This window comes from Thalassospira sp. SM2505, assembly GCF_054901115.1.
In genome coordinates this window covers 3339745-3455087 of record NZ_CM142731.1, presented here as the reverse complement: position 1 = coordinate 3455087, position 115343 = coordinate 3339745, and the positions used below count along the sequence as shown (strand labels likewise).

Annotated in this window: 111 protein-coding genes, 1 tRNA gene and 1 pseudogene (2 of these 113 only partly in view); 51 read left to right on the top strand and 62 right to left on the bottom strand. The window is 54.3% G+C overall.

Going from position 1 to position 115343, the window contains the following annotated elements; translation table 11 throughout:
• Positions 1–128, bottom strand: the 5' portion of a protein-coding gene (gene cysD / locus ACTU44_RS16230) for a sulfate adenylyltransferase subunit CysD (RefSeq protein WP_258548718.1). It extends 766 nt beyond the left edge of the window; the window shows 128 of its 894 coding nt (coding positions 1–128); the start codon lies at positions 126–128; its stop codon lies beyond the left edge, outside the window.
• Positions 129–475: 347 nt separating this feature from the next.
• Here cysD and ACTU44_RS16225 point away from each other — a divergent pair, with 347 nt between their 5' ends.
• From ACTU44_RS16225 to ACTU44_RS16205, 5 genes are all read left to right on the top strand, one after another.
• On the top strand, positions 476–1285 hold the full coding sequence (locus tag ACTU44_RS16225) for a hypothetical protein (RefSeq protein ID WP_462095930.1): 810 nt from the start codon (positions 476–478) through the stop codon (positions 1283–1285).
• Between the two features lies 1 nt (position 1286).
• The gene (locus tag ACTU44_RS16220) at positions 1287–2123 is read left to right on the top strand and encodes a hypothetical protein (protein ID WP_462095929.1); all 837 of its coding nucleotides are present in this window, start codon (positions 1287–1289) and stop codon (positions 2121–2123) included.
• Positions 2124–2131: 8 nt separating this feature from the next.
• On the top strand, positions 2132–2971 hold the full coding sequence (locus tag ACTU44_RS16215) for a hypothetical protein (protein WP_462095928.1): 840 nt from the start codon (positions 2132–2134) through the stop codon (positions 2969–2971).
• A 153-nt stretch (positions 2972–3124) separates the two neighbouring features.
• Positions 3125–3943: a hypothetical protein gene (locus ACTU44_RS16210; protein WP_462095927.1), complete on the top strand. Its 819-nt coding sequence runs from the start codon at positions 3125–3127 to the stop codon at positions 3941–3943.
• Positions 3944–4099: 156 nt separating this feature from the next.
• Positions 4100–5317 carry an aminotransferase-like domain-containing protein gene (locus tag ACTU44_RS16205; protein ID WP_462095926.1) on the top strand — a complete coding sequence of 406 codons (1218 nt, stop codon included), beginning with the start codon at positions 4100–4102 and terminating at the stop codon, positions 5315–5317.
• 92 nt (positions 5318–5409) lie between these two features.
• Here ACTU44_RS16205 and ACTU44_RS16200 read toward each other — a convergent pair whose 3' ends face one another.
• From ACTU44_RS16200 to ACTU44_RS16190, 3 genes are read right to left on the bottom strand one after another with little or no spacing between them, the layout of a single operon-like run.
• Positions 5410–5532: a DUF2474 domain-containing protein gene (locus ACTU44_RS16200; protein ID WP_220150312.1), complete on the bottom strand. Its 123-nt coding sequence runs from the start codon at positions 5530–5532 to the stop codon at positions 5410–5412.
• Positions 5532–6524 (bottom strand): cytochrome d ubiquinol oxidase subunit II, encoded by a 993-nt coding sequence (gene cydB / locus ACTU44_RS16195; protein ID WP_443082643.1) that lies wholly within the window; start codon positions 6522–6524, stop codon positions 5532–5534. Before cydB ends, ACTU44_RS16200 begins: the two co-directional genes overlap by 1 nt.
• Before the next feature lie 2 nt (positions 6525–6526).
• Complete coding sequence (locus tag ACTU44_RS16190) at positions 6527–7912, bottom strand: cytochrome ubiquinol oxidase subunit I (RefSeq protein ID WP_114098430.1); 1386 nt, start codon at positions 7910–7912, stop codon at positions 6527–6529.
• Positions 7913–8289: 377 nt separating this feature from the next.
• Between ACTU44_RS16190 and ACTU44_RS16185 the strand changes: the two genes are divergently transcribed.
• On the top strand, positions 8290–9129 hold the full coding sequence (locus ACTU44_RS16185) for a hypothetical protein (protein ID WP_462095925.1): 840 nt from the start codon (positions 8290–8292) through the stop codon (positions 9127–9129).
• Positions 9130–9210: 81 nt separating this feature from the next.
• The gene (locus tag ACTU44_RS16180) at positions 9211–10143 is read left to right on the top strand and encodes a hypothetical protein (RefSeq protein ID WP_462095924.1); all 933 of its coding nucleotides are present in this window, start codon (positions 9211–9213) and stop codon (positions 10141–10143) included.
• A gap of 34 nt (positions 10144–10177) precedes the next feature.
• On the opposite strand, the gene ACTU44_RS16175 is transcribed toward ACTU44_RS16180, so the two are convergent.
• Positions 10178–11071, bottom strand: coding sequence for a LysR family transcriptional regulator (locus tag ACTU44_RS16175; RefSeq protein ID WP_462095923.1), 894 nt, complete (start codon positions 11069–11071; stop codon positions 10178–10180).
• A 109-nt stretch (positions 11072–11180) separates the two neighbouring features.
• Here ACTU44_RS16175 and ACTU44_RS16170 point away from each other — a divergent pair, with 109 nt between their 5' ends.
• Positions 11181–12188 (top strand): YeiH family protein, encoded by a 1008-nt coding sequence (locus ACTU44_RS16170; protein WP_462095922.1) that lies wholly within the window; start codon positions 11181–11183, stop codon positions 12186–12188.
• A 2-nt stretch (positions 12189–12190) separates the two neighbouring features.
• Here ACTU44_RS16170 and ACTU44_RS16165 read toward each other — a convergent pair whose 3' ends face one another.
• Complete coding sequence (locus ACTU44_RS16165; protein ID WP_336082471.1) at positions 12191–12727, bottom strand: winged helix-turn-helix transcriptional regulator; 537 nt, start codon at positions 12725–12727, stop codon at positions 12191–12193.
• 40 nt (positions 12728–12767) lie between these two features.
• On the opposite strand from ACTU44_RS16165, the gene ACTU44_RS16160 reads away from it, so the two are divergent.
• A complete protein-coding gene (locus ACTU44_RS16160) occupies positions 12768–13142 on the top strand; it encodes a VOC family protein (RefSeq protein ID WP_336082473.1) in 375 nt (124 codons plus the stop codon).
• Between the two features lie 242 nt (positions 13143–13384).
• On the opposite strand, the gene ACTU44_RS16155 is transcribed toward ACTU44_RS16160, so the two are convergent.
• Together ACTU44_RS16155 and exaC are read right to left on the bottom strand one after the other, a co-directional pair.
• A complete protein-coding gene (locus tag ACTU44_RS16155) occupies positions 13385–13792 on the bottom strand; it encodes a DUF779 domain-containing protein (RefSeq protein WP_114098428.1) in 408 nt (135 codons plus the stop codon).
• A gap of 74 nt (positions 13793–13866) precedes the next feature.
• The gene (exaC, locus tag ACTU44_RS16150; protein ID WP_114098427.1) at positions 13867–15387 is read right to left on the bottom strand and encodes an acetaldehyde dehydrogenase ExaC; all 1521 of its coding nucleotides are present in this window, start codon (positions 15385–15387) and stop codon (positions 13867–13869) included.
• A 364-nt stretch (positions 15388–15751) separates the two neighbouring features.
• Between exaC and ACTU44_RS16145 the strand changes: the two genes are divergently transcribed.
• The 4 genes from ACTU44_RS16145 to ACTU44_RS16130 all read left to right on the top strand — a co-directional run bounded on the left by ACTU44_RS16145 (position 15752) and on the right by ACTU44_RS16130 (position 23623).
• Entirely contained in the window at positions 15752–17650 is a 1899-nt protein-coding gene (locus tag ACTU44_RS16145; protein ID WP_462095921.1) for a sigma-54-dependent Fis family transcriptional regulator, read from the top strand.
• Positions 17651–17889: 239 nt separating this feature from the next.
• Positions 17890–19830: an asparagine synthase (glutamine-hydrolyzing) gene (gene asnB / locus ACTU44_RS16140; protein WP_462095920.1), complete on the top strand. Its 1941-nt coding sequence runs from the start codon at positions 17890–17892 to the stop codon at positions 19828–19830.
• A 255-nt stretch (positions 19831–20085) separates the two neighbouring features.
• Positions 20086–21630 carry a glycerol-3-phosphate dehydrogenase gene (glpD, locus tag ACTU44_RS16135; RefSeq protein ID WP_462095919.1) on the top strand — a complete coding sequence of 515 codons (1545 nt, stop codon included), beginning with the start codon at positions 20086–20088 and terminating at the stop codon, positions 21628–21630.
• Positions 21631–21829: 199 nt separating this feature from the next.
• On the top strand, positions 21830–23623 hold the full coding sequence (locus ACTU44_RS16130; RefSeq protein ID WP_462095918.1) for a Na/Pi cotransporter family protein: 1794 nt from the start codon (positions 21830–21832) through the stop codon (positions 23621–23623).
• 5 nt (positions 23624–23628) lie between these two features.
• On the opposite strand, the gene ACTU44_RS16125 is transcribed toward ACTU44_RS16130, so the two are convergent.
• Positions 23629–24093: a GNAT family acetyltransferase gene (locus tag ACTU44_RS16125; protein WP_462095917.1), complete on the bottom strand. Its 465-nt coding sequence runs from the start codon at positions 24091–24093 to the stop codon at positions 23629–23631.
• Positions 24094–24304: 211 nt separating this feature from the next.
• Positions 24305–24985, bottom strand: coding sequence for a hypothetical protein (locus tag ACTU44_RS16120; RefSeq protein WP_462095916.1), 681 nt, complete (start codon positions 24983–24985; stop codon positions 24305–24307).
• 207 nt (positions 24986–25192) lie between these two features.
• Here ACTU44_RS16120 and ACTU44_RS16115 point away from each other — a divergent pair, with 207 nt between their 5' ends.
• From ACTU44_RS16115 to ACTU44_RS16105, 3 genes are all read left to right on the top strand, one after another.
• The gene (locus tag ACTU44_RS16115) at positions 25193–25918 is read left to right on the top strand and encodes a response regulator (RefSeq protein WP_462095915.1); all 726 of its coding nucleotides are present in this window, start codon (positions 25193–25195) and stop codon (positions 25916–25918) included.
• Positions 25915–27558, top strand: coding sequence for an ATP-binding protein (locus ACTU44_RS16110; RefSeq protein WP_114098419.1), 1644 nt, complete (start codon positions 25915–25917; stop codon positions 27556–27558). The genes ACTU44_RS16115 and ACTU44_RS16110 overlap by 4 nt, the downstream gene beginning before the upstream one ends.
• Positions 27559–27754: 196 nt before the next feature.
• Positions 27755–29059 (top strand): adenylate/guanylate cyclase domain-containing protein, encoded by a 1305-nt coding sequence (locus tag ACTU44_RS16105; protein WP_114098418.1) that lies wholly within the window; start codon positions 27755–27757, stop codon positions 29057–29059.
• A gap of 86 nt (positions 29060–29145) precedes the next feature.
• On the opposite strand, the gene ACTU44_RS16100 is transcribed toward ACTU44_RS16105, so the two are convergent.
• The 13 genes from ACTU44_RS16100 to ACTU44_RS16040 form a co-directional block, all read right to left on the bottom strand.
• A complete protein-coding gene (locus tag ACTU44_RS16100) occupies positions 29146–29700 on the bottom strand; it encodes a hypothetical protein (RefSeq protein WP_462095914.1) in 555 nt (184 codons plus the stop codon).
• An 84-nt stretch (positions 29701–29784) separates the two neighbouring features.
• Complete coding sequence (locus ACTU44_RS16095; RefSeq protein ID WP_114098417.1) at positions 29785–30051, bottom strand: RebB family R body protein; 267 nt, start codon at positions 30049–30051, stop codon at positions 29785–29787.
• A gap of 59 nt (positions 30052–30110) precedes the next feature.
• A complete protein-coding gene (locus ACTU44_RS16090; RefSeq protein ID WP_114098416.1) occupies positions 30111–30434 on the bottom strand; it encodes a RebB family R body protein in 324 nt (107 codons plus the stop codon).
• Positions 30435–30541: 107 nt separating this feature from the next.
• Positions 30542–30766, bottom strand: coding sequence for a RebB family R body protein (locus ACTU44_RS16085; protein WP_114098415.1), 225 nt, complete (start codon positions 30764–30766; stop codon positions 30542–30544).
• Positions 30763–31080, bottom strand: coding sequence for a hypothetical protein (locus ACTU44_RS16080; protein ID WP_462095913.1), 318 nt, complete (start codon positions 31078–31080; stop codon positions 30763–30765). Before ACTU44_RS16080 ends, ACTU44_RS16085 begins: the two co-directional genes overlap by 4 nt.
• Positions 30978–31277 carry a RebB family R body protein gene (locus ACTU44_RS16075; protein ID WP_114098414.1) on the bottom strand — a complete coding sequence of 100 codons (300 nt, stop codon included), beginning with the start codon at positions 31275–31277 and terminating at the stop codon, positions 30978–30980. The genes ACTU44_RS16080 and ACTU44_RS16075 overlap by 103 nt, the downstream gene beginning before the upstream one ends.
• An 11-nt stretch (positions 31278–31288) precedes the next feature.
• Positions 31289–31588: a RebB family R body protein gene (locus ACTU44_RS16070; RefSeq protein ID WP_114098413.1), complete on the bottom strand. Its 300-nt coding sequence runs from the start codon at positions 31586–31588 to the stop codon at positions 31289–31291.
• Between the two features lie 125 nt (positions 31589–31713).
• A complete protein-coding gene (locus tag ACTU44_RS16065; protein ID WP_114098412.1) occupies positions 31714–32049 on the bottom strand; it encodes a RebB family R body protein in 336 nt (111 codons plus the stop codon).
• Positions 32050–32285: 236 nt separating this feature from the next.
• Entirely contained in the window at positions 32286–32609 is a 324-nt protein-coding gene (locus tag ACTU44_RS16060; protein WP_068518667.1) for a RebB family R body protein, read from the bottom strand.
• Between the two features lie 230 nt (positions 32610–32839).
• Positions 32840–34168 carry an RNA polymerase sigma factor gene (locus ACTU44_RS16055; protein WP_462095912.1) on the bottom strand — a complete coding sequence of 443 codons (1329 nt, stop codon included), beginning with the start codon at positions 34166–34168 and terminating at the stop codon, positions 32840–32842.
• 291 nt (positions 34169–34459) lie between these two features.
• Positions 34460–34945 (bottom strand): hypothetical protein, encoded by a 486-nt coding sequence (locus ACTU44_RS16050; RefSeq protein ID WP_462095911.1) that lies wholly within the window; start codon positions 34943–34945, stop codon positions 34460–34462.
• The gene (locus ACTU44_RS16045; RefSeq protein WP_462095910.1) at positions 34945–36600 is read right to left on the bottom strand and encodes a hypothetical protein; all 1656 of its coding nucleotides are present in this window, start codon (positions 36598–36600) and stop codon (positions 34945–34947) included. Before ACTU44_RS16045 ends, ACTU44_RS16050 begins: the two co-directional genes overlap by 1 nt.
• Before the next feature lie 309 nt (positions 36601–36909).
• Positions 36910–36985: transfer RNA gene (locus ACTU44_RS16040), tRNA-Thr, on the bottom strand.
• Positions 36986–37182: 197 nt separating this feature from the next.
• Between ACTU44_RS16040 and ACTU44_RS16035 the strand changes: the two genes are divergently transcribed.
• Entirely contained in the window at positions 37183–37959 is a 777-nt protein-coding gene (locus ACTU44_RS16035) for a class II glutamine amidotransferase (RefSeq protein WP_114098408.1), read from the top strand.
• 18 nt (positions 37960–37977) lie between these two features.
• Here ACTU44_RS16035 and ACTU44_RS16030 read toward each other — a convergent pair whose 3' ends face one another.
• Positions 37978–38760, bottom strand: a complete 783-nt coding sequence (locus ACTU44_RS16030; protein WP_114098407.1) for a DeoR/GlpR family DNA-binding transcription regulator — start codon at positions 38758–38760, stop codon at positions 37978–37980.
• A 199-nt stretch (positions 38761–38959) separates the two neighbouring features.
• Between ACTU44_RS16030 and ACTU44_RS16025 the strand changes: the two genes are divergently transcribed.
• Genes ACTU44_RS16025 through ACTU44_RS16000 form a run of 6 tightly spaced genes read left to right on the top strand, consistent with a single transcriptional unit; the run spans position 38960 to position 44966 of the window.
• Entirely contained in the window at positions 38960–39937 is a 978-nt protein-coding gene (locus ACTU44_RS16025; RefSeq protein ID WP_181850262.1) for an ABC transporter substrate-binding protein, read from the top strand.
• Complete coding sequence (locus tag ACTU44_RS16020; RefSeq protein ID WP_462095909.1) at positions 39937–41673, top strand: ABC transporter permease; 1737 nt, start codon at positions 39937–39939, stop codon at positions 41671–41673. Before ACTU44_RS16025 ends, ACTU44_RS16020 begins: the two co-directional genes overlap by 1 nt.
• On the top strand, positions 41661–42746 hold the full coding sequence (locus ACTU44_RS16015) for an ABC transporter ATP-binding protein (protein ID WP_462095908.1): 1086 nt from the start codon (positions 41661–41663) through the stop codon (positions 42744–42746). Before ACTU44_RS16020 ends, ACTU44_RS16015 begins: the two co-directional genes overlap by 13 nt.
• Complete coding sequence (locus tag ACTU44_RS16010; RefSeq protein WP_114098404.1) at positions 42746–43834, top strand: MBL fold metallo-hydrolase; 1089 nt, start codon at positions 42746–42748, stop codon at positions 43832–43834. The genes ACTU44_RS16015 and ACTU44_RS16010 overlap by 1 nt, the downstream gene beginning before the upstream one ends.
• A gap of 44 nt (positions 43835–43878) precedes the next feature.
• The gene (locus ACTU44_RS16005) at positions 43879–44469 is read left to right on the top strand and encodes a histidine phosphatase family protein (RefSeq protein ID WP_462095907.1); all 591 of its coding nucleotides are present in this window, start codon (positions 43879–43881) and stop codon (positions 44467–44469) included.
• Complete coding sequence (locus ACTU44_RS16000) at positions 44466–44966, top strand: phosphatase domain-containing protein (protein ID WP_462095906.1); 501 nt, start codon at positions 44466–44468, stop codon at positions 44964–44966. The genes ACTU44_RS16005 and ACTU44_RS16000 overlap by 4 nt, the downstream gene beginning before the upstream one ends.
• A 62-nt stretch (positions 44967–45028) precedes the next feature.
• Here the strand turns inward: ACTU44_RS16000 and msrB are convergent, their stop codons facing one another.
• The 5 genes from msrB to ACTU44_RS15975 form a co-directional block, all read right to left on the bottom strand.
• Positions 45029–45469 (bottom strand): peptide-methionine (R)-S-oxide reductase MsrB, encoded by a 441-nt coding sequence (gene msrB, locus ACTU44_RS15995; protein WP_114098402.1) that lies wholly within the window; start codon positions 45467–45469, stop codon positions 45029–45031.
• A 139-nt stretch (positions 45470–45608) separates the two neighbouring features.
• Positions 45609–46085: a thermonuclease family protein gene (locus tag ACTU44_RS15990; protein WP_462095905.1), complete on the bottom strand. Its 477-nt coding sequence runs from the start codon at positions 46083–46085 to the stop codon at positions 45609–45611.
• A gap of 10 nt (positions 46086–46095) precedes the next feature.
• Positions 46096–46650, bottom strand: coding sequence for an AAA family ATPase (locus tag ACTU44_RS15985; protein ID WP_462095904.1), 555 nt, complete (start codon positions 46648–46650; stop codon positions 46096–46098).
• 184 nt (positions 46651–46834) lie between these two features.
• Positions 46835–47881 carry a hypothetical protein gene (locus tag ACTU44_RS15980; RefSeq protein WP_462095903.1) on the bottom strand — a complete coding sequence of 349 codons (1047 nt, stop codon included), beginning with the start codon at positions 47879–47881 and terminating at the stop codon, positions 46835–46837.
• 104 nt (positions 47882–47985) lie between these two features.
• Positions 47986–48972: a LysR family transcriptional regulator gene (locus ACTU44_RS15975; protein WP_114098398.1), complete on the bottom strand. Its 987-nt coding sequence runs from the start codon at positions 48970–48972 to the stop codon at positions 47986–47988.
• 229 nt (positions 48973–49201) lie between these two features.
• Between ACTU44_RS15975 and chvE the strand changes: the two genes are divergently transcribed.
• The 4 genes from chvE (at position 49202) to araD (ending at position 55129) form a co-directional block, all read left to right on the top strand.
• Entirely contained in the window at positions 49202–50281 is a 1080-nt protein-coding gene (gene chvE / locus ACTU44_RS15970) for a multiple monosaccharide ABC transporter substrate-binding protein (protein WP_114098397.1), read from the top strand.
• Between the two features lie 227 nt (positions 50282–50508).
• Positions 50509–52032 carry a multiple monosaccharide ABC transporter ATP-binding protein gene (gene mmsA / locus ACTU44_RS15965; protein WP_114098396.1) on the top strand — a complete coding sequence of 508 codons (1524 nt, stop codon included), beginning with the start codon at positions 50509–50511 and terminating at the stop codon, positions 52030–52032.
• A gap of 10 nt (positions 52033–52042) precedes the next feature.
• On the top strand, positions 52043–53227 hold the full coding sequence (gene mmsB, locus ACTU44_RS15960; protein ID WP_114098395.1) for a multiple monosaccharide ABC transporter permease: 1185 nt from the start codon (positions 52043–52045) through the stop codon (positions 53225–53227).
• A gap of 153 nt (positions 53228–53380) precedes the next feature.
• Entirely contained in the window at positions 53381–55129 is a 1749-nt protein-coding gene (araD, locus tag ACTU44_RS15955) for an L-arabinonate dehydratase (RefSeq protein WP_462095902.1), read from the top strand.
• 70 nt (positions 55130–55199) lie between these two features.
• Here araD and ACTU44_RS15950 read toward each other — a convergent pair whose 3' ends face one another.
• Both ACTU44_RS15950 and ACTU44_RS15945 read right to left on the bottom strand, forming a co-directional pair.
• The gene (locus tag ACTU44_RS15950) at positions 55200–55748 is read right to left on the bottom strand and encodes a hypothetical protein (protein WP_462095901.1); all 549 of its coding nucleotides are present in this window, start codon (positions 55746–55748) and stop codon (positions 55200–55202) included.
• 44 nt (positions 55749–55792) lie between these two features.
• Positions 55793–56470 (bottom strand): HAD family hydrolase, encoded by a 678-nt coding sequence (locus ACTU44_RS15945; RefSeq protein ID WP_462095900.1) that lies wholly within the window; start codon positions 56468–56470, stop codon positions 55793–55795.
• A 253-nt stretch (positions 56471–56723) separates the two neighbouring features.
• Here ACTU44_RS15945 and glmU point away from each other — a divergent pair, with 253 nt between their 5' ends.
• The 5 genes from glmU to rfbA all read left to right on the top strand — a co-directional run bounded on the left by glmU (position 56724) and on the right by rfbA (position 63070).
• Complete coding sequence (gene glmU, locus ACTU44_RS15940; protein ID WP_462095899.1) at positions 56724–58070, top strand: bifunctional UDP-N-acetylglucosamine diphosphorylase/glucosamine-1-phosphate N-acetyltransferase GlmU; 1347 nt, start codon at positions 56724–56726, stop codon at positions 58068–58070.
• Positions 58071–58158: 88 nt separating this feature from the next.
• On the top strand, positions 58159–59982 hold the full coding sequence (gene glmS / locus ACTU44_RS15935) for a glutamine--fructose-6-phosphate transaminase (isomerizing) (protein ID WP_462095898.1): 1824 nt from the start codon (positions 58159–58161) through the stop codon (positions 59980–59982).
• 239 nt (positions 59983–60221) lie between these two features.
• Entirely contained in the window at positions 60222–61292 is a 1071-nt protein-coding gene (rfbB, locus tag ACTU44_RS15930; RefSeq protein ID WP_462095897.1) for a dTDP-glucose 4,6-dehydratase, read from the top strand.
• Entirely contained in the window at positions 61285–62196 is a 912-nt protein-coding gene (rfbD, locus tag ACTU44_RS15925; protein ID WP_462095896.1) for a dTDP-4-dehydrorhamnose reductase, read from the top strand. The genes rfbB and rfbD overlap by 8 nt, the downstream gene beginning before the upstream one ends.
• The gene (rfbA, locus tag ACTU44_RS15920; RefSeq protein ID WP_462095895.1) at positions 62189–63070 is read left to right on the top strand and encodes a glucose-1-phosphate thymidylyltransferase RfbA; all 882 of its coding nucleotides are present in this window, start codon (positions 62189–62191) and stop codon (positions 63068–63070) included. Before rfbD ends, rfbA begins: the two co-directional genes overlap by 8 nt.
• Positions 63071–63075: 5 nt before the next feature.
• Here the strand turns inward: rfbA and rfbC are convergent, their stop codons facing one another.
• Positions 63076–63633 carry a dTDP-4-dehydrorhamnose 3,5-epimerase gene (rfbC, locus tag ACTU44_RS15915; protein WP_462095894.1) on the bottom strand — a complete coding sequence of 186 codons (558 nt, stop codon included), beginning with the start codon at positions 63631–63633 and terminating at the stop codon, positions 63076–63078.
• A 101-nt stretch (positions 63634–63734) separates the two neighbouring features.
• Between rfbC and ACTU44_RS15910 the strand changes: the two genes are divergently transcribed.
• The 3 genes from ACTU44_RS15910 (at position 63735) to groL (ending at position 67531) form a co-directional block, all read left to right on the top strand.
• Positions 63735–65210 (top strand): hypothetical protein, encoded by a 1476-nt coding sequence (locus ACTU44_RS15910; protein ID WP_462095893.1) that lies wholly within the window; start codon positions 63735–63737, stop codon positions 65208–65210.
• 320 nt (positions 65211–65530) lie between these two features.
• The gene (gene groES, locus ACTU44_RS15905; RefSeq protein ID WP_181850257.1) at positions 65531–65818 is read left to right on the top strand and encodes a co-chaperone GroES; all 288 of its coding nucleotides are present in this window, start codon (positions 65531–65533) and stop codon (positions 65816–65818) included.
• A 60-nt stretch (positions 65819–65878) separates the two neighbouring features.
• The gene (gene groL / locus ACTU44_RS15900) at positions 65879–67531 is read left to right on the top strand and encodes a chaperonin GroEL (RefSeq protein WP_114098385.1); all 1653 of its coding nucleotides are present in this window, start codon (positions 65879–65881) and stop codon (positions 67529–67531) included.
• A gap of 128 nt (positions 67532–67659) precedes the next feature.
• Here the strand turns inward: groL and ACTU44_RS15895 are convergent, their stop codons facing one another.
• Positions 67660–68754: an NADH:flavin oxidoreductase/NADH oxidase gene (locus ACTU44_RS15895; protein WP_114098384.1), complete on the bottom strand. Its 1095-nt coding sequence runs from the start codon at positions 68752–68754 to the stop codon at positions 67660–67662.
• Positions 68755–69060: 306 nt separating this feature from the next.
• On the opposite strand from ACTU44_RS15895, the gene ACTU44_RS15890 reads away from it, so the two are divergent.
• Positions 69061–69564 (top strand): Hsp20/alpha crystallin family protein, encoded by a 504-nt coding sequence (locus ACTU44_RS15890; RefSeq protein WP_336082551.1) that lies wholly within the window; start codon positions 69061–69063, stop codon positions 69562–69564.
• A gap of 146 nt (positions 69565–69710) precedes the next feature.
• On the top strand, positions 69711–70154 hold the full coding sequence (locus ACTU44_RS15885; RefSeq protein ID WP_462095892.1) for a hypothetical protein: 444 nt from the start codon (positions 69711–69713) through the stop codon (positions 70152–70154).
• A gap of 66 nt (positions 70155–70220) precedes the next feature.
• On the opposite strand, the gene ACTU44_RS15880 is transcribed toward ACTU44_RS15885, so the two are convergent.
• Positions 70221–70997, bottom strand: a complete 777-nt coding sequence (locus tag ACTU44_RS15880; protein ID WP_114098381.1) for a hypothetical protein — start codon at positions 70995–70997, stop codon at positions 70221–70223.
• A gap of 149 nt (positions 70998–71146) precedes the next feature.
• On the bottom strand, positions 71147–72259 hold the full coding sequence (locus ACTU44_RS15875) for a PLP-dependent cysteine synthase family protein (protein WP_462095891.1): 1113 nt from the start codon (positions 72257–72259) through the stop codon (positions 71147–71149).
• A gap of 225 nt (positions 72260–72484) precedes the next feature.
• On the opposite strand from ACTU44_RS15875, the gene fliN reads away from it, so the two are divergent.
• Entirely contained in the window at positions 72485–72787 is a 303-nt protein-coding gene (gene fliN / locus ACTU44_RS15870) for a flagellar motor switch protein FliN (RefSeq protein ID WP_114098379.1), read from the top strand.
• Positions 72788–72849: 62 nt separating this feature from the next.
• On the opposite strand, the gene ACTU44_RS15865 is transcribed toward fliN, so the two are convergent.
• The 3 genes from ACTU44_RS15865 to ACTU44_RS15855 all read right to left on the bottom strand — a co-directional run bounded on the left by ACTU44_RS15865 (position 72850) and on the right by ACTU44_RS15855 (position 74603).
• On the bottom strand, positions 72850–73626 hold the full coding sequence (locus tag ACTU44_RS15865) for a tetratricopeptide repeat protein (RefSeq protein WP_462095890.1): 777 nt from the start codon (positions 73624–73626) through the stop codon (positions 72850–72852).
• Positions 73627–73649: 23 nt separating this feature from the next.
• A complete protein-coding gene (locus ACTU44_RS15860) occupies positions 73650–74006 on the bottom strand; it encodes a DUF2794 domain-containing protein (RefSeq protein ID WP_114098469.1) in 357 nt (118 codons plus the stop codon).
• A gap of 171 nt (positions 74007–74177) precedes the next feature.
• Positions 74178–74603 carry a hypothetical protein gene (locus ACTU44_RS15855; protein ID WP_114098378.1) on the bottom strand — a complete coding sequence of 142 codons (426 nt, stop codon included), beginning with the start codon at positions 74601–74603 and terminating at the stop codon, positions 74178–74180.
• Positions 74604–75136: 533 nt separating this feature from the next.
• Between ACTU44_RS15855 and ACTU44_RS15850 the strand changes: the two genes are divergently transcribed.
• The 3 genes from ACTU44_RS15850 (at position 75137) to der (ending at position 78837) form a co-directional block, all read left to right on the top strand.
• On the top strand, positions 75137–75787 hold the full coding sequence (locus ACTU44_RS15850) for a DUF2659 family protein (RefSeq protein ID WP_114098376.1): 651 nt from the start codon (positions 75137–75139) through the stop codon (positions 75785–75787).
• A 113-nt stretch (positions 75788–75900) separates the two neighbouring features.
• Positions 75901–77193, top strand: coding sequence for an outer membrane protein assembly factor BamB family protein (locus tag ACTU44_RS15845; RefSeq protein ID WP_258548709.1), 1293 nt, complete (start codon positions 75901–75903; stop codon positions 77191–77193).
• 117 nt (positions 77194–77310) lie between these two features.
• A complete protein-coding gene (der, locus tag ACTU44_RS15840) occupies positions 77311–78837 on the top strand; it encodes a ribosome biogenesis GTPase Der (protein WP_114098374.1) in 1527 nt (508 codons plus the stop codon).
• 83 nt (positions 78838–78920) lie between these two features.
• On the opposite strand, the gene ACTU44_RS15835 is transcribed toward der, so the two are convergent.
• The gene (locus ACTU44_RS15835; protein ID WP_462095889.1) at positions 78921–79409 is read right to left on the bottom strand and encodes a c-type cytochrome; all 489 of its coding nucleotides are present in this window, start codon (positions 79407–79409) and stop codon (positions 78921–78923) included.
• 138 nt (positions 79410–79547) lie between these two features.
• Positions 79548–80585, bottom strand: a complete 1038-nt coding sequence (locus tag ACTU44_RS15830; RefSeq protein ID WP_462095888.1) for an aldo/keto reductase — start codon at positions 80583–80585, stop codon at positions 79548–79550.
• 106 nt (positions 80586–80691) lie between these two features.
• Here ACTU44_RS15830 and ACTU44_RS15825 point away from each other — a divergent pair, with 106 nt between their 5' ends.
• The gene (locus ACTU44_RS15825; RefSeq protein ID WP_462095887.1) at positions 80692–81597 is read left to right on the top strand and encodes a LysR family transcriptional regulator; all 906 of its coding nucleotides are present in this window, start codon (positions 80692–80694) and stop codon (positions 81595–81597) included.
• 50 nt (positions 81598–81647) lie between these two features.
• Here ACTU44_RS15825 and ACTU44_RS15820 read toward each other — a convergent pair whose 3' ends face one another.
• The 12 genes from ACTU44_RS15820 to rpsF all read right to left on the bottom strand — a co-directional run bounded on the left by ACTU44_RS15820 (position 81648) and on the right by rpsF (position 92882).
• Positions 81648–82361 (bottom strand): SDR family NAD(P)-dependent oxidoreductase, encoded by a 714-nt coding sequence (locus ACTU44_RS15820; RefSeq protein ID WP_462095886.1) that lies wholly within the window; start codon positions 82359–82361, stop codon positions 81648–81650.
• The gene (purF, locus tag ACTU44_RS15815) at positions 82358–83818 is read right to left on the bottom strand and encodes an amidophosphoribosyltransferase (RefSeq protein WP_114098370.1); all 1461 of its coding nucleotides are present in this window, start codon (positions 83816–83818) and stop codon (positions 82358–82360) included. The genes ACTU44_RS15820 and purF overlap by 4 nt, the downstream gene beginning before the upstream one ends.
• Positions 83819–83882: 64 nt before the next feature.
• Entirely contained in the window at positions 83883–84569 is a 687-nt protein-coding gene (locus tag ACTU44_RS15810) for a CvpA family protein (protein WP_114098369.1), read from the bottom strand.
• Positions 84570–84618: 49 nt separating this feature from the next.
• Entirely contained in the window at positions 84619–86031 is a 1413-nt protein-coding gene (gene radA / locus ACTU44_RS15805; RefSeq protein ID WP_114098368.1) for a DNA repair protein RadA, read from the bottom strand.
• A 66-nt stretch (positions 86032–86097) separates the two neighbouring features.
• Positions 86098–86874 (bottom strand): ABC transporter ATP-binding protein, encoded by a 777-nt coding sequence (locus tag ACTU44_RS15800; protein ID WP_462095885.1) that lies wholly within the window; start codon positions 86872–86874, stop codon positions 86098–86100.
• Between the two features lie 17 nt (positions 86875–86891).
• The gene (locus ACTU44_RS15795) at positions 86892–87665 is read right to left on the bottom strand and encodes an MlaE family ABC transporter permease (protein WP_462095884.1); all 774 of its coding nucleotides are present in this window, start codon (positions 87663–87665) and stop codon (positions 86892–86894) included.
• A 59-nt stretch (positions 87666–87724) separates the two neighbouring features.
• Complete coding sequence (alr, locus tag ACTU44_RS15790) at positions 87725–88846, bottom strand: alanine racemase (RefSeq protein WP_114098365.1); 1122 nt, start codon at positions 88844–88846, stop codon at positions 87725–87727.
• A gap of 49 nt (positions 88847–88895) precedes the next feature.
• Positions 88896–90434 carry a replicative DNA helicase gene (locus tag ACTU44_RS15785; RefSeq protein WP_462095883.1) on the bottom strand — a complete coding sequence of 513 codons (1539 nt, stop codon included), beginning with the start codon at positions 90432–90434 and terminating at the stop codon, positions 88896–88898.
• A gap of 220 nt (positions 90435–90654) precedes the next feature.
• Positions 90655–91263: a 50S ribosomal protein L9 gene (rplI, locus tag ACTU44_RS15780; protein ID WP_114098363.1), complete on the bottom strand. Its 609-nt coding sequence runs from the start codon at positions 91261–91263 to the stop codon at positions 90655–90657.
• Complete coding sequence (locus ACTU44_RS15775) at positions 91263–92204, bottom strand: DUF2232 domain-containing protein (RefSeq protein ID WP_336082587.1); 942 nt, start codon at positions 92202–92204, stop codon at positions 91263–91265. Before ACTU44_RS15775 ends, rplI begins: the two co-directional genes overlap by 1 nt.
• Positions 92205–92248: 44 nt before the next feature.
• The gene (gene rpsR / locus ACTU44_RS15770) at positions 92249–92482 is read right to left on the bottom strand and encodes a 30S ribosomal protein S18 (protein WP_114098362.1); all 234 of its coding nucleotides are present in this window, start codon (positions 92480–92482) and stop codon (positions 92249–92251) included.
• 22 nt (positions 92483–92504) lie between these two features.
• Entirely contained in the window at positions 92505–92882 is a 378-nt protein-coding gene (gene rpsF / locus ACTU44_RS15765; protein ID WP_068518611.1) for a 30S ribosomal protein S6, read from the bottom strand.
• Between the two features lie 543 nt (positions 92883–93425).
• Between rpsF and ACTU44_RS15760 the strand changes: the two genes are divergently transcribed.
• The 6 genes from ACTU44_RS15760 to mltG all read left to right on the top strand — a co-directional run bounded on the left by ACTU44_RS15760 (position 93426) and on the right by mltG (position 99869).
• Positions 93426–95117, top strand: a complete 1692-nt coding sequence (locus ACTU44_RS15760) for a chloride channel protein (protein WP_462095882.1) — start codon at positions 93426–93428, stop codon at positions 95115–95117.
• Between the two features lie 265 nt (positions 95118–95382).
• Positions 95383–96324 carry an ACP S-malonyltransferase gene (gene fabD, locus ACTU44_RS15755; RefSeq protein WP_114098361.1) on the top strand — a complete coding sequence of 314 codons (942 nt, stop codon included), beginning with the start codon at positions 95383–95385 and terminating at the stop codon, positions 96322–96324.
• A 42-nt stretch (positions 96325–96366) separates the two neighbouring features.
• Entirely contained in the window at positions 96367–97107 is a 741-nt protein-coding gene (gene fabG / locus ACTU44_RS15750; protein WP_114098360.1) for a 3-oxoacyl-[acyl-carrier-protein] reductase, read from the top strand.
• Positions 97108–97277: 170 nt separating this feature from the next.
• Entirely contained in the window at positions 97278–97514 is a 237-nt protein-coding gene (locus tag ACTU44_RS15745; RefSeq protein ID WP_007090351.1) for an acyl carrier protein, read from the top strand.
• A gap of 87 nt (positions 97515–97601) precedes the next feature.
• Positions 97602–98861, top strand: a complete 1260-nt coding sequence (gene fabF / locus ACTU44_RS15740) for a beta-ketoacyl-ACP synthase II (protein ID WP_114098359.1) — start codon at positions 97602–97604, stop codon at positions 98859–98861.
• A gap of 33 nt (positions 98862–98894) precedes the next feature.
• Positions 98895–99869, top strand: a complete 975-nt coding sequence (gene mltG, locus ACTU44_RS15735; RefSeq protein WP_462095881.1) for an endolytic transglycosylase MltG — start codon at positions 98895–98897, stop codon at positions 99867–99869.
• Between the two features lie 78 nt (positions 99870–99947).
• On the opposite strand, the gene ACTU44_RS15730 is transcribed toward mltG, so the two are convergent.
• Positions 99948–100739, bottom strand: coding sequence for an SDR family NAD(P)-dependent oxidoreductase (locus ACTU44_RS15730; protein ID WP_462095880.1), 792 nt, complete (start codon positions 100737–100739; stop codon positions 99948–99950).
• A 194-nt stretch (positions 100740–100933) separates the two neighbouring features.
• Between ACTU44_RS15730 and ACTU44_RS15725 the strand changes: the two genes are divergently transcribed.
• The gene (locus tag ACTU44_RS15725) at positions 100934–101818 is read left to right on the top strand and encodes a YicC/YloC family endoribonuclease (RefSeq protein WP_336082606.1); all 885 of its coding nucleotides are present in this window, start codon (positions 100934–100936) and stop codon (positions 101816–101818) included.
• 23 nt (positions 101819–101841) lie between these two features.
• Entirely contained in the window at positions 101842–102474 is a 633-nt protein-coding gene (gene gmk / locus ACTU44_RS15720) for a guanylate kinase (protein WP_114098355.1), read from the top strand.
• Positions 102475–102498: 24 nt separating this feature from the next.
• Here the strand turns inward: gmk and rsmA are convergent, their stop codons facing one another.
• The 7 genes from rsmA to ACTU44_RS15685 form a co-directional block, all read right to left on the bottom strand.
• Positions 102499–103368, bottom strand: coding sequence for a 16S rRNA (adenine(1518)-N(6)/adenine(1519)-N(6))-dimethyltransferase RsmA (gene rsmA / locus ACTU44_RS15715; protein ID WP_462095879.1), 870 nt, complete (start codon positions 103366–103368; stop codon positions 102499–102501).
• Positions 103369–103373: 5 nt separating this feature from the next.
• Positions 103374–104390 carry a 4-hydroxythreonine-4-phosphate dehydrogenase PdxA gene (gene pdxA, locus ACTU44_RS15710; RefSeq protein ID WP_462095878.1) on the bottom strand — a complete coding sequence of 339 codons (1017 nt, stop codon included), beginning with the start codon at positions 104388–104390 and terminating at the stop codon, positions 103374–103376.
• Between the two features lie 22 nt (positions 104391–104412).
• Positions 104413–105633 carry a peptidylprolyl isomerase gene (locus ACTU44_RS15705; protein ID WP_462095877.1) on the bottom strand — a complete coding sequence of 407 codons (1221 nt, stop codon included), beginning with the start codon at positions 105631–105633 and terminating at the stop codon, positions 104413–104415.
• A 66-nt stretch (positions 105634–105699) separates the two neighbouring features.
• A complete protein-coding gene (locus tag ACTU44_RS15700; RefSeq protein ID WP_462095876.1) occupies positions 105700–107883 on the bottom strand; it encodes an LPS-assembly protein LptD in 2184 nt (727 codons plus the stop codon).
• A 4-nt stretch (positions 107884–107887) separates the two neighbouring features.
• Complete coding sequence (gene lptG / locus ACTU44_RS15695; RefSeq protein WP_462095875.1) at positions 107888–108991, bottom strand: LPS export ABC transporter permease LptG; 1104 nt, start codon at positions 108989–108991, stop codon at positions 107888–107890.
• Entirely contained in the window at positions 108988–110085 is a 1098-nt protein-coding gene (gene lptF / locus ACTU44_RS15690) for an LPS export ABC transporter permease LptF (RefSeq protein WP_114098465.1), read from the bottom strand. The genes lptG and lptF overlap by 4 nt, the downstream gene beginning before the upstream one ends.
• Before the next feature lie 215 nt (positions 110086–110300).
• The gene (locus ACTU44_RS15685) at positions 110301–112073 is read right to left on the bottom strand and encodes an acyl-CoA dehydrogenase (protein ID WP_462095874.1); all 1773 of its coding nucleotides are present in this window, start codon (positions 112071–112073) and stop codon (positions 110301–110303) included.
• A gap of 437 nt (positions 112074–112510) precedes the next feature.
• Here ACTU44_RS15685 and ACTU44_RS15680 point away from each other — a divergent pair, with 437 nt between their 5' ends.
• Positions 112511–113980 carry a S41 family peptidase gene (locus ACTU44_RS15680; RefSeq protein ID WP_114098464.1) on the top strand — a complete coding sequence of 490 codons (1470 nt, stop codon included), beginning with the start codon at positions 112511–112513 and terminating at the stop codon, positions 113978–113980.
• Between the two features lie 76 nt (positions 113981–114056).
• On the opposite strand, the pseudogene ACTU44_RS15675 reads toward ACTU44_RS15680, so the two are convergent.
• Together ACTU44_RS15675 and ppk2 are read right to left on the bottom strand one after the other, a co-directional pair.
• Positions 114057–114929: pseudogene (locus ACTU44_RS15675) on the bottom strand (NAD(P)-dependent oxidoreductase); the annotation flags it as partial.
• Between the two features lie 118 nt (positions 114930–115047).
• A protein-coding gene (gene ppk2 / locus ACTU44_RS15670) for a polyphosphate kinase 2 (RefSeq protein WP_462095873.1) crosses the window boundary here: on the bottom strand, positions 115048–115343 show its final stretch. It continues 742 nt past the right edge of the window; only the last 296 of its 1038 coding nucleotides appear in the window; its start codon lies off the right edge, out of view — the gene reads right to left on this strand; its stop codon occupies positions 115048–115050.

The following is a 115343-nucleotide window of genomic DNA, read 5'->3' as shown; positions in this document are numbered from 1 at the left end:
CGGGCGAGATGCAGCAGAACCGATGAATCCTTGCCGATGGAATAAAGCATCACCGGTCGTTCAAACGATGCCGCAACCTCGCGGATGATATGGATGCTCTCTGCCTCAAGCTGGCGGAGATGGGTCAGATTAGGCTGCATTCTCTTTCCTGACGGTATATCAACACAAATTTTTGTGTTTATAATTGTATTTCACTTAGCTTTGATGGGTAATATGGAATGCCCCGCAAAGCAAGTGTGATTTCTATTTTTACACAAAATTTTGTGGGCCAATTAATTTTCACACATTCATTGTGTTTAATTTATCGACAGCAATGATTAAAGCCAACAGTTAAGTCAGAACATGACAGGCGGGACCTGTTCATTGGGAGGGGCTTTGTCGCATGCGGATAGGTGTGACGAAAGTCACAGGAAGTCATGTTGCCCGCAAGTAGCATTAATTTGAGGGAACTCAATTTTGACGAGGCGGGGCAAAAATGAAATTCGATATTACAATCTGGGGAGAGGCAAGGGATGTAATCCGTAAAAACCTTGTCATATTCACAGTCGCTGTTGCGGCATTGCTGCTGGTCGATATTGCGATTTACGCATTGAAGCCAGAGGTGGAGTCACCCCAGTTGCCGACTTATATTGTCGGTGCATATCTGGCTATTGCATCCCATATGACCATTTTGCGTAATGTCAGTGGATTTACCGCCACAGGCGCACTCCCAAAATGGGCGTTCTTCAAATTCTGTATGCGCGGCTTGGCCATTGGCTTCCTAACGATGATCCCCGCACTCCTTGTCATGATTCCGCTTTTTGAAGTTCCGGAAATCAAAGCTGCAAGCCAGCAGGCTCAATATGTTCTTGTCTTTTCTGCTGTGCTTGCTTTTTACGGACTAGCAATGCTGATCGTCCTCAGTCTGGTCGGTACGTGGCTGCCGTCCGCACTTGTTGCCGATGGATCGTCGTTAAAGCGTGCCTTCGCGCGCGGGCGAAAAACCTTTGGCTATGTCACATCACGATTGATTGTCGGGCCGGGCGCAAACATCGTTTTGTTCTTTGCAACCCTGTTCCTTTTGCCCGGACAGTTTTCCGTGGCGACGCGGACCTACACCATTCAGGTAGGTGAACTGAAATTTGTTCCCTTTGATATTGTCATGAACGGACTGGGATATCTGGTCTGGGCAACCGGCATTGTTCTTGTGGCGGTGGTGCTGTCGCGTGCCTATCAACTGGGCGAGGCACGCTTGTCAGAAGCCAGCCTGCAGGACGCCGAACTCAAACAGATGGAGGTCATCTGAGATGGTACAGGAACAGGCTTCGGCGAAACCGGGCCAAAAGCAGCCAGGTATCTGGAAAACGAGCTTTGTCGCGCTTTCGCAATGTTGGGCTAATGTTGTAGTTGTCGCGGTTTCACTGATAGGGCTTGCCTTGTGGCAGTGGGCGGCACCCTTTTCCGGGCAGGTCTATGTCATCTTTGTGTTTGGGCTTGTCATCTCGGGGTATTTTGCGCTGTCCCTGTTTGTCTGGTTGCAAAATGGACATGCTGGCGTTTTCGCATTCAGGGAAATCGACAGGTCGCGGGTCCGGCTTTTTTCCGGGCGTTACCTTGCGCTCCAACTCCTTGATACCTTGCCTTCATCATTGGGCCTGTTTGTTCTGACCGGCCATTTCCTTATGTCGCCAGAAGACATGACCAAGGTTTCGAACCTGTCTGCCATCGGTATCACCAGCATCATTACCTTTTTGGTTCTCTGGATCGTTCTGGTGTTCTTTGCAACATTGCTGCCTGCCGCCCTTGCCGGGGATGGTAGCGGGGTTGGGCGTGCTATTGCGCGTGGCAGGAAGACTGTATGGTACGTTACCGGGCGGATTTTGCTTGGTCCGTTGCTGATGATGTTTTTGGGTTCGATGATTGTAAATCTGGTGCAGACCGCGGGTGGAGAGCCATTGATATCAAGTGAGGGTACGCTGGTCCTCAACACGACCTCGGTCATAACCATGGTCGTTAGCAGCCTTCAATATGTTATCGTTGCAGCCATGATTGTGGTGATCGTATCGCGTGCCTATCAGCGCGGCGAAAAGCGTTTAACAGAAGAAAAGAATATCGCTGAAAACCAATCGCTTGCATATGAATGACGTCGTGAATGGCGACAGATGATATGGCGCTACTGGCGATTAATACAGCTGGTATCTGGACTAAGAGCATTGAAGTGATCCGGGCGAACTGGCGTCGGTTCATGTTTCTTTGTGGCGCATTCGCTGTGATCCGATACTCTTTGCTCTATGTCGGCGGGGGTATGGTCGATCTGATCAATGCCGGTTTGGAATTCGCATTCGAATGTGCCGTTCTATATGTCACGTGCTTCTGGTTGATAACTGGAACCTCCAAGCTAGGAATGCGCAGCCTGCTGCGGTTTGTTCCGCGCTACTTATTTTTGAGCCTGCTGGTTTCTGTGCCGTCCATTCTTTACTTTCTGACTGTTGACGGGACGTTGATTTTAACCACAAGCGATATCAGGGATCTGGCAGGCGACAACACGTCTCTGGAGCATTCAATGACACTTGTCGGAGGTCTGATCAGGACGATCTTCGCCCTGATTGTGTTTCTGTTCGGGGCGACTTGGGTGCCTGCTGTCATATTGAAATTTGACAAGGGGCTGTTGCGGGCTGTCAAACGAGGATGGAGAACACTGGCCTTTGGCCTTATGGGGCTTTTGATTGGTCCGTTTCTGTTTTCACTGATTGTGGATGTGACGTATCTCTTGCTGGGCGACCTTTCGATAGGATTATTGGTCGAAACGGGTGGTGGGCTTACTCGGCTTCATCTTCTTTTCGTGTTGGGGGCATTGCTTGGTGCAGGCAAGTTACTGATTGTAAATGTTCTGCTTGGCACCGTTGCATCCCGGACCCTCATTCTCGGAGAAGAGCGGCTGCGCAAGGATCACATACCGGGCGAGGACGGGCTAGGTCTGTCGGCCCGATAACGCAATACCTTCGTCAGAACCCAGAATGTCGGGGCGGCGTGATGTCGTGACCGCGTTTTCGGGGCAAACCGGCAATCGCTATATAACCATGATTGAACAAGCGCCCTGTTCATCGCCATATACCGGTCTGTTGATGGAAAAGACGGGTGAGAGATGGGGGCCAAGATTACAGCGCACAACGACTTCAATGCCTGGATCCTTCAGGACGCATGGGACGTGTTCTGGCAATGCCGGTCTGTCATTGCGGCGGCGTTGCTGTGGATGGTTCTGTTTGCGGCATTCGATGCGATATTGCCGCGTTCGGGTGTGCTTGGCCCGGACGGGGCAATTTCTGTTTGGGGTGGAATCTGGTTCGTTGCCCGCTTTCTGATCGATGCGGTGGCCGTGGTCAGTGTTGCATTCTGTGCACATGTTTCCGTTCTGACCAGATTGGCCGGATGGTCCGCGTTTAGCATCATCGACCGCAGGGCTGCAGGAATGTTCTTTGCCGGTATGATGTTACTGGCACTGCTGATGGTGGTGATGATTCTGATCTATCAGCTGTTTCTTGTCCCCGATATTCTGCGGTTGTTAGTGAGCAATGATGACGCGGAAGCCAATACCGGGGGGCTCGGGATTGGTGCTGTCGTTGTGATGGCTTTTCTGTGTCTGGTTGCGGTGGCAGCCACATGGGGTGGAGCCGTGATTTGTGGCGCTGACCCATCATTAGTCGCGACATGGTCCCGTGGAAAAGCAACATTCCGGTTCGTTCTTTGGCGGATGATTGCCGTCTTCCTTGTTCTGCCGGTGATCGCAGCGCTGTTCATACCTGTAACGGGGCAGGTGGTCGCGATTGTGCAGGCAATCGGAATTCCCGCTGATACCGGATTGCTGGTGATTTCAGCAATTTTCAACGGAGCAACGACATGCTTTGTCATTGTGCTGCTTTCGGTGATTTTTTCCCGCGCTTTTATCATCTCTTTGAAATCATGACGGAATCCCTTTAATGCGGGGTTTGCAAACTATCGGTGTGTTATGGGCTTGATGGGTAATTTTATTTCAAAATGTTTGTCGTTTGAAAAATAAACTTGATTTAGGTCAGTGTTGCTTGCCAAATAATGTCAAGAAGACTGACCTAATGAGGAAGCCATGACGATCCAATGGAACGAGATGATTGTGCCCGATGCCCGTGCGCTGCGTGCATCGGAAATTCGTGATTTGCTGAAAGTTGCTGAACGCCCGGAGATTATCTCGTTCGCGGGCGGGGTGCCTGATCCCGATCTTTTCCCGCTTGCTGATTTTCGCGACATGTTTGACGGCCTGACCAGCGACGAAACCGCGGGTCGACGCAGTCTTCAATATTCGATCAGCGAAGGTCTGCCGGGATTGCGGCAATGGATTGCCGATGATCTTGCCAAAAGTGGTGCGACCCGTGACATCGACAATATTCTGATTACCTGCGGGGCGCAGCAGGCCCTTGATATGATTGCGCGCCTGTTACTCGAACCCGGGCGCGAAATCGTTATGGAAAAGCCAAGCTATCTTGGCGCGATGCAGGCCTTTTCGATGCGCCGTCCCAACTATGTCGGCATCAATATGGATGAGGACGGCCCGGTCATTGCCGAACTTGATGCGGCCTTTGCGGCCGGTGCGCGCATTGCCTATCTGGCCCCGGATTTCCAGAACCCGACGGGTCGATCCTACACGCTTGATCGTCGCATGGCCGTTCTCGAAACGGCCCGCAAATATGGCGCGGTCATTCTTGAGGATGCGGCCTATTGCAAACTGTCATACGAAGGCGAAAGCCTGCCATCGCTTCTGGCTCTGGACGAGGTCGGCAGTGATCCCGATGCCGGAACGGTCATTCAGCTTGGCACTTTTTCCAAAACACTCGCCCCGGCCTTGCGGATTGGCTGGATCACAGCGCCGCGTCCGGTGATCCGTCAGCTGGTTTTGATGAAGCAGGCGGGTGATCTGCATGTGTCGACCATCAATCAGGAAATCGCGCTGCGTGCCGCAACCAAACTGTTTCCGGCCCATCTGGAAACGCTTCGCGATGCATATCGTGCAAAGCGTGATGCGATGCTGGGCGCTATGGATGAATTCATGCCCGATGATGTCAGTTACTCACGGCCCAAGGGCGGCATGTTTGTCTGGTTAACATTGCCCGAAAATATCGACAGCCGGGCGCTTCTGGTCGAGGCGATGGAAGATGCCAAGGTCGCCTTTGTCCCCGGTCAGGCATTTTTCTGTGACCAGTCGGGGCAAAATACTGCACGCTTCAGCTTTGCCACCGAAAAGCCCGAACGCATTCGCGCCGGGATCGAATGCCTTGCCGATCTGATCCGGCGCAAGGACAACCAGTAAGAGAAAACCCGGCAGCAGGGTGGGGGAATTTGCTGCCGGGTGCTGACGCCCCGCATCTCGGCGAGGCGTCATTTCAGGAGCCGCGATGTGCTTTATGCCTGACCCAACATGGCCTTAAGCAGCATGGCAGCAGTACCGATGACGACAATCCCGCCGACATAAAGCCCGACAAACCAAAGCAGACGTCTGGTTCTTTCCGATGTGATCCTGGGCATCAATGATACCCCTCGTCACTGACCTTGCCGCGGAACACCCAATAGGCATAAGCGGTATAGGCAAATATCACAGGAAGCAGGATCACGGCCCCGACCAGCATGAAGGAAAGGCTGTTGTCCGGGGCGGCGGCATCCCTGAACGTGATCATCGGCGGGACGATATTGGGATAAAGCGTGATGCCAAAACCAAGATAACACAGGAAAAAGATGGCAAGCGTAATGCCGAAAACCGTCTTTTCCCGATGTGAAACCGCCCGCCATAGCCAGATCAGAAGCCCGGCCGTGATCAAGGGGATCGGTGCCATGAATGCCAGATTGGGCATGTCAAACCAGCGGTCGGCATAGGCCGGGTTGATATAAGTGGTCATCAGCGACACCACAGCAAGATTTGCCGCCATCCAGATCACGGCGGGTTTGGCGAGACGGCGCAGATTGCCCTGAAAATCGCCTTCCATCTTCATGATCAGCCAGCCGGTGCCAAGCAGGGCATAGCCGACAATAACCGCCGTGGCGCAGAAGAATGAAAACGGACTGAGCCAGTCAAACGCGCCACCGACAAAGCGGCCATTTTCAACGGCAATGCCTTCGATAAAAGCGCCCAGCATCGCGCCCTGCATGGCGCTTGCAATGATTGATCCGGCAGAAAAGGCGATGTCCCAATGTTTCTGATGGTTCTGGCTTTTGAACCGGAACTCGAACGCCACGCCGCGAAACACAAGGGCAAGCAGCATGACAAAAACCGGAATGTAAAAGGCCGTCATCAGCAGGGAATAGGCTTTGGGGAAGGCGGCATAAAGCCCGCCGCCGCCCAGCACCAGCCAGGTTTCATTGCCATCCCAGATCGGCGCAACCGTATTCATCATGCGCCCGCGTTTCACCGGATCCTTGATGAAGGGAAACAGAATGCCGATGCCCAGATCAAAGCCATCGAGTGTGACATAGGCAAAGACCGCAACCGCGATCAAAAGAACCCAGATCAGTTGATAATCCATGATCATTCTCCTGCCTGCGGATTGTTATGTGCGGCCAGCTGGCGGCCACCGGCACGAAGGAATTCGCCGCTCGGGACATGGGCCTTGCGCGGATCATGGTTCATGGCGCGGATGATATAGGCCGTGCCAACCCCGAACACGATTGAATAGACCACGACAAAGGCCAGAAGCGATCCGGCAATTGCGGTGGCGGTGACCGGCGAGCCTGCTTCTGATGTGCGCATAAATCCATACACCACCCATGGCTGGCGTCCGATTTCGGTGGTGAACCAGCCCGCCAGAATGGCGACAAAGCCGCTTGGTCCCATGATCAGGGCAAAGCGATGCAGATATTTGCAGTCATAAAGCTTGTGCCGGAACCGGGCGATCAGGCTCGCAATGCCAAGCAATGCCATCAGGACGCCAACACCGACCATGATGCGGAAGGTCCAGAAGACGATGGTGGCATTCGGTCGGTCTTCGGGGGCAAAATCCTTAAGCCCCGTGATCTTGCCATCCCAGTCATGGGTCAGGATCATCGAGCCAAGCTTGGGAATTTCAATCGCGTACCGGGTTTCTTCGGCCTTCATATCGGGCAGGCCAAACAGGATCAGTGGCGCGCCATTTTGCGTTTCAAAATGGCCTTCCATTGCCGCGACCTTGGCCGGTTGATGTTCAAGAGTATTGAGCCCGTGCATATCGCCTGCCACGATCTGGATCGGGGCAACAATGGCCGCCATCCACATGGCCATGGAAAACATGATCCGTGCCGCCCGGTTTTCCCGATCACGCAGCAAATGCCATGCACCAACCGCACCCACCACAAAGGCGGTGGTCAGATAAGCCGCCAGAACCATGTGAACAAGGCGATAGGGGAAGCTTGGGTTAAAGATCGCATCAATCCAGCTGGTGACAACCGCCCGACCATTTTCGATGACAAAGCCATCAGGCGTCTGCATCCAGCTATTGGCCGACAAAATCCAGAAGGCCGAGAAAAGCGTGCCGACGGCAACCATGGTGGTGGCAAGGAAGTGAAGTTTTGGTCCGACCCGGTTCAGGCCAAACAGCATGATGCCAAGAAAACCTGCCTCAAGGAAAAAGGCGCTTAGAACTTCATAAGCCATCAGCGGGCCGATCACGCCGCCGGTGAATTCCGAAAACGGTCCCCAGTTGGTACCGAACTGATAGGACATCACAATCCCGGAAACCACACCCATGCCAAAGGCCAGTGCAAAGATCTTGAGCCAGAATTTGTACAGCGCAAGGTAGGTGTCATCACGGGTGCGCAGCCACTGCGCTTCAAGCACGAACAGGAAGCTCGCAAGCCCGATGGTGAATGACGGGAAAATGATGTGGAATGAAACGGTAAAGGCAAACTGTATGCGTGCCAATATTTCTGCATCAAGCATTGGCGTTGGTCCTTCTATCAGGCAAAGCCTTCCTGTTCGGCCACGCTTTTCGCTGCGTTGCGAAGTCGTTCATTGATTGACCTGATTGTGGAGAAAACCGACGATCAGGGGCCGTTCTGTGTAAGCTTTTCGATAGAAGCTTGTCCGAAATGCTGCATTGCGCATTCGCAATTTACATTTGTAATATTTTTAAAATGACGGTTGATGAGCCGATTGGCGACTTACCCCCCTACTCGAAGGAAGGATTGAGTATCAAAGGGATAGGTGTGATTTTCGTCATAGGTTGTAGCGGTTGGAAATTCTAAAACTTGATACCAATCGATTTTGAAAACCGAAAGATAAATGGTTAGGGGCAAACTTTGACAGAGAAAGCAACCATGAAGTTTCAAGAGAACTTGTGGGCCCAGAGTTTTGCCGATCTAAGGAGATTGATTTTCCCACTCTTGATAGTCGGTTTTGGTATTTCACTTGTGCAACTGGCTCAGCATCTGAAACTTCTGGCCTTCCTCGGAAATTGGCGGGACTTTTTCTACGAAGGGGCTGTTTGGGCAAGTTGGATTATCATTGGCTATGTGATCCAACGGAACGTGTTGGCTAATCGTCAAGCTGAATTCGATCTTCCTAAGGCGCGTATTGCGACAGGTATCAAATATTTCTGCGTTGTTGGCCTTATTGTTTTGGTTTCATCTATTCCCACGCAACTTGTATACAGCCTGCTCTTTCAGGCGTCTCTACACGCCGCTGCTCACCTCGCAATGGGCGGGATGGGAGGGGGCGGTATGATGATGGGAGCTCACCTGCTTGCTGGAATCGTTTTCCTGATCTGCTTTACCGTTACCGCCGGGTTTTTTGGTGCTTTTCTGCCTCATCTGGTTTTGGACGCCAAAATACCGTTGCTTCCTGCTCTTCGTCGCAGCTGTTCTGCATGGGGATATGTAGCGCCCAGGCTTGCAGGTCTGGTTATCTCGTTTGTTATCGTAAGGTTCTCTGCCACGTTGTTTTTCTTGTGGGCGCTACAACCAACGCCCATATACAAACCCTTCGGGCTCGATATCGCTTGGCAAGGTTTACTCATCGCCAACATCCAACTCTTCATCAAGGCTTATTTAGTTATTCTGCTGATCAACGTATGCACGCGCGCTTACTTTCTTAACGAACAGCACCAGAAAAACTCCGTGTCAATTGAGGAAGACAATCAGAAACTGATAACTCCGTAGAGCATATATTTTTCACGTGCCCCTAATCGCCGAAAATGTTTAGCGTATCTGGTCATAGCTTTCATGAAACAAGGCTAACTTGTGACTGACATAGAGCCTCAAAAACAACCGAAGAATTTCAACGATCCAAAGTTTGAGAATTGGATACTACGTGATGCGTGGAATGGGTTTTTCTACAACCTTCCAATCATCTTGCTAGCAATCATTGCTATGGTCGGGCTTGAATTCGTGCTTGCGAATTTCCAGCCTGCTCAAGTTGTCTCAGTCAGCAAAGATGGCTTCACACTGAGGGTTGAACAGCCCATGGGGCTGGTTGTTTTTCCTGTGGCTATTGCCTTCACAGTTCCTTTTGCTGTTTTGATGTACTCCGTGCACTCATTCATTCTCATTGGCGCTCCTTGCTGGTTTGCGTTTTCAAAGGAGAGCCGGGGGATGTTCTTCCCGTTTTTGAATCGCATGGTGATTATGGTGCTTGCCTTAACAGCGGAGATTGTATTCTGGCAGCATCTGCTGTGGGTAAATGTCTCGCAAGGGCTTGTCCAAGGAAGTCAAGAGCTACCCGTTTACATCGTTGCAATAGCAGCCGTGTCGATATTTGCGACGCTCGTTCTGGGTGTTCTGTTTGTGACTTGGCCCGTCTCGATAATGCAGGGCGGAAAAAGTTCGGCGCGACGCGCGTTAGCAAGAGGCAAGAAGACTTTCTGGTACATTGTCGGGAAAAATTTGTTGGTTTTGCCCGTATTATTGATCATTCAGTTGATAACTTTCTCTATTGCCACACCAATTATCAAGGGCATGATCTTGCAGTTGGGAGCCGGGGAATTTGCAGGAACCCCGGAAGAGAGGATCATTTTCTTTGTATGTTTGCGGGTCTTGGTGGCGTTCATAACTGCCTTCTGGTGTTGCGTTGAAGGAAGCATCATTTCACGCGGTCTGTTGATTGGGGAAGCACGATTGAATGGTTCATCGGGTAAGCTCGATACGGAAAAGGTATCGGTCAAGGGTAACGTCTAGTAATCGGCCAAACTCTGATGTCCGGTCTTCTTGGCTATGATGTAACCGCGAGGCACAACTTCTCCAGCGCCAGCGAACTTTGGGTTTGCTGGCGTTCCTTGTGACGCAAGACCATGAATTTGCGCGGCGGGATCGGGAAGCTTGCACGGGCCAGTCGGCCTTGGGCGATCAGGGAGCTGACGGCGAATTGCGAAACGGCGGTGGCCGCAAGTCCGGTTTCAACGGCGGTAATGACGGCCTCGTTGCTGGGCAGGACCAGTGCGGTTTTAAGCCGTGCCGGGTCAACACCAAGGTCGCGTAATGCATTTTCGAATTCCGATCTGGTGCCCGATCCGGCCTCGCGCAGGATCCAGTTGGTCTGGGTGACAAGGGCCTGTGCGGTCAAGGGCCTGCCATCGGCCCAGGGATGCTTGGGGCCGACCACAATCACCAGCGCATCTTCGGCAACTTCGCGTTTGGCAAGGGCAGGTTCGTCAATGTCGCCTTCGATAAAGCCGATGTCGGCCGCCCCGCCGCGTACCGCATCAGATACGGTCTTGGTGTTGCCAATGGTCAGATGGATTTCAATGCCGGGATATTGATCATGGAACTTCATCAGGAACGGTGGCAGCCAGTAACTGGCAATCGTTTGACTGGCATAAACATTCAAATCCCCGCGCTGCATCCCGCCAAGCTCGGCCAGTGTCAGTTCGGCAGCACGTGCGCGGGCCAGTGTTGATTTGGCTTCATCAAGGAACAAGCGCCCGGTCTGGGTCAGTTCGATCCGCCGTCCGACCCGGTTAAACAGCGCCACACCATAAAAACCTTCAAGGTTCTTGATCGCCGAGCTGACCGCCGAGGGAGTCAGACCAATTGCCTCGGCCGCGCGGGTCAGATGTTCGCGTTCGGCGACAGCAACAAAGATCTGCAATTGTTCAAGCGTCATCATGGCAAAGCTCAATCGTTCGATTTAATCGAATGAAATATGAGTTTTTATTAGATGGAAGTAAATGGTCTGGCGTGAGATTTTCCCGATGTGATCAAAACACAGGAAAATCATGTTTTTTAACGCCCGCATCAAACCGATCCTGCCAGGCCTTGCCGTGACATTGCTTGTCGCACTGGCTGCCAAGCTTGCCGAACATGCCGAGCGCGTGTTTTTCGGGCGTGGCTGGGTGGAAAGTCTGGTCTTTGCCATTCTGATCGGGGTGATGGTGCGATCGGTGTTTGGGTTGGCCCCGCGTTATTTTGCCGGTGTGCGGTTCTGCGGCAAGACAGTGCTTGAGATCGCGATTGTTTTGCTGGGCGGGTCGATCAGTGCGCAGGCCATCGGATCGGCGGGGGGCGGGCTGGTGGTTGCCATCGTGGCTGTGGTCTGTATCAGCCTGTTTGTCAGCTATCATATCGGTCGGGCCTTGGGATTGTCAGAGCATCTTTCAACGCTGGTGGCCTGTGGAAACTCGATTTGCGGCAATTCGGCGATAGCTGCGACCGCACCGGTGATCGAGGCCCGGTCCGATGATGTGGCGGCCTCAATTTCCTTTACCGCTGTGCTGGGTGTTCTATTTGTGTTTGTCCTGCCGCTGCTTCATGCCGGGCTTGGCTTGTCCGCTACCCAGTATGGCATTTTTTCGGGTCTTACCGTTTATGCGGTGCCACAGGTTCTTGCCGCAACCGCCCCGGCAGGCGCGCTTGCTGTGCAGGTGGGCACGCTGGTCAAGCTGATCCGGGTTTTGATGCTGGGACCGGTGATTTTTACCCTCGCACTGCTTGGCGGGCGGGCACGTGAAACCCGACTTCCGATTTCGCAGGTAGTGCCCTGGTTCATCATCGGATTTATCGTCATGATGATTGCGCGGTCATTCGGGCTTTTGCCGGAATTTGCGCTGGGCTCAATGAAAACCGCATCCTCCTTCCTGACGATCCTTGCCATGGCGGCATTGGGATTAAGTGTTGATATCCGCAATGTCATGCATGTGGGGGGCCGGGTTGTGATGGCGGCCCTGATGTCGCTGATCGTGCTGTGCATGTTAAGCGGTGCGGTGATCGTTATTCTGGGCGCCTGACCCTAAAGGCTTAGCCCAATCGCCCGATTGATAATCTTCCCGGTATTCACCGCCTGATAGGTTGGAAATGGGGTTCGTTGCGAGACATCAATCTCGCGGCGAAGCCACTCCCGCTCTTCGAGCATTCCCAGTGAATTGGAAAGAGCGCGATCGGTAATCGCCCCCAGACCGGACCTGATGGTGGAAAATCGAGAGGGGGCTTCTGTTAATGCCAGGATTGGGACGGGCCAGCTTCGTTTGACAAGATCAAACCCGTCCTCGTCCGGTGCGGCTTCGAGGATGCGGTGGGCCATCGCGGCAACGACCTTGCCTTGTTCCGTTAACCGGAATTCAGGCCGCAGCGGGTGGCCATGGCCCGGGTTTCTTTCAAGCAATCCCAGTTGGAACAGATGTTCCAGACTGGCGGCAAAGGAGCTGCGCGTCGCCGTGGTGGCCGCGATCAGGGGCGCTTGCCGCCCGGGGACGCCGGAATGCAACAGCGCAAGCGTTTTAAGGGACCAAGCTTTCGAAGTTAGCTTGACAAGCAGTGGTATATCCATAAATGATAGTTACTATATTTTTGCTACAAAGGAAAGTGTCATGTCTGTCGTTTCTTTGGATAACACCATCACGCTCGCCCTATCCGTGCGGGACCGTCATGCCAGTGCGCAATGGTATGAAAAGAACCTGGGGTTCCAGCTTCTCATGCATATCGACGAGGCTGGTTGGAGTGAAATGCAGACCAAGACCGAAGGCGTCACCCTTGGATTGGGTGAACAGATGGAGCCATCGCCGGGCAATATGGTTCCGGTGTTTGGCGTGGCAGACATTGCCGCTGCCCGAGCGGCCCTTGAGAAGGAAAACGTGAAGTTTGACGGGGATACCGAAACGATCGAGGGCATGGTCAGCACTGCGACATTCTATGATCCCGATGGCAATGCGTTGATGTTGGCGCAGGATTTGACCAAGTCGTAATGTCCCGGGGTATGGGGGCGCGCTTGCTTGCCCAACAACCTCGTCGGGTTTTCGTCCTCGCAATTGCTGGTACGGGCAAAAAAAAAGCCCGCCACCTGAATGGGGGAGGCAGCGGGCTAGGAAGAAGAAGCCACGGAAAGATTTGCAGTACCATCAGCACCTTCTGGCGTTTCGGGGAGAAGGCATCATGGGGGATGACGCCCGGAACGAAACGCCACGGGTAACAGCTGAGCCTGTGAAACCTAGATGTCGGAGATGATCGGTTTCTTTTCCTCCGCCTTCTTCAGGATATTCCATTCATCGTCACTGAAAATCCGGGATCGGGTCAGAAAGCGTTTGCCCTCGGGCCCTTCAAGCGAAAACATTCCGCCGCGACCATTGACGACATCAATGATCAACTGGGTATGCTGCCAATATTCAAATTGCGCCCGCCCGATGAAAAACGGACTGCCTTCAATTTCACCCAGCAACACATCCTGATCACCGGTTTTGAACTCGCCAGCGGGAAAGCACATCGGCGCGCTGCCATCACAACACCCGCCCGACTGATGAAACATCACCGGCCCGTGGATCGATTTAAGTTTCCTGATCAGTTCAATCGCCGCATCTGTGGCGGTAACCCTGACTGGAACGGTTTCTGATCCGGTCATATTCTGCCTCCTTTTCGCGAAAGGCGACCGGACGCATCCGGGAGGAGATGCGCCCGGTCACGGTCATTGCGCGATCAGAAGAAGCCCATCGGTTTCGGATCGTAGGAAACCAGAAGGTTCTTGGTCTGCTGATAATGGTTGAGCATCATCTTGTGGTTTTCACGACCGATGCCCGACTGCTTGTAACCACCAAAGGCCGCGTGGGCCGGATAGAGGTGATAGCAGTTGGTCCAGACACGACCGGCCTTGATATCACGGCCAAAGCGGTACGAACGGTTGGCATCGCGTGTCCAGACACCGGCACCCAGGCCATACAGCGTGTCATTGGCGATATGAAGGGCTTCGGCATCGTCCTTGAAGGTGGTTGCCGAAACAACCGGACCAAAGATTTCCTCCTGGAAGATGCGCATGCGGTTGTGGCCCTTGAAGATGGTCGGCTGGATATAGAAGCCACCCGCAAGGTCGCCGCCCAGATCCGCCTTGTCGCCACCACAGAGGACTTCTGCACCTTCCTGTTTGCCGATATCGAGATAGGACATGATCTTTTCCATCTGCTCGGTCGAGGCCTGTGCACCCATCATGGTGTCGGTATCAAGCGGGTTGCCCTGTTTGATGTTTGCAACACGCGACAGAACGCTATCCATGAATTTGTCATAGATGCTTTCCTGAATGATGGCGCGCGACGGGCAGGTGCAAACTTCGCCCTGGTTAAGGGCAAACATGGCCATGCCTTCGGCGGCTTTCTGACGGAAATCGTCATCTGCTGCCATGATGTCTTCAAAGAAGATGTTCGGTGACTTGCCACCAAGCTCAAGCGTCACCGGAATGATGTTTTCCGATGCATATTGCATGATCAGACGACCGGTGGTGGTTTCACCGGTAAAGGCGACTTTGGCCACGCGGTTGCTTTGTGCCAGCGGCTTGCCGGCTTCGACACCAAAGCCCTGCACAACGTTGACGACACCTGCCGGGATCAGATCGGAAATCAGTTCCAGAAGGACGCAGATCGAAGCCGGGGTCTGTTCGGCCGGTTTCAGAACAATGCAGTTGCCTGCGGCAAGGGCCGGTGCCAGTTTCCAGACCGCCATCAGGATCGGGAAGTTCCACGGAATGATCTGGCCAACCACACCAAGTGGTTCGTGGAAGTGATAGGCGACCGTATTGTCGTCAATTTCGCCAAGCGACCCTTCCTGTGCGCGAATGGCACCAGCAAAATAGCGGAAATGATCGATCGCCAGCGGAATGTCAGCGGCCAGCGTTTCACGCACGGCCTTGCCATTGTCCCAGGTTTCGGCAACAGCCAGCATTTCCAGATTGGCTTCCATGCGATCAGCGATCTTGTTGAGCATGTTGGCACGCTCGGTCACCGATGTTTTGCCCCAGGCCGGGAAAGCGGCATGGGCGGCATCAAGTGCTTTTTCGATATCTTCGCTTGATGAACGGGCTACCTCGCAGAATGGTTTGCCATTCACCGGCGAGACATTTTCGAAATACTGGCCCTTGGACGGAGCGACCCATTCGCCGCCGATGAAGTTCTCGTAACGGCCCTTGAAGCTTACCGGACTGCCGGCGTCATTTGGATTCTTGTAGATCATTTTGGTTCCTCCGAGATCGACAGGCGATTTTTTCGCCCGCTTTTTGATTGTGACGGTGCCTTATCCGCAAAGGTCATGCCACTTTGATCACGTTTAAGGGCAGGGGTGAAAAGTGACCGGTTTTCATGCGGTTACCGGGATACTGAAAAGGCCGACAGGCAAAGACGGACGGCGAACAGTCCGATACAGGCGGCGCAAATTGTTCCAAAAATGGAACAGTCCGGATTGAACGGATTTTTTACCGCGAAACTGTTTGGCGTGAAGGGCCCCCGATATGGTACGATTGCCATTGTGATCGGATGCGGCACAAGCCGCGCCACCGGAAAATTCCGGGTAAAACACCGACACAAGGGAGATAGCGTCTATGTCAGGAAACCTTCCCGGCGGACGGATAGAAGCAGCATTGCAACTTAGCGGTGGTGCGCAAAATCGTGCGGTGCTTGAAAGCTGGCAACGGTGTGAAGAACGCTTTGGTCTGGCTCATGACACCTTGCGCCGTCCCGAAGTCATGCCCGAAAGCCAGACCCGTCAATTGCGTGATCGCAACGGGCGGCTTTATCACCATGCCCATGATCTCGTCCGGACCCTTTATCGCAAGATTGATGCGTCGGGTTATGCGGTGTTTCTGACCGATAATAGCGGCGTGATCCTTGACAGTGTTGCCGCCCATTCCCTGTTGCCATCATTTCGGACCAACGGCCTGTTGCCCGGTGCTGTCTGGAGCGAGGAACGTGAAGGTACGAACGGCATTGGCACCTGTATTGTTGAAGGGCGCCCGATCACCATCCATAAGGATGAACATTTCCTGTCCCAGCATTCCGTGCTGACCTGCACAGCTGCCCCGGTCTTTGATCCCGATGGCAAGGTGTGCTCGGTGCTTGATGTATCGGCTGTGCGCGATGATATCAAACGCACCGATTGCCTGCGCGTGCGCGGCATGGTGGCTGATTACGCCGATGCACTTGAACGCATCCTGTTTTTTGACGAACGGGCTGGCGATGTGATCCTTCATCTTCACCCCGAAGCCCGGCATGTCGGATCGACCCGCGATGCGATGATTTCAATCGCCCCGGATGGCAAGATCAACGGGGCGACGTCAACAGCGCGCCGCATTCTTGCCGCAGCCAACAATTCCACTGACATCGCCGATATGTTCGAGATGGATGTCGATGCCCTGTTGTCGAAATTCACCGCACAGGACGGCGGGAATTCATCGGCCATGGCGCTTAATATTGCCGGGGGCGGGGTTCTGTTTGGCTCTGTGACGATGCCTGAACGGATGCGCCGTCACTATGTCGGGCGATCTACCCCGATTGCCAGCAGAACGCCCGCACCTGCAACGAAGATTGCGCAGATTGCGGATCGTGATCCGGCATTGCGCCGGATTTACGATATCGGAACGCGTCTGCATGCGCGCGATATCAATATCCTGATGTCGGGTGAAACCGGCAGTGGCAAGGAATATCTGGCGCGTCATATCCATGAAGCAACCCTTGGAAAATCCAGAAACTTTGTTGCGATCAATTGCGCGGCCCTGCCCGAAGGATTGATTGAAAACGAACTGTTTGGCCATGCTGGTGGGGCCTTTACCGGGGCAGCAAGAGACGGATTTGGCGGGCGCATCCGCGAGGCCAATGGCGGCACGCTGTTTCTTGATGAGATCGGCGATATGCCGCTTGCCGCACAGGGACGGCTGTTGCGTGTTCTTGAAAGCCGCAAGGTCGAACCGCTTGGCAGTACCAAGTCGGTACCGGTCGATTTCCGACTGATCTGTGCAAGCAATGTCGATCTCAATCAGGCGGTAGCGGATGGCAAGTTCCGCGAAGATTTGCTCTATCGGATCAAGGGCGCGCGTCTTGCCGTTCCGCCCTTGCGCGAACGTAGTGATATTGTCGATGTGATCGGGCGGTTGTTGGCTGCTTTGTCGAATGATTATGTCGAATGCAGTGATGAAGTGATCAGACTTCTGACCCGTCATCAATGGCCGGGCAATGTGCGCGAACTGATCAATGTGTTGCAATATGCCAGTGTCTTTGCCGAAAACGGTGTGATCGAAGGCGATCATCTTCCGGACGATTTCCGCATCGAGACAATCAAACCCGCAACATCGGCACGCGATGCGATTGAACGGGCCGAAGAAGGCGCGCTGCGCCAGCTTCTGGACGATCATCACTGGCATATCAGCAACACGGCCAAGGCGCTTGGTATCGGGCGCAACACGCTCTATCGCCGGATGGCGCGACTGGGAATCGAGAGGCGCTGACTTGCCGCGTCATACCCTTTTGGTCGCTTATGTCTCGTCCAAAGAGCCTGCCCTTATCCTTTTGCAGGGCGGCTTTGGCACGTTTCAGGTGTGATTGATCCGAATGCCGACCTGCCAGATTGCCCGGATTGCCTCATCCGGGCATTTTTATGTGTGCAGCATCGGGTTTGCAGAATGTTTTCATTGTAGAATGTGCCGTTATTGTTTTAAGTAACAGCAGGGTTTTACAGGATTATTTTATGTGTGGAATTGCCGGTTTATGGCTGTCTGGACAAAGTGACGCAAGCGGATTGGGCGATGCTGTATCGCGCATGAATGCGGCACTGCATCATCGCGGCCCCGATGGCGGCGATGTCTGGGTTGATTCCGATAATGGTCTGGCACTTGGCCAGCGCCGCCTTGCGATCATTGATCTTTCTGATGCCGGTAAACAGCCGATGCATTCGGCCAATGGCCGTTATGTCATGGTCTATAATGGCGAGATCTATAACGCGCCGGAACTTCGCGAGAAGCTGGCTGCGGCCAATATCAATGTTGCCTGGCGCGGGCATTCCGACACCGAAGTCATCCTTGAATGCATTGCCCATTGGGGCGTGCGCGATACGATCAAGCGCCTGATCGGCATGTTTGCGATTGCCCTGTGGGACAAGGAAGCAAAGAAACTGACGCTTGTGCGTGACCGTCTTGGCATCAAGCCGCTTTACTGGTCGCGCTATGAGGGCAATATCGGCTTTGCATCCGAAGTCAAAGCGCTTCTGGCCGGCGGTGCCATTTCACGCGAAGTCAATCAGGCTGGTCTTGAGGCCTATCTTCGCTTTGGCTATGTGCCATCGGGGCTTTCGATCTATGCGCATGCCAAGATGCTCAAGCCCGGTCATATTCTTGAGGTAACCTCGCACGATCAGGCAACCGAGACGGCCTATTGGTCGGTTGAGGATGCGGTCCTCAACGGGCAAAAACATGCATGGAGCGGCGATGATCAAAGCGCGATTGATGCGCTTGAAGATTTGCTCCGCGATGCTGTTCAGCGCCGCATGGTTGCCGATGTGCCGCTGGGCGCATTTCTGTCGGGCGGGATTGATTCATCGACCATTGTTGCCCTGATGCAGTCGGTTTCGGATCGTCCGGTCAAAACATTTTCGGTCGGGTTCGAAGACGAAGCCTTTAACGAGGCGGCTTTTGCCGGTGAAGTGGCGCGCCATCTTAAAACCGATCATACCGAACTTTATGTCACGCCCAAGGATGCGCTTGATCTGGTGCCGAAGCTTTCGGAAACCTATGACGAGCCGTTCTTTGACAGCTCGGCCATTCCGACCTATCTGATTTCGGCCCTGACCCGCAAGGAAGTCACGGTTGCGCTTTCCGGTGATGGCGGGGATGAAACATTTGGCGGCTATACCCGTTATCTTTGGGCCAAGCAGCTGAGTGCCGCAGCAGGCAGTATTCCGTTTGGCGCGTCACTTGTGTCGCGTGGTCTGACCATGCTGTCACCAGAGCAATGGGACAATCTTGTCGGGCTGGTTCCGGGCAAGCTTGCGACTAGTGCGATTGGCGATAAAATCCATAAGGCTGCCCCGCTTCTGGCGATCAGGGATGATCTGGATCGGTATCATGCGCTGCTGTCGCTGTTTGATAGCGACAAGCTTCTGGGCAGCCGTTCCTCGCGCAAGAAATTCCGCGTTCCGGGCGAGATGTTCTGTCGGAACCGCAATCTTGACTATGTCTCGTCCATGCAAGTCATGGATACGATGATGTATATGGTTGATGATGTTCTGACCAAGGTTGACCGTGCATCGATGGCCAATTCGCTTGAGGTCCGGGTGCCGTTTATCGATCATCGCGTGATCGAATTTGGCTGGCGTCTTCCCGCACGGCTCAAGATGAATGGGTCGACGGGCAAATATGCCCTGCGCCAGATCCTGTATAAATATGTGCCGCGCGAAATGATTGATCGCCCGAAAACCGGTTTTGGCGTGCCTTTGGCGCAATGGCTGCGCGGGCCGCTGCGTGAATGGATGGGCGATCTTCTGGCCAATGACGCACTTTATCAGGACTTTGGTCTGGACCGCCGTCAAATCGAAAAGCTGCAGAACGAACATATGAGCGGCAAACGCAACTGGGGTCATCAGCTCTGGACGATTTCCATGCTCTCGGACTGGCAGAAACGCTGGCTGGCCTGACGGGCTGACAAACCCGACATTCCAATTTCATTGCATCCATGAACGCCCCGCCTGAATATCAGGCGGGGTTTTTCAATTTATTTCAAAAATGAACTTTTCAAAATTTTCATGCTGTCTGACCTGCATCTGGCAGTTGGCGCATGCGATAGAGACATGGCTGTGTCGAATAAATGTCACAATTCGAAACTTGAAAATTTTCGAAAATGAACTATTTTGAGATCAAAGAGAGATTCCTTTGGCTGAAAGAGGCCTCGCATGGCGACGACTGCACATTACGATCTGATCATTATTGGTGGCGGCATTAACGGTGCCGGCATTGCCCGTGATGCGGCGGGGCGCGGCCTTAAGGTCCTGCTCTGTGAAAAGGATGATCTGGCCAGCGCAACCTCGTCAGCCAGTACCAAGCTGATCCATGGTGGTTTGCGCTATCTGGAACATTATGAATTCCGGCTGGTACGCGAAGCTTTGACCGAACGTGAAGTGTTGCTTGGCAATGCGCCGCATATCATCTGGCCGCTGCGCTTTGTGTTGCCGCACCGCAAGGATTTGCGCCCGGCATGGATGATCCGTCTTGGACTGTTTCTTTATGATCATCTTGGTGGCCGCAAAAAACTTCCGGCCTCCGAGGGCATTTCATTTGCCAAGCATGTATCGGGTGCGCCGCTTCGTGATGGCGTGACAAAGGGCTTTGTCTATTCCGATTGCTGGGTCGATGATGCGCGTCTGGTGGTTCTGAATGCCATTGATGCCAACGGCTTTGGCGCGGAAATCCTGACGCGCACCAAATGTGTCGGTGCCAAGCGCATCAAAGATCAGTGGCAGGTTGCCTTGCGCGACGAGGAAACCGGCGCAGAACGGCAGGTGTCGGGCCGGATGCTGGTCAATGCGGCGGGGCCCTGGTGTGCTGATCTGATCAATCCGGAAAACGGTGTGGTGCAATCTGATACCAAGGCCGATATTCGTCTGGTCAAGGGCAGCCACATTGTCGTGCCCAAGCTGTTTGACCATGACTATTGCTATATCTTCCAGAATGGCGATGGGCGCATCGTCTTTGCCATTCCCTATCAGGATGATTTTACCCTGATCGGGACCACCGATGTTGATTTCGCCGGTGACCCGGCCAAGGTCAAAATCGATCAGACCGAAATCGATTATCTGTGCAAGCTTGCCAGCGGTTACTTCAAAAAACAGATATCGTCCGACGATGTCGTCAGGACCTATTCCGGTGTGCGTCCGCTTTATGCCGGAAATGGCGAAAGCGAAAATGCATCAAAGGTTTCGCGTGATTATACCCTTAAACTTGAAGCCAATGACGGGGTTGCCCCGGCACTGCATGTGTTTGGCGGGAAAATCACCACCTATCGCAAGCTGGCGGAACATGCGCTTCAGATCATCACCAAGCAGCTTGGCACCCACGATGCGCCATGGACCGCACGTGAAACCCTGCCCGGTGGCGATTTCCCCAATGCATCCTATGACGAGGCGCTTGCGCTTTATGCTGGTCAATATGGCTGGATGGATCGCGGGTTGCTGAAACGGTTGCTGCGTGCCTATGGCACCCGGATTGAACTGATTGTCGGAACCGCATCGAAAATGACCGACCTTGGCACATGCTATGGTCATGACCTTTATGAAGCGGAACTGCGCTATCTGATTGATCATGAATGGGTTCGCAAGATTGATGACCTGATCTGGCGACGTTCCAAGCTTGGCCTGCGTCTGAGTGCGGAACAGATTGCTGCACTTGAAACCCGTCTGGCACAGGAAAAGCAGTCAGAACGCGTGATCGCCGCGCAATAGATGCGATATCTGTCGTCAGACAGGTTGGAAATTTAGAACAGGGGCAGTGCACCGATCCATATCGTGCGCTGCCCCTGCTGTTTTATGCGTCCGGATGTCTTGCGAAATGTGTGTGCCTAGGTTTCTGAAAATCCTGACAATTATTGCAGGCTGTAGTAATGCTTGTGGGCTGGTTGTCCTTGATTGCGGCGGGTTTTGAATGTCCGGGTTCCTTCGCCTATTGCTGTTAAGTCTGTTCTTCTTCGTTCTTGATCTTTCGACTGCACAGGCAGCCGAGGATGGGGGAACGTTGCAAGCGGGCTGGATGGCGGTCGGGCTTGTCGGGGGCCTTGCGCTGTTCCTTTATGGGATGGATCATCTGGCAAGTGCGCTTAAGACCCTTGCCGGTGCAAAGCTGCGCTTCATACTGTCAAAAATGACGCGCAACCGTTTTATGGCGGCGATCTCGGGTGCGCTGGTGACCGGGCTTGTGCAGTCTTCCAGTGTCACGACGGTTCTGGTGGTCGGTTTTGTGTCGGCGGGGTTGATGCCCTTTGCCCAGTCAATTGCCGTGATCATGGGGGCCAATGTCGGCAGTACCCTGACTGCTCAGATCATCGCATTCAAGGTCGAGGCCATCGCGCCGTTGGTGATCGCGATCGGTTTTGCCATGACCATGATGGGAACACGCAAGCGTGTTGCCCTTGCCGGGAAGGCGATCCTTGGCATGGGGATGCTGTTCTTTGGCATGGGCATGATGAGCGACGCGATGGAACCACTGCGCACCTATCCGCCCTTTATCGATCTGATGGCCCAGATGCAAAACCCCGTACTTGCCATCATTGTTGCCGCCGTTTTTACCGCCCTTGTGCAATCGAGTGCCGCGACAACGGGGATTGTCATTGTTCTGGCCGGGCAGGGCCTTGTCAGTCTTGATGGCGGGATAGCTCTGATTTTCGGAGCCAATATCGGGACCTGCTTTACCGCCCTTCTGGTGACAATAGGCAAGGGTCGGGATGCCTTGCGGACCGCGATTGGACATGTGCTGTTTAACATTGGCGGTGTGTTGTTGTGGCTTCCGTTTATTTCGCAATTGTCGGAATTTGTGTCTGACATCACGTATGTGACCAATGGCGGCAGTACCGATATTGCACGCGAAATTGCCAATGCACACAGCATTTTCAACATTGCCAATGTGATCCTGATGATCGGTTTCGTGCCGTGGATTGCCCGGCTGATCGAAAAGCTGGTGCCGCTTGAAACCGTCATTGACCCGCCGCTTGATCCCAGCCCGAAATATCTGATGCATGAAGTGACCGACACGCCCGCAGCAGCAATTGCGCTTTTACGCAATGAGGTCATCCATATGGGGGATATCGTGACTGATGTTGTCCGTCGCGGTCGCGAAAATCTGGGGAAGCCGACCAGTACCAGACTGCAACACATTGCCGAGCTTGATGACGGTGTCGATAGTCTTCAGGACGCGATTGCACTGTTTGCCAGCAAGGTCCGCCGGTCAGAGCTTTTGCCTTCGGAACAAAGAAGGCTGCAAAACGAACTTGAAGTCAGCAACCACCTTGAAGCGGTGGGGGATCTTGTCGCCGAGGAAATGGTGGATATGGTCTCGGAGCTGATGGATATCGGGCAAATCCCGTCCCAGGAACGGCGCACCCAGCTGGCCGAGCTGTTTCAGATCGGCGAGGATTGTCTCAAACAGGCACTTACCGCCTATTCAAGCGAAGATCGCGAAACGGCCATGGCCGTTCTGGCACGCAAGGCCGAATTCACCGACAAGATGGAGCTGACATTGCGCCGGATCAGCGATGCCATCGGTCCGCGTGATGTGGATATCCGGTGCTATCGCATCAATGTGGCGCTGGTTGAACGCATCTATCGGTTGTTTGAGCGCGCGCGTCGCATTGCCCACGCGACGATTGCCGTGATTGATGACAAGGCGCCATCGGACAACGGTCAGGACATGCAAACCGTTGCCGATGCTGCCACCGGGTCTTGATCGTCCTAGGAGGTTTGACGTTCAAGCGGGGGAGTGTCGATATCCTTCTGCATCACGGTGACATCCAGCGCGCGATAGCCAAGATGGCGATAGAAATCCTGTGTCTTGCTATTTTCCGAGCGCACCATCAATTGCATGCGCCAGACACCCTGATCGCGTAACCAGCTTTCGGCAATGTCCATAAGTCTGCGACCAAGCCCGGATTTCTGAAGCGTCGGAGCAACCGCCAGATAATAGACCCATCCGCGGTGACCATCGTGACCGGCCATTACGGACCCGATAATGTTATCGCTGTTATCTTCCCAGACAAGAAGGGTCGCATCAGTCGCATTGACCGCAAAGCCGATATCCCACGCGGGCGGATTATAGGGGCGATAAAGGCCGGTATCCTGCCAAAGCTGTGTCAGGGCGGGGATGTCATCAAGGGTGGCTGTTCTTGGGCTGTCGTTTGGGGCGGTCATGCTCGTCATTGTTTTTCTTTCGGGGCGCAGTTTTTAATCGCCAAGAATGATGATCAGGATTGTGGTCGTCAAACCAAAAAAACATGAAAAATCAACGACACATAAGAAGTGCCTCCAAGGGGGAAACCTTGGAGGCACAGGGGAGTGTCCGGGGGATCGGTTGGGAATGAAGCCCCCGGACCGGGGTGGGGATTGTGTCAGGGGTTCGTTTCGGCTGATCTTAGCTGATCGGGCGGCCGGTCACGCTGCTGAGTTCCATTTCACGGACAATGTCACCCGCCTGATTGGTAACCGTCGCGGTATAGGTGCCACGCGGAGTTTCTGCCAGTTTGTCGAGTTTAAGTTCACCATTGCCAAACCGGATGACCATCGCATTGGCCAGAAGGTTCATCTGATCGGCGGTGAATTTTTGGCTGTAGCGTTCTGCCTTATCCGGGCGTGGCATCAGTTTTCGCAAGTCACGACGTTCCTCGCGGTCCATGCGGCCGGATTTGGCATCAAATGAGATGACTTCAACAACGTCGCCCTCGGCATTGACCAGAAGGACGTCGATCTTGCCCGGTTCTTCTGCCGCAAGGGCATCTCCGGTCTTGAGATCAGCCGAGCTGGATTTCAGAAGCATGGCATCGACCAGAATGCGGGCCTCGGCCGGGGTCAGCGGGGTTGCACGTTCGCGGGTTTGGCTGCCAAACATGCCGCCTTTGCCATGTTCGCCACGCTTGCCACGCTCAGCGCATTCACCGCCGGATTTGTCACCACGATGATGGTCGCCGCCAAACATCGCCCATTCACTTGGTGCGCCACGATCGCCAGGTGATGCATAGGCTACTGCAATCGGGGTCGCAATCAGGGTTGATGCAAACAGGGCAGCTGCAATCTTGATTTTATTGGTGGGCTTCATCGTAAACCTCTTACGGTTGGGGGGATCGCTTGTTGAGGTCTGTTATCGCCGATGATTGTCGCGAAATGATCCCGAAGAACCGGCAAATTGGTCGCAAGGTTTGCCAAAAGCCCGAAATGCGACAATTTGATACAAATTGCCGTTTTTGCCCCAAATGCCAACGCGCTAAGTTACACTGAGCAGACCGTTCCAATGACAGGACCGCAAATGAGCGACCAGCCCCATATTCTTGTTGTCGATGACCACCGTGATATTCGCGATCTTCTGGGGCGTTATCTGCGTCAGCATGAATATCGTGTGTCACTGGCGTCTGATGGTCGCGAATTGCGCAAGATGATGGCTGATGATCTGTCGCCTGATCTGATAGTGCTTGACCTGATGATGCCTGGTGAAGACGGGCTAAGTTTGTGTCGCTGGCTGCGCGAGAACTATGATGTGCCGGTTGTCATGCTGACCGCCCTTGGCGAGGAGACGGATCGCATCATCGGTCTGGAAATGGGGGCGGACGATTATCTGGCAAAGCCGTTTAATCCACGCGAACTACTGGCGCGGATCAAGGCGGTGCTACGCCGGGCGCAAAGTCTTCCGGTCGGGCGCAAGGGACCGCTTCCCGGTGGGGAAGTCCATTTTGATCGATGGATACTTGATCGCACGCGCCATGAATTGCGCGATGCCAATGATGTGGTCCTGCCGCTGAGTGCCGGGGAATACGGGTTGCTTTGCGCCTTTGTCGAACATCCCAACATGGTGCTTAACCGTGACCAGTTGCTGGATCTTACCCGTGGACGCGAAGCCGTTCCCTTTGATCGCAGCATTGATAACCAGGTCAGCCGTCTGCGTAAAAAGATCGAAACCGATGTCAAAAACCCGACCCTGATCAAAACTGTCTGGGGCGGGGGATATATGTTCACCTGCGAGGTGGTCGAGAAATGACCAAGCGCCGCCTGATCAAACGTCTTTGGCCTCAAAGTCTTACCGGGCAGCTTGTCTGTCTTCTGCTTGGTGCAATTATCCTGACCCATATTGTGCTGGGCGTGATGCTGGCCGATGAACGCCGTGATGCGCTGGCCTCCGAGCGGCGCGGAAATGCATTGTCACGTGTGGCGGCAATTTCACGTATTTTGACGACAACACCGCAGGATAACTGGGTCGATGTCCTGCGTGTCGCCCAGTCACCGCAAACCCGTTTGCGACTGGTCGACAAGACCGAAGTCGCACATTCGGACGGGCAGATATCTGACAAGCTTACAGGCAAACTGAACGAAGCTCTGACGTCGGGGGCAGGAAGTGTTCCCGGGATTTCTGCGCGGGTGGAAATCCTGACAGAAGATGACTGTTGGGCCGAACGCAAATCCCTGCGACACGCCAAGGAAGCCTTTCTGGACCAATACCGCGAGGAACGCTCAAAGCGTACGTCTGACCACGATGATCGCGATAAACATGATGATGACCATGATAAACGCACAGCACCGTGGGAATTCCGCTATATGGAGCGCTTTGACTGCCATGTCGCACCCGTGATGCAGATTGCTGTTCCGATCATCCCGATATCTGGTGATGGTTCGGGCGGTATTCCGGGCGATGGATCATTTGATGGTAATGGTCCGGCGGAGGCACCCTCGAACCGCAACAGCACCGATGTCCAGCCACAAGTCTGGCTCGAAGCAATGATTGGCGGTGTGATGCCGCCGCCATGGTTTGTCTTTGACAATGTGCTGCGCGTTGCCTTGTCCGCGCTGGTGATTGCGGTGATCACATTCTTTATCACGCGGCGCATCTCGCGATCATGGGTGCTTTTGGCCAATGCCGCCGACCGGGTCGGGCGCGGGGATTATCCCGAACCGGTACCCGAAACCGGCCCGATTGAAATTCGACGTGCAGCCAAGGCCTTTAACCGCATGACGGCGCGCCTCAAGCGGTTTGTCGAAGACCGCACACGGATGCTGGCTGCCATTTCCCATGATCTGCGCACGCCGATCACGTCGCTTCGTCTGCGGGCTGAATTTGTCGACGATCCCGAAAACCGTTCGCGGATCATCGAGACGCTTGACGAAATGGAACAGATGGTCGAAGCGGCAATGGCCTTTGCCCGTGAAGAAACGGCAAATGAAGATACCCGCAAGATCAACATCACCGCGCTTGTTGAATCCGCAGTCGAGGATCTGGCGGAAACCGGTCGCCCGATTTCCTTTGTCGGAGACGGGGCCGCGCGGATTTATCCATGCCGACCGCTTTCGGTCAAACGGGCCTTTGGCAATCTGGTATCCAATGCATTGCGGTTTGGCGACCATGTCGAGGTGAATGTGCGCGACGCCGATGATGATGGTTTGTGGATTGAAATTGCCGATGACGGGCCGGGGATTCCGGTTGATAAACGCGAACAGGTGTTTGAACCGTTCTTCCGGCTTGAAGAATCACGCAATCGTGACACCGGGGGTATCGGCCTTGGAATGGCCATCGCGCGCACCGCCATTCGTGCCCATGGCGGGGAGATTTACCTTGAAGAGTCCCCGAAAGGCGGGCTTTTGGCGCGGATATACCTTCCACCGGCAAGATTGGATACCAAAGCGTAGATTACGTCCGGTTTTGGTGAGTTTTCAGCAAAATCATAAGGTTAAGAATTTTTGACAACTTGCCCTTGCGTTTTTAATGACTAATGGTCATTTGTGTGCCGGGAAATAGATTGTTTCCAAATCAATAATTGCGAATTGGCATTGCTGTTCTATCTATGCAATGCAAAAATAAACGCGAAAATGGACGGAGCGAACAATGAACAATAACGGCCAGGACTCAGCAGTCGTGACCTCGCTACCGGGCACCAACAATGCCCAGGCAGCGCGCGGCTTTGTGCGTTCTGTCAATGACTGGCTGATGGAATGTGCGCTTGATGATACCGATATCAGCGAACTTCTGTCAGGGATGGTCAGCCGCCTTGTCGCATCGGGCATCCCGATTGACCGCGTGATGGTCGCCTTCAAGACCCTTCATCCCCTTTACGAAGGGGTTTCCTATATCTGGAACAAGGAAAGCGGGCAGGTCGAACGTTCAACCCATATGGGGGTTGGTGATCAGGATCAGGACTGGGCCGAAAGCCCGATGAAATGGATGCTCGATAATGATGTCAGTTTCATGCGCCGACATCTGATCGGGCCAAGCGCGGTGATCGATTTTCCGGTTCTTGAAAGTTTCCGCCGCAACCGCGGGACGGACTATTATGCGTTGATGACCCCGTTTGTTACCGACCGTGACAGCACGCTTGATAGCAACCGCATTTTCATGACCTATCTGACCCGTCGTCCCAGTGGTTTCTCGGACGAGGATCTGGCGATCCTTTCGGGTATTCAGCGCCGTTTTGCCGTGTCGTGCAAGATGCGTATCAATCACGAAGAAACAAGTACCATTCTCGAAACCTATCTTGGCTCGGACGCAGGGAGCCGTGTGCGCAACGGCCAGATCAAGCTTGGTGACAGTACCAAGACCCGTGCGGTGATCTGGTTCTCGGACATGCGCAATTCGACATCGGTTGCGACCCATGTTGGCGATGATGCCTTTCTTGGGGAAATGAATGATTTCTTTGCAGCCACTGCGGGGGCTGTGCTTAAGCATGGTGGACAGGTTTTGCGCTATATCGGGGATGCGACACTTGCGATTTTCCCGATTGGCGAAGACGAAAACAATCTCGAAGAAGCCTGCCTTGCCGCTCTTTATGCCGCAGCCGAGGCGCAGCTTAATGTTGATGCGCTGAATGCCACGCGCGAAGAGTCCGGCAAACCGCCATTTGACTATGGCCTTGGCATGCATGTTGGCGATGTGATTTACGGTAATGTCGGTGTGTCCGAGCGTGTCGACTTTACCGTGGTCGGGCAGGCCGCAAACGAAGCCGCCCGGATTGAACAATTGACCAAGCAACTTGGCAAACGCGTTCTGGTCAGCCAGACGGTCGCAAGCTTCATTTCCTGCCCGACGCAGGAAATGGGCGCCTATGAGCTTCAGGGAACCGGTGTCAGCGTCAAACTGTTCGCCCCTGACTTCTCCGAGGCTTGCCACCGGATCGAACTGATGCGGGCCGGTTAATCAAGCCAGAAGAACGACAATCAAAAAGGCCGGTTCCTTGAAAAAAGGACCGGCCTTTTTGATTGCGGTGACATCCGGATTGCTCTTTACGCCAGACTGTCAAAATCCTTTACGACGCTGCTGGCGGACTCACCCACACTTGCGAAGGTCTTTTGCGCATCGGTTACGGCCTGGGTCGCGGCCTTGATGATGTTGGCATAGGGGTCGACTTCTTTTTTGACCAGCATCTGTTGCATGGCAACACCGGTGGTGGCTGATGCCATCGACATGATGTTGCGCAGATAATCGGTTGAATCCTGCACGGCATAGGCAGCTGCCTGCGCGACCTTTTGATAGGCAACACCATTTGCGCCCGGAATGGCCCCGTTAAGGACAGCGTGATTGGTGGTTCCAACCGCCTGCACGATTTGCGGGTTCAATGCGGTGCTAAGGGGCGGGGTGCTGGCCGGACTTGATGTGTTGGCAGCCGCACCGGTGCTGTCACCTGCGCTGTCTGCATCACTGGACGGTTTGCTGTCATCAGCACCGCCTGCTGCCGCCTTGGTGCCGGAAGGATCGCTGCCCTCGGCGTTTTCCGAAGGGGCGGCGTTATCGGCATTGCCGGATGCATCGGGATTGGTGTTGTCATCATCTGCCATCATGGACCTCTTGCGGGGTATATGTGCGCGGGGCGTATAAACGCGCCGTTGCCGTGTTTAGTGCCTTGGCATCAGAACCATCGGTGCTCAGGACGTGCTGTCGCCGCCTTTGCCACCCATGCCGCCACCGGTACTGTCAAGGATCATGCGGCATGCGCTTGACGTGACGGCATTGCCAATCTGTTGCAGTCCGCCCTGGGTTTGCATGGCGTTTTGCATCGACAGACTGATGGAATGGGCCATCGTCTGATAGACAAGGCCCATGGCCTGTGCCGGTGCCTCGCCCAGAACCTTGACGTTGGTCTGGGTCACGGCGTCCGTGATTTGTGCATTTACAGGGGTGTTGTCTGCCATGTCACGCCCTCATATTTGGACCGTTGCCTGGCCGCAGAAAGACCGGGCAGGTCAGATGCCTAGCGGCGGGTTGCTGCCAAAATTACCAGAAGTGTCAAAAGCGTATCGGCATTGTCAGACCGGCCAAGCTTGGCGGTGGCCTGTGCTCCGGCCATGGTATTGACCGAATAAAGCTGCATCACGCCCTGATTGGTAGCGGCCTGCGAGCAGATCGATGCCTGTTGCTGGGCCTGAACCGCGTTCTGGAACAGGATGGATGTCGAATGTGCGGCACTTTGATAGATCGAGCCCATCGCATTGGCGGGCGCGGATCCAAGAATGCTGACCGAGCTTTGTGTAACAGCATCGGTAATCTGACCGTTCACCGGGGTTGGAATAGCCATGATATCCTCCGAAAAGGCGGTCCGGATGACCGCACATCTTTAGACGCGTATTGCAGGGATTTGTGATCTGTTTCGCGGGCCTTTTACCGTCCCGTGAAAAATGTGTCCTAACCCGCCTGTGCCGTAATCAGGGCGACAAGCTTTGATGTGGCGGTATTGACGACCTGTTGCATGTTGCCCTGGGTGAGTGTGGCATTTTCCATGGCAAGTCCCGTGGCATGCGAATGTGATTGCAATGCGATGGAAACCGCCTGGGCCGGACTTTCACCAAGCACCTTGACGTTGGTCTGGGTAACGGCATCGGTGATTTGTGGATTGACGATGTTGCTCATGGTTCGTCCTCTGTCGTTTCATCGTCTTCTTCGCCGGAACCGGAACTGCCATAATCGAAATGTTCCTTGAAGCCGGTTCCGTCGCCGATAAATCGCGGATCGAGCTTGCCATACCAGGGCAGATTGTTTTTACCGTCGTCCTGATCTTCGTCGTCGTCATCGTCAGGGTCGTCCGATCCGTCATCAAGACCCTCCGCGCCGCCATAACCGTCTAGGTCGGCGAGGGATCCTTTTTCTTCCTGGATGTACCACCCTGCGGAGCCGTAAAAAAATTTGGCTTGTTGTCCTGAACCGAAAGTGTGGCCTTTGCGCATTCCATGGTGGTGGCCAGACTTGCGACCGATTGCTGCTGCTGTTCATTGACCATGTTGGCAAACAGGATGCCCTGTGCCTGGGCCTGTGACAGATAGGACTGCATCGCCCCGATTGCCGGACCATTGGCAATGACCGAGGTGTTGGTCTGGGTCACGCTGTCGGTGATTTGTTCGTCGACTTCGTTTTGGGTGCTCATCGCAGTGATCCTTAATAGTTACGACGATTCATCAATTGCAGAACGCTTTGGGTCATGGTCGTCATGCCGATCATGGCGTTCTGCTTTTGGGCGGACACCATGTTCGCCATCAGAATGTTCTGGGACTGGGTCTGGCCCAGCATCGATTGCAAGGCGGCGTAACCCGGTCCGGCACCCAGTGTCGCGACATTGGTCAGTGCGACACAGTCCGTGATCTGATCGGAAACCGCACATTGATGCGGTTCGACCTCGGCGGCGAGTTGGGTTTGCTGGGAACTGTTGCCGTCTTGCGCTGAAGGTGTCGATGGCATGTCCGTCTCCTTGCCTGACCTGATTTGTACTTACCGGTATGACGCGGGGCTTTGAGGTTTGTGAAAGAAAAAGCCCGGCAAGCTTGCGCATGCCGGGCGGGTTCGGCGGCGAAACCAATATGGAATTACGACACGGACGTTCCGGTCGTTGCCTTGAGAGCCGACAAAAGCGAAAGCATGTTGTCGGGGACGTCGCTTGCGGCCAGCTTTGACGTCGCAACGGCACCAGCCATGGTGTCGACAGAGTAAACCTGAATGACGCCCTGATTGGTGGCTGCCTGCGAAGAGATGCCGACCTGTTGCTGGGTACTGACAGCGTTCTCGTAGAGAATGCCATGAGAATGCGCCAGCGACTGGTAAAGCGAGCCCATGGCCATTGCCGGCGCATCGCCCAGAACCTTTACATTGGCCTGGGTGACTGAGTCGGTAATCATGCCATTGACCGGAGTGTTATCAGCCATTGTGTATCTCCTGGTTGCCTAAAGAAGTGCCGGAAGGAAGTTGACCCTCGTGACCGGCCCTTTCCGCATGTCTTGCGGTCAGACTTTTGACGCGGCGCGCCCGGTGTTGTGACACAAAGCGCGGAAAAACTTCGGTGGGTCAAAGCCCGGTTTCCCAATAAAAATCGGGCGGTCGCCGATGGAAGCAACCGCCCGATTTGAGGAAGACCTGTGTGGGGGATACAGGGTGCCTGGTATCAGCTTTTGACGGCCTGAAGGGCGGTCAGAAGCGAAAGCATGTTGTCGGGAACATCGCTTTTGGCAATCTTCGAGGTCGCGACCGAGTCTGCCATCGTATCGACCGAATAGATCTGGATGACGCCCTGATTGGTGGCGGCCTGCGAGGTGATGCCGATCTGCTGCTGTGCGCTGACGGCGTTTTCATAAAGAATGCCGGTGGAATGTGCGAGGGACTGGAAGATCGAGCCCATTGCCATTGCCGGGGCGTCGCCCAGAACTTTCACGTTAGCCTGGGTGACTGCATCAGTGATCTGACCATTTACCGGGGTCGGAATCGCCATTGTAAAGTCTCCTTCGTGTGCTTGTGCTGTGTGCTGCTTGCTGTTGTGATCCTGACGGGGTTTCGCCGTCCCGTTTTCAGTCTAAAGACGTTGGCCCTGTTGGGTTGTGACGCGTCTTTTTATTTTATCGTCGGTTTTTTCAGTGCCCGTGGGGCTGTCCCCGTGTTTGTCCGGGGTTGAAAAAGGTTTGCTCGGTCCAGACCGGTTCTGATCGGTGCAGGGCAGACGGATTATTGAATGCCCGCCCCTCTGAGATGTTCGCGGGCCAGCTGGACGCGCTTGCGCACCGCGCAATTGCTTAATCCAAGGGCCTCGGCAATCTCGTCGTAACTGCGATCCTGAACGCATCGCATCAAAAGCGGTTTGCGCAATTTTTCATGCATCGCCAGAAGGGCCGTTTCCAGCTGGTCAAGTTGTTCACCTGCCAGATAGGATTCCTCGGGGCTTGGAATGATCGGCGCTGTCATCGGGGAAGCCGGGGTATCGGCGCTACCATGTGTTTCTTCACGATATTCGGCCTTGCGGCGGTTCTGGCGGTGCAGATCAATACAGGCATTATGGACAATCCGTGAAAGCCAGGCGCGGTGGTTGCGGATTTCGTCCATGGAATCTTCGAACTTGGTGGATGCCTTGACCATCGCCTCGGACAGCGCATCCTGCGCATCATCCATATTGCCCGACATCAGTTTCAGACACTGTTTTAAAAGACTGTCCTGCTGATCAATCCAGAGCGGCCAGAAATTGGGGGCGGCTGGTCCGGTATCACCGTCGAGATCCGGACCCGGATGCCGGGCGGGATTTGGCCACGCGTCTGATCGGCTATGGTCGGGGGCTCCCGTCGGGGAATGGGGCGGAATGTCGGTTGTGCCCGGCATGGGTTGGCGCAGATCCGGTTGAACAAGGCCGCCTGGCAGAAGCCCGCGCAAAACATCCATCGGGTTACTGCCCGATCCGTTAAAACCGGGAAGTGCGCCAGCAATGATATCTTCGGGGCGCGGGCCGATATTTGACGGTTCCAGTCCCGGGAAACCCGCAAGCGGGTTGAAATCGGCCGGATAACCGGGCGGGGGACTGTGTCGGGGGGGCGGTATTTCCGATTGCGCAGTCGGTATATGCATTTCTGTCGGATGGACAGGTGTTTGCTGCGCCTGACGTTCTGTCGCTGCTGCCAGATCGGCCGCCACCGTTGATCCAAAGGACATTTGTGTCGTGCGCTGGATAACCGATGCGGGATCAAGGGCAAAAGAAGATATCTCTTCGTTGCCATCGACAGTTTGTCTGTCCTGTCGGGCAGGGGACAGGGCCGGGCTCTTCCGGGTACCGAACTCGCCATCGTTGTCGCCCGCGCTGCAAGCTGCAGGGTCGGTTGTGCGAAGCCTGTCGAGATAGTCTTCGGCGATGCGCGCCCGTTGATCGGGTTTTAACCGCGACCAGATGGATGTGACGTTATCGCCGTCTGCCATCGCCTGACCCAAAGTTTGTTCAAGGCTATGAACGAAATGCAGCTCGACCTCGGTCAGACCTGCCTCTTCCTGTTGGTTGGTTTTTTCGTTCTGCACTATGGACCCCTCCAGTTGATAGATTGCAACCATAGGCTGTTTAAGTTATGCGGCCTTTATTATGACGTGAAAGCTAAGTGATTGTGAATAAAAGTTATAGTGCAATTATAGGTTGTGTAATGGTGCATATCCTTGCAGCCTGATTCTTCCGGCCCAAGAGAGTTTTAAGGCGCTTGTTTCTGCCTGATTGTGCGTTTCTTCCGAGCGCTGCTTTGTGTCGCTCTATCCACATTTCAGGCGCGCATCAGGGATGCCGGACCATCTTCCGGGTCCGCTCCGCTGTTATAGTGATCAACCTTTCTTTGGAGATCGTGAATTTCCGGAACTGTCTTTGCCTTTGGGCATCTTCGATGCTGTGGATTGATCCTGTGCCGGAAAGGCATCGGCAAGGGCAGCTTCGACCTTTTCTGAAAGCAATTGCATCCGCAAATCAATTTCGCGGGTAATGATGTTTCGAATTTCGCTGGCGATATCAAACATGATCTGCTGATCGCCATGAAGGTTCGCCTGTGATGACATTTGCGGAGCACCTTGTGCGGGATAACCGTTTTGCGGGATCGGGGCGCCGACCGGGGGGCGGGGGCTTGTGGCACCTGATCTGACCTGGTCGGTGTGGTTCGAAATCGTATAGCGTTGATCAAGAACCTGTTCACGGGCGCGCTCGGCGGCCTGTGTCATGGCTTTCTGCGTTGCCAGATATTCCTGATTGAAGGCCTTCCTGACCGCGTCCTTGCGGTCACTGGCCGTGGCAATATCCCTGTGCGCCTGATCCGACATCAGGTGCCTCCCTTGGTGCTGTTGTTATTGTCAGTATTGCTACTACTGCCCTTTGCTGCCCGGCCGGACGATTTGGCGGTCGCGTTGCCGGTGTCTGATGACCCGGATTTATCGGTGCTGCTGTCTGGATCGCTGGCAGCACCCTTGGTCGATGCATCGGCTGTCGGGCTGCTATCCTTGGATGTGCCGGTTTTGGCCGTGCTGGCGGTGGCGTCCGGCTTGGCGTCGGTTTGTGTCGTGATCGTCGCCGGATCGGTCAGGACAAAGCCATATTGCGCTAGATCACCTTCGTCCGGGCTTGTGGCCAGTCCTGTAAGACAGGTTTCAAGTCGGCCATTGCTGTTGGACACCATGCTTGCGGCCTTGCAGGCAGAGTTATCGCTCTGTCCGGCACAGGTCAGGATGGCGGTGGGTGTGCAGGTGCGCGCCTCGGTCAGAAGCTGTGCCGTGACGTTAAAGCCTGTTTCCTGATCATAGCGCACCAAAGCAACAAGGCTTGCCCCCTTGTCTCCTTCGCTGGGCGGTGTGATCTGAACCCGGAACGGAATGGTATAGTTGGGACCGGCCAGAATATTGCCGCCGACAATCGGGCTGGGCAGGGTGCCGGTATATTCAAACTGCACAGGGATCGGAGCGCGATCGGCAAAGATCAACCGGATCAGGGCAAGGTTGGGAACCGTGCCGCTTGCAATCGATCCCACCGATTGTTCAAGATGCAGGGCAAGCGGCCCGCCACCATAAACCGGAACCTCGGAAACCCGGTTCTGTGCGTCATCCTTGGCCGTGCTGTCAAACATCAGGGCGCGCAATTGCGATGGCGCCGATGTTGGTACCGAGACCGACAATTCAGATTGCGCATCCGCCGACTGACCGACCCGCAAGCGCCAGCCTTTCAGACTTTGCGGCAGATCATCAGCAACAAGCCGTGCGCCGACGGCAGTTTGCGCACTTGTCCGCCCCGCCGAAAGTGGATGGCCCTGTGCCATCGAAATTGTCCAGTCGGGGTCACCGGTTGCGTCCGATGTATTACCGCTCAGGCGGGGCATTGACGTTCTGAACATGTCATCGGCAATTACCGGTCCGTTCAGATCGGTGCTGCTGCCATCACGATTGGTGATCGTCACCCCCCACTGCGCCTGTGTCGAGGTTTCGCCAGTCGATGACGTGTCAAAGAACGGATTATTCATTGCAGGTGCCTCGCTGTTAGACGGTTTGCCGGGCGGGGAATTTGTCTGGGCTGTCCCGGCGATCACGCTGGTCGGGTCCGGGATGGCATCGTTGAAATTCGGGCGCGGGGTGGTCGAACCGGGGCGACCCGGATCGTCGAACAGAAATCGTTGAATGATTTCAAAGGCCGTTTCACCGGGTTGGGACAGACCCGCGTCCTGATTTGCCGGATGTGACGGGGATGATGCATCCGCACTTTGCGGCGACGTGCCCAAAAGGCCGAATTCGTGGCACAATGCCGTCATGATATCGAGTGCAGCCTGCGGTTCGTTAAGCGGACCCTGATCAAGCCCGTCCTGGGCCTCGACCGGTTCAGTCAGGCCGTTCTCGGCTACTGCCGGGCCTGCTTCATGCAAATTCGCACTGCGATCAGTTGTGCCTGATGCCGGTTTTGTCTGATCGGGTTTGGGCGCGTCACTGTCTGTCATGCATGCATTCCCCAGTGTTGCCCCTGCAGCGGGTCTTGTGCCGGATAAACGGCCACCATCTATCTGCAAGGATTTAAACGGTTCCATGCATTCAGACGTGCAGGGCCGGGGAATGTGACAAAGATTGCACTTTTGCGGGGAAACGGGGCTGATTTCTGCAATTTCGTAAATCAGTCGTAATCAACGGCAGAAAGCCGGGATTTTCTTTTGGATGAGGAGCTGGTTTACGAATATTCGTAAACGTCAGAAACACAAAACCCGCCGAAGATGCAGTAAACTGCGTCTTGGCGGGTCTTGGGTTTTACAAAATGGTGCTGGTGATAGGATTTGAACCTACGACCTACGCATTACGAATGCGCCGCTCTACCAGCTGAGCTACACCAGCACGATTCATTTTGTGGCGCGGAAAATACGGACAATCACCGGGCTTGGCAAGTGCTTTATTGTTCTTTTTGCCCACAAGCGGCTGCGGCGCAGCCATACCTTAAAATCAGGGCAGGAAGACATAATATCACATTGACCACGCTGTAATTATACGGCTTAGATGTGCGCCGTCCGAATTCGCGCATTGGGGGGCAGGATATGTGCCGTTGGCTAAGTTACGTTGGTGATCCGGTTTATCTCGAAAAGCTGGTCTTTGAGCCGCGCCATTCACTGGTCGAGCAAAGCCTGCATGCCGAACAGGCCAAAACACCCACCAACGGGGACGGCTTTGGCATTGGCTGGTACGACGAACGCCCGACACCGGGGCTTTATCGTGAAATCCTTCCGGCCTGGAATGATCCGAACCTGCGCGCATTGGCCCATCATATCCGTTCGGGTCTGTTCTTTGCCCATGTCCGGGCCTCGACCGGGACGCATACCAGCCGCACCAATTGTCATCCCTTCGCGCACAGCAATTACCTGTTCATGCATAACGGCCAGATTGGCGATTACCCGCTGGTGCGCCGGTCGCTCGAAGGCATGATCGAGGACGAATTTTACGAAGGCCGTCAGGGATCAACTGATAGCGAGCTGATCTTTTGCCTGATGCTGACACTTGGCCTGAAAGACGATCCGCATCGCGCCATCCGCCGCACGATTGAGGTTGTCGAAAATGAAATGAAGGTACGCGGCGCGACCGCCCCGTTCCGTTTCACCGCCTGCCTGTCCAATGGCAAAAGTGTCTGTGCCATCCGGCATGCCAGTGACGACAAACCGCCATCACTTTACTGGCGCAAACGCGACGACCACGTGATTGTGGTCTCCGAACCGCTTGATACCGAAACCGCAAGCTGGACGGCGGTTGCGCCGAACCACACCCTGCATGTCGAGGGTGATCTGGTCGTGACCGAGGACGCGACACTGGCCTGTCATTAAGCCATTGCGTGCCAGAACTTACGTTACAACGACAATCTGACTGCGTGCCTTGACCAGTGCGCGTTGCAGGGCGTCGCCCGGTGCGGTGTTTAAAAGAACCGTTTGAAAATCGCTGGCATGGCCGTCGCGGCAGAGCGCCTTGCGGCCAACCTTTTTCTCGTCGATCATCAGGATCGCGTGATCGCAACAGCTTACAAGCGCGCGGCGTGCGCGGACTTCATCCATGTTGAAATCAAGCAGATCACCGTCATCCGTCATACCGCCGACACTGACAATTCCGTAATCGGCGCGAAGCCCCCCAAAGAAATCAGCACTATCCGCCCCGATGATATCAAGATCACGGGTGCGCACCGTGCCGCCCGCGAGCCTAAGTGTGACGTTTGGCGCATTTTGCAATGTCAGGACCACATGCAGGTTATTGGTCAGCACGGTCAGATTGCGGTGCGATGATAAATGCTGGGCGGCGAGTTCGGCGGTGGTGCCGGTGCCGATGGCAATCGTGCAGCCCTCGGGGATCAGTTCGGCGACCCTGGCGGCAATCGCCATCTTGCCCGACCGGTTCCACACTTCGCGTTTTTCATAGGCCGAGTTATCGGGATCGGGTGCCGGGCCCGCCAGCCCGTGACGGCGAAACACACGCCCCTGTTCCTGAAGATCGCGCAGGTCGGTGCGAATGGTCTGGACCGATACATTGAACCGGCGTGCAAGTTCCTCGACCGCCATAAAGCCACAGGATTTAACAAGGGTGACAATGCGGTCACGGCGACGGTCAAGCGGCACGGGATCAGGAATTTCTGACACTATTGTTTCTTTCGTTCGAAAGTCGCGGTTTCGTTTGTGTCGTGATTATAAACAGGCCAGATTGCGGCTGGAAAGGCCGGTATACCTATTGAAACAATTAATTCTTGGTGTTGTCACACAACTGTTATCGAAATCCATATAGCTTCCGGGTCGAAACGTTTTCGAACGAAACCTTATTTTCGACCAAGGGATGCCGATCATGCGTAACGTTCTTCTTGCTGCTGTCGCGACTGCTGCGATGATGCTGCCGGTTGTTGGCCAGGCTGCTGAAAAGCTTGTTGTCTATACCAGCCAGCCTAACCAGGATGCCCAGACCACCGTTGATGCCTTTATGGCTGCCAACCCGGATATTGAAGTTGAGTGGGTCCGTGACGGCACCACCAAACTGATGGCGAAACTGCGTGCCGAGATTGCCGCAGGCGACCCGCGCCCGGATGTTCTTCTGATTGCTGACACCGTAACGCTCGAAGGCATGAAACAGGAAGGTCTGCTTCAGGCTTATAAATCGGCCGAAGCCAAGTCCTATGAAGACGCGCTTTACGATGCCGAAGGCTATTACTATTCCACCAAGCTGATCACCACCGGTATTGTTTACAACACCGCGGCAAAGGCACCGACTTCGTGGACGGATCTGTCGAATGCAGATGCGAAGAACAAGATCGTCATGCCAAGCCCGCTTTATTCCGGTGCGGCTCTTATCCATCTTTCGACCCTGACCGAGAACAAAGATCTGGGTTGGGATTACTATCAGGCACTGGCCGCCAACGAAGCCCGCGCACAGGGCGGTAACGGTGGCGTCTTCAAGGCCGTTGCATCGGGCGAGAAGCCGTATGGTGTGGTTGTCGATTTCCTTGCCATCCGTGGCAAAGCCAAAGGTTCGCCGGTTGATTTCGTCTTCCCGAAAGAAGGCGTAACCTATGTGACCGAGCCGGTTGCAATCATGAAAGACGCCAAGAACGTTGATGCTGCGCACAAGTTCGTTGACTTCGTTCTGTCTGATGCGGGTCAGAAGCTGGTTCTTGATATGGGTTATATCCCGGCCCGCAATGACATGGCCCTGCCAGAAGGCTTCCCGGCCCGCAAGGACATCAAACTGATGGACTTCAACCCGGCTATCGCTCTTGAACAGGCAGAAGCGAACAAAAAGAAATTCGCTGACATCTTCGGGGCTGAGTAATGCAGGCTACAGGTCGCCTTCGTGGCGCTCTGCCTGGCATCATGACCAGATCCACAGGCAACCGGTCTTCGGACCGGTTGCTTTACTGGTTGCTGTTGCCGGTCTTTGTGATTTCCATTTTACCGATTGTCCGGCTTGCCTTTGAGGGCGTTTTTGTCGGTGGTGTGCCGTCGCTTGATTATTTCCGGGATGTTCTGGGATCGGGCGCAACATGGCAGGCAACCGCCAACAGCCTTTATACGGCCGGTCTTGGGACGATCATTTCGCTGGTGATTGGCGGGGCATTTGCCTTTCTGGTCGCGCTGACCGACGTGCGCGCCAAGGCCGCACTGGTATTCTGTTTCATGATCCCGATGATGATCCCGCCGCAGATCACGGCCCTGAGCTGGGTTCAGCTGACCGGGCCAAGCAGTGCGCTTTTAAACGCCTTTGGCATCGCACCACCCATGGGATCGCCACAGCCGCTTTATTCGGCCGAGGGTATTGCGCTTTTGCTGGGGATCCAGCATGCCTCCATCGTGTTCCTGACATTGCGCGCCAATCTGCGCATGATCCCGAGCGAACAGATCGAAGCCGCCCGGCTTGCCGGTGCGCGTGGCGGGCGCTTGTGGTGGCAGATCATTTTGCCGCTGACCAGTCCGGGGCTGATTGCCGGAACGGCGATGGCCTTTGTCACGGCCCTTGGCAATTTCGGCATTCCGGCGATGCTCGGTATTCCGGCCAATTATCCAACCTTGCCGACCCTGATTTATCAGAAACTGGCCGGGTTCGGCCCGTCAGTTCTGGGCGAGGTATCGGTTCTTGCCATGCTGATCGGGGCGATTGCAATTTGTGGTGTCGCCATCCATCACCGGCTGCTTGCCAACCGTGATTACCGTCTGATGGGGATGGTCGGGCGTCCGCTTGATATCCGGCTGGGGGCGCGGCGTTCATTGATTGAAACTGTTCTTTGGGCGGTTCTGATTGCCATTCTGGTGGTGCCGTTAATGGCGCTAATTGCCACGTCGCTGGTTCCGGCATTTGGTGTGAAGCTTAATTTCAGCAATTTCAGCTTTGATGCCTTTAACCAAGTTTTGTTTGTTCAGCCTTCGACGATCCGTGCCTTTCATAACAGCTTCATGCTGTCGGTGGGCGCGGCGATGACGCTGGTTCTGGTCTGTTTGCCGCTGGCCTATGTGATGGTGCGCAAACCTTCGAAACTGACCAAGCTGATCAATCTTCTGGTCGAAGTGCCCTATGCGCTGCCCGGTGTGGTTCTGGCGATTGCCTGTATCTTGCTGTTCATCAAGATCCCGCTGATCGAGATCAGCCTCTATGGCACGCTGGGCATTATCTTTATCGCCTATCTCGCACGTTTCCTTGTGATTGCGCTGCGCCCGGTGATGAACAGTTTCACCCAGCTTGACCCGGCTCTTGAAGAAGCAGCCCAGGCCTGCGGTGCCGGTATCTGGCGGCGCTTGCGTGATGTGTTGTTGCCGCTGGCGGCACCATCGGCGGCAGCCGGAGCGTTGCTGGTGTTCCTGACCGCGTTTAACGAACTGACCGTTTCGGCCCTTTTGTGGTCGGCGGGCAATGAAACGCTGGGTGTTCTGATTTTCAATCTTGATGACAGTGGCGACACCGTTCTGGCCTCGGCCGTGGCGGTTCTGGTCGTGCTGGTTGTGATCGCGTTGATGAGCTGTTTTCAGCTGGCTTCGCGTCGTTTGCCCAAGGGAGTTGTGCCATGGCAGACATAAATCTTTCGCGCATTACAAAATGCTTTGGTGATTACCGTGCCCTTAATCAGGTGTCGCTTGATATCGCCGATGGTGAATTCGTCGCCCTGCTTGGCCCGTCGGGCTGTGGCAAAACGACGTTGCTTCGATTGCTTGCCGGATTTGAAGAACCCGATGACGGGCAAATCTCAATCGGCGGGCAGGCGGTTGCCGATCCTGCCAACGGTCTGATGGTCAGTCCCGAAGACCGCAATCTCGGCATTGTGTTTCAATCCTATGCCCTGTGGCCGCACATGTCGGTCGCCCGCAATGTCGGTTATCCGCTTGAAGTGCGTGGCATGAACCGTGTCGAACGTGATCGCCGCATCTCTGAAGCGCTCGATATCGTCGCCCTTGGTCCCTATGCGGATCGCAGTCCTGCCGAACTTTCCGGCGGGCAGCGTCAGCGTGTGGCACTCGCACGGTGTCTGGTGATGGAACCACGTGCGGTGCTTCTGGACGAGCCGCTGGCAAACCTTGATGTGCATCTGCGTGAAACCATGCAGCAGGCGTTTCTTGATTTCCATCGTCGTACCGGGGCGACGATGATCTACGTGACCCATGATCAGGCTGAAGCGATGGCAATGGCCGACCGGATTGCGGTGATGGACAAGGGCCATATTCGCCAGATGGCCGCCCCTGAAACGCTCTATCGTGAACCTGCCGATCATATGGTGGCGGGTTTTGTCGGGGCCGGGTCGGTCCTGCCGATAACCGGTGTTCAGGTCGAAGATGGCGGGACATGTTCAGTCAGGCTGGGCGATACCCGGATTGCCGCGCGCGTTTGTCCGAAACTGGCCAATAGCGGTCATATCAACGGGCAGGCGGGGTTGTGCCTGCGTCCCGAAGATGTCTGGGTCGAAGACAGTGCGCCCTTGCGTGGCAAGGTCGAGGATTGCGTTTATCTGGGCGGGCGGTTCCGTTTGTCGGTCCGGATTGATGACGACCACACCTTGCCGGTTTATGCCAGCCGCCGTGCCAGGGTTGGCGAACCGGTCGGGCTTAAAGTCGCCGACGGATGGGTGTTTGACCGGCTAGCAGGTGAGGTTGCCTGATGTCTGCCCGCATGCGTGTTCTTTCCGGGCTTGGCGAAAAAGGCCCGGCCTGTTTGCGACTGGAATTCTTTAACCGGCGCTGGATGCTTGATTGCGGCGTCGGCCCGGAAAGTGATCAGGGTTTTGATCCGGCATGGCTTAACAAAGTTAACGCCGTTTTCATTACCCATGACCATGTCGACCATATCGGAGCTGCTGACGAGATCGTGGCGGCTGGCCTTCCGATCTATTGTACCGAAGTTACCGCACGATCCTTGCCCAAGGGGGCAAATGTCATTCCCTTGCCGCCCTGCGGGGAAATTCAGGTCGATGGTGTTACGGTGACCACCGGGCGTACCGGTCATTCCTTCGGCGGGGTGTGGTTGCATTTCGAACTGGGGGGCGGGTTGCTTTATTCCGGCGATTTCTGTCAGGAATCCGATTACTTCCTGTATGACAGTCCCCCGGATGCCGCGACTGTGATGCTTGATGCGTCCTATGGCATGGAACAACTCAGCCAGCAGGTCCGGATTGACAGTCTTCTGACCACCATGACCAAGCTGGATGGCCAAATCCTGTTTCCTGTGCCGCCAAGTGGCCGGGCTGCGGAAATGGCGCTTTTGTTTGAAAGTCACGGCCTGACCGACTGGTCGATGGATGATCGCTGCTATGGGCAGGTCAAGCAGGTGCTTGATGCCCATGGATCAGATTATGTGAATGCCGATGCCATCCGGCGTCTGCGTGGGCTTAAGGACAAGGCAAAGCATTTCAATCCCGATGCCCGGTTGCTGTTATGTCATGCACCGTGTGCGACCTATGGCAAGGCGCGCGAACTGATTGATAAATGGCGTGATGCCGGACGACTTGGGGCAAGTGCCCATGTGATCTTTACCGGCTTCATGCCTATTGAAGCCCGCAAGATGGTCGAAAAGGGCCATGCGCATTTCCGGCGCTGGAACGTTCATCCACTGGCACGTCATGTCATTGAGCTCGCCAATCAGTGTCACGCCATGCAGGTGGTCCCGCTTTTCAATAGTTGTCCCGAGGATTTTGGTCTTGTCGACGGGTTCGACGGGCGGCTACAGCTTGCTGATCGGTTCTATTTGTAATGGGTTGCGATCCATTTCGATATTCAAACGGGTGATGCCTGATCATGATTTATGCTGCTGAGAAGTTCGAATTTCCCAAATTGCCGTTTGTCTTCATCCGGCATGGGGAAACCGATGCCAACCGCGCAGGTATCATTGCAGGTTCCAACGAACCGCCCCTGAATGACACCGGCCGCGAACAGGCAACCGCGATTGCGCCCCTGATGGCGCAGGCAAGATGGCGGGCGGTTTATGTCAGTCCACAAGACCGGGCGTGGACAACGGCAAGCCTTGTTCTGCCCGACTATGAGGCCAAGGTACTTGATGGTCTGCGCGAACGGCATTGGGGCGATCTTGAAGGTCGTCCGATTGCCGAATTGTGCCCGCGCTTTGAAACCCCGCCCAATGGCGAAGGGTTTGATGCCATGTGCCAGCGCGTTTCCTTTGCCATGCAACAGGCATTGGCAGAAGTCAGCGACGACCTGACCGTTGTTGTTGCCCATTCCGGTGTGGCGCGCTGCATTCTTTATATGACCGGGTTCGAGGCCGACGGGCCGCGTGTCCCCAATGCCACCCCGATCCTGTTCCGTCCGGTTACGACCGGATGGGAATATGACTATCTGACTGAAACCCTGATCAAGGAGATCTCCGCGTGACCAACGCAAACGCCGATGCGCAACAAACCCGACCGACTTCTGTGACTGCACGGGATGCGGTGGTGTTTGATATGGATGGAACACTCGCGCATTTCGATGCCGATGCCCTGGGGCATCTGGTTCACGGTGTGGAAAAACAGTGGGATGCGTTTTTTGACGCGATGGACCATGCAAAGCCGATTGAAAATATCGAACGGCTTTTGCGTATCCTGCATGAGTCGGGCCATGCGATTTTGATCTGTTCGGGCCGCCCGGCAGGCTGGCAGCATCGATCAGAATCCTGGCTGCGTGCGCATAATATTCCGTTTGATGGCATGTATCTGCGCCCCGTCGACGCCGATCACCGCACCGATGAAGAGGTCAAGGAAGACCTTCTGGCAAAGATCATCGACGACGGGTTTAATCCATGGCTTGTGGTCGATGATCGCAGGCGCGTGGTCGATAAATGGCGCGATATGGGCCTGACCTGTTTGCAATGTGCGCCGGGTGATTTCTAGGGTTTCGGAAAATCCTCATACAAATAAAAAGACCGGCTTTGCGCCGGTCTTTTTATTTCTGATTAATCGAAAAGGTGGCGATAGTCGCCATATCCCTCGGCCTCAAGATCATCGACGGTGACAAAGCGCAGCGATGCGGAATTGATGCAATAACGCAATCCACCACGATCACGCGGCCCGTCCGGGAAGACATGGCCCAGATGGCTGTCACCATGTTTGGACCGGACTTCGATGCGGCGCATGCCATGGCTGTTGTCTTCGCGGGCAATGACGTGATCGGACTCAACAGGCTTTACAAAGCTTGGCCAGCCACAGCCGGAATCAAACTTATCACGCGATGTGAAAAGCGGCTCGCCCGAGACGATATCGACATAAAGCCCATCTTCCTTGTGATCCCAGAAATCATTGCGGAACGGCGGCTCTGTGCCGCTTTCCTGCGTCACATGATATTGTTCCGGGGACAGGTCTGCGATGGCGTCCGGGTCTTTGTGATATTTGCTCATATTCGGTCACTTCACATCTTTGGTCATCGGGATAGCTGAATTTCTCGTTCCCAAAGATGGTCGGATTATCGCGATTGTCCAGTGGCTTCACACCAATGTGACGGGGGGATGTGATATCTGGCGGGCGTCTTGGCTTGGCTTAGCCCTGGCACCATGGCTGACGCTTTGTCTTGCCGTCATAGGGGCGGGCAAGGCCGTTATGGATAAGTTCAAGATCAAGCGGACTGCCGTCAATACGTACAGATGCCACGACGCGTCCGCCATACCGGCCCCATTCAGGTTCGCAGAATTCAACTGATTTGGCTGTTTTCAGACGGTCACGTGCATAATCACGGGCCTTTTGCGCCAGTTGCTTTTCGCTTTCACATTTTCCGCGGATTTCGGGTGTATCAACACCGCGTACACGCACCGACATATTGGCGATCTCGCCGGGCAGACCGGGAATGGCGACATAGATCGTATCCCCGTCATAGGCATATTCTCCCTTATGTTCACGTAGCGGCCAACCATAACAGGCCGCGCTGGCTGGGATGGCGGTCACCACTGTGCCGATGGCAACAAGCGTGACGAGTACGCGCTTGGTAAGTCGCGGATTTGGAGAGGGCTGGGGTACCATATGGCCGTACTTACAGTTTGAGGCGGGTCAGTATTTGGGCGGCGCGCTGTTCGACCGGGCCCTTGCGAATTTCGACCAGTTCATAGCCGCATTCATGATAGGTCCGGCACAGCACGACATATGTTCTGACGGCTTCAGAGAAGCTTTGTGTTCGCGCGCTGTCGGTTTTGTATATTTCCGACCAAGGCGGCAGAACAAATGCCGTCTTGTGATAGCGATAGGTCCGGATCGCATTCATCAATCCCTGATCTTCGGGGAGTTTCGATAACCTGCGATGGGCCAGGGTGTCGGGCAGACCGCGATCACAAAAAACGGTTCGCGGATGGGATTGAATGGCTTCTTGCCAGGCGCGGATCGAGCGGCGGCACATCAATCCCGCATAGGCGTCATTATCCCCCCATGGCAGGGCATTGCCCCCGCGTTCCTGCTGTTCTTCGATGATCGCACGCGCCACCTCGGGACTGGTGTCAAAGCCCCGTTCATGAAGATGATTGATCAAAGTGGTTTTGCCGACACCGGGGCCGCCGGTGATGACAACAAGGTTGGATGTTATAGGCGTTTGCATTCGTGTTTGTCTCCGCGAGCACGCCTTTTGGTCATGCTTTGCGGCAAGGTGATGGCAATATTGTTGTTGGTTTTTGACCCGCACCGGACATGTGCGGAATGCGCTTTTGACGGCGTTGGCAGACCTTGTCAACGCCAAAGGAAAAGCTGTGATTTTTCAGATGATTGGTCGGCGGGTCACAGGCTCAGGAACAGCCTTCAAGCAGCGTGATCGCATCCGTTCCGGCATGAATGGCCGTGACAAGGCCATCTTCATTCAGTTCAAAACGAATGCCTCGTGATTTGGCTGTGTCCGCCCACCAGGTGATATATCGGGCATCGGCACCAAGATATTCGTGATCTTCCTCGATCAGATCCATGTCGCCAAAGGCGGCAAAAACGTCGTCACGGGTTGCGCCAAGGGCAATGCCGTTGACGGTTTTGACCAGACTGGTCGCCACGTCATATTCATCAGCATAAAGCGAAATCCGGGCAAGCTTGCCATCAAGTACCAGATATCCCAATCCGGACGGATCAAGGTTGCGTTGCAGATAGGTGCAATTTTCATCGTCACCGGCGATAAACTGGTCAAGCTGCGGACCAAGCGTTTTGCGCAATGTTGCCTGATCCCAGCCAATCATGATGGGCCCGTATCCCTGCTCTGAAAGAGAAGCAAGGCGGGTCGCGATGGCATCCGATATTTCCAGATCAATAATCGCCGTGCCGTGTTCGATGCGTACCTTGCCGGGTTTTACGGTTTGATGGAGATGGAGCTGCGTCCATTGTGTGTTTTCCGGCCAGTCCTTTGGAAAGGCCAGATTGCTGGTTGGTTCAAGGCACAGCTGATCGGCCTTGCCAAGCACGTCCTTGTGGCGGGCGCGCACCGGGGACGGAATATCCATGCAGATGGTTTGCGGAATATCTTCCATCCAGCTCACCGGAATGCCCGGACCGTCACAGATTTCCGGATCGGGACGCAATTCGCAATAGGACGGAACGATGCTGTCCATTGCGAAATCAAGGCGCATGCTGTCCCTGCCTGCCGCGGAAATCACGGCGTCAAGGGCGTCTTCAGCGGGTTCAAGCCACTGATACTGCGTGATTGCCCATGCGGTGGTGCCACGCAAATCCATCAGCGCAAATGTCGGGCCTTCCGGGTGCGGTTCTTCGGATTCCGTTGCCATCGCAAATGATGCGACAAACGGACCGCAAACAGCGATCAGGGTCCCCAGATAGTGTGCGATGCGCGGCATATATGATTCTCGACCAGAATATATTTTGTTGTATGACAGTAGCTTACGTCAGTCTGGCTGTAACGCACAGAATTTAACCAAATAACCGATCCGGATATATTGGCCTAAAGCAGCGGTTTTTCTATACGGGCAAGAACATGATCCGATACCAGCTGGGCAGACGGGGACAGACGATGACCACGCGCGGTGATCAGGCTGTAGGGTTTGATTTCAATCATCCCGTCAAACGGAAGTTCGGTAATGAGCCCGCCGCTTGCCAGAAGAGTTGTGACTTCCTCGGCCATCGGTGCGATGGCATCGGTATCGGCAAGCGTTGCAAGTGTCACCAGCAAGGATGCCGAGTTCAGGCTTGAATGCGGCAAGGGAAGATGGCGCGAAATAAATACGTCTTCGATGGTTCGACGCATCAGGTTGCCCGGCGGGGGCAATATCCATTCGAACTTGGCCAGTCGGGCAAGGGTGATCGGCTTGTTGGCTTCAAGCAACGGGTGTCCCGTGCGCACCATCAGGCGGATTTTTTCGCTGCGAATTTCGCGGATGTTGAATTGCCGTGGATTCATGTCCTCGGGCACGCGACCAATGACAAAGTCATGATCGCCTGCCAGCAAATCCTTGATCAGTAAATGCGACGGACCAACACTGACATGGGCTTCCAGTAACGAGTTGACCGCCTGCACGCTGCGAATGGCCGGAACGACCAGATCCACCGCCGCTGCCGTCACCGCACCGACAAAAACCGTTCCGCCGCCATGCTTGATATCTTCGATTTCGCGTTCGGCCTCGCGGATTTCGATCAGCATACTGCGTGCTCGCCGGGCAAGGGCGCGGCCGGCATTGGTCATCTCGATCCCGCGCGGGCTACGCACGCACAGCCGCGCTTCAAGGATGTTCTCCATTTCCGAAAGCAGTCGTGATGCTGCTGGCTGGGAGGTTTTAAGCATGTCGGCAGCCAGACTGATCTGCCCGGTTTCTTCCATGGCGACGATCATGCGCAGATGGCTGAGCTTGAGCCCGCGTTGAAACAGGTTTCCAGATCGGAAAAGCAAGGACTTGGCAGAGCTCAGTGGCTGGTTATTTCGAAACTCGGACATGGTTGTTCCTCCCTTGGTGGGGATTGTATTATATCAATTTTGATATGCAAGTTTCGAAATTACTTATTTGATTGTTATGTTGTGCCTCTGAATAATGGCGCCGTGTCCTTTGGGAAATGGGATGCATTATCAATTGAAAACAAAGACACGACATGTTCAGGCGCAATTTGCCTGAGAAAGTCGGGCACCAAAAATGGCTGATATGCCGTGTCTTGTAGGGAGGATAGCTATGAAACGTCTCAGTGCCGTAATGGCAGGGGTCGCCTTTGGTGCGGCCGCAATGATGAGCCCGATGATTTCTGGCGGTTATGCACATGCCGCCGAAAAAGGCTATGTCGGGATCGCAATGCCGACCAAATCTTCGGCACGCTGGATTTCTGATGGCAACTCGATGGTCGAGCAGTTTGAAGCCGCCGGTTACAAAACCGACCTTCAATATGCAGAAGACGACATTCCGAACCAGCTCTCGCAGATCGAAAACATGATCGTTAAGGGCGTTGATGTTCTGGTGATTGCCGCAATCGATGGCACAACTCTTTCGAACGCGCTGGAAAATGCTGCTGCTGCGGGCATCAAGGTCTTTGCCTATGACCGCCTGATCCGCGAAAGTGCCAATGTCGACTACTATTCGACCTTCGATAACTTCAAGGTTGGTGTTCAGCAGGCGACCTCACTGGTTGACGGTCTGGCTGCTGCGGGCAATCCGCCTTACAATGTTGAACTGTTCGGCGGTTCGCCGGACGATAACAACGCTTATTTCTTCTATAATGGTGCCATGTCCGTTCTTCAGCCGCTGATTGACAGCGGTGATGTCGTGATCAAATCCGGCCAGATGGGCATGGACAAAGTTGGTACCCTGCGTTGGGACGGTGCGGTTGCACAGGCACGTATGGATAACCTTCTTTCGGCATATTACACTGACGAACAGGTCGATGGTGTTCTGTCGCCGTATGATGGTCTGTCGATTGGTATTCTTTCCTCGCTCAAAGGGGTCGGTTACGGCTCTGGCGACATGAAAATGCCGGTCGTTTCCGGTCAGGATGCCGAGCTGCCGTCGATCAAGTCGATCCTTGCTGGCGAACAGTATTCCACCATCTTCAAGGACACCCGCGAACTTGCACGTGTAACCGTTTCGATGGTCGATGATGTTCTTGCCGGTCGCGAGCCGACCATCAACGACACCAAAACCTATGACAATGGCGTCAAGGTTGTTCCTTCCTACCTGCTTGAGCCGGTCATGGTTGACAAGTCCAACTGGGAAGAAATCATTCTTGGCTCTGGCTACTACACTGCAGAAGAAGTGAAGTAAGTCCCGACATTCGTATGGAACCCGGTGTGCTGTCTGATAGGGCAATCTACCGGGTTCTATCGTCTCGAAGAATGTCTGCGAACGGGTCCTGTTTTGCTGTAGCCTGAAAATACAGCACACTACAAACAGGTGTGATACCCGAAGGGTTTCCCCAAAGAAAACCAAGACAGCAAAGACCAAAATACACAGAGGCGTTGTCAGGCGACTGACAGCAGTGGGAGGACCGGATGGATACCATCCTGGAAATGAAGAACATCACCAAGACCTTTCCGGGTGTAAAGGCGCTGGATGATGTCAGCATCAAGGTTGAACGTGGTGAAATCCACGCGCTTTGCGGCGAGAACGGTGCAGGTAAATCCACCCTGATGAAGGTTCTGAGCGGGGTTTATCCGCACGGTACGTATGAAGGCGATATTCTTTACGATGGCGGCGTACAGGAATTCAAAGATATCCGCGATAGCGAAGAACGCGGCATCATCATTATCCACCAGGAACTGGCGCTGGTGCCGTTACTGTCGATCGCCGAGAACATCTTTCTGGGCAATGAAATTGCCGAAAACGGCATTGTAAACTGGCCGGCGACCTTTGCGCGCACGGGGGAGTTGCTTAAAAAAGTCGGGTTGAAGGAAAATCCGGCGACGCTTGTGACCAACATCGGTGTCGGCAAACAGCAGCTGGTCGAAATTGCCAAGGCGCTGTCCAAAAAGGTCAAGCTTCTTATCCTTGACGAGCCAACGGCAAGTCTTCAGGAAAATGACAGCCAGAAGCTTCTGGATCTGCTGCTGGAGTTCAAGGCGCAGGGCATTACATCTATCCTGATTTCGCACAAGCTTAACGAGATCAACCGTGTTGCAGACCGCATCACGATTATTCGTGACGGTAAATCGATCTCGACCCTTGATGCCCGTGCAGGACAGATTACCGAAGACGATATCGTCAAGGACATGGTCGGGCGTGATATGGCGCACCGTTATCCGGAACGCACGCCCAATATCAGCAGCGAAAAACTTATGGAAGTCCGCAACTGGTCGGCAACCCATCCGCTGCATCCCGAACGCAAGGTCGTTGACAATGTCAGCATTGATGTTGCTGCGGGCGAGGTTGTCGGGATTGCCGGTCTTATGGGGGCAGGCCGTACCGAACTTGCCATGAGCATCTTCGGCAAATCCTATGGCACCGACATTTCGGGTGAAGTTCTGATCAAGGGCAAACCGGTTGATGTTTCGACCGTGGAAAAGGCGATTGCATCGGGACTGGCCTATGTCACCGAAGACCGCAAGGAAATGGGGCTGATCCTTGAGGAAAGCATTACGACGAATATCACGCTGGCCAATCTTGGCGGGGTATCGGAGCGTGGTGTGCTCAATGACGGGGCGGAACGTTCCGTCGCCGAGGATTATCGCCAGAAAATCAATATTCGCACGCCCAATGTCGGGCAGAAGGTTGTCAATCTTTCGGGCGGGAACCAGCAGAAAGTCGTTTTGTCGAAATGGCTGTTTGCAGCACCCGAAGTCCTGATCCTTGACGAACCGACGCGCGGCATCGATGTCGGTGCGAAATACGAAATCTATACGATTATCAACCAGCTGGCTGCCGACGGTAAGGGGGTCATCATGATCTCGTCGGAAATGCCGGAGCTTCTGGGCATGTGCGATCGCATCTACGTCATGAACGAGGGTGAGATCAAGGGACAGCTTGCAGCAAAGGATGCAAGCCAGGAAGCAATCATGCGCATGATCCTGAAAGCGTGAGGAACAGACAATGACGGATACTGATAACAAATCAATTGGTTACTACTTGCGCACCCATATCCGCGAATACGGGATGGTTGTTGCGCTGGTGGCCATTCTGGCCTTTTTCCAGGTTCTGACCGATGGCATCATGCTCAAGCCGGTTAACCTGACAAACCTGTTCCTTCAGAACAGCTACATCATCATCATGGCCGTTGGCATGTTGCTGGTGATTGTCGGTGGGCATATCGACCTTTCGGTTGGCTCGGTCGTTGGTTTTGTCGGCGCGCTGGCTGCGGTGATGATCGTGAACTGGGATCTGCCGACAGTCTTTGTAATTCCGGCCTGTCTTGTGGTTGGTGCGATCATTGGTGCTGCACAAGGATACTGGGTGGCCTATTGGCGCATTCCGTCCTTTATCGTGACCCTTGCCGGGATGCTGGTGTTCAAGGGCCTGACGCTGGCACTTCTGGGTGGTGCGTCGGTTGGTCCGTTCCCGTCTGAATTCCAGGCGATGTCTTCGGGCTTCCTGCCGGACTTCTTTGGCGGGTTGATCGAAGGCCGCTTTAACGTCTTTTCCATGACGATTGGTGTGGTTCTGGCTGCTCTTTTGCCGATCCTCGGTCTGCGTTCGCGTGCCAAGCAGGCGAAGTTTGCAGCCGTTGACGAACCGATGGCGTTCTTTGTTGCCAAACATGCGGTTGCCGGTGTGGCGATCCTGTATGTCACCTATCTGCTGTCGACCTATCGCGGTCTGCCAAACATTCTGATCATCATGGCGCTTCTGATTGCGATCTTCACCTTTATTACCAACTCCACGACCCTTGGTCGTCGCATCTATGCGCTGGGTGGTAACGAGAAAGCCGCAAAGCTTTCAGGGATCAATACCAAACGCCTGACCTTCTTTACCTTTGCCAATATGGGCATGCTTGCGGCCCTTGCCGGTCTGGTTTTTGCCGCACGTCTGAATACAGCCACACCAAAAGCCGGCCTTGCGTTCGAGCTTGATGTGATTGCGGCGGTGTTTATCGGTGGCGCATCCATGTCGGGTGGTGTCGGCAAGGTGATTGGTGCGGTGGTTGGCGCCCTGATCATGGGCGTGATGAATAACGGGATGTCGATCATTGGTGTCGGTATTGACTGGCAGCAGGTGATCAAGGGTCTGGTGCTGCTCGCAGCAGTGATCTTCGACGTCTACAACAAGAACAAGGCTTAACAATACCATGACGCGGAACGACGCAGATCTGGGTGAAAACAGCCAACAAAGCCGGTTGGGTGCCAGTTTGTGTCGTTCACAGTCCCCTGTGCGGTCTTTGGGGTCGTACATTTCCGGACCCGTCTCGATAATAAGTCAAAAAGGAAAACGGGCATGAAGAAGTTCAAACCGGCACCCTGGCCGCGGGTTTTAAGATCACAAGAAGGTTGGTTCGGCGGAACCAGCAAGGACAATATCTATCATCGCAGCTGGATGAAGAACCAGGGGCTGCCCTCGGATCTGTTTGATGGCCGTCCGGTGATTGGTATTTGCAACACATGGTCGCAACTGACCCCGTGTAATGCCCATCTGCGCGATCTTGCCGAACGGGTCAAGCACGGCATTTACGAGGCAGGCGGTCTGCCGCTTGAATTTCCGGTCTTCTCGGCTGGCGAAAGCACACTTCGCCCGACCGCAATGATGTTCCGCAACCTGGCCGCCATGGATGTTGAAGAAGCCCTTCGCGGAACCCCGCTTGACGGTGTGGTTCTGATGGTTGGGTGTGACAAGACAACGCCATCGCTTCTGATGGGCGCTGCCAGTGTCGATATCCCGGCAATCGTGGTTACCGGTGGTCCGATGCTTAATGGCAAATGGCGCGGTCAGGATATCGGTTCGGGAACCTCGCTCTGGCAACTTTCCGAAGACCGCAAGGCAGGCAAGATCAGCACCGAGGATTTCCTTGAAGCCGAAATCGCCATGTCGCGTTCGCCCGGGTCGTGCAACACCATGGGCACAGCATCAACCATGGCCAGCATGGCCGAAGCCCTTGGGATGGCGCTTTCGGGTAATGCGGCCATTCCGGCGGTCGATAGCCGTCGCCGCGTGATGGCACATATCACCGGCCGTCGTATCGTTCAGATGGTCAAGGATGACCTTAAACCGTCTGATGTCATGACCAAGGAAGCATTTGAAAACGCCATTCGCGTCAATGGTGCAATTGGCGGTTCGACCAATGCGGTTATCCATTTGCTGGCGATTGCCGGACGTGTTGGCATTGACCTGAGCCTTGATGACTGGGATCGCCTTGGCCGTGATATTCCGACCATTGTGAACCTTCAGCCGTCTGGCAAATATCTGATGGAAGAATTCTTCTATGCCGGTGGTTTGCCTGTGGTGATCAAGGCACTGGCCGAGGCCGGAAAGCTGCATAATGATGCGCTGACGGTTTCGGGCGAAACCATGTGGGACCAGGTCAAGGATGTTCAGAACTGGAATGACGATGTTATTCGTCCGTTTGAAAAAGCTCTGACCGAAAGTGGCGGTATCGCGGTGGTCAAAGGCAATCTTGCTCCGAACGGCGCGGTCCTTAAGCCTTCGGCGGCAACACCGGCTCTGCTGACCCATCGTGGTCGTGCGGTGGTATTTGAGGATATCGACGACTACAAGGCCAAGATCTATGATGAAAGCCTTGATATCGATGAAACCTGCATCATGGTTCTGAAAAACTGCGGTCCGAAAGGCTATCCGGGCATGGCAGAAGTCGGCAATATGGGCCTGCCGCCCAAGGTGCTCCGCAAGGGGATCACCGATATGGTGCGTATTTCAGACGCGCGCATGAGCGGCACGGCATATGGCACCGTGGTCTTGCATACCTCGCCGGAGGCCGCGGCAGGCGGACCGCTTGCTGTGGTTCGGAACGGTGACATGATCGAGCTTGATGTGCCCAATCGCCGCCTGCATCTTGATATCAGCGATGAAGAACTGGCGCAGCGCCTTAAGGACTGGAAAAACACCGTCCCGGTTCCGGCCAGCGGTTATGCATCGCTCTATTACAAGAGCGTTATCGGCGCAGACAAAGGGGCCGATTTTGACTTCCTTGTCGGTCATCGCGGCAAGGAAATCCCGAAAGACAGCCATTAGGATTCAGGGTTCAATCATACCCGCAATCAAAGCCCGGTCGGCAACAAGGTCGACCGGGTTTTGTTTTAGATTATGGCAAAGGCCAGATGACGTTGTTGGGCGCATCACCGTCATGGGTGATCAGGAGTTTTCCGTCGACCAGTTCCCAATTCACGAAATAGGCACCGGTCACATCAATGACGGGTGTTGATTGCTGTGCCGGGGCAATCAGGCGGGCACGTTGTGAATGCGCGCCTTTGTGACAGACCAGCAAGAAGACGGTTGTGTCTCTGACATCGGGTTCGGTGAGGACAAAGATGCCGTCCTGATTGCAATTATCTTCGTCGCCTTCACACATGAAGCAACCAAGATCCTCGGCAATTTCGTCGCCAGTATTCCAGTCGCGGATAAACAGGGTTTGGTTCCCCTGTTTGGTGCTGAGTTCCCATTGGTATGGGGTATGCAGAACAATGACGGTTTGATCCTGGACTTCCCCCTGACGACTGGATGCCTCGTCCAGCACAAGTCCGCCCTTGGCCGGGTTTCCCTGATCAGGTTGCTTTGCAAATGCGGCCAAAGGAAATGCCAACATCGCATAGATGAACAGACCAAAACATCCGGCGCGCAGGAATGAGTGCATGGGCAATGCTCCGAGAAGCTTGATGTTGGGGCGTTTCAGACCGCTTAAAGTCCTGTGATGGATTTGATGGCTTCGGGCAGATTTTCATAGGCCGTGACGACGGCATCGGCACCCAGGGAATTTGCGCGGGTGTCATCAACTTCGAAGGCGACGGCGATGGCATGGACATTGGCATCACGGGCCGAATTCACGTCATTTGCATGGTCGCCAACCATGAGGGCAATGTCGTCAGAGCCGGGTTTATAGCCCATCTGATCAAGGACAAAGCGCAGGAAGCGACCATCGGGTTTTTTGACTTCGAATGAATTGCCGCCTGCAATCACGGTAAACAGGTCGGCAATGCCAAGCTTGGTAAGAATTGCCTTGCAGGGGCCTTCGGGTTTGTTTGATGCAAGCGCAATGGTCCAGCCGTCAGCTTTAAGTTGGCGCAACACGTTTTCGGCATTTTCGTAAAGCCGTGTGTAGGCATAATCGGTTTCAACATAACGATTGTTGAAGTCGATATTAAGTTCATCAAGCGTGGCATCGTCCGGCATTTGATCGCGTTTGGCAAAGGCGCGTTTGGTCAGCATCCAGGTGCCATCACCCAGCATGGCTTCGATATCATGTCGAGTGATGGCGGATAATCCGTGCGCATCAAGCAATCCGTTCATTGCAACCAACAAATCCTCGACCCCGTCAATCAGGGTGCCGTCGAGGTCGAACATGATGAATTTTGCCATTTGGGCGGGGCTCCGTAAGGGGGTGGTTTGAGTGAGGTGACTGATTCAGAGGAACTTAACCGAGTTTGTGCCATTAACAAACGGTAACATCCGCTAACAGGCGGTAACAAAACGTGATTCTTTATGGGCTTTTGCAGCAAAAGAATATGTTCTAAGACTTGCTGCAAATCAGATTACCCGTGCTGTTGTAACCGACATGCGCGAAGTAGGAACAGGGGATGCTGCATCAAAAATGCGGCAAGCGGATTGATAAATGTCACTTGAGCTAAGTGTTATCGTTTTGGCAGCCGGTATGGGCACGCGTATGAAAAGCGCATTGCCCAAAGTCATGCACAAGGTTGCCGGCAAGCCGATGGTCAATCATGTCATTGATACGGCAGCCAAGCTGTGTGCGGCCAAGACAATGGTCGTCGTTGGCCCCGATATGCCCAAACTGATTGAAACGGTTTCCCCGCATCCCACGTTTGAGCAAACCGATCGTCTGGGAACCGCCCATGCCGTTCTTGCCGCCAAGGATGGTTTGGCCGGGCTCAGTGGCAACGTTCTTGTTCTTTATGCCGACAGCCCGCTTTTTACCGCCGAGACGCTTGAACGTCTTGTGGCCGCCCGCGAAGCTGGCGATCACGCAGTTGCCGTTCTTGGCTTCCGACCGGATGATCCCGCCGGTTACGGTCGCTTGGTGACGGATCCTGCATCTGGTGAATTGCTGGCGATTGTCGAAGACAAGGAATGCGATGCAGCCCAGCGGGCACTTAACTTCTGCAATTCCGGTGTGATGTGTTTCCGCGCCGAAGATATGCTGACCACTCTTGAGGCGATTGATAACGCCAATGCCAAGGGTGAATTCTATCTGACCGATGCCGTCGCAGTTTCTCGCGCGCATGGTAAAAGCTGTGTTGCCATAGAAGTCGACGAGGAAGAAACACTTGGCGTTAATTCCCGTGCCCAGCTGGCCGTTGCCGAAGCCATCATGCAGGATCGTTTGCGCAAGGCTGCCATGGAAGACGGCGCGACCCTGATTGATCCGGCATCAGTGTTTCTGTGTGCCGATACCAAACTTGGTCGAGACGTTATAGTTGAACCGAATGTGGTTTTCGGACCGGGGGTCACTGTTGGCGATAACGTCGTGATCAAGGCGTTCAGCCATCTTGAAAGCTGTGTCGTTGGCGAGGCTGCCGATATCGGCCCTTACGCCCGTTTGCGTCCGGGAGCCGAAATCGGCGCAGGTGCCAGGGTTGGCAATTTTGTCGAGATCAAGAAAGCCGTTGTTGAAGATGGCGCCAAGGTCAATCACCTCAGCTATATCGGTGATGCGCGCGTCGGGGCAAAGGCCAATATCGGTGCCGGTACGATCACGTGCAACTATGACGGCTATCGCAAGCAGCATACCGATATCGGCGCGGGGGCCTTTATCGGATCAAATTCGGCGCTTGTTGCGCCGGTTGAAATTGGTGATGGCGCGATTGTCGGCGCCGGGAGCACGATTACCGGAAAGGTTGAAGCCGATGCCCTGACACTGACCCGGGCAGAGCGCATTGAAAAAGCAGGATGGGCGGCAAAGTTTCGCGAGAAAATGCGTGCCCTTACAGGCAAGAAATAGACCGGTTACCGGATTTTGAATGTGTCGTGTGACGGGGCAGTTCGCACGGCAAAATGAAAAAGCGATTTGAAGTAGGAACATAACGAATATGTGCGGCATTATCGGGATTATCGGCAAGGACAGCGTCAGCGAGCGTATTCTTGAGGGGCTCAAGCGCCTTGAATATCGTGGCTATGACAGTGCGGGGATTGCAACGCTGGTTAATGGCGATATCGAACGCCGTCGCGCCGAGGGCAAGCTGATCAATCTTGCCAACCGTCTGGAACAAAGCCCGCTTGCAGGCGACGTCGGGATTGGTCACACCCGCTGGGCGACTCATGGCGTTCCGACGGAGAACAACGCCCATCCGCATACCGATGGCAAGGTTGCTGTCGTTCATAACGGCATCATTGAGAACTATCAGGAAATCAAGGCAGAGCTCTCTGCCAAAGGGCGCGTCTTTGCCACCGATACCGATACCGAGGTGGTTGTCCATCTGGTGTCCGATTTCCTCGATCAGGGCAAATCACCGCGTGACGCCGTTGCTGCCACCCTGCACCGGATCGAAGGCGCCTTTGCGCTGGTGATCATGATCGCGGGTCATCACGATGTGATCTTTGGTGCGCGTCGCGGTACTCCGCTTGCCGTTGGACTCGGTGAGGGGGAGATGTATCTTGGCTCGGACGCCATGGCGCTTTCGCATCTTACCAACAAGCTGATTTACCTCGAAGAGGGTGACTGGGTCGAGATGACCCGTGATTCTGTTCAGGTTCGCGATGAAAATGATGTTGATGTTACCCGCGAAACCAAACTGTCGGCCGTTTCTGGCGCGATGATGGGCAAGGGCAATTACAATCACTTCATGCAGAAGGAAATCTTCGAGCAACCGGCGGTGATCGGCGACACCCTGCACGCCTTCATCAACCCGGCGACCCAGACCATCAAACTGCCTGATATGCCGTTTTCGTTTGCCGATGCGACCCGCCTGACGATTGTTGCCTGCGGCACGTCTTTCTATGCCGGTCTGGTGGCAAAACACTGGATCGAACGTTATGCCGGTCTGGGCGTCGATGTCGATGTTGCATCCGAGTTCCGCTATCGCTGTCCGCCGCTACCCAAAGGCGGTGTGGCACTGTTCATTTCGCAATCCGGTGAAACGCTCGATACCCTTGCAGCCCTTCGGTATGCGAAGTCCAAAGGCCAGAAGATCGTCTCGATCGTCAATGTGCCGGAAAGCACGATTGCCCGTGAAAGTGACGTGGTGCTTCTGACTTATGCCGGACCTGAAATCGGCGTTGCATCGACCAAGGCATTTACCACGCAGCTCACAGTTCTGGCCTGCCTTGCAGTCACCATCGGGCGCGAAAACGGCACCCTTGCCAAGGACGAGGAAGCTGCCATCGTCAATGCCCTGACCGAAGTGCCAAAACACGCGGCCGAGGTCCTGCATCATGACGAGGCGCTCAAGAAACTGGCGCTTGATATTGCCGATGCGCGCGATGTTTTGTATCTCGGGCGCGGGCTTGGCTATCCGATTGCGATGGAAGGGGCGCTCAAGCTCAAGGAAATTTCCTATATCCACGCCGAAGGGTACGCTGCGGGCGAGATGAAGCATGGCCCGATCGCCCTGATTGACCAGTCAGTTCCGATCATTGTCATTGCGCCGTCTGACGAGCTGTTTGAAAAAACCGCCTCAAACATGCAGGAAGCCGCCGCACGAGGTGGGCGCGTGATCTTTATCTCGGACGCGCCGGGGCTTTCGAAACTTGGTGATATGGCATCTGCAACGGTGGAACTGCCCAAGGTTGCCGATTTCGTCGCACCGATCCTTTATACCATCCCGGTTCAGATGCTGGCCTATCACGTTGCGGTCCATAAGGGCACCGACGTTGATCAGCCGCGTAATCTTGCAAAGTCGGTAACGGTCGAATAAGCCCACTTTTCATATCAGACACCATCAAGCCGGATGCCTTTGCATCCGGCTTTTTTATTGCGCGGCGTTCCTAAGTGTACGCTGGTCGCAGCCACGTCGGGCATGAAAAGTGGCATGAATGCGTTGGAACGCGCCATTAAATTGACGGATTGAACCGCCAATACAGTTCGCAAGTTTTCCATGAATAATTGCAGTGCCTTGCACTGAATGACACGCAGCTTGCAGACAAAGAGTTCACGATGAGAATTATTGTAACAGGCGGTGCCGGTTTCATCGGTTCGGCAGTTTGTCGGCTTCTGGCCGGTCGGGATGACTGTGAAATTCTCAATATCGACAAGCTGACCTACGCGGCTGACCTTCGTGCGCTTGAAAGTGTGTCCGGACAGAGAAACTATCGATTTTGTCAGGAAGATATTTGCAACAGAGACGTCGTCGAAAAGCTGTTTGCGGATTTCAAACCAACAGCTGTCATGCATCTTGCTGCAGAAAGTCATGTTGATCGTTCGATTGATGGTCCAGCTGCGTTTGTGCAGACCAATATCGTTGGCACCTTTACCTTGCTCGAAGTGGCGCGTACCTATTTTGACGCATTGACGCCCGCCGGGCAAAGCGCGTTCAGATTCCATCACATATCTACAGATGAAGTTTACGGTTCACTGGGTGATGAAGGTTACTTCACCGAACAAACCGCCTATGCGCCAAACTCTCCTTATTCCGCAAGCAAGGCGAGTTCTGATCACTTGGTGCGAGCCTGGCATCAGACGTATGGATTGCCGGTTCTGACTAGTAATTGTTCGAACAATTACGGCCCATACCAGTTTCCGGAAAAACTCATTCCGCTGATGGCAATCAAGGCATTGCAGGGCGGCAAACTGCCCGTGTATGGCACCGGTATGAACACACGCGACTGGTTGCATGTTGATGACCATGCAGAAGCTTTATTAGCCATCCTCACACGTGGAAAGGTTGGTGAAAAATACAATGTTGGCGGAGGCAACGAGGTCAGAAATATCGACCTTGTCCGGGCGGTTTTTGAGACGGTAAGGCAGCTTAAGCGAGGTGATCAGACCGGCCGGTTCGAGGATGTTGTCGAGTTTGTTGAAGACAGACCGGGGCATGATTGGCGCTATGCAATTGATGCGACCAAAATGCGCGATGAACTGGGCTGGAGCCCGAAATACAGTTTTGACAATGGATTGTGCCAGACAGTGCAGTGGTATGTCGATCATCAATCCTGGTGGGAACCTCTTCTGAAAAAGCAGAATGCGATTGCACGATCCGGACTTGGGACGGAGAAGCGCAATGATTAGGGCGCTTGTTTTTGGACAGAATAGCCAGTTGGCCAGATGTCTCGCGCAAGAGGAAAGCAGCTTCTCAGATGTTGAGTTGAATTTCATCGGGCGCAGTTGCTGCGATCTTGAATATCCATCGGACATTGCCGCAGTTGTCGACAAAATATGTCCGGATATTGTCATCAACACAGCTGCCTATACGGCAGTTGATCTTGCCGAAAGCGAACCTGATCGTGCACTTGCAATCAATGCGACGGCAGTGAAAGTAATGTCCGAACAGACTGCAAAGCATGCAATTCCGTTCATTCATTTTTCGACGGATTATGTCTTTGATGGAAATGCCAGAAGACCTTATGTCGAGACGGATCGCGTTGCTCCGCTGGGCATATATGGGCAAACAAAACTTGCCGGAGAGCAAGCGGTTCGTGATCTGAACCCGAGACATCTTATTTTCAGAACCTCATGGCTCTATAGCCCGTTTGGCAAGAATTTCATCAAAACGATGTGCCGCCTTTTGGCCGAGACCGATGAAGTCAAAGTCGTTGACGACCAGATCGGATGCCCGACAAGCGCACTGGATTTGGCGCGTATTGTCTTGCAGGTTTTGCCGGTCATCGTGACTGACGGGTTTCGGGGATTTGGCACCTATCATGTGGTTGCGAATGAACCGGTAAATTGGTGCGCTTTTGCCCGTCGCATTCAGGTTCTTGGCGCAGACGTGTTCGGACCTGACTGGTCAGGGGCGGATTGCCAAATCACACCTGTTCGCTCGGATCAGTTTCCGAGTGCGGTCAGGCGACCGGCCTATTCCGTCTTGTCAAACCGGAGGATCAGGGAAGACTTTTGTGTCGATTTTCCTTCTTTGACGGAAAGCCTCGGACGCGTTCTGGTCGCTCTTGAGAAGGATGACCGCCATGCGTAAGGGGATCATTCTGGCCGGGGGCACCGGATCGCGGCTTCATCCTTCGACACTGGTCGTGTCAAAGCAATTGCAGCCTGTCTATGACAAGCCGATGATCTATTACCCGCTTACAACATTGATGCTTGCGGGGATCACGGAGATTCTTGTGATCAGTACGCCAAATGATGTTCCCCTGTTTCGGGAATTGTTGGGCGATGGCAGCCAGTGGGGGATTCGTCTGGATTATTCGGTGCAGACGGAGCCACGCGGTCTGGCCGATGCATTTATTGTTGGTGCGAATTTCATCGGTGACGATACCTGTTGTCTGATACTTGGCGATAACATCTATTTTGGTCATGGCCTGACAGAGTTGCTGGCAAATGCCATGCAGCATCAGGAAGGGGCGACCGTGTTTGCCTATTTTGTCCATGACCCGGAACGCTATGGCGTGGTCGAGTTTGATCGCAATGGTATCGCCCTGGATATCGAAGAAAAACCGACTGTGCCGAAATCCAACTATGCAGTGACTGGGCTGTATTTCTACGATCGCAATGTCATTGATATTGCCCGATCCATAAAGCCATCGGCGCGTGGGGAACTTGAAATCACCGATGTTAACAAGGCCTATCTCGAACGTGGTGCATTACGGGTCGAGAAAATGGGGCGCGGTTACGCATGGCTTGATACCGGGACGCACGGGGCGATGCTTGATGCTGCGAATTTCGTTCGGACCGTTGAAAATCGTCAAAGTCTCAAGATTGCTTGCCCGGAAGAAATCGCGTTGCGCAATGGTCTGATTTCACTCAATCAGTTTGAGGAGCTGACCGCGCAATATAGTGCGAGCTCCTACAAGACCTATTTGCAAACTGTGTTGAAAACCTACGATCAGATGTAGGGATATCAGAAATCCGGGTCTTTGCAGTAATCGGCAAAGCTCATTGCCGCCGCATCTTTGGCAGACAGGGTCACGTCATCAGCATCGAATGGCCAGGAAATACCGATGTCGGGGTCGTTCCACATGATTGCCCGCTCGCTTTCAGGCGAGTGAGGAGCAGACACCTTGTAAATGACTTCTGTATCTGCTTCGAGCGTTGCGAAACCGTGGGCAAATCCCTTGGGAACAAAGATCTGGTTCCAGTCATCAGCGCTGAGTTCAGCAGAAACCCATTTGCCAAAGGTCGGCGAATTTTTGCGAATATCGACGGCGATATCAAGGATGCGACCACGAGCAACGCGGACGAGTTTGTCCTGGGCAAAGGGCGGGCATTGGTAATGAAGGCCGCGCAAAACCCCGGCTTCGCGCGAAAGTGAATGATTGTCCTGAACAAATTCGACTGAAATGCCTGCTTGGTTAAAGCGTGACTGACTGTAGGTTTCGGAGAAGAAACCCCGTTCGTCACCAAACTTTCGCGGAAAGAGCAACTTAATGTCGGTGATATCAAGTGTTTCAATCTGCAATGTTTCGACCCTATGCTGTGTTTTGTCGTCAGATGAAGGTTGGCTCAAAGGTGTTGCTGGTCCAGCCGCTCGCGTTTTGTCCGGATATGAAAGGGCAGTCGATGCAATTTCGTTTGCGCTATGTCCCGGTGCTTCTTGCTGGTTTTCTTTCAGCATGTAGTAGCCATCAAAGTGGCGTTTCTGTGGTCTCGTCACCAAGTTGTTCGCAGCAGCTCCGCGAGTTCGATGCGTTGATTACTGATCAGGGACAACGAAACATCGGTGCGGCACCTGTTGCCGGATACCGGTTTCTGCGGGCCAACCGAAATTCGGTGCTGATGGGCAAGCAGGTCGGGACCGCCATAGCGCAAGGCGCTCAGGGCGAGCTGTTGTTTGCCGACTGGGTGGCGCAGATGCGCGCACTTGATCGTGACGCGCGGGCAGACGAGCTGCGCAATCTTCCTGTTGCTGCGGAACTGTCTCTGACAGAAGTCGAAAACTGTGCGAGTCAAATGGCTGCGGGACTGACCATTGGTGATTACGCGTCGTTGTCCAAGGCGGTTTTCGTGCCTGATGACTATCTGGATTTTCAACGCATTGCCGGGTTTTATCCGTTAACAGCCTTTGCCGCGCATTTTGGCTATGAAAGCTGGAAGCGTGATAATTTTGGAAGCTTTGATCTGTCCGAAGAGGCCTTGCAGGCTTCTGGTCACTGGCAGCGCTATCGTGCAGACGGGCAGGGAGATGCAGGGCAAGACGCCATCGCGATCAAAGCAATTGAAAAAGATGCCTTTGGCCGGATCATACCAACGCATGCCGAGCTCAAATCGCTTGCCGAACGCTATGCGCCGGAATTTCGGATACGCACGCTGACAAGCAGTGATCGCATCGGTACACCGGCCCTGCCATCGCGTGAGGGCTTGTCGATTGTCGATCTTGATCGCCCTGCAATCTATTACCGGCTCAGCCATACCTGGTTTAATAACCAATGGCGTCCGCAAATCATCTATTCGGTCTGGTTCCCCGAACGACCGGCACAGGGAATGTTTGATATTCTCGCCGGGCATCTTGATGCATTGATCTGGCGCGTCACCCTTGATGGAGAAGGGCATCCTCTGATTGCGGACAGCATTCATGGGTGTGGCTGCTATCATATGTTCTTCCCGACATCGTCATTGCAGCGAATTGTGGCACCCGAAGATGGTGATATTCGCGAGACGGCTGAAAGCCCGGCCGGTGCTGTAGCGTCGGCGACCCTTGCCCGTCCGGTGCTGTGGGTTGATGCGATCAGTCACTATCTTTTGGCCGTGACTCCGGAAAATTCAGACGTGAATACCCTGACGCCCATAAAAGCATCAATGCAGCCAGAGCAATCACTTGCGAGCATTCCGCTCAAAGATGGCAGCGGATATGAAAGCCTTTATGATGAAGACGGTTTCGTCCCGGGCACCGAAAGAATGGAACGTTTCATCCTGTGGCCAATGGGGGTGGACCGGCCTGGCGCAATGCGCCAGTGGGGGCATCATGCAACCGCCTTTGTCGGACGCCGGCATTTTGATGAGCCAGCATTATATGAGCGCTATTTCGAACTTCGCTGACTGAATGTTGCGATCTTGTAATTGCAAGGGCATGTGGGTCGGTTCGCAGCGAAATATTTTTGTACGGCAGGGTTGTGCGGGTTGATAGAAAATGGTGTGATCAGCAGCCCTTCTTGGAAGACGGTTTTTTGTTCGGTTTGAATCGCCGGAAATGCGTAAAAATCGTGACATTTCTGCGTCTTTTTACATCTTCCTATTGACTTTAAACAGGCACTCCAATAAATGCTGTTAGCACTCGCCGGGGGTGAGTGCTAATACGGGCTCATCCCGGTTAGTCTTAGTTATTAACGAGCCTTAGCTTTAACACGGAGTTGTCTAAAATGAAGTTCCGTCCGCTGCATGATCGAGTACTGGTACGTCGTGTCGAGTCCGACACCAAAACTGCCGGTGGCATCATTATTCCGGATACCGCCAAAGAAAAACCGCAGGAAGGCGAAGTCGTCGCTGTTGGTTCTGGCGTTCGCAAAGAAGATGGCTCGGTCGTAGCCCTCGACGTCAAGGCAGGTGACAAAGTCCTGTTCGGCAAATGGTCGGGTACCGAAGTCAAGGTCGACGGCGAAGAGCTGCTGATCATGAAAGAATCCGACATCATGGGCATCATGGAATAAGTCAGCCCTTTGGGTGACTTAAGTCCACGTTCATCCGTCTCATAGAGAGGAAAGAATATTATGGCTGCTAAAGAAGTAAAATTCTCCACCGATGCACGCGCCAAGATGCTGCGCGGTGTCGACATCCTGGCAGATGCTGTCAAGGTGACCCTCGGCCCGAAAGGTCGTAACGTTGTTATCGAGAAGTCCTTTGGCGCTCCGCGCGTAACCAAGGACGGTGTTTCTGTCGCCAAGGAAATCGAACTTTCTGACAAGTTCGAAAACATGGGCGCACAGATGGTTCGCGAAGTTGCGTCGAAAACCGCCGATCTGGCTGGTGACGGCACCACCACCGCAACCGTTCTGGCACAGGCAATCGTTCGTGAAGGCAACAAGGCTGTTGCTGCCGGCATGAACCCGATGGACCTGAAGCGCGGTATCGACCTCGCGACCTCCAAGGTTATCGAATCCATCCAGGGCCGTGCACGTAAAGTTGCTGGTCGCGATGAGATCGCCCAGGTTGGTAACATCTCTGCTAACGGTGACCGTGAAGTCGGCGACATGATCGCTGAAGCCATGGAAAAAGTTGGCAACGAAGGCGTTATCACCGTTGAAGAAGCAAAAGGCCTGCACACCGAACTCGACGTTGTCGAAGGCATGCAGTTCGATCGTGGTTACCTGTCTCCGTACTTCGTAACCAACCCGGAGAAAATGGTTGCAGAAATGGATGCTCCGTACATCCTGCTCTTCGACAAGAAAATCTCCTCGCTGCAGCCGGTTCTTCCGCTGCTCGAAGCTGTTGTTCAGACCGGCAAGCCGCTTCTGATCATTGCTGAAGACATCGAAGGCGAAGCTCTGGCAACCCTGGTTGTCAACAAGCTGCGCGGTGGTCTGAAAATCGCTGCTGTCAAAGCACCGGGCTTCGGCGACCGTCGTAAAGCAATGCTCGAAGACATTGCAATCCTTACCGGTGGTCAGGTTGTTTCCGAAGATCTCGGCATCAAGCTTGAAAGCGTTACGCTTGACATGCTCGGTACCGCGAAATCGGTTACCATCACCAAAGAAGAAACCACCATCATTGATGGCGCTGGCGAGAAAGCACAGATCGAAGGCCGTGTTGCCCAGATCCGCGCTCAGATCGAAGAAACCACCTCTGATTACGATCGTGAAAAACTGCAGGAACGTCTCGCGAAACTCGCAGGCGGTGTTGCAGTGATCAAGATCGGTGGCGCTTCGGAAATCGAAGTTAAAGAACGCAAAGACCGTGTTGACGATGCTCTGCACGCGACCCGCGCTGCTGTCGAAGAAGGCATCGTTGCTGGTGGCGGTACGGCTCTTCTGTACTCTGTCCGTGCGCTTGACGGTCTCGAAGGTGAAAACCATGACCAGACCATCGGTGTTGACATCGTTCGCCGTGCCCTTCAGGCACCGGTTCGTCAGATCGCAACCAACGCTGGCGTAGACGGCGCGGTTGTTGCTGGCAAACTGCTTGAGCAGGACGACATCGAGTTCGGTTATGACGCTCAGAAGGGCGAATACACCAACCTGATCAAAGCTGGCATCATCGACCCGGCCAAAGTTGTTCGTACTGCCCTGCAGGACGCAGCTTCGGTCGCTGGTCTGCTGATCACTACCGAATGCATGATCGCCGAGAAAGCCGAAGACAAACCGGCTGGCGCACCTGACATGGGTGGCATGGGTGGTATGGGCGGCATGGGTGGCATGGGCTTCTAAGCCTTACCAACCAACCGACCTTTGCACTACAGGAAGGGCTCCGCAATTGCGGGGCCCTTTTTGCGTGCAGGTCAGAGAAATAAAAAAAAGCCAGGCACATTGTTGTGCCAGGCTTTTGGTGGTTCAGATCAGCCAAACAGCTTTTTAAGGCTGCGCGGCTGACAGCGCAGATATTGCGGGGCAGCTTTGACTTCGGCCCCAAGGGTTGCTGCGGCGTGCCAGGGCCAGCGCGGGTCATAAAGGATGCCGCGCGCAAGGGCGATGGCATCGGCCTGACCGGTAAAGGTGATGGCTTCTGCCTGTTCGGCCTCGGTGATCAGGCCAACCGCAATGGTGGTCATGCCGGTTTCTGCCTTGATACGGGCTGCAAACGGAACCTGATAGTTCGGGCCAAGCGGGATTTTCTGATCAATGTGCAGACCGCCGGACGAAACATCAATGAAATCGCAACCGCGTGCATGAAGCAGTTTGGCAAGTTCGACGCTTTGATCAATGTCCCAGCCGTCATCAACCCAGTCGGTGGCCGAAATACGGATACCCAGCGGGTAGTCGGTGCCGACTTCTGCGCGGATGGCGTCATAAATCTCAAGAACGATGCGCACGCGGTTTTCAAACGATCCGCCATATTCATCGTCACGCTTGTTCGAATGAGGGGACAGGAACTGATGGAGCAAATAGCCATGGGCAGCGTGGATTTCGATGGCATCAAAACCGATGCGGATCGAACGTTTTGCGCTTTCGACAAAGGCCTGCACGATTTCGGAAATGCGCGACTTTGAAAGGGCTTCGGGGATCGGGTCGCCCTCGCGGAACGGAACAGCTGACGGTGCGCAAACTTGCCAGCCATTGGCATGATCCGGTGACAGTGCATGTCCACCCAGCCAAGGTTTCTCGCACGATGCCTTGCGTCCGGCATGGGCCAGTTGAATGGCGACCGGCATGTCAGAGTGGCTGCGTACCGCAGAAATGGTTCTGGCAAGGGACGCTTCGGTTTCGTCATCCCACAGACCTACATCGCCATAGGTGATGCGACCTTCGGGTTCGACGGCAGTTGCTTCGATAATCAAAAGTCCTGCGCCCGACTGGGCAAGGTTGCCCAGATGCATCGGATGCCAGTCCGAGGTTTTGCCGTTTTCAGCTGAATACTGGCACATCGGCGCAATGATGACGCGGTTGTCCAGGGCAAGCTTGCCCAGTGATAATGGTGAGAAAAGGGTACTCATGGATCTTCCTTGTTAAGGAGGTCGGCCATAAGCCGACAAACAATGAGAAGAAGCTAATCCGGTCAGGGGATGAGTGCCAGTCTCTGATTTGATTTTTCGAAAAAAGTTCGTCCGGATAATGTGTTATTGGCCATTCAGGTCGGCGGAATGCAAAAAAAACAAAAAAAATGCATGACGCCACTTGCGGAAAAAATCCTGTGCTCTATCTCAAGTTTGCAAAGGGGCATGGTGCCCTGATACGCGTCAAGGTTGCAGCCTGGTCTGGACTGATGGCGCAAGAATACTCGTCTGTAATGGAGGGTACTAATGACTGGTCTTCAGACTCTTAATGGATCCGCACGTCGTCTTGCAACTGCACCGACCTATGGTGATCCTTTCTCGCTTCTTTCCCGTGATTTCGATCGTATGATTGGCTCGATCTTTGGTGATCGTGCAACTGCATCAAAGGCGGTTGCAGATGGTCAGGAAGCAGCTCAAACTCTGTTGAGCCCGCGTATCGATGTTCACGAAGCCGAAGATCATATCGAACTGTCTGCCGAACTTCCCGGCGTTGAGCAGGATGATGTGGATGTGTCGGTTCTCGACGGTGTTCTGACCATCACCGGTGAAAAGAAATCCACCCGTGAAACCAACGAAGGTGCCCGCGTTGTTGAACGCAGCTTTGGCAGCTTCAAGCGGTCATTCCGTCTGAATGATACCATTGATGTCGATAACATCACGGCGTCGTTCAAGAATGGTGTTCTGGTGCTTACTCTCCCCAAAGTAGCAGAACAAAAGCCCGAGCCTCGCAAGATTGCTGTGAACGGCTAGGACTTGTCTGTCTCTCCTCCCTGAGAAGCTTTCCCTGTCTTGCCTGACGGGCGGTATTTACCGCCCGTCTTTTTTTGTCTGGCTGCTCACATGCGATGAGGCTCCCCGTCTTCTGGTGCATCCGGATTATCAGAGGAGAAAGCCCGATGAGCAGTACGCTTGGCGATCTGGCCAATGATTATGCAGCCGCATACAAGGCCGATATCGCGTCCTTTCGAACTGAAACGCAAACCGAACAGCTTTGCGCCATTGCCACGCGCGTCGCACAAAGCTGCTCGGCCGTTGAAACCAGCAGCAAGCCTGTTTCAGTTGCGCAAAGCGAGATTTCCGGTGCGATCATCATCGGCGAGGCAACCGCGAAAAAGCTTGCCAAGGATGATGCCGCCTGGATTGCACGGCAGGCTGCTGTCAGTCAGACCGATCTGCGCAAGAAGGCCGAAGAACAGCAGGCGCGTGACCTGACCCTTCTGTCCAGTCTCAAGGAACTGTCGGAGAAGCTTGAAGGCACCGGCGCAACCGATAGCGGTTATGAGCAATCGGTCGAAGGATTTGAAGACACGCTTGCATCCGGCGCGCTGGTGGCTTCTTAACGCCGACGGCACATTCATTGAGGCCGGTCCCGTGCAGTGTTGTCGGGACCGGCCTTATTCTTGTCATTACGGGGTCGGCAGGGCGTTTTGGGTGTTGATCAGATTATTGGTATTCCACCAGTTCTCGATGCGATCAGCAAAGGCCTTGTTATCTGATGCAGCCCACTGGTTTTTCCTGAGTTCGAGATAGGTGAAGGTGCCACCGGCATCATATCCCTCGCCAGCCCAGTCGCGCCGTACCCGAATGGCCGCGACCACGTCCTTATAAGCGACATTAAGGACCGCAAGCTCGCGCGCATAAAGGTTCTGGCGTGCCATCTGGCGTTCGGTCGCGCCAAACCTGGCAGCATTGCCATAGACCCGTTGCTGGATGGAATAGGTGGGGCACCAGTATCCACGCAAACGCACGCAGTAAACCCATGTCTCGGCAGCAGGATCCGGCTGATCAGGAACCTTTGGCGGGAAGAGGGCACCGATTTCATGCGTACCTGACAGACACACGGCCGTATAATGCGCAAGATCCTGATCCGCCTTGCGATAAACAATGGCCGGGGTTGCGGGGGATGTCCCGCGCCGGGAAAAGCCGTGGCCGAAAATTTCATCGGGGGGGCGCGTATCCCCGCGCCATGCATAAAGGGCCCGGCTGCTTTGGGATGTGTTACGTTTCAGATCGGGTGGCACCCAAAGATAGTCGACATAGGCAAATACAGAACGTTCATTTGACAGCAAAGCCCAGAAATCATCTGCGCAATTTGTCCCGTAAACCTTTTGTGTCTGGCCAGAATTTTCGAGATCCACATTCTCGATATAAAGCTCGATACCGCCGATTTTCTCTGTTGTCATGTCATGCCTCGTTTAAATCACTCCGATGCATTCCGACGGTGAGACAATGAAGCTGTGAGAAACGGGTGAACCGGGTCTGGACAAAAGCAAAAGGCCGGGTCTGTGGTCAACCCGGCCTTAATTTGAATTCAGGAAACGGCTGGAGCCTGTCAGGCTTTGCGATACCCGGTCTTGTGATCCAGCGGCATGTCAAGAAGCCCGGTCGCATCAAACTGTTCAAGTGCTGATGTCCAGGGGGCGAGGTCGATATTCTGTGCCTTGATCCATTCCGGATTGTAATAGGTGTCGCAATAGCGATCCCCGCCATCACACAACAAGGTCACGACCGATCCGGTTTGCTCGGCCTTTTTCATTTCCGTGATCAGCGACAGGGTGGCAATGAGGTTGGTGCCGGTTGACCCGCCGCAGCGACGGCCAAGATGACGTTCAAGATAATGCAGGGCGGCAAAGCTTGCGGCATCGGGAATGCGATACATACGATCGACAACGGTCGGGTTGAAGCTTGGCTCGACACGGGGACGGCCAATGCCCTCGACGCGCGATCCCTTGGTGCCGGTCACCGAACAGTCGCCGGTTTCATAGGCATCATAAAAGACCGAGTTTTCCGGATCCGCCACGCAAAGCTCGCAGCCTTGCCCCAATGTCCGGCCATAACGGACATAGCGACCGATGGTCGATGATGTGCCGCCCGTGCCCGCACCGACGACAACCCAGCGCGGAACCGGATGGGGTTCACGTTTAAGCTGATCAAAGATGCTTTCGGCAATGTTGTTATTGCCGCGCCAGTCGGTTGCGCGCTCGGCATAGGTGAACTGGTCCATGTAATGGCCGTCAAGTTCGCGCGCCAGGCGTTGGGATTCTTCATAGATCTGACCGCTGTGATCTACCAGATGGCTTTCACCGCCATAAAATGCGATCTGGTCGATTTTCTGTTGCGAGGTCGATTTCGGCATGACGGCGATAAAACGCAGGCCAAGCAGGCGTGCGAAATAGGCCTCTGACACGGCGGTTGATCCGCTTGATGCCTCGATAACCGGCGTGTCCTTGGTGATCCAGCCGTTGCATAGGCCATAGAGAAACAGCGAGCGCGCCAGACGGTGCTTGAGACTGCCAGAAGGATGGGTCGACTCATCTTTAAGATACAAGCCAATCCCGTCAAGTTTCGGCAGATCAAGGCGGATCAGGTGGGTGTCTGCCGACCGGTTGAAATCAGCTTCGATCTTGCTGATGGCGTCAGCCACCCATTGGCGGTCATATGTCATTTAACATCCTGGCGTCAGGTTGGATCACATCATGGCGAACATGAAAATCGCGAATGGGCACTTGTGTAGGGGATTATAATACAAAAAACTACAGTGAAATTGTGTCGATACATTTTGGCGATCTGACAATTTTTAAGAGATTGGGCTTGCTAACACTTTTTTCAAAGCTAACCTTTATAATTCAAGGTTCCCGATTCCTTCGACCTGACCGGATGGCGCTAAATCATGGCTGTTGACGATAAAGACCCGTTTTCCAAGCGGCATGGTGCATCAGAAATTGGTGCGGCCTATGACGTGCCGGTGCGCGTTTCGACGGTGATTGGCAAAAGCCAGATTCAGGTCGCGCAATTGATGCGTCTGACCCGTGGTGCGGTTCTTGAACTTGACCGCCGGGTTGGGGAACCCGTTGATATCTATGTCAATAACCGGCTGGTTGCACGTGGCGAGCTGGTGGTGGTGGACGAAAATCTTGGTGTGACGATTACCGAAGTGGTCAAGACCGGCACAATCATCGAGACCCATCATTAGGCGTGATACTGCCAGACAGACAGGCACGGGATAGAAGTTTTAAGGCCGCATGATGCGGCCTTTTAATTTGGAATGAATCCTTCGGTCTGAAGACGTTTGTCGATGCGCGTGATTTCCTCAGGACGCAGGCGGGCTTCAAGTGCAGAGACCGCGGCCATCGGGTCCATCGGGGTTTCAAGGTTCAGGCCCGGTGGCAAGGTGATCGGGCCAAGTGTGGCGCGCCTTAGCCAGTAATACGCTTCTGCCTGGTTTTCTTCCTGTCCCCAGCCGCGTTCAAGCAGGGCGCCATACATGAACTGGGCGGCGTGATTGTCGGCCTTTGCGCCAAGTTCGAAATAGTGGGCCGCTTCAACAAAGTTCTGACGCACACCGCGCCCGTGGAAATATTGCGTGCCAGTCAGAAAGGCAGCATCCCCGTTTCCGGGATCAGCTTGCAGGGCGCGCTTGAAATATTCAGTGGCGCGGAACTGGTCATAATTCACGCCGTGCCCGTTGTAATACAAAAGCCCGATATAATAGATCGCACCGCTGTGATTGGCGCGCGCGGCCTTTTGAAACCATTTGACGGCTTCCGGATAATCGGGGCGTCCCATGTCTCCGCGATAGTTCAAAAGTCCCAGCGCATATTGTGCATAAGGGTCATCATTCAGGGCTGCGATTTCCCACTGCTGTCTGGCTTCGCTGAAGTCCCCGGACTGATAGGCGTAATAGCCGGTCTGATATTCGCGGCTCATTTTGCTGGCTTGGGCGGGGGTAGGTGTAAGGGCCAGCAAGAAGGCTGAGCTGATCAGGGCCGCAATTGTTGCGAGCCTGATGGCAGTCGAAACAGGGAGACGCACTTTTTTGTCCGCTTTTTTTGTAATCAGGAATTGTTTTTAAACAGCGGGACGACTTTACGCGCGCGCTTTTCGATGGCCTCGAGAACGTTGGTGATATCAGAACTTTGCTTGATCCGCTCGCCACTATGAAGTGCCAGATATTGTCCGGCATTCTTGTGTTCGCTGCCCAGCTTGATCACGGTGAAAAGCGGTGTTTCATGCGTGGAACGGAAAATCGAAAACATTGCCATACCGTCAAGATGGTCAATCGCGTAGTCGCGCCAGGCACCACTTGCAACCTGGCGGGAATAGGTATTCATGAGCCGCATCAGTTCGGACCGGTCAAAATGTACAAAGCTTTTGGCTTTGCGATATTTTGCCAAATCGAACAGTGTTCCCATGTCATTCTCCGACAATGTGATCGTCTGGTTGCCCTGACCTGAAAGCAGAACATGACAGCCATATGACACGGTAGCGCGGATTGACTTTCGTCTCAAGTTTCAATGGGCATGAACCGGTTCACAGCGCGTGTGACCGGTTTGAATATCCCAGAAAAATCAGGTGATTGGCTGTTAAAGGCTGCGTGATCTCGTCGGCGGCCAGTCAACGGTTTGTGCCCCGGTATTATAGGGGTCAGGCGTGCGATAGCAATTGACGGCTGCCAGCGTACGATAGCAATAAAGCGGGGTTTCGGGGACCGGATCCTTTTTGCAATAGGATTTGCCGTCAAGCTTGCGAATGGTTGAGCAATCCTGACCGGTCGAAAGCGACACCACATGGTCAATCAGGGTTTTGTCGGTATTGATGATACTGACAACGTCAAAGGCCAGATACCATTCCCCGCCTGTAAAGATGCTGGTTCCGGCAATGTCAGACATTGTGGTGCTGCAGCCAGAAACGCCGGTTCCCAACAATGTTGCAAACAGCCCGGCCAGAATACGTTGTCGAATGACACGCTTGGCATCATGCCGGCTATACACTTTCTGACGACGTTCCATGGTGTCTCCGTCCATCTACCGGGCAATTTTGACCGATAGCATTGTGAAATCTGTTCCCTTGACTGTTAACAAAGCAAGCCCCGTGCCGGATTTGTCGTCATCTGACCCTGTTCTTGTCATATGGGCAGGGTTAGGTTTGTTTTCAGTCGTTTTGGAGCTTTTCGCTGATCATTTTATGGTGCTGATGATGTGTGGAAAATCTTTCAAACCGGTTTAAATCCGCCTGATCGGTCCGCGGGAACAGGCAATTCTTTCCCTGCATCGGTAAATTTGCCCCGATTTTGCCCAAAATGCGGACTTAACTGCTGGATGAAAAAGTACGGAAACAAGCTTTGCACTGGCCAGATACAGGCCAGATAGCTGCTTCATACCGGCCATATAGCCGCAATCGGGCAAAATAATTGGCCGATTGCGGGGTTTGGCTTCGAGCAGACTTGACCCTGTACGTGCTGGCGCGTTAAATCCTTGCCAGAATTAATTCAGATAAGCGGGCAGGTTGCCCGCTTTATTGTGACCGGATTGGAGCCGTTTTCGTGGTTGATATTTTCCAGGAAGTCGAAGAAGACCTGAAGCGCGAACGCACAGAAGAACTGTGGCGCAAATACGGGAAATATGTCATCGGCACTGCTGCTGTGATTGTGTTGGGGGTTGCTGGTCGTGAAGGCTGGAAAACTTATGAACACACCACCAGCATCGAAAATGGCACCCGCCTTGCCAATGCTGTCGAACTGGCAAATGCAGGTGACGACAAACAGGATGCCGCGCTCGAGGCGCTTGATGCGATTATTGCCGACGGAAATGCCGGTTTTGTTGCCCTTGGTCATTTCCAGAAAGCCGCAGTTTACCTGCGTGCCGGTGCCGTTCCGTCCGCAGTAACCGAACTTGAAGCGATTGCTGGCAACTCCGAAATTGATGACGTTTACCGTGATCTTGCCGTGGTTCAAATTGCGATGAACAGCGCAAATGAAACCAATGCCAAGGACCTGATCACGCGTCTTCAACCGATCGCGGTTCCGGAAAACGCCTGGTACTATTCAGCGCGTGAAATGATTGCCTTGCTGCATGTTGCCTCGGGTGAAGTTGATGCAGCCAAACCGCTTCTGACGGAAATTGCCGATGACAATGAAGCACCGTCAGGCATGCGCGCACGCGCAAGTGAACTTCTCAAGGCCGTTGGTGCCTAACAAGGTCCAGACAGGATGGCCGGGAACAAACCCGGCCACCGTGACGACAGCTTGAATCAGGGGAAACGGTTTTGACCACACGCGGTATTAAGTCAGTTCTGTGCGTAATGGGAATGACAGGCCTTTTGGCCGGGTGTTCGGGTTGGCTTGGTGGCGAAGAAGAACCGCCATTGCCGGGTGAACGCATTTCGGTTCTTGCCCTGCAAAGCACGGTTCAACCCGATGTCGAACTGTCTGACCAGCGTGTGATCCTTCCGGAACCCGAACCGATGGTCGACTGGCCGCAGAATGGCGGCTATCCGAGCCATGCCCTGCATCATGTAGGTCTGGATAATGATGTTCTCAAGCAGGACTGGTCGATTGATATCGGCGAGGGGTCAATGGATGACAACCTTTTGCTTAATCAGGCGATCATTGCGCGCGGTGTGATCTTTACCATTGATGCCAGTGCCGAAGTTCGTGCCTTTGCTGCCAATAACGGCAAAAGAATCTGGTCACTCGAACTGGCGCCCGAAGACGAAGAGGACAGCACGCTTCTTGGCGGTGGTCTGGCCTATGAGCGCGGGATCATCTATGCCACCACCGGCTTTGCTGAAATCGTTGCCATTGATGCACCAAGCGCCAAGGTTCTGTGGCGCAGTCAGGTCAGTGCACCGATGCGTTCGGCGCCGACAGTGCGCGGTGGTCGTGTCTTTGCCATTACCATTGATAACCAGACCATCGCGCTCAATGCGATGACCGGTGAAACGCTTTGGAACCATCGTGGTGCAGCCGAAGGCGCATCCTTTATCGGTGGTGCAAGCCCGGCGGTTGATCAGGGTGTGGTGATTTCGGCCTATTCGACAGGCGAGATTTATGCCCTTCGTGTTGAAAACGGTCAGGTGATCTGGTCGGATGCACTGGCCGGTGCAGGACGTACCGATGCGGTGTCGGCAATTGCCGATATTCGCGGCCTTCCGGTCATTGATGATGATCTTGTGATTGCGACAAGTAACTCCGGTCTGACCGTTGCGATTGACCTTCGTACCGGCTATCGGGTCTGGGAACTGGAGGCCGGTGGCATCCAGTCGCCATGGGTGGCCGGCGATTACGTATACCTGCTAACCAACACAAATGATCTGATTGCCTTGCGTCGGAAGACCGGACAGGTTAAATGGGTGACGGTTCTGCCACGTTTTGTCGATCCCGAAGACCAGGAAGAGCCGATTGTCTGGACAGGTCCGGTACTGGTCGGTGACAGGTTGATCGTAGGTAACGAGCAGGGCGAAGTGATGACTGTTTCCCCTTATAGCGGTGACATTCTCGGCAAGGATGAGGTATCCGGGCCGATCACATTGCCGCCATCGGTTGCGGGTGACAGCCTTTACTTCCTGACTGCGGATGCCGATCTAATCGCATATCGCTGATCAGTCAGTTCGAACATAGAGTTTTTCGCAAGGTTTCCTTGCAGGATTTGCGATGCGCCGAGGGCAGTGAAAGCCGTCGGCGCATAACGCCTTTTATAACGAGAGTCTGAAAGTCAGATGTCGCTTAAAGTTGCCATTATCGGTCGCCCCAATGTCGGGAAGTCGACCCTGTTTAACCGTCTGGTCGGCAAAAAGCTGGCTTTGGTGGACGACCAGCCTGGCGTGACCCGTGATCGCCGCTATGGAAAGGCGCGTCTGGGCGATATGTCGTTCGACATTATCGATACCGCCGGTCTGGAAGAAGCATTCGATGATTCGGTCGAAGGCATGATGCGCCAGCAAAGCGAGAAGGCGTTCGAGGAATGCGATGTTGCGCTGTTCCTGATCGACGCCCGTGCAGGCCTGACCCCGCTTGATAACCATTTTGCCGACTGGCTGCGCAAGCGCCACAAACCGGTCTATGTCATTGCCAACAAACACGAAGGCAAGGATCAGGATCCGGGGCTTTACGAGGCCTATGGCCTTGGTCTTGGCGATGTCGCACCAATTTCAGCCGAACATGGTCTTGGCATCGAGCTTCTGTATGATTTGCTCGAACCCCATTGGAAAGAATGGAAAGACCGCGAACGTGTCGCCAAACAGCATGCCCGCGAAGCGGCGGCCGAGGCGGCTGGTCTGGAAGATGACGATAGCGACGATCTGATTGACGAAGACGGCTTTGCCGATGACGAGGGCGAGGTCTTCCCGTCCTTTGAAATCGAATTTGACGAAGATGACGAAGACGAAGATGGTGAACTGATCGTCGAAGGATCGCGCGATAATTCGAAAATTCAGCTGGCAATCGTTGGTCGCCCGAACGCAGGAAAATCCACACTTCTCAACCAGCTTCTGGGTGAAAATCGTGTGATGACCGGCCCGCAGGCGGGCCTGACCCGTGATTCGATTGCGGTTGACTGGTCCTATGAAGGTCGTCCGATCCGTCTGGTCGATACAGCGGGTATGCGCCGCAAGAAAAAGATCGATGACCGTGTCGAACGGCTTTCGGTTGCCGATACCCTGCGCGTCATCCGGTATGCACAGGTCGTTGTTCTGATGCTTGATGCGACCAATACCCTGGACAAGCAGGACCTGACGATTGCCCGTATGGTACTTGAAGAAGGCCGTGCCCTGATCATTGCGGTCAACAAGTGGGATGCTGTCCGCGACAAGGCAGAAGTGATGCAGGCCCTGCGTGACAAGCTGGATACGTCTTTTGCACAGGCCAAGGGTATTCCGGTTCTGGCATTCTCGGCATTGACCGGGCGCGGCACCGACAGCCTGATGCCAACCGTGCTTGATCTTCACGATATCTGGAGCCGCCGTATCCCGACTTCACAGCTTAACCGCTGGCTGGAAGCAACCACCGAACGGCATCTGCCGCCGGTCATTTCGGGGCGTCGTATTCGCCTGCGCTATATGACCCAGGCGAAATCGCGTCCGCCAAGCTTCTTTATCAACTGCTCCAAGGCGGCTGAACTGCCCGAAAGCTATACGCGTTACCTGATCAATGGCTTGCGCGAAGATTTCGACATGCCGGGCGTTCCGATCCGTATCTATCTGCGCAGCAGTGATAACCCTTATGCCAAGAAGAAAAAGAAACGCTAGTTTCCGGACTTCTTGTTCAACACATGAAAAAGCCGCCCTTGGTCAACAGGGGCGGCTTTTTGTCTGTCTGTATCGCGGACCGATCAGTTTTTGGGGATCGACGGGCCGTTATCGATGATTTCGCGGATATGTTCGGGCAGGTCTTCTTCGGTGAAGCTTTCCTGAATGTCACCATCCTGCACAAAGGCAAAGATATCGGCGATGTCCTGTCCGGAAAAATCAATCTGATAGCCAAGGTCGGCCTGTTGCAGATGAAGCATCGATTCTGCACCGCGCCACATGCGTGCAAAGAACTCGAACGGTTCACGCGCGATATTCATGTTGGATGCATCAAGTCCGGGGCCGATATCGCCCCCGACATTGTTGACTGCATGACAAACCACGCAGCCACGCTCCGCAAACAGGTCCTTGCCGCGTTCTGCATCCATTTCGGTTATGGCGGCGCTCGTCGAGCCGTTGTCGGCTGCTTGCGCCTCTGTGGCATTTGGCAGGGTCAGGGGTGTTGCAATGATCAATGCCAGGCCAAAAGTCCCCAAAGGAGAAAGAATGCAGTTACGAAGCGCCTGTTTCATGGCTATTCCCAGATTGTTTGTTGCGGGTTGCGGCCATGCTAACGACCCGGGGCGGGTAAATGCAATCAATTGATGGTGCAGGCAAATTTTAAATGGTCTCCCGGGTCATGAGTGGGGATCATCACCCGGGAAAACGGCCTAGTGTCGGGCAGGCGGATTAAGCAGCGCAAAGCCATCCTGCGTGTAATAGGGATAATGCGGATAGGGCGGTGTGCGATCACTGACCCGATTAAGACGGGCGATCTGACCCTTGTCGAGCGACCAGCCGATTGCGCCAAGATTATCAATCAGCTGTTGCTGATTGCGTGCCCCGATAATCACCGAGGAAACGGTGGGGCGTTGCAACAGCCAGTTAATGGCAACCTGCGGAACGGTTTTGCCGGTCTCGACCGCGATCTCGTCAAGAACATCGATGATGTCATAAAGTTTTGCGTCATCGACGGGCGGGCCGAACTGACTGGTTTCATGCAAACGGCTTTGGGTCGGGGCGGGTTTGTGACGGCTGATCTTGCCGGTCAGCCGTCCCCAGCCAAGCGGGCTCCAGACCAGTGCGCCAAGTCCCTGATCCTCACCAAGGGGCATCAGGTCCCATTCGTAATCCCGACCAACCAGTGAATAATAAACCTGATTGGCAACATAGCGTGACAGACCGTGGCGCTCAGCAATAGAAAGCGATTTCATGATCTGCCATCCGGCAAAGTTTGAAACCCCGATATAACGGATTTTCCCGGCCCGGATCAGATCATCAAGGGTAACAAGAACTTCCTCGATGGGGGTATGGGCGTCAAAGGCGTGAAGTTGCAGCAGATCGATATAATCGGTGCCAAGGCGCGATAGTGCCTGTTCGGTGCCGGCAATCAGGCGGCTGCGCGCGGTGCCATAGTCATTGGGCCCCTGACCCATCGGGAGGCCGAGTTTGGTTGAAATCATGACCTGATCGCGCCGTCCCTTGATCGCCTGACCCAGAACGGTCTCGGATGCGCCATCGGAATAAACATCGGCACTGTCAAAAAGACTGGCCCCATGTTCGAGGCAGATATCAATCAGGGATGCGGCTTCGCGGGCATCCGTTGTGCCCCAGTTTGAAAACAGCGGACCTTGTCCGCCAAAGGTGCCCGTGCCGAGCGAAAGGGCGGGAACCCGAAGGCCGGACCGGCCCAGTTGCCTGTGTTCCATATTCAGTCTCCTGAGAGGTGATCGTTTGAACTGGTGCGAATATGGACAGGGGATCAATTTTCAACTAGTACGACCTAAGGAACATTATTTGTGAGTTGAATTCCAAATGGCGCGTCTTGACACAAACCGGTCCGGGGAAATGGAAGTCTATGTCCGCGTGGTCGAACGGGGCGGATTTTCTGCCGCGGCGCGTGACTTCAAGATGACACCATCTGCCGTCAGCAAACTTGTCGGGCGGCTCGAAAGCCGCCTTGGCGTGCGGCTGCTCAACCGGTCGACGCGGAAATTGCAACTGACGCCGGAAGGTCAGCGGTTCTACGACCGTGCGGTCAATGTTCTGGCGGAACTGAGTGATGCAGAGGACGAAGCAGCAAGGGCCGTTCAGCCGCGTGGCAAGCTTCGCGTCAGTGTGAATATGCCGGTCGGCTTGTATCGCATCTTGCCGCTTGTTCCGGTTTTTCAGGCGCGCTTCCCCGATATCGATCTTGATATCACCGTTAGTGACAAGGTTGTTGATTTGTACGAGGAACGGGCAGATGTCGCCATTCGCAGTGGCCCCTTGCCGTCATCCGGCCTGATTGCGCGCAAGCTGGGACAATGCCGCATGGTGATTGTCGCCTCGCCGGATTATCTGGATAGGGCTGGTACGCCCCGTAATGTCGAGGATTTAAGTGAGCATCAATTGATCGGCTATAACTTTCCGCGTGCGATCAGTGAATGGTCATTTGATGATCACGGGACGATCAAGACAGTCATGCCCGGTGGCAAGGTCTGTGTCGGGGATGCGGAAAGCGCGCGTCAGCTGGCCGTTGCGGGCGGTGGCGTTGCCCGTCTGGCGGCTTTTCATGTCAGAGACGATGTGGATGCAGGAAGGCTATGTGTGCTGCTTGAGGCGTTTAACCCCGGCGGCGGCGTTGATATTCATGCTGTCTATGTCGGGCAGGGCGGGCTTATGCCTGCGCGCGTGCGGGCATTCCTAGATTTCTGTATTGAAAATGTCGATCTGAATTGAAAAAGGCCGGGCAAAATACCCGGCCTTTGAAAATTGCGCTGGTTCGAAGCTTAGTAAGCGTCAACCACTTCGCCATGTTTGGTGCAGCTGGTTTCTGCCAGATCGACAAACACGTCGGTGATGCTGTCAGGTGTCGGAAGCGACTGCGGATCTTCACCCGGATAGGCTTCTGCACGCATTTTGGTGCGGATACGCCCCGGATTGACCAGATTGACACGGACCTTGCTATCATCAAGCTCCTGCGCATAGGAAAGCACAAGGGCCTCAAGGGCCGCCTTGGTGGCAGCATAAAGCCCCCAGAAAGCACGGCCCTTTGCCGATGCGTTCGAGGTCACGAAAATCGCGCGGCCGGCATCGGAAAGTTGCAGCAGCTTGTCGACAGTACGGATAAGACGGAAGTTCGACGTCACATTGGTTGCAACGGTATTGTCGAAAATCTGCGTGTCGATATGGCCAACCGGTGCCAGTTCCCCCAGAAGGGCGGCATTGCCAACAACGACATCAAGCTTGCCGAACCGTTCAAAAATGGTCGGGCCAATGGCATCAACCTTTTCAAACATGGTCAGATCAATCGGAAGCAGCGAAATCTTGCCACCTGCGTCGGTAACTTCGTCGCTCAGTTCTTCAAGCGCGCCGACATTGCGACCAATCGCGATGACATGTGCGCCTTCGGCGGCAAAGCGTTTGGCAACAGCATAACCGATCCCGTGCGAGGCACCGGTAATCAGTGCCACGCGCCCTTCAAGACGTTTGGTTTCGGTCATGCAGATTGCCTTTCAACCAGCTGGCTCAGCTTGCGGTCCTTGTTTTCGGCATTGTGATCCGTCAGACGGATCGGATAGTCGCCGGTAAAGCAGGCATCACAGAATGCCGGGCTGTCATTGTCGCGGCCCGGAAGACCGGTCGCACGATACAGCCCGTCAATGGTGACAAAGGCAAGGCTGTCCACACCAATGATCTTTGCCATGCTTTCGATGTCGTGATTGGCCGCCATCAGTTTGTCTTTGGACGGGGTATCAACGCCATAGAAGCACGGGTTCATGGTCGGCGGGCTGGTGATGCGCATATGGACTTCGGCGGCACCGGCCTGACGGACCAGATCAACAATCTTGGTCGAGGTGGTGCCACGCACGATCGAGTCATCAACCAGAATAACGCGCTTGCCCTTAAGCTTACCGGGGTTGGCGTTATGTTTCAGCTTCACGCCAAGATGGCGGATCTGATCGGTCGGTTCGATGAAGGTACGGCCGACATAATGGTTGCGGATGATGCCCAGTTCGAACGGGATACCGCTTTCGTCGGCGTAGCCAAGTGCGGACGGAACACCTGAGTCGGGGATCGGCACGACAACGTCGGCTTCAACAGCAGACTCACGGGCCAGTTCACGACCGATATTCTTGCGCACGTCATAAACGCTTGTGCCTTCGACGATACTGTCGGGGCGGGCGAAATAGACATGCTCGAAAATGCAGAAGCGTGATTTGACCGGTTTGAACGGCTTGATCGAACGAAGACCTTCATCGGTGATTTCGACGATCTCGCCCGGTTCGATGTCGCGGATGAATTCCGCGCCAACAATATCCAGACCGACCGTTTCCGACGACAGGATATAGGCATCATTGAGCTTGCCGAGAACCAGCGGGCGGACACCAAGCGGATCACGTACACCGATCAGTTTCTTCTGGGTCATTACGACCAGAGAATAGGCACCTTCGACCTGACGAACCGCATCAATCAGGCGATCAATGATTTTCTCGTACAGGCTGGTTGCGATCAGGTGAATAAAGGTTTCGGTATCCGAGGTCGACTGGAAGATCGACCCGCGTTTGACCAGACGGTCACGTACCGCAAGCGAGTTGGTCAGGTTACCGTTATGGGCAATCGCCAAACCGCCAAATTCAAAATCGGCAAAAAGCGGCTGAACGTTACGAAGGCCTTTGCCGCCTGCGGTGGAGTACCGCACATGGCCGACGGCACGCTGGCCGGGCAGGCTTTTGATTACGTCTTCCGAACCAAAGATATCACCAACTTGGCCAGAAGCCCGGTGGGCAGGAAAATCTTCGCCGTCATAGGAAACGATACCAGCAGCTTCCTGTCCGCGGTGTTGCAAGGCATGAAGGCCAAGAGCCGTCAGAGCCGCCGCATCGGGGGAGCCAAAAACGCCAAAGACGCCACATTCTTCACGTAGCTTGTCGTCATCAAATGGATTGGTGGTCAGCATGAGTGGGTTCCGCTCTCTCGCCGGTGGCGCACGGACAACGTATTCTCTACGAAACCCACACGCCTCACTCGTTAGTGGTCGCCTCAATCAGGCGATCCAAATCATCGCGCGAGGGCCTTGTATACCCGTTTAGGGGCTTGGGTCCAGTCCCTTTTGGCTCCGGACCAAGAAGTTGACGATAGGTTTGCTCATTTGCATCGGCCTTGCGCTGAGCGCGCTCAAGCTCTTGGGCCGTGGTATCGAAAATTTCGTCAGGAGCCATGCGCATAATGAGGAACGCACCTTCCTCAAGAACCGGGCGTGTGCGGGCGTCGCGAACCCAGTCAGGTTGCGAATCTGCGGGCAGAAGCCAGGACAATGCCAAAAAGCCGATACAGACGATCAGGGCGCCGCGCAAAAGACCAAAAACAAAGCCCAGCGTGCTGTCGAGACTATCAAGACCGGAATTCTGAACAGCCCGACCGATCCGGCCGCTGATGAACGAGAAAATCAGAAACGTGATCAGAAACAGGCCAACACCGGTTGCAAGATCGGCAATCAGTTCGGACGGGATCAGATCGCGCACATAGGGTCTGGCAACCGGATAGCCATAAAGCGCGCACAGACCAGCCCCCAGCCAGCCCATCATCGACAAGGTTTCATGGATAAAGCCACGGAAAAAGGCAAACACACCCGAGATCAGCAAGATGCCGACAACAATCAGGTCAAACACATCGCGTGCGCCAAGATCGGGTAGGGCGGAGAAATCCATCTGTTCTTAAACCTTGTCAGTCAATCAGTCTGGGGACGCACGGGCGGGCTCAATACATGCCTTCGCGCGGGCGTACCTTGTCGCGGACATCGTCGCCGAATAGATTTACCAAATCCTGAAGATGGCCGATTTCGGTCTGATTGAGGCCCTTGATCGACAGCTTCTTCTTGCCCTGTGTCCCGTTTTTGGGGGTATAGGCATTGCCAAAGCCAAGTTTGGTGGCTTCTTTGAGCCGCGATTCGAGTTGTCCGACCGGACGAACTTCGCCCGAAAGACCGATTTCACCAACAATCACGGTCTCGGCAGGAACCGGGGCATCTGCCACGGCCGAAATAAGGGCGGCGGCAACCGCCATATCGGCGGCCGGTTCGCCAACCCGCAGGCCACCAGCGACATTAAGATAAACGTCAAACTGGCTGAGCGGCAATCCGCAACGGGCATCAAGGACAGCAAGGATCATGTTCATGCGCGCAGAATCCCAGCCAACAACCGCACGACGTGGTGTCGCAAGGGCCGATTGCGCGACAAGCGCCTGGATCTCGACCAGCATCGGGCGGGTGCCTTCCAGCCCGGCAAAGACCGCCGTGCCACTGACCGGTGCTTCGCGATCAGCAAGAAACAGGGCAGACGGGTTCGGAACTTCAACCAGACCGGCATCGCCCATTTCAAACACGCCAATTTCATCGGTGGCGCCAAAACGGTTTTTCACCGCGCGCAGAATGCGGAACTGATGGCCACGTTCGCCTTCGAAATACAGAACCGTATCGACCATATGTTCCAGAACGCGCGGTCCTGCGATCTGGCCTTCCTTGGTGACGTGACCGACCAGAAGCACGGCAAAGCCCTTGCGCTTGGCAAGGCGGATCAGTTCCAGTGCACAGGCGCGGACCTGTGACACTGTGCCCGGCGCGCTATCAAGGGTGTCGGCATACATGGTCTGGATGGAGTCAATGACCACGACTTCGTGGCTGCTGGATTCAAGGGTGGTTATGATATCACGCAGGCTGGTCGCAGCAGCAAAATCGACTTTGGACTTCTCAAGCCCCAGACGGGCCGCACGCATGCGAACCTGGTCAACTGCTTCCTCGCCCGAGATATAGGCGCATTTGTGCCGGGCGGCCATCGCGCCAACAGCTTGAAGCAGGATTGTCGATTTCCCGATCCCCGGATCACCACCGACCAGCAATGCCGATCCCGGTACAAGTCCGCCACCACAGGCGCGATCAAGTTCGGTGATGCCGCTTATGATGCGTTTGGGACTGGCACTTTCGCCCTCAAGGGCGACGAATTCGATGGTTTTACCCTTGGCACCACCGGCAATGCCACCTGCGGCCTTCGGGCCGGTTTCAACGCGTTCTTCCTCGATGCTGTTCCATTCGCCACATCCATCGCAACGGCCGGTCCATTTGCGGTATTCGGCACCACAGTTCTGACAGATGAAACGGCTTTGGGTTTTGGCCACAGAATGCTCCGATGGTCGTTAAGGTGGTCAGTAAATACTTTGCAGGTGTGCGGGGCTTCAGGCGGACTAGAGGTGCTTGAGATCAAGCTCCAGCGGGCCTTCGATATCACCGGCAACGAACTGCTTCAAATAGGGGTTGTCGGACTGATCAATTTCGCTGACCGGACCATCCCAGATGATCTTGCCCTGATAGAGCATGGCGACGCGATCAGCGATCTTGCGCGCACTTGCCATATCATGGGTGATGGTCATCGCACTGGCACCAAGTTCGCGGGTGCATTTGACAATCAGGTCATTGATGATGTCGCCCATGATCGGGTCAATGCCGGTGGTCGGTTCGTCAAAGAACAGGATTTCCGGCTCGGTCGCAATGGCACGGGCCAGACCGACACGTTTTTGCATGCCACCGGACAAAGACGCCGGTGACATATTGGCAATTTCCGGACCCAACCCGACATCGGCAAGGCGTGCAATGGCAACGTCACGTGCCTCACGCGGTTTCATGCCGCGCCCTTCGATCAGGCCAAAGGCGACATTTTGCCAGACCGAAAGGGAATCAAACAGGGCAGCGCCCTGAAACAGCACGCCGGTTTTCGCAAGCATTGCGTCGCGTTCTGCCTGGCTGGCATCGGTCATCTCGACACCGTCAACGGTGATCGATCCCTGATCCGGGTTCAGAAGGCCCAGCACGCATTTCAGCGTTACCGATTTGCCGGTGCCCGATCCGCCGATGATGGCAACGGATTCACCCGGCGCAACGTCAAGATCTACACCCTGAAGCACCTGTTTGGGGCCAAAGGCCTTGTGAACATTGCGAAGCGATATTTTGGCAGGGCTGGTCATAATGCGTTCACCGGCCCTTATCGCGAAAAGAAGAGTTCGGTGACGATATAGTTCGAAATCAGGATCAGGATGGAACTTGATACAACCGCATTCGTCGTCGCCTGGCCAACGCCCTGGGCACCGCCACGCGAATGATACCCGTGATAGCAGCCCATCAGCGTGATGATGAAGCCGAATACCGCCGCCTTGACCAGACCTGAGACAACATCAAGCTGTTCAAGATACTGGAACGTGTTGCGGATATAGGACCCGTCATTAAAGCCAAGCTTGTTCACACCAACCAGATAGCCGCCAAGAACCCCGATAATATCCCCGATCAGAACCAGAACCGGCAGGGTGATCAGACCGGCAATAACGCGCGGAACCACCAGATATTTGAACGGATTGGTCGAAAGGGTGACAAGCGCGTCGATCTGTTCGGTAACCCGCATGGTGCCGATTTCAGCTGCAATTGCTGCACCGACACGGCCAGCCACCATAAGACCGGCCAGAACCGGACCCAGTTCGCGGGTCATGGAAATGACGACCACGGTGGCAACGGCACTTTCGGCAGAAAAGCGCGAGAACCCCGAATAGGATTGCAGGGCCAGAACCATCCCGGCAAACAGGGTGGTCATGGCGACCACCGGCAACGAGAAATAGCCGATCTCGCGCATCTGTTTGAAAATGAGACGGAAATAGATCGGCGGCGTAACCATATGGCCAACCGTCCGACCTGCAAACACCGTCACGCGACCAACAAGGGTCAGAAAGGTCAGAAAGATATGGCCAACCGGCGCAAAGATCGGCATCTGTACTTCGAAGTCCCCTGTTATCGGCCTGCCAAGATAGTCTGGCCAGTTTTTATGGATCAGCTTTCTGTATAGACCCGCCGATAGCGATGTCCAAGCGAAGTTAGTATCTCGTAACCGATTGTACCAGCAGCAGATGCGACATCGTCAACCGTCATCTTGTCATCCAGAAGCGATACCATATCACCGGCCTTGAGGGGCTTGCCCGGAAGATCGGTGATATCAACTGTGATCGCATCCATCGATACACGCCCGACATAGGGAACTTCGTGTCCTTTGATCAGCAATTTTCCGGCATTGGACAAGGAGCGCAGCCAGCCGTCAGCATAACCAAGAGCAATGGTTGCAATCCTGGATTTGCGTTTGGCCTGCCATGTCGCGCCATAGCCGACAGTCTGTGGTTCGTTGATTTCGCGAACCTGCAGAACCTTGACCTTAAGGTTTACCACAGCGCGCATCGGGTTTGCGGCTTCGGGTGTCGGGTTGCCCCCCCAAAGTGCATAGCCCGGACGGCAGAATTCGAGATGATATTCCTTGTCGCGGAAAATGGCCGACGAGTTACAGAAGCCGCGCGGGGCAGGCGGAAGCCTGCGATACCATTTCATGAACAGGTCATACTGTTCCTTGGTGATCGGGTTTCCGGCTTCGTCTGCTGCGACCGGGTGGGTCATGTAACCGGCCTTTTCAAACCCGTAAAGCAGGGATGAATAACGATCAACCAGATGGCTGACATCAAGCGGAGTCAAGCCAAGGCGGCTCATGCCGGTATCAAGATGAATGAAGGCCGGGGCAGGGCGTTCATATTCGCGGCACAGATTTGACCAGCGTTCAATCTGTTCAAGATCGTTCAGGACCGGAATGACATCATTCTCGATGAAGAATTCCTCGTCGCCGGGCAGCACGCCATTGAGAACTGCGATCCGTCCGCCGCCCCGCAGAACCGGAAAAAGTTCGGCGGCCTCGTTGGCCTGTGCGACGAAGAACAACCGGCATCCCTGCTTTTTGAGAACCGGAACAATGGTATTTGCACCAAGACCATAGGCATCAGCCTTTACCACAGCGCCACAGGTGCGCCCGGTATAACGTTTGGTCAGGATCTTGTAGTTGTCGGCAACTGCTTTCAGATTGATCTGCAGTTCCGCGCACTCGGCAGCACGGCCGACGGCGGGAAGAACGGTCATTCGTAAATACCCCGTGGAATCCAGTTACGGATGGGCGTTACCCCAATCCTTACTCATATTCTTCTTCAATGTGATCAAGATCGCCAAACTTGGTGTAGTTCCCGTCAAAGAACAGGCGGACATTGCCCACCGGGCCGTGACGCTGCTTGGCAACAATTACCTCAGCGGTGTTGTAGACATGGTTCAAACGTTCCTGCCACTGCGCATAGCGTTCACCGAACTTGTCGGTGGCTTCTTCCGGGCGTTGGGCCGGTTCTGCACGTTCGAGATAATATTGTTCGCGATAGATGAACATGACGACGTCGGCGTCCTGCTCAATCGAGCCCGATTCACGAAGGTCAGAAAGCTGCGGACGTTTGTCTTCGCGCTGTTCAACCGCACGCGAAAGCTGTGACAGGGCAAGAACCGGAACTTCGAGTTCCTTGGCAATCGCCTTGAGCATACGGGTAATTTCCGAGACCTCCTGCACGCGACCATCACCACGGAAGTTGGTTGGCGGTGCCAGAAGCTGAAGGTAGTCGACGACGATCATCGCCAGGCCGTGCTGACGTTTCAGTCGGCGGCAACGGGTACGCAGGGTCGATACCGGAAGGGCAGGCGTATCGTCGATATAAAGCGGAACAGTATTGAGTTCCTGTGTCGCCAGAAGCAGGCGTTCGAAATCCTGTTCGTTCAGGTCACCACGGCGCATATTATCGCCCGATACCTCGGCGGCCTGCGAGAGAAGACGACCGGCAAGCTGTTCGGCGGCCATCTCAAGCGAGAAGACGGCAACCGCACCGGTGCGGACCTCGTCACGGGTGTCTTCACCTGCTGCGCGGTTCTGATGCGATGCGATGGCGGCGTTAAAGGCAATGTTCATCGCAAGGGCGGTTTTACCCATCGACGGACGACCCGCAAGGATCAGCAAGTCTGATGGATGCAGACCGCCCAGCTTGCGGTCAATGTCACGCAAGCCGGTGGTCACACCAACAACACGACCGGCGTTCTTATAGGCGTGATCGATATTCTCATAAGCCTTGGCCAGTGCAGGACCAAAGGCCACAAAGCCCGATTCAGCAGCCCCTGCCGTCGCCAGCGAGAACAGTTTCTGTTCTGCCTTTTCGATCTGGGTGGTGGCATCGGTATCAAGTTCGTGCTTATAGGCCTCGTTGACCACATCTTCGCCAAGCTCGATAAGCTCGCGCCGCAGATAAAGGTCATAGATCAGTTTGCCGTAATCACCGGCATTGATCACCGAGACAAGGTTGTTTGACAGTTCTGCCAGATATTGCGCCCCGCCGATTTCAGCAAGTTCCTCATCCTGCTTGAAATACGCCTTGAGCGTGACCGGGTTGGCCAGTTGGCCACGTTCGATCTGCTTGCCGCAGGCTTCGAAAATGCGGCCGTGCCGGGCATCTGCGAAATGTTCCGGTCGCAGGATGTCTGAAACGCGCTCATAGGCGGCGTTATTGTTCAGGATCGCGCCAAGAAGGGCAGCCTCTGCCTCAAAGTTATGAGGAGCCATGCGTTCGAGCACCATGTCGGTGTCGGCACCGTGGTTCATATCCAGAGGAGCGAAAAGGGCGTCAAGATTGGGATCTGTCATGGGCGGAAAAGGTATCAGTCATCCGGTTGGCCGCAAAGAGTTAATCGGTATAACTCATAGCGGGTATTCCGCAAGCGCAGAGGTCGACCGCAGTGCAGGTTTTTGATCCCGTTCGGGAAATCTGTCCCGACAATGGTCCAATGAACGCACCGGACAAAAGAAAACGGCATATCCTTGCGGATATGCCGTCTCTTGAATGGTCTTGGAAGAAAACCTGCAATTAAGCGTTGGTTTCTTCTTCGCCTTCAGCAGCTTCGTCAGCCATGTCAGCCGGAACGTCTTCTTCGAAGAGTTCTTCAGCAGCTTCCAGAGCTTCTTCAGCTTCCATCTCGTCGATGGTGCCAAGAACTGCGCCGCCTTTGCGGAGCTGTTCTTCAGCGTCTTCTTCAGAACGTGCAACGTTGGCAGTTACTTCGATAGCAACTTCCGGGTGCAGGTTGATTTTGACCTGGTGCAGACCAAGGTTTTTGATCGGCTGATCAAGAACAACCTGGGTACGAGCAACAGTGAAACCGGCTTCGGTTACTGCGTTTGCGATGTCGCGTGCAGTTACCGAACCGTAAAGCTGACCGACGTCGGATGCCTGGCGAACGAGGGTAACAGCGAGTTCACCCATGTTCTCGGCAACCGCTTCGGCGTCTTTGCGGCGGTCAAGGTTGTCAGCTTCGAGCTGTGCTTTCTGTGCTTCGAACACAGCAAGGTTTGCTTTGGTTGCACGAAGGGCCATGCCCTGCGGCAGCAAGCGGTTGCGGGCGTGGCCCGGCTTGACGGAGACTACGTCACCCATCTGACCGAGTTTTTCTACCCGCTGGAGCAGAATAACTTCCATCACCGATCCTCCTCATTGCTACGGGTCATCGGTTCTTTCCCCCGCAGCCTGATTAAATGCTCAATAATTCCAAGTCCGGTGATCGCAACAAAGGACCAACTGGACAGAACCGCGACGATGTAAAACACCGTCAGTATCATACGTTTTTGCGGCCATCGGGCTGCCTGCCCATGCACCAGTGCCAATCCCTGAAACAGGAACGGCACTGCCAGTACCACCGCGACGTTTCGCGCCACATAGGCCAGGGAACCATCGGCAAAGCCGACCGTAAACCCGGCCAGGGCGAACGCAAACAGTGACCAGCCAGGCAAGGCGAAAGTCGCCATTCTTGGTGTCGGACGCAGGTTTTTGCCTGCACGCACCAGAATTGCCTGTGCGATTGCCGCATTGGCGAACAGCATCATCAGCCAGCTCACCGCAGCAATCGCCGGGAAGTAAACCTGGAACATGCCAATCAGACCCTGAACATCGGATGTCATAGGGACACCCATTTCCGAGTACATCTGGCTCAGGAGCTTCGAAATGAGTTCCTGAATGTCCAGACCTTCCGCCGTCAAAGTCCCGGTAATGAAGATCATCACCGTTGCGACCATGACGGCCATGGCACTTACGACAATTCCGGATGGAAGAAAGGCAACATTGCCATTTTCATCTTTCCGGATGACCAGCGCCATGCGGGTCAACAACATCGCCGGTCCGGCAAACACGATCATAAAGACCGTGAAAGGCAGCAATCCCCCCAGAAGAACGAGGGCACTGCATGCGGCTACTGCCGCAACCAGCAGGCGTTTGGGTCCTTGCCAAAGTCCCGTAAGGAACAGCGGCAAATGCCCGAAATATGAGAGCAAAAGCGCAATCGGATTTCCTGATAGAACCAACAGGAACAGAACGGCACTGCCCAGTCCTGAACCAATCGCTATGAGGGTGTCACGTTGCATCATTTACTCCCGGCCCGAGACCACAAAAGGGTCTCTTGCCGACTGCCTCAGACCTGGTCTGCGTAGGGCAGCAGCGCCAGGAAGCGTGCACGTTTAATGGCTTTTGCCAGTTCGCGCTGCTTCTTGGCCGAAACCGCAGTGATACGGCTCGGAACGATTTTGCCGCGTTCGGAAACGAAACGCTGCAGCAGTTTGACATCTTTGTAGTCAATCTTCGGCGCATCATCACCCGAGAACGGGCAGGATTTGCGACGACGGAAAAACAGACGACGTCCAGCCATGATATTATCTCCTCGCTATCTGTTAGCCGTGCTGACGGGGACCGCCACGGCGATTACCGCCACGACCGCCGCGCTCGTCGCGGTTACGCAGAATGGCAGACTGTTCTTCTTCGAACTCGTCAACCTTGACAGTCATCTGGCGCAGAACGTCTTCGTTCAGGCGCATCTGACGCTCATATTCCGCGATCACATCTTTTTCAGCTTCGATCTGGAAGAGAGTATAGTGGCCTTTGCGGTTCTTTTTGACACGGTATGCCAGGGAACGCAGACCCCAATATTCGGTTTTAGCGATCTTGCCACCGAGACCTTCGATGGTCTGGGTCAGCTTTTCGTTCAGGCTTTCGACCTGTGCGGTCGAGAAGTCCTGACGTGCGATAAACACGCTTTCGTACTTGCTCATAATACTCCTAATCACTCCTTGTGGCTTATCTCTTCCGTACATGACCTCATGTCATGCAGGCATAGCCGGGCAATCCCGGCAAGGAGCCGTGAGACGGCGGAATATACACTTTTCGCCCATTAGTGCAACGCCAAATGCACGTTTTCCACAGGCAGGCACACAGAGCGCGAAAACTTCAATGCGTGTTGGTTTGTATCGGGTTGTGACCATTTGGGGGCATATTGCCAGTGTTGCACTTTTCAGGAAGCCGATATGCGTGAACTGGTTCACACTTGAAACGAAAAATTCAAGCGAGTAGGCCTTGTTGCATTCGTTGTGCCGGTAGCTGACGCGCCCTGTTGATTATTCCTGTTCAGCTACAGGGCCGGGTGACGCGTATCGAGCGTTCTTGTCCTGAATACCGGTTCTGCAGTCCCAAGTTTCATGACACGCGGATTTGTAATGCCAGAGCCTTCTATTGATGCTGCGTCTTCACGCCGGGCATCGTTATTCAATTTATGTTTACTTGCGTTATGTGTCGGTATCGTCACCGGGTACGGAGCAGTGGCGTTCCGTGCTCTGGTCGCCCTGATCCATAACATCGCGTATTTTGGCGTCTTCTCTATTGAATATGATGCCAACCTTTTGACCGAGCCGAGCAGCTGGGGCCCGTTATTCATTCTGGTGCCTGTCATCGGCGGGATGTTCGTGGTCTTTCTGGTCAATAATTTCGCCCCCGAGGCCAAAGGCCATGGCGTTCCCGAAGTGATGAACGCCATTTATTTCGAACAGGGCCGTATTCGCCCGACGGTCGCACTGGTCAAATCAATCGCGTCGTCGCTTTCAATCGGCACTGGCGCATCGGTTGGTCGCGAAGGCCCGATCATTCAAGTCGGATCGGCGCTGGGTTCAAGTATCGCCCAGATTTTCAGGCTGCAGACCGGCCAGCGCATAACGCTGCTTGCGGCCGGGGCGGGCGCAGGTATTGCGGCGACCTTCAATACACCACTTGGTGCCGTGCTGTTTGCCATCGAGCTGATGATGCCCGAAGTTTCCACCCGTACATTTTTGCCGGTGGTGATTGCAACCGGGGCTGCGACCTATATCGGACGGATCTCATTTGGTTTGGCACCAGCCTTTGACGTGCCCCTTGCTGCCGTCCCGCAAGTGTCGGCAATCGATCTTCAGGCGCTTGTTGTTTATGTCGTGCTTGGTCTTCTGTGTGGTGTTGCGGCCTGGATGTTGATCCGCTCGATGCTGATCACTGGGGCATTTTTCAGGAAAATGCCGGGAAATGATTACACCCGTCATGCGGTTGGCATGCTTTCGGTCGGTATTCTGATGTATGTTCTGCTGCTGACGGGTGGCAATTATTATGTTGACGGTGTTGGCTATGGCACGATCCAGCATATCCTGCGCGGAGCGATGACTTCCTTGCCGCTGCTGGTGGTTCTGTTCTTTGCCAAGCTCTATGCAACCTCGGTCAGTATCGGTTCCGGGGCGTCGGGTGGTGTGTTCTCGCCATCACTGTTTGTTGGCGCAACCCTTGGCGCAGCTTGCGGCGTGGTCGGCAATATGATCTTCCCCGAAGCAGGCATTGCGCCTGTCGAGTTCGCGCTTGTCGGGATGGGTGGGGTTGTTGCGGCTGGTACCGGTGCGGCAATGACCGCGATCATCATGATCTTCGAGATGACGCGCGACTATAATATAATTGTGCCGCTGATCGTCGCCGTTGCCATTGCGCTTGGTTTCCGTCGCATGATCATCAGCGAGACGATCTATACGTCCAAGCTGGTTCTGCGTGGCCGTCATATCCCCAAAGAGCGTCATAGCAACATGTTCATGGTCCATCCGGTCCGCGAGGTCATGACAACCAGACAGCTTTATGCCGACGCGGCGCTTCGGGTCTCGGAAATCATCGACAAGATCGGCTCATCCCCGGAACCAAATCCGATGATTGTCCTCGAAGGAGACAGGATTGCCGGTGTTATTCCTGATGTGACAGCTTTGTTCTCGGTCGTTGGTGACAAGGACAACAAGACGCTTAAGGAATTGATCGGCGAAGATTTCGTCGTCGTTGTCGATGATATGAACATGTATGACGTGATCAAACGTATGGAACGCCGCAAGGCGCGCGCCGCTGTTGTGGTGAAGCCGTGCCGTGGTGTGCCGCGTCAGGATGATGTTTGCGGTGTGATTACCAAGTCGCATATTGCGGACAGCGTGGTTTCGAGCATGCAGCACTATATTGGCTAAGTTCCAAGAACAATGGACGAATTTGTGCGCTGCACGATAGGGAGTCCTTCATGAAAGGCAGCAAACATGTCATACATGTTTGCTGCCTTTTAACTTGAAATCATGAATTTCCGTGCCACCTTGTTTGCAAGGTTTGGATATGACAGCCAAAAAACCGCATCTGTCCTTGACAGCGGAGGCGGGCACGTTATCAAGGGTGGCTCAATTTTAAGGCCGATCATTCGGCACAGCCTTCGTAGAAGCGGACAAGGGTATATTTGATATAATGACACGCGCACTCGTTTTCCCCGGTCAGGGGTCGCAAGCGGTTGGTATGGGGAAAGAGCTGGCAGAAGCATTCCCGGTTGCCCGCGAAGTTTTCCAGGAAGTCGATGACGCACTTTCCCAAAAACTGAGCGCATTGATGTTCGAAGGTCCGGAAAACGAACTGACCCTGACTGAAAACGCGCAACCCGCGTTGATGGCCGTCAGCCTTGCTGTTACCCGCGTTCTTGAAAAAGAAGGTGGCTTCATGCTGACCGACAAATGCGATCTGGTCGCGGGCCATTCGCTGGGTGAATATTCTGCGCTTGCTGCGGCCGGGACCTTTGCGATTGCCGATGCCGCCCGTCTTCTGAAAATCCGTGGGCAGGCCATGCAGGCCGCTGTTCCGGTTGGTGTTGGCGCGATGGCGGCCCTTCTTGGTCTTGATTATGCCGATGCTGTTGCGGTTGCAGAAGAAGCCGCACAGGGCGAAGTCTGCACCGCGGCCAACGATAATGCCAGCGGACAGGTTGTTGTTTCGGGCCATAAGGCGGCTGTCGAGCGCGCGATCGAGATCGCCAAGGGCAAGGGCGCGAAACGCGCAGTTCTTCTGCCGGTATCCGCACCGTTCCATTGCCCGCTGATGCAGCCGGCTGCGGATCGTATGGCCGAGGCCCTTGGTACTGTCACCATGAATGCGCCGGCAAAACCGGTTGTTGCGAACGTGACAGCAGAAAAAACTGATGATCCGGAAACCATTCGTAAACTCCTTGTGGAGCAGGTTTGCGGCACGGTGCGCTGGCGTGAGTCTGTTCTTTACATGAAAGAGCAGGGCATCACCGAGCTGGTCGAGATCGGCGCAGGCAAGGTTCTGACCGGTATGGTCCGCCGTATTGATCGTGATCTGAGCGGCACGGCCGTAAATGGTCCGGCAGATATCGAAGCATTCCTTGGCACTCTTTAAGAGTGTTCCGAGAAAAGACGAACCCAAAGGGAATTAAAGTTAATGTTTGATCTTGCAGGGAAAACAGCACTCGTAACGGGCGCGACCGGCGGTATCGGTGGCGAAATCGCCAAGGTTCTGGCGCAGGCCGGTGCGAAGGTTGCTCTGTCGGGTACCCGTCAGGAACGCCTCGAAGCGGTTGCTGCCGACATCGGTGAAAATGCCGTTGTTGTTCCGGCCAACCTTTCGGACTCTGAATCGGTTGATGGTCTGATCAAGAATGCCGAAGAGGCCCTTGGTGGTCAGCTTGATATTCTGGTCAACAACGCGGGCATCACCCGTGACCAGCTTGCCATGCGTCTGAAAGACGAAGACTGGCAGGCGGTTCTTGATGTCAATCTGACCTCGGCTTTCAAGCTTGCGCGCAATTCGCTGCGTGGCATGATGAAGCGCCGTCATGGCCGCATCATCAACATCACCTCGATTGTCGGTGTGACCGGTAACCCGGGGCAGACCAACTATGCGGCGGCCAAGGCTGGCATGATCGGCTGGTCGAAATCGCTGGCACAGGAAGTTGCCGCACGTGGCATCACGGTAAATTGTGTGGCACCAGGTTTCATTACCACGGCCATGACAGAAGAACTCGGAGACGCTCAGAAAGAAAAGCTTTTGGGTGGTATTCCGGCAGGTCGCATGGGCGACAGCAAAGAGATCGCAGCAGCGGTTCTGTATCTCGCAAGTGACGAGGCTGCTTATGTCACGGGACAGACCTTGCATGTGAACGGCGGAATGGCGATGATTTAACCCGTTGCGGGTTGCCTACTTTTCTGCTTAAAAGGGGCCGCTATACCAAATATTGAAACCGGCAATTGTTTGTTGTCGGTTTCCGGTTCCCGGGAAGTCCTTCAATAGGGGGAATAAACGGGCACCACGTAAACACTAACTGACAGAAAACCTATTGAAGGATTTGAGCTATGAGTGATGTCGCAGATCGCGTGAAGAAGATCGTTGTCGAGCACCTCGGTGTTGAAGAAGACAAGGTCACTGAAAACGCAAGCTTCATCGATGATCTGGGCGCAGACAGCCTGGACACCGTTGAGCTGGTTATGGCGTTTGAAGAAGAATTCGGTTGCGAGATTCCTGATGACGCGGCTGAAAAAATTCTGACCGTCAAAGACGCGATCGACTTCATCGAAAAGGCGAACGGCTAATCTTGCCGTGAGACATGGGCGCCAGAGGGCATCCTCAGGCGCCCTTTTCGTCTTTGCTGGATTCATAAAATAAAGGCGTAATGCGGGATGAGACGCGTAGTTGTTACCGGACTTGGTGCTGTAACGCCGCTTGCTAGCGGTGCACAGAATACCTGGCAGAAATTGCTGAACAGCCAATCCGGCATCAAAGCCATCGATACTTTCGATGTGTCCGATATCCCTGCCAAAATCGCAGGCCTCGTGCCGCGCGGTGAGGGTGACGGACTTTTCAACGCGGAAGATCATGTCTCGATCAAAGACATGAAGAAAATGGACGATTTTATCGTCTATGGGATTGCCGCTGCAGATCAGGCACTGGCTGATTCGGGCTGGAAACCGGAAACCGACGAAGATCAGGAAGCCACTGGCGTTCTGATTGGTTCTGGTATCGGTGGCCTTCCGAAAATTGCCGAAGCTTCGGATCTCGTGAATAACGGCAAGACCCGCCGTGTCAGTCCGTTCTTCATTCCGTCATGCCTGATCAACCTGGTTTCTGGCCAAGTTTCGATCAAACACGGTCTCAAAGGTCCGAACCATGCGGTGGTAACTGCATGTTCGACCGGTGCACATGCCATTGGCGACGCATCGCGCATGATCATGCTTGGCGATGCGGACGTAATGGTTGCCGGTGGTGCAGAAGCTGCTGTTTGCCGTCTTGGCATGGCTGGTTTTGCTGCTGCGCGTGCGCTTTCGACCGGTTACAACGACACCCCGACCGAGGCATCCCGTCCGTGGGATCAGGGCCGTGACGGTTTTGTCATGGGCGAAGGTGCTGGCTGTGTCGTTCTTGAAGAATACGAACATGCCAAGGCACGTGGTGCGAGGATTTATGCAGAAGTCGGCGGCTATGGCATGTCGGGCGATGCGTATCACATCACCGCACCGGCCGAAGACGGCAATGGTGGCTTCCGCTCGATGCGCAATGCGCTTCGCAATGCGGGCGTGAACCCGGAAGACGTCGACTATGTCAACGCACATGGTACCTCGACTCCGCTGGGTGACGAAATCGAACTGGGTGCGGTCAAGCGCCTGTTTGGTGACCAGGCAACCAAGCTGTCCATGTCTTCGACCAAATCGGCAACCGGTCACCTTCTGGGTGCGGCGGGTGCGATTGAAGCAGTGTTCTCGATCCTTGCGATCCACGAAGGTGTCGTTCCGCCGACCCTGAACCTGCGCAATCCGTCCGAAGCCTGCAAGGGGATCGATCTGGTTCCGCTTGAAGCAAAGCAGCGCAAGGTCAATGTTGCCCTGTCGAACTCGTTCGGCTTTGGCGGCACCAATGCCTCGCTGGTATTCAAGGCCGTTTAAAACAGCAGAGCCAACCTTAACGGGAGCTATCCCTTGAAGCGTTTTCTGCTTGTTCTTGGCTTGCTAATCATCACCGCCGTACTCACCATTGGTGGGGCGGCGGTGTATGTTTATGTGCAATACACATCGCCAAGCAAACTTGTACAGGACCGTGACATCATTATCCCGCAAGGGACCGGTGTTCGCGGCATTGCAGAGATTTTTCGACGCGAACAGATTATTGATGAGCCGCTGATCTTTATGGCGGGCGTGCGGGTTAGCGGGCTGGATCGCTCGCTCCGGGCGGGGGAATATCACTTCCCCAAACGGGTAAGCCCGAAGCAGGCTGCCGAAATCCTGGCCAATGGTGAAACAGTTAACCGGTTTGTCACCATTCCCGAAGGTCTTCGGTCGGGTGAAATTGTCGCGCGAATCAATCTGGTCGATGGATTAACTGGCGAAATCACCGAAATTCCCAAAGACGGTACTCTGTTGCCCGAGACCTATCAATTCTCTTATGGCGATTCCAAGCAAAGCATCCTTGACCGGATGCGGACTGCCCATGACGAGATGGTCGAGCAACTTTGGCCGGGGCGCGACGCCAATCTGCCGTTTGATACAATCGAGGAGGCCCTTGTTCTGGCCTCCATCGTCGAACGGGAAACAGGTGTTGCTGCCGAGCGCGCCCGGGTGGCTGGTGTCTTCATCAACCGGCTTCGGATCAACATGCGTTTGCAGTCCGATCCGACGGTTGCCTATGCTATCAGTCCGGATAAACGTCTTGAACGGTCGCTGACGCGCAAGGATCTGCGTTTTGAAAGCCCCTATAACACTTATGTGACCGCGGGCTTGCCTCCGTCACCAATCACCAATCCGGGACGTGAAGCCTTTTATGCGGTTCTGCATCCGGCAACCACGAAAGAGCTTTATTTTGTGGCTGATGGTACGGGCGGGCACGCCTTTGCCCGGACCCTTAAGGAACATAACCGCAATGTTGCCAAATGGCGGCGCATCCGCGACGGTCAGTGACCGGTATTTTCAATCCGGATACAAAACAGGCGGCAATCCGATTGGGTTGCCGCCTTTGTTTTTATTGATCCTGACAAGTCAGGCTTCAGCATCCTGATTGCGGGAGGATGCCTTTCGCGGAACCCGGTTGGCGACCAGATCAAGAACCCATTGCGGGGTTATTTTCAGCAAGCCGATAATCATGTTCATTTGCCAGGGAAAAGCGATCATGCCGCGATTGCGTTCCAGTCCGCGGGCGATTTTGCGAGAGGCCTTATCGGCCTGCATGAAGAACGGCATGGGAAAGTCATTTGAGTCCGTGATGCGGCTTTTGACAAAGCCGGGGCAGATGACATTGACCTTGATCCCTGTCGGAGCCAGTGCGCCCCGCAAACCTTCGCCATAGACGCGCACAGCGGCCTTGCTGGCGCAATATGCCGGGGCAGAAGGCAAGCCGCGCCAGGACGCCTGCGAGGACACCAGCGCTATCTGACCACGCCCACGGACGCGCATGGCCGCGATTGCCGGATCGATGGTGTTCAGAACACCCGCGACATTGGTCGCCAGGATATCCCTGACCTGTTCGGGGCTTTCGCCCCGGCCGCCTGTCCCGGCGGATATACCGGCATTGGCGACCACAAGACTAAGTGGGGCCAGCTCGTCACAATGGGTGACATAGGCGTTCATGGTTTCGCGGTTGGTCACATCAAGAATATCGGCATAGACATTGGCACCGGCAGCACGACATTCATTTTCAACAAGCCGCAAGCGTGTTTCATCCCGACCACTGATGAACAAAGTCACCCCGGTGCGGGCAAAATGTCGGGCAAGTGCGGCGCCAATACCGGAACTGGCACCGGTAATCAGGATGGCGTGATACTGAAAGGACATGGTTGCTCGAATACAGTTCTGAAATGCGGTTTATCGAATTTTGCGGACCATGATGCAGCAATAGGGCAGCATTATGAAATACATGCAACCGATACCATATTGTTGATATCGCACAGTCTGCAAGTGTTGGCCCTTGGCGTTACCGGGGGCAAACGTTATAAACGCGCAAACATGAAATTACACTGGATGGGAATATGACCGTTTCAAGCATGACCGGCTTTGCCCGCACTGATGGTGCGGCCGATGGATTTGGCTGGACCTGGGAATTGCGCAGCGTCAATGGCAAGGGGCTTGATGTGCGTGTGCGCCTGAATGGCGGGTTCGAGCGGCTTGAAGCCAAGGTCCGTGATGCGGTGTCCCAGCGTTTCAAACGCGGCAATATGGGTGTGACGCTTAATGTTGTACGCTCGGCGGACACCGGCGCGTATAGCGTTAATCGTGAATTGCTCGCAGAGCTTGTTTCAATTGCCGAAGAATTCGACAATACCAGCAGTCTGTCTTCCGGCACGATTGCCGACCTTCTTAATGTGCGGGGTGTTCTTGAGGCGGTTGAAACGCAGGAAGATGAAGCAACCCGTGACGCACGCGATGATGCCGTGCTTGCCAGCCTTGCAGATGCGATTGAGCAGATGGCCGATCATCGTGCCGAAGAAGGACAGAAGCTTGATGCGATGCTGCGCGGGCATGTCGACAATATCGAAGAAACTGTGACGCGGGCCGAGAATTGTGCTTCTGCGCGCGGGGACGCGATCAAGGAACGCCTGAAACGTCAGATCGAAGAATTGATGGATGCCGGGAAGTTCGATCCGGAACGCCTGCATCAGGAAGCTGCCCTGCTTGCGACCAAGGCCGATATCCGCGAGGAAATTGACCGCCTCAAGGCCCACATCTCGGCTGCGCGCGACATGCTGACCAAGGGCGGTGCCATCGGGCGCAAGCTTGATTTCCTGTGTCAGGAATTCAATCGTGAAGCCAATACTTTGTGCTCCAAGGCCAATGACATCGAACTGACCACTTGCGGGATGGAGCTTAAGGTCATCATTGATCAGCTCCGCGAGCAGGTCCAGAACGTTGAATAAGCGGGCAGGGAAGGAAACACGATATGATTGATCCTCACAATCGCCGCGGCGTAATGTTGGTATTCTGTGCTCCGTCGGGTGCAGGCAAGACAACCATCACCCGTCAGCTTCTGGAAAAAGACGACAAGATTTCGCTGTCAGTCTCGGCAACTACCCGCGCCGCCAGACCGGGCGAAGAAGAAGGCACACACTACTTTTTCAAGTCGGTTGATGAATTCAAACATATGATTGCCGATGATGAATTGCTCGAATGGGCCGAGGTTTTTGGCAATTATTATGGCACCCCGGTTGCTCCGGTCGAAAAGGCCCTGTCAGAAGGGCATGACGTTCTGTTTGATATCGATTGGCAAGGTGCGCGCCAGCTTCGTGACAAGGGTGGAGCCGATGTCGTTTCGGTCTTTATCTTGCCACCGTCTTCTGGCGAACTTGAACGTCGCCTGCGTGATCGTGGTCAGGACGCGGATGATGTCATCATGAAACGCATGGCAAAGGCCGGCGCAGAAATCAGCCATTGGGAAGAATTCGACTATGTTCTGATCAATGATGATCTGGAACGTTGCCTCGCCGACGTGCAGCATATTATTGGTGCAGAGCGCATGAAGCGCACAAGGCAGTCCGGATTGCCGGGCTTTGTCAAAAAGCTTCTGACCGACTGAGCCGCAAACAGGAAAATGGCCGCTTTACGAAGCGGCCATTTCATCATGAACCTGGGTCAGGCGAACAAAGTCCGTGACACTGAGTTCTTCCGCGCGGGCCGTTTCGGTAATCTCGGCCTTCGCAAGCAATTCACCGACATTGACGTTTAGCGTCTTGAGACTGGCACGCAACATCTTGCGGCGTTGGCCAAACGCGGCCTGTGTGATTTTGGCAAGACTGGTCAGATTGATTTCCGTGCCACGGTCCGGTTTCGGTCGCAGCTGCACCACAGCAGATGTGACTTTGGGCGGTGGTGTAAAGGCACTGCGATGGACATCAAACAATATGTCGCAGTCACAGAGATACTGGCAAAGTACGGACAGGCGGCCATAGGCCTTGCTTTTGGGACCTGCGACAACGCGTTCGGCGACTTCCTTCTGGAACATCAGGGTCAGACTGGCAAACTGATCAATTTGCATCAGCCAGCCCAGCAAAAGCTGGGTTCCGACATTATAGGGCAGGTTGGCGACAATCTTGCGCGGGGCAGGGCCAAGTTTGGTGACATCGACTTCCAGTGCATCACCATCAATGACATGTAATGCTCCGGGGTAATGATTGCTGATTTGCTCCAGCACCGGTTGGCAACGCGGGTCACGTTCAATAACGGTCAGGTTCTTGGCGCCGTTAAACAGCAAGGCGCGTGTCAGACCACCAGGCCCCGGTCCGATCTCTATCACCGTCGCATCGTCAAGCGGTGCCGCAGCGCGCGCAATACGTCCGGTCAGGTTCAGGTCAAACAGGAAATTCTGACCGAATTTTTTCTGGGCAGACAGGCCATGTGTAGCAATGACTTCGCGCAGCGGCGGCAGGCCGTCATTGGCAAGTGTTCCCGATTGGGTGGTTTCTTCTGACACGTGGGTCAGGCTCCTGTCAAAAGACGTTTCTCGGCCATTTCCGCAGCCATTTTAAGGGCTGCAATCAGGCTGTCCGGGCGCGCAATACCTTGGCCGGCAATATTCAATGCCGTGCCGTGATCGGGCGATGTTCTGATAAATGGCAATCCGAGCGTCACATTTACACCGCCATGGAAATCAAGCGTCTTGACCGGTATCAGGGCCTGATCGTGATAGGGGCACAGGGCGACGTCGTAATTCGTGCGGGCTTCTTCATGGAACATCGTGTCGGCTGGCATGGGGCCAATAACGTCCAGCCCCTTTGCCCGCAATGTTGCAATTGCGGGGGCCATGATCGTTTGTTCCTCTGTTCCCATTGTCCCGTCTTCTCCTGCATGCGGATTAAGCCCCGCAACGGCAAGGCGTGGGTTCGCGATGCCAAAATCACGCTGAAGGGCGGCAGCAGTAATCTCGCACTGCTCAATAATCAATTCCGGTGTCAGAGAGTTCATGACATCGCTTAGGGCGATATGGATGGTCAGCGGCACGACGCGAAGCTTGGAATTAGCCAGCATCATCACGGGTATTGTACCCGGTCCGGCGAGCTCGGCAAGGAACTCGGTATGCCCCGGATGCTTGAAACCCGCCGCATATAGCGCACTTTTTTGAATTGGGTTGGTAACCACAGCACTCGCAGCACCATTGCGCGCGAGATCCACGGCCTTGGTGATACTTTCGATTACCACGTTCGCGGTGCTGGCCGAAGCAATACCGGTGACGACCGGGCTTTCTGCGTCGGCAATTGCAAGCACAGGTAATGCGTGATCAAAGACCGACGCGGTTTCAGCGATGTCTGAAATGACCTTAAGGGGAACGTTTTTACCGTGTTCCCGGCAAGCATTCTCAAGAATGCCAAGCGGGGCAAGAACGCAAAAAGGTGCCAGTCCGTCATCATGACGACGCAGCCATGCCTTCAGGCTAAGCTCTGGTCCGATACCGCCAGGCTCACCGATGGTCAGGGCAATCGGCGCGATTTTGGTCATCTGGTTTCCGTCTTCGCAATGATCACATGCGGATGTCGATAAAGGCCTGTCGGCGCAATTCACGAAGCTTGCGACGGGCAAGAATGTCAAGGCGCTCCATCATCAGCCGGTTCTCGATATCCCTGCGGTCTGGCAAATTGCTTTCCTCGGTCTTGTTACAGATCATGACCAGAAGGGCTCCGCCATCAACCTGAACAATATTGGACGGTTGTCCGGGCTTGAGGTTTGTGATGGCCTGTGCGACCGGACCGGAAAGTTCGCTTGGAGAAATGCCTTTCATCTCACCGCTAAGGTCCGAGCCAAGATCAACGGCGACATTTGCCAGGGTCTGACAGCTATCCGCTGTTTCCCGGGTGTTTCTCAGCACAGCCAGCTTTGCATCAATCTGATCTTTGGGCATGTCAGCGCTTAGAGGCACGAACAACTGATAAAGATCAAGCCTGACATCTGTAACAGCGCCTTCGTCGCCAACCCGACGATCAAGCAGCTTGATGATGTAATAGCCTCGGATCGTCTGTACCGGGGCACTGACTTTTCCCGGTTCAAGCTGGTTGACGACCTGTTGCAGGTCGCCTGAAAGCTCGCCAGCATACAGCCAGCCAAGATCACCACCGGTGGCGGCACTTGCACTTGCCGAGAACTGGCGGGCAAGGGCACTGAAATCAGCCCCTTGATTCAAAGCACCGAGAATTTCCTGGGCAGTCTGGTAAACACGTGTGCTGTCTTGCGGATTGTCGACCGGAAGAAATATCTCCTGAACGCGGTTACGCGGTTTTCCCTGATTGCTGATAATCCTTTCCAGGTTATCATCAATTTCCGCATCAGAAATTTCGATCTGACTGCGCATGGAGCCAAGCAGTTTCTGCCAGGCAACCTGTGGGCGGATCTGGTTTTCGATCGTGCCCGGTGCGATCCGGCGCTGTTCCAGGAAGGTATCAAGCTTTCCATCCGGAAGCCCGGCATTTTGCTCGATCATGGATTTACCGCGCGCGATGTCAGCATCCGTAACCTCAATACCGCGACGCTCTGCTTCCTGCATCTGCAGGGTCTCATTGATCAGCTGCTGCAGGATCTGGGGCGCGATCTCGTTACTTTTTTCAGGTGTCATCTGAATATTTGAGGACACGGCAACAAGCTTGATGCGCTCGACCAGATCAATGATCGAGATCGGGTCATCATTGACAACAGCTGCAACGCCGACAGGAGACTGGGCTTTGGCTGGTGTAGCCAGAGCAAAACCCATGGACAGAACCAAAGTCGCGCAGACGTTTGCAAATTTGAAAATTGGAAGTTTGGAAATCATGTTTTCTTACAATCCGGCTGCGGAGGCGACTTCACCAAGGGTTTTGAATACCAGACGGAACAGGAATTCATCAGACTCGCCCAGATCCTGATCCTGATAGAATGTACGACGGATACGTCCATCAAAAATAAAGCATTCATCTTCATATACAAAACCGATGCCGTATTCCAGAGGGTCAGACTGATCAATGTCATAGCGGCTATAGGCCATTGCCGACCAGTAGTCTGAAAACTGTCTGTCTGCTCTGAAATAGAGCTCTTCACGTTCGTTAAATTCCTCGCTTCCGGCATCATCGGAGAAATGAACGTAAGTTGCATTGATACGCAATGTATCCAGAGATCCAGCCGTAGCTGTTACCTGATTGCGTCGGGAAGAGAGGTTCTCGTTATCCAGGCGGTAGCGATACGTGAGATCCAGATAGTTGCTAGGGGCAACTGTGACCCGGCCCACATAGTCAGACAAATGCTCATCAAGGCCGGAGCCTTTGGCAAATGTGTCGTTTTTATTTGCGCGGTAACTTTGCCCGAACATGGCACTGGTATAACCACCATTCGGTCCATAGACTCCCCATTCGACACCGTAACTTGCTCTTAAGCCATCTTCTGCACGGTCGATGCCGCCGAAGCGGTCGTGGGAGAACAGATTAATGTCGTCAAATTCGAAAGACTGAGAATCCTCGTTCGGGATTTCAGCTGGGTTGCCTCCGTTCGGGGACCAGGCAACCATCGCAATTGGTGTTATGACCTGATGATACAGTCCCTGATCATTGACGAACGGCATCTGCCAATCAAGTGCAGCTACGGGAAGCAAGCGTCCAGTGTATCCGCTGTAATTGTCTTTTCCGTCACGTTCTACATCGGAAACCATATAACTATCACCACGGACAGACAGACTCAGTTTGGTGACATCTCCCATGGATCCAACATGAGGAAGTTCCCATCCGACTTTTGCCGACGCGCGATGAGAATTTGTACCTTCCTCACGTGTGAGCGACAGGCCATCCAGATCAAGTGTTGTAACACTGCCGTACTTTGCTGGTTGAGTCTGCCCGTGGAATTGCATATGTGGCAGGACAACCGGTGTATTGTCCCTGTCATCGCCGGACTTTAACCCCTGAAAGTAATAGCCATCAACGCGCGTGTAGCTGGCGCCCCGGAAGCCCTCTGTAAACAGGTTTGACGTCAACACTGACGGTGATTCAAACCCATAGCGGGAAAGATAGGTTTTTTCGCTGGCTTGTTCAGCGTCAAATCCCCAGCGCCAGGTAGGATCAATGTCAAAACGCCCTTCGGCATCTATGTGCCCTTGCCAGTCATCATTGCTGTCTTGCGTGACGCTACCGAAAGCCTCCAACTCTCCTGAGTCAAATCGTTGCCGATACTCAGTAGCAAGCAGCGGTCCTTCATCTGCAGTATAAGTTGGTGTTAAGGTCATATCCTTGCTCTTATCAATCGCCCAGTAATAGGGTTGACTGAAATAGGAGCCAACATAGCTCGTGCTGCCAAAGGACGGAGCAAGTAGACCAGACTGACGTTCTACAGTTGGGTCAGGGTGTTCGAAATAAGGCGTGTACATGATTGGTACACCTGCTACTTCCAGCCGGGCATCCTTGTATTCTACCGTTTTGTTTTCAGCATCGTGCAAAACACGTGCAGCCCTGATGCGCCATAACGGCGTGCCAGCACTTCCATCGTCCTCCTGACAGACTTTGCAGGGGGAATAGACTGCTTTGGCGATTTCAGTGTAGTTGCCAGCACTTCGACGTGCACCGGTTCCCGCAATACGGGTGTTCTCATCAAGCAGAACATAGATATCTTTCACGATACCGTTTTTAAAGTCACCGCTAAGTTCAACATAGCTTGCAAAGGTAACTTCCCCGGTTGGTTCGGTGATGCTGACATTGCCAGACGCTGTCAATACATCCTGACTTCGGTCATAGCTGACGGTGTCAGCAAGAAGGATACGACCTTCGCGCGAAATCTCGACATTGCCGCGTGCGGTCACAGTTTGCAGCTCACGGTTATAGTCGACTTCATCAGCGCTAAATAGAATAGCCGGTTCCTGCTGCTCAGATTCTGCATTCTGTGCAAATGCGTTACTGACGACTAGATGCCCGCCCATAAACAGCACGCCGCATCCCAGTATGGTGCTGGTTGCCAGTCTTCTTATCATTCCCCCCGCAATGGCCATTTATCTAGCCATCCTCAAGATGTAGCAATGTTGAAACCCCCAGTAACAAAGATATACCGGCAGGCGCCCAGGCGGACAATATCGGCGGAATTCCCCCCGAAACACCCAGTGCCGAGATAACATCTGTGCAGAAATAAAGAATAAATCCTGTCGTCACCCCACCACCGATAACAAGGGATGCCCGTCTGCGTCGAGAAAATTTAAGACAGAAGGCTGCCGCAATGAGAACCATCGCACATAGAAGGAGAGGTCGAGACAGCAGGCTGTGAAAATGAATTCGGTGACGGGTCGCGTTAAAACCTGCGCGCTCAAGCAAATTGATAAATGGTCTTAAATCCCAGAAAGACATGGTTTCAGGTGATGCAAAACTATCCTGAATCTTGCGCGCTGTCAGGTTAGTTGGAAGTTTCAGGCTTTCTGAAAACGCGCTAGCCTGACCTGGTGTGAAAGTCCATGCATCGTAAAAATGCCAGGTGCCGGGTTCGAGCACTGCACGAGCTGCATCAATTCGTGTGGTAAAGTCATCAGAGTTTTGGAACCGAAAAATGGTTACATTTCGCAGATCAATCTGGTCGCCTTGCTGGCTGCGTACGGCGCGCGCATAAATGACGGCTTGCCCGTCCTGGGTTCCCTGACGCAGCCAAAGTCCGCTCGAAGACAGGTTCATCACATTGACGTTATTCTGCAAGTAGCGTGCTTCGAGCGTTTCATAGCGCTGTAGAAGGATCGATGACAGTGGATTAAGCGCTCCGACCTGAATGCTGCCAAGGATCAGGGCGCACAGGATCGGCGGCAATAAAAACTGCCAGGCCGAAACGCCGGCTGCACGTGTAACTACCAGTTCCTGATTACCGGTAAGTTTCCAGAAGGAGAACATCGATCCGAACAGGACGGCAAAGGGCAGAACTTTTTCCGTCATGAAGGGAATGCGGCTGGTCGCCATTTGCAAAACGATGCCGACTGTCGCGTCCGGTTTGCCGCCAGCACGCCTTAGAAGCTCGATCGTGTCGCCAATCAGGATAAGGCCAATCAGAAGGGCCAGAATAGCAAGAATAGACAACAGAACATGCTTGCCGAAGTACCATGTCAGAAGCGGTGAGATTCTCATGCTTCGGCCTCTTCTGCGGTCGCTCGTTTGGCGCGGATCTGAGGTCCGCGGAATGTCCAGTAAAGCCCCAGGATGATCGGAAGGAAAGCGTTGACATACATCAGGGGTATCAGTGCCGGGTTTTTAGCAGCAAGGTTTTTCATCGCAATACCAAGGGCCTGACAAAGCACCATTACACCGATCGCGATGAGCAACCGACCAGTCTGTCCGCGACGTGAAAAGCTGCTCGAGACCAGAACCGCAAGCGCAATGCTGGCAAAAGCAATGGCATTCAATGGCGATATCAAACGATCATGCCCTTCCGCCCGGAAAGCATCAATGTCGTTTGGATTAACATCGGGGGTCGTGGCCGTCAGGAGATTGTAGACGTCGCGCTCACGTGCTTCGCGATAACGCATTGCCGGGTCTTCCGAGCTTTGAGCGATATCGACGGCATAACGGTCGAAATACAGGATCGACATGGTGCCGTCTTCCGGGTTCACTTCCTGACGGTTGCCATCAAGGAGAACAATGCGCGGGCCATCATCTGTGCGCAGGAGCGCACCATGCTTGGCCATCATGGTCGTTTGCTGATCCGGATTGCGAGAATCATGAACCAGAATACCGAGCAATTCATTGTCACGGCCGACTTCGCGCACATAGACGGTCAAACCATCAAGTTCCGTGAAGCTGCCTTCCTGTAAAAGGACAGAAGAAAAGTCATTGCGGATCGAAAACTGCAACTCTTTGAATTGCTGATAGCTATAGGGCAGATAAAACAGCGTCAGGAAATAACAGACGGCTGTCGAAATCAACGCCACCATCAGAGCTGGTTTGGCCAAGGCCCACTGGTTTAACCCGGCTGATCGCATGATGATCAGCTCACGATCCTGAATAAGCTTGTTGTAGGTGAAGACAATCACAAAAAACAAGGAAATCGGGATGATGATCGTCAAAAAGCTTGGCAGCAACAACGAGGTCAGCTGCAAAAACACCGAGATCGACAGGCCCCGGTTGACGATCATTTCGACAAAACGCAGGCTTTGCGATAGCCAAATGACACAGAGAAGCCCCAGTGTCACAAACACCATCATAATCAGCTGCTGTTTAAGCATATATCGGGTTAAGCGATTCATCGGGCGGATTATAGAGAAGCAATCAAAAACCGAAACAGGAAATTATTGCCAAATAGGGACAAACCGTACGGAATTTCCGAATGTTGGCGTTTATGAACGCTTCGATGATGTGGGCCGATAGGTGAGGTAGAAAAGGGTGCGCCATCGTCATCTGCAGAGAACAATGGCGCACGGCAATCTCGGCAAAGAGTTTGTCAAAATAGTGGCTGGGTTTCGTGCAACTCAATCGAAGTACAATTTTTAATCTGCGTTGCCATAAAGGTCGCTTCGGGAAGCAACTGGTCAAAGAAGAACTGACAACTTTTGAGTTTGGCAGCATGGAAGCTGTCAGAAACACCGTTTTGTGACGCAATGCTCATGGCGCGTAACATCAACCATCCCGAAATACATAAAGCGGCCTGCCGAGCATATGGTGTAGCAAGAACCTGCATCATCCTGTCATCGGCATTGCACCTTTCAATGACGATTGCAGTGCTTTTTCCCAACTCATCAAGCGCGTTCGAAAGCGTTCCTGCAGCCTGTTTGGCATCGCCGTTCGTCACATCGGCAATGGTTGCGCGCATGTCCGCGATCAGCGCGCCAAGTGCCCCTGCCTTGTCGCGCATGACCTTGCGTCCAATGAAATCAAGCGCCTGAATACCGTTGGTTCCCTCGTAAATCGGGGCTATGCGGGCGTCACGCAGGTGTTGGGCAGCACCGGTTTCCTCGATAAAGCCCATGCCGCCATGCACCTGAACACCTAAAGACGCATTATCCACGCCAAGATCTGTTGACCATGCCTTGACCAGCGGGATTAGCAAATCAGCACGCACCTGCGCGTTGGCACGTGCCTTGTCATCTTCCAGATGATGGGCAAGATCAAGCTGTGCTGCTGCATAAAGCGAAAGAGCACGTGCCGCCTCGGTCGAGGACCGCATGCGCATCAGCATACGCTGAACATCACCATGGATGATGATCGGCGCATCGTCGCCGGTTTGCGGATCGCGTCCCTGTTTGCGGTTGCGGGCATATTCAAGTGCCTGCTGGTAGGCACGTTCTGATATGGCAACACCTTGCTGACCAACTGCCAGACGGGCATTGTTCATCATGGTGAACATATATGCCAGGCCCTTGCCTTCTTCCCCGATAAGGTAACCGGTGGCACCTCCCTGATCGCCAAATGATAAAACCGCTGTCGGGCTGGCATGAATGCCAAGCTTGTGTTCAAGCGAAACACAGGTGACATCATTGCGCGCACCGATTTCACCAGAGTCCGATACAATGAATTTCGGCACAATAAACAGCGAAATGCCCTTAACTCCGGCGGGGGCATCCGGTGTGCGGGCCAGGACAAGATGCACGATATTTTCGGTCATATCGTGGTCGCCATAGGTGATGAAAATCTTTTGTCCGGTGATTTTGTAGGTTCCGTCGCCAGTCGGCACTGCCATGCTGCGAACTTTTGAAAGATCCGACCCTGCCTGTGGTTCGGTCAGATTCATGGTGCCAGTCCATTCGCCACTGATCATGCGTGACAGATAAAGGACGCGCTGATCTTCCGAGCCATGTGCGCCAAGTGCCTCAATCGCACCGGCGGTGAGCATCGGACAAAGCGCAAAGGCCATGTTCGATGCTTGCCACATTTCGGCAACAGCGGCACCAAGAAGGATCGGAAGCCCCATGCCACCTTCGGCCTCGGGGGCGGAGATGCCCTGCCATCCGCCTTCGCAGAATTGCGCATAGGCCTCTTTCCAGCCAGATGCAGTGCGCACCGTGCCGTCTTCAAGAAGCCGGGCGCCTTCCTGATCGCCAATTCTGTTGATTGGCGCGAGAACTGAGGACGCAAACTTTCCTGCTTCTTCCAGGATGGCGTCGACAAGGTCAGGACTGGTTTCGGAAAAGGCCGGAAGGTCGGCAACCGTATCAAGGCCGATTACGTGATGGATCAAAAACCGAAAATCGGAAACTGGCGGCGTAAAATCGCTCATGAAAAAAGACGTCTCCCTGAATTGTGAGCCGCCCGCTCGGTGTAGTCGGCTTTGTGCCGACTTTGATTGTTTGGCCGCAGCATAACGCTGCAATGCACCAAGATCGAGTCTGTTTCGACCCGGTGATGAAAAAACCGTCTTCGACATTGGTTGAAGGCTGTTTGTGCTGCCCCACTGGCAAAACGCTCAAAAGCTTCCGATATGTGAGTTCAAACAAGATTGATCAGCAGTTGATCAAATTCCGTCGGGAAATCCGCGCCGAGGGGTCGCCAATCACGAAAAGGCAGGCTAGACTTGCCGCAATCAAGCCGCATTCATATTCGATTAACCTCGAAAACAAGTGCATATGTACCATCGGGAAGAATGCGGGTTTCGATCCGGAACTGAAGTTGCAAGACAGGAGTAGGCTATTGCTGCGCAAAGGATTATTGCCAATTTTGTTTGCGGTATTGATTTCGTTTGCCGGAACGAGGTTGGTCGCCTGTGCCGGGCCTGCCTGGCCAAGTGATGAAGAACGCAAGTTTCTGGATGCCTACCGTGACAGCGTAACCGCCGGTGCGACAGACGAGCAATTTGCCCATGCAGACAAGCTTTATGTCGAAGCCCTTCAGGTTCTTTCCGAACAGTATGTCGAAAAAATCGATCGCGTTGCCTTTGTCGAAAACAGCATCGCAATGCTGGGTGATATTGAGACAGAGGATAAAACACCGGTCGGTATTGTCGGTGCAGTTCTTGATGACAGCTTGCACAACCTTGATCCCCACAGCGCCTATATGACGGACGATATGTTCCGTCGCCTGCAGGAAAGTACAGAAGGCAGCTTTGCCGGGGTCGGGATTGTCATTGCGCTTGATGATGAAAAACGCATCCGGATCGTATCACCAATTGATGATACGCCAGCCGCGCGGGCCGGTTTGCGTCCCGATGATCGTATTACCCATATTGATGGGTATCAGATGACGGGCGAACCGATTTCCGAGGCCGTGCGCCGGATGCGCGGGCGGGTCGGGGATCCGGTTACCCTGACGATCCAACGTGTCGAGGACAGCTTTGATGTCACCGTCAAACGCGCACGGATCGAAGTGCCATCTGTCAGTGCCGGTATTATTGATCAGGATATCGGATATATCCGCGTATCGCGTTTTGATGCAACCACACTGGATCAGACACAGGAATATCTTGCCGAGCTTGAAGACAAGGTCGCCAATCCGCGTGGGATCATCGTTGACTTGCGTCGCAATCCGGGCGGGTTGCTTGATAGCGCGGCCGATATTGCTGATCAGTTTCTGACCGACGGGCTGATCGTTGCGACCGAGGGCCGGGGAGAACGCAAATTGCGCAGCTACGAAGCAGATCGGGCCGATTACTTTGAAAAGGTGCCGATGGCAATTCTGCTTGATCGCGGCTCGGCATCCGGGGCGGAGCTTATGGCCGCGGCCCTGCGTGAAAACGGACGCGGGGTGATCATCGGCGAACGTTCGTTTGGCAAGGGGTCGATGCAGCGGATCATGCCACTGACATCGGGTGGTGGTCTTAAAATCACAACGGGATATTACACGACACCCGAAAATCATATTGTTCAGGGCAATGGGGTGATACCTGATATCGAAGTCAATCGTGCCGATGACGACGAATTCGAACGTGAAGTGGATCTTGCCAATGCCTTGCCATCACGTCGTCGTGATCCGCGCCAGTCACTGGCAAAGCTTGATGCCAAAAGCTGTGAACAGGACATCGTGATTGAGCGGCTTGGCAAAAACAATCGCGAGAATCTTCAGGAAGAAATGCCAAAAGGCGATGACTCCTATCGGGATTCTGTCCTTGAATGTGCGGTCGGCTATTTCAATGATGGTCCGCTGGCATCCTATCGCAATCAGGTGGAGCCGCTGCTGCGCGCCGGTCTGTAAGGCAAGCGGGAGCCTGAGGTATAAAAAAGCGCGGCCCGAATGGGTCGCGCTTTTGTTTTTGGCTATGTCGATATGATTACCCGCGGGCAAGCAGATCAATCAGGCTTGACGTATCCCAGCGATTGCCGCCACGTTCCTGCACCTGTGCATAGAACTGATCGACAAGGGCCGTTACCGGCAGGCGTGCGCCATTGCGTTTGGATTCTTCAAGGCAAATTCCAAGGTCTTTGCGCATCCAGTCAACGGCAAAGCCGAAGTCGAATTTGTTTTGAACCATGGTGCTGCCACGGTTTTCCATCTGCCAGCTGCCTGCGGCACCCTTGGAAATCACATCAAGAACCTTTTCCATATCAAGACCGGCTTTCACACCGAAATTAACACCTTCTGAAAGGCCCTGAACCAGACCGGCGATGCAAATTTGGTTGACCATTTTGGTCAGCTGGCCAGCGCCACTTTCGCCCATCAGTTTGCAGGAACGGGCAAAGGCATCTATAACCGGGGCAGCCCGGTCAAAAGCCGCCTGATCGCCGCCGCACATGACGGTCAGAACTCCGTTCTCTGCGCCAGCCTGACCACCGGAAACCGGTGCGTCGATAAAGGAAATGCCCATTTCCTTGGCCGCGGTATAAAGTTCGCGGGCAACGTCGGCTGACGCGGTGGTGTTGTCAATCAGAACCGCACCCTTGTCCATGCCGGCAAACATGCCGCCATCGCCCAGCATGACACTGCGCAGATCGTCATCATTGCCAACGCAGGAAAAGACGAATTCGGCCCCTTTGACCGCTTCGGCCGGGGTCGGGGCAGATGATCCGCCATATTCGGATACCCATTTTTCTGCCTTGGCTGCCGTACGGTTATAAACAGTTACGTCATGACCTGCTTTTTGCAGGTGCCCGGCCATCGGGTATCCCATGACACCCAGACCGATAAATGCACATTTTGCCATTGTTTGCCTCCCAAATACTGATGGTCACCAGTAAAGGTTGCGAGGCGGGCAATGTCAATGAAGGCAAATGTTACCGCGACAATGTTTTCACGATCTGGAAGACCAGAGGCCGTGATAGCTTCTAGTCCTCGTCAAGTTCCTCGGCGACGCTATGGATGATGCGCCGGTCGTAGACCAGAATTTCTGGCCGCTTTCCGGGATAGTCGAACTGGGACAGATAAAATCGCATGGCATTGATGCGCGCGCGTTTCTTGTCGTCGGATTTGACAATGATCCACGGGCTGTCGGTGGTTGATGTGTGGAAGAACATGTCGCGCTTGGCTTCGGTATAGGAGTCCCAAAGATTCTGGGATGCCAGATCAACCGGGCTGAGTTTCCATTGTTTCAACGGATCGTTCTTGCGCTGTTTGAACCGTT

Bases quoted from the DNA above. Each gene is read 5' to 3' on its own strand.
- ACTU44_RS16225 (WP_462095930.1), top strand. From the start codon at position 476: ATGAAATTCGATATTACAATCTGGGGAGAGGCAAGGGATGTAATCCGT.
- ACTU44_RS16220 (WP_462095929.1), top strand. From the start codon at position 1,287: ATGGTACAGGAACAGGCTTCGGCGAAACCGGGCCAAAAGCAGCCAGGT.
- ACTU44_RS16215 (WP_462095928.1), top strand. From the start codon at position 2,132: ATGGCGACAGATGATATGGCGCTACTGGCGATTAATACAGCTGGTATC.
- ACTU44_RS16210 (WP_462095927.1), top strand. From the start codon at position 3,125: ATGGGGGCCAAGATTACAGCGCACAACGACTTCAATGCCTGGATCCTT.
- ACTU44_RS16205 (WP_462095926.1), top strand. From the start codon at position 4,100: ATGACGATCCAATGGAACGAGATGATTGTGCCCGATGCCCGTGCGCTG.
- ACTU44_RS16200 (WP_220150312.1), bottom strand. From the start codon at position 5,532: ATGCCCAGGATCACATCGGAAAGAACCAGACGTCTGCTTTGGTTTGTC.
- cydB (WP_443082643.1), bottom strand. From the start codon at position 6,524: ATGGATTATCAACTGATCTGGGTTCTTTTGATCGCGGTTGCGGTCTTT.
- ACTU44_RS16190 (WP_114098430.1), bottom strand. From the start codon at position 7,912: ATGCTTGATGCAGAAATATTGGCACGCATACAGTTTGCCTTTACCGTT.
- ACTU44_RS16185 (WP_462095925.1), top strand. From the start codon at position 8,290: ATGAAGTTTCAAGAGAACTTGTGGGCCCAGAGTTTTGCCGATCTAAGG.
- ACTU44_RS16175 (WP_462095923.1), bottom strand. From the start codon at position 11,071: ATGATGACGCTTGAACAATTGCAGATCTTTGTTGCTGTCGCCGAACGC.
- ACTU44_RS16170 (WP_462095922.1), top strand. From the start codon at position 11,181: ATGTTTTTTAACGCCCGCATCAAACCGATCCTGCCAGGCCTTGCCGTG.
- ACTU44_RS16165 (WP_336082471.1), bottom strand. From the start codon at position 12,727: ATGGATATACCACTGCTTGTCAAGCTAACTTCGAAAGCTTGGTCCCTT.
- ACTU44_RS16160 (WP_336082473.1), top strand. From the start codon at position 12,768: ATGTCTGTCGTTTCTTTGGATAACACCATCACGCTCGCCCTATCCGTG.
- ACTU44_RS16155 (WP_114098428.1), bottom strand. From the start codon at position 13,792: ATGACCGGATCAGAAACCGTTCCAGTCAGGGTTACCGCCACAGATGCG.
- exaC (WP_114098427.1), bottom strand. From the start codon at position 15,387: ATGATCTACAAGAATCCAAATGACGCCGGCAGTCCGGTAAGCTTCAAG.
- ACTU44_RS16145 (WP_462095921.1), top strand. From the start codon at position 15,752: ATGTCAGGAAACCTTCCCGGCGGACGGATAGAAGCAGCATTGCAACTT.
- asnB (WP_462095920.1), top strand. From the start codon at position 17,890: ATGTGTGGAATTGCCGGTTTATGGCTGTCTGGACAAAGTGACGCAAGC.
- glpD (WP_462095919.1), top strand. From the start codon at position 20,086: ATGGCGACGACTGCACATTACGATCTGATCATTATTGGTGGCGGCATT.
- ACTU44_RS16130 (WP_462095918.1), top strand. From the start codon at position 21,830: ATGTCCGGGTTCCTTCGCCTATTGCTGTTAAGTCTGTTCTTCTTCGTT.
- ACTU44_RS16125 (WP_462095917.1), bottom strand. From the start codon at position 24,093: ATGACGAGCATGACCGCCCCAAACGACAGCCCAAGAACAGCCACCCTT.
- ACTU44_RS16120 (WP_462095916.1), bottom strand. From the start codon at position 24,985: ATGAAGCCCACCAATAAAATCAAGATTGCAGCTGCCCTGTTTGCATCA.
- ACTU44_RS16115 (WP_462095915.1), top strand. From the start codon at position 25,193: ATGAGCGACCAGCCCCATATTCTTGTTGTCGATGACCACCGTGATATT.
- ACTU44_RS16110 (WP_114098419.1), top strand. From the start codon at position 25,915: ATGACCAAGCGCCGCCTGATCAAACGTCTTTGGCCTCAAAGTCTTACC.
- ACTU44_RS16105 (WP_114098418.1), top strand. From the start codon at position 27,755: ATGAACAATAACGGCCAGGACTCAGCAGTCGTGACCTCGCTACCGGGC.
- ACTU44_RS16100 (WP_462095914.1), bottom strand. From the start codon at position 29,700: ATGATGGCAGATGATGACAACACCAATCCCGATGCATCCGGCAATGCC.
- ACTU44_RS16095 (WP_114098417.1), bottom strand. From the start codon at position 30,051: ATGGCAGACAACACCCCTGTAAATGCACAAATCACGGACGCCGTGACC.
- ACTU44_RS16090 (WP_114098416.1), bottom strand. From the start codon at position 30,434: ATGGCTATTCCAACCCCGGTGAACGGTCAGATTACCGATGCTGTTACA.
- ACTU44_RS16085 (WP_114098415.1), bottom strand. From the start codon at position 30,766: ATGAGCAACATCGTCAATCCACAAATCACCGATGCCGTTACCCAGACC.
- ACTU44_RS16080 (WP_462095913.1), bottom strand. From the start codon at position 31,080: ATGCGCAAAGGCCACACTTTCGGTTCAGGACAACAAGCCAAATTTTTT.
- ACTU44_RS16075 (WP_114098414.1), bottom strand. From the start codon at position 31,277: ATGAGCACCCAAAACGAAGTCGACGAACAAATCACCGACAGCGTGACC.
- ACTU44_RS16070 (WP_114098413.1), bottom strand. From the start codon at position 31,588: ATGCCATCGACACCTTCAGCGCAAGACGGCAACAGTTCCCAGCAAACC.
- ACTU44_RS16065 (WP_114098412.1), bottom strand. From the start codon at position 32,049: ATGGCTGATAACACTCCGGTCAATGGCATGATTACCGACTCAGTCACC.
- ACTU44_RS16060 (WP_068518667.1), bottom strand. From the start codon at position 32,609: ATGGCGATTCCGACCCCGGTAAATGGTCAGATCACTGATGCAGTCACC.
- ACTU44_RS16050 (WP_462095911.1), bottom strand. From the start codon at position 34,945: ATGTCGGATCAGGCGCACAGGGATATTGCCACGGCCAGTGACCGCAAG.
- ACTU44_RS16045 (WP_462095910.1), bottom strand. From the start codon at position 36,600: ATGACAGACAGTGACGCGCCCAAACCCGATCAGACAAAACCGGCATCA.
- ACTU44_RS16035 (WP_114098408.1), top strand. From the start codon at position 37,183: ATGTGCCGTTGGCTAAGTTACGTTGGTGATCCGGTTTATCTCGAAAAG.
- ACTU44_RS16025 (WP_181850262.1), top strand. From the start codon at position 38,960: ATGCGTAACGTTCTTCTTGCTGCTGTCGCGACTGCTGCGATGATGCTG.
- ACTU44_RS16020 (WP_462095909.1), top strand. From the start codon at position 39,937: ATGCAGGCTACAGGTCGCCTTCGTGGCGCTCTGCCTGGCATCATGACC.
- ACTU44_RS16015 (WP_462095908.1), top strand. From the start codon at position 41,661: ATGGCAGACATAAATCTTTCGCGCATTACAAAATGCTTTGGTGATTAC.
- ACTU44_RS16010 (WP_114098404.1), top strand. From the start codon at position 42,746: ATGTCTGCCCGCATGCGTGTTCTTTCCGGGCTTGGCGAAAAAGGCCCG.
- ACTU44_RS16005 (WP_462095907.1), top strand. From the start codon at position 43,879: ATGATTTATGCTGCTGAGAAGTTCGAATTTCCCAAATTGCCGTTTGTC.
- msrB (WP_114098402.1), bottom strand. From the start codon at position 45,469: ATGAGCAAATATCACAAAGACCCGGACGCCATCGCAGACCTGTCCCCG.
- ACTU44_RS15990 (WP_462095905.1), bottom strand. From the start codon at position 46,085: ATGGTACCCCAGCCCTCTCCAAATCCGCGACTTACCAAGCGCGTACTC.
- ACTU44_RS15985 (WP_462095904.1), bottom strand. From the start codon at position 46,650: ATGCAAACGCCTATAACATCCAACCTTGTTGTCATCACCGGCGGCCCC.
- ACTU44_RS15980 (WP_462095903.1), bottom strand. From the start codon at position 47,881: ATGCCGCGCATCGCACACTATCTGGGGACCCTGATCGCTGTTTGCGGT.
- ACTU44_RS15975 (WP_114098398.1), bottom strand. From the start codon at position 48,972: ATGTCCGAGTTTCGAAATAACCAGCCACTGAGCTCTGCCAAGTCCTTG.
- chvE (WP_114098397.1), top strand. From the start codon at position 49,202: ATGAAACGTCTCAGTGCCGTAATGGCAGGGGTCGCCTTTGGTGCGGCC.
- mmsA (WP_114098396.1), top strand. From the start codon at position 50,509: ATGGATACCATCCTGGAAATGAAGAACATCACCAAGACCTTTCCGGGT.
- mmsB (WP_114098395.1), top strand. From the start codon at position 52,043: ATGACGGATACTGATAACAAATCAATTGGTTACTACTTGCGCACCCAT.
- araD (WP_462095902.1), top strand. From the start codon at position 53,381: ATGAAGAAGTTCAAACCGGCACCCTGGCCGCGGGTTTTAAGATCACAA.
- ACTU44_RS15950 (WP_462095901.1), bottom strand. From the start codon at position 55,748: ATGCACTCATTCCTGCGCGCCGGATGTTTTGGTCTGTTCATCTATGCG.
- ACTU44_RS15945 (WP_462095900.1), bottom strand. From the start codon at position 56,470: ATGGCAAAATTCATCATGTTCGACCTCGACGGCACCCTGATTGACGGG.
- glmU (WP_462095899.1), top strand. From the start codon at position 56,724: ATGTCACTTGAGCTAAGTGTTATCGTTTTGGCAGCCGGTATGGGCACG.
- glmS (WP_462095898.1), top strand. From the start codon at position 58,159: ATGTGCGGCATTATCGGGATTATCGGCAAGGACAGCGTCAGCGAGCGT.
- rfbB (WP_462095897.1), top strand. From the start codon at position 60,222: ATGAGAATTATTGTAACAGGCGGTGCCGGTTTCATCGGTTCGGCAGTT.
- rfbD (WP_462095896.1), top strand. From the start codon at position 61,285: ATGATTAGGGCGCTTGTTTTTGGACAGAATAGCCAGTTGGCCAGATGT.
- rfbA (WP_462095895.1), top strand. From the start codon at position 62,189: ATGCGTAAGGGGATCATTCTGGCCGGGGGCACCGGATCGCGGCTTCAT.
- ACTU44_RS15910 (WP_462095893.1), top strand. From the start codon at position 63,735: ATGCAATTTCGTTTGCGCTATGTCCCGGTGCTTCTTGCTGGTTTTCTT.
- groES (WP_181850257.1), top strand. From the start codon at position 65,531: ATGAAGTTCCGTCCGCTGCATGATCGAGTACTGGTACGTCGTGTCGAG.
- groL (WP_114098385.1), top strand. From the start codon at position 65,879: ATGGCTGCTAAAGAAGTAAAATTCTCCACCGATGCACGCGCCAAGATG.
- ACTU44_RS15895 (WP_114098384.1), bottom strand. From the start codon at position 68,754: ATGAGTACCCTTTTCTCACCATTATCACTGGGCAAGCTTGCCCTGGAC.
- ACTU44_RS15890 (WP_336082551.1), top strand. From the start codon at position 69,061: ATGACTGGTCTTCAGACTCTTAATGGATCCGCACGTCGTCTTGCAACT.
- ACTU44_RS15885 (WP_462095892.1), top strand. From the start codon at position 69,711: ATGAGCAGTACGCTTGGCGATCTGGCCAATGATTATGCAGCCGCATAC.
- ACTU44_RS15880 (WP_114098381.1), bottom strand. From the start codon at position 70,997: ATGACAACAGAGAAAATCGGCGGTATCGAGCTTTATATCGAGAATGTG.
- ACTU44_RS15875 (WP_462095891.1), bottom strand. From the start codon at position 72,259: ATGACATATGACCGCCAATGGGTGGCTGACGCCATCAGCAAGATCGAA.
- fliN (WP_114098379.1), top strand. From the start codon at position 72,485: ATGGCTGTTGACGATAAAGACCCGTTTTCCAAGCGGCATGGTGCATCA.
- ACTU44_RS15860 (WP_114098469.1), bottom strand. From the start codon at position 74,006: ATGGGAACACTGTTCGATTTGGCAAAATATCGCAAAGCCAAAAGCTTT.
- ACTU44_RS15855 (WP_114098378.1), bottom strand. From the start codon at position 74,603: ATGGAACGTCGTCAGAAAGTGTATAGCCGGCATGATGCCAAGCGTGTC.
- ACTU44_RS15845 (WP_258548709.1), top strand. From the start codon at position 75,901: ATGACAGGCCTTTTGGCCGGGTGTTCGGGTTGGCTTGGTGGCGAAGAA.
- der (WP_114098374.1), top strand. From the start codon at position 77,311: ATGTCGCTTAAAGTTGCCATTATCGGTCGCCCCAATGTCGGGAAGTCG.
- ACTU44_RS15835 (WP_462095889.1), bottom strand. From the start codon at position 79,409: ATGAAACAGGCGCTTCGTAACTGCATTCTTTCTCCTTTGGGGACTTTT.
- ACTU44_RS15830 (WP_462095888.1), bottom strand. From the start codon at position 80,585: ATGGAACACAGGCAACTGGGCCGGTCCGGCCTTCGGGTTCCCGCCCTT.
- ACTU44_RS15825 (WP_462095887.1), top strand. From the start codon at position 80,692: ATGGCGCGTCTTGACACAAACCGGTCCGGGGAAATGGAAGTCTATGTC.
- ACTU44_RS15820 (WP_462095886.1), bottom strand. From the start codon at position 82,361: ATGACCGAAACCAAACGTCTTGAAGGGCGCGTGGCACTGATTACCGGT.
- purF (WP_114098370.1), bottom strand. From the start codon at position 83,818: ATGCTGACCACCAATCCATTTGATGACGACAAGCTACGTGAAGAATGT.
- ACTU44_RS15810 (WP_114098369.1), bottom strand. From the start codon at position 84,569: ATGGATTTCTCCGCCCTACCCGATCTTGGCGCACGCGATGTGTTTGAC.
- ACTU44_RS15800 (WP_462095885.1), bottom strand. From the start codon at position 86,874: ATGACCAGCCCTGCCAAAATATCGCTTCGCAATGTTCACAAGGCCTTT.
- ACTU44_RS15795 (WP_462095884.1), bottom strand. From the start codon at position 87,665: ATGCCGATCTTTGCGCCGGTTGGCCATATCTTTCTGACCTTTCTGACC.
- alr (WP_114098365.1), bottom strand. From the start codon at position 88,846: ATGACCGTTCTTCCCGCCGTCGGCCGTGCTGCCGAGTGCGCGGAACTG.
- ACTU44_RS15785 (WP_462095883.1), bottom strand. From the start codon at position 90,434: ATGACAGATCCCAATCTTGACGCCCTTTTCGCTCCTCTGGATATGAAC.
- rplI (WP_114098363.1), bottom strand. From the start codon at position 91,263: ATGGAAGTTATTCTGCTCCAGCGGGTAGAAAAACTCGGTCAGATGGGT.
- ACTU44_RS15775 (WP_336082587.1), bottom strand. From the start codon at position 92,204: ATGATGCAACGTGACACCCTCATAGCGATTGGTTCAGGACTGGGCAGT.
- rpsR (WP_114098362.1), bottom strand. From the start codon at position 92,482: ATGGCTGGACGTCGTCTGTTTTTCCGTCGTCGCAAATCCTGCCCGTTC.
- rpsF (WP_068518611.1), bottom strand. From the start codon at position 92,882: ATGAGCAAGTACGAAAGCGTGTTTATCGCACGTCAGGACTTCTCGACC.
- fabD (WP_114098361.1), top strand. From the start codon at position 95,383: ATGACACGCGCACTCGTTTTCCCCGGTCAGGGGTCGCAAGCGGTTGGT.
- fabG (WP_114098360.1), top strand. From the start codon at position 96,367: ATGTTTGATCTTGCAGGGAAAACAGCACTCGTAACGGGCGCGACCGGC.
- ACTU44_RS15745 (WP_007090351.1), top strand. From the start codon at position 97,278: ATGAGTGATGTCGCAGATCGCGTGAAGAAGATCGTTGTCGAGCACCTC.
- fabF (WP_114098359.1), top strand. From the start codon at position 97,602: ATGAGACGCGTAGTTGTTACCGGACTTGGTGCTGTAACGCCGCTTGCT.
- ACTU44_RS15730 (WP_462095880.1), bottom strand. From the start codon at position 100,739: ATGTCCTTTCAGTATCACGCCATCCTGATTACCGGTGCCAGTTCCGGT.
- ACTU44_RS15725 (WP_336082606.1), top strand. From the start codon at position 100,934: ATGACCGTTTCAAGCATGACCGGCTTTGCCCGCACTGATGGTGCGGCC.
- gmk (WP_114098355.1), top strand. From the start codon at position 101,842: ATGATTGATCCTCACAATCGCCGCGGCGTAATGTTGGTATTCTGTGCT.
- pdxA (WP_462095878.1), bottom strand. From the start codon at position 104,390: ATGACCAAAATCGCGCCGATTGCCCTGACCATCGGTGAGCCTGGCGGT.
- ACTU44_RS15705 (WP_462095877.1), bottom strand. From the start codon at position 105,633: ATGGGTTTTGCTCTGGCTACACCAGCCAAAGCCCAGTCTCCTGTCGGC.
- ACTU44_RS15700 (WP_462095876.1), bottom strand. From the start codon at position 107,883: ATGGCCATTGCGGGGGGAATGATAAGAAGACTGGCAACCAGCACCATA.
- lptG (WP_462095875.1), bottom strand. From the start codon at position 108,991: ATGAGAATCTCACCGCTTCTGACATGGTACTTCGGCAAGCATGTTCTG.
- lptF (WP_114098465.1), bottom strand. From the start codon at position 110,085: ATGCTTAAACAGCAGCTGATTATGATGGTGTTTGTGACACTGGGGCTT.
- ACTU44_RS15685 (WP_462095874.1), bottom strand. From the start codon at position 112,073: ATGAGCGATTTTACGCCGCCAGTTTCCGATTTTCGGTTTTTGATCCAT.